Raw genomic sequence first — 112,203 nt, 5'->3', positions numbered from 1 at the left:
GCATTGGGCTCATCTGCGCACCTCGAATCCGATCGAGAGCGTGTTCTCCACGGTGCGGCACCGGACGGTGCGAACGAAAGGATCGCTCTCGCCGAAAACCGCGAAGCTGATGGTGTTCAAGTTGATCGACGCCGCATCGAAGACATGGCGCCGACTGAAAGGAACAAATCAGTTGCCGAAGGTCATCGCCGGTGTAAAGTTTACTGACGGCATCGAGGTCATTCCGACCACTGAAAGCCACGCCGCCTGATCAGGCCGCGTCACCCAGAATCAGCCATAGCTCCTTGATGACCATCGGTGCGCGGTAGCCACCTTCCCAGGCCTCGCCTTTCTGGCCCTTGAACGGGGTGACGCCGCCGTCCGGGAAGGAGATCGCCTCGGCGCCGTTGTCGGTGGTGAACACGACGATGGTATTGTCGGCCTGGCCCATATCGTCGATCTTCTTAAGAACAAGGCCGATATTATCGTCCAGCTGCTTCATGCCGGCTTCGTTGACTCCCCAGTCCTTGCCGCCGCGCTCGCCTACCATAGCCTCGTACTTCGGCGGCAACACGGTCACGATATGCATGCGCGCCGGGTTGTACCAGACGAAGAAGGGTTTATTGGTCTTCTTTGGGTCGTTGCGGTCGAGGAAGCTGATGACCTTTTCCGAGATTTCCTCGTCCACCGTCTTCGAACGTTCCAGGGTCAGCGCGCCTTCGTCACTGCACATCTGGTTCTTGCTCGTGCCGTCCGGCGACTTGCACGAAAGGATGTCGCGCGGTGGCGTGAGACACATCGTGGTCTTTGGATCAACTGCACCAGGTACTTCCGGGATTCCGGGGATCGGGGTATTCTTGCAGGGCGGTGCAACCGTCTGTTGCAGTGGCGTCTTGTTGATGTCGGGGAAGCTCACCTGCTGCATGGCATCAAGGTGGTAGAGATAGCCCCAGTATTCCTGGAAGCCATGCGCGGTCGGCAGCGCCTCGGTATGATCGCCGAGATGATTCTTGCCGAACTCACCAGTGGTGTAGCCTAGATCGAGCAGGAACTGGGCGAGTGCCGGGGTGCCGGGCCGCAGGTAGGACGGGCTGCCGGGCAGCTGCGGCGGGATCATGCCGGTGCGCAGCGGATACATGCCTGTGAAGAAGGCATTGCGGCCGGAGGTGCAGCTCTGCATTGCGACGTAGTCCATGAAGATCGCACCTTCATTGCCGATGCGATCGATGTTCGGTGTCTCGCCGACCATCAGGCCACGATGATAGATGCTTGGCTGCATCCATCCAATATCGTCGCCCATGATGAAGAGGATGTTGGGCTTTTGTCCCTGCTCGGCGGCAGCAGGAACACTTGCCATCGTTGTAGCGGTACACAACGCGGCAAGAGTGCCCCAGATTGCTCTGTGCAGTCTCATGGTTGCTTTCCTCGATGTCAGCTGCCGAAGCTGGGGGCCGCAGCCTTCGCCCACCTCCACCCACCGACCGCCTTTGCCTTAGCGACCCATGCAGGATCATTCGGGCGAGCGGTCGGGCGCTTTGCGGACGGCACGTTGGTCGAAGCGGTCTGGATGCGCTATGCAGCTTCGGCAACATGCGCCGAAGTTTACTGGCGCTGGGGCGGACCGAGCAGCAAGGTTGGTGCGAGCCACGGGCGCCGAGATTGCACTGCGGCTGGCTGCTCTCCCGTCGCGAGCGCATGTGACCAATGCGTGACAGAGCGCGGGTAAATTGAGAGTTCCAAGAAAAACCTCCGGATAAACCAGTCAGTTCTGTTGCCCCGTCGCCCAGTTCGCGTTCCGTTGCAGCTGGGCAAGGGGGTTGCGATGGGTGGACGCACCGGATTTTGGCTGGTTGTGCTTTCCGTTGTTCTTGCAAGCACTCGGGTTGGCGCAACATGCGTCGATCCGGCTCAGCTTGCGCATTCGACCGTCAGTATTATGCGGCATTTCGATGAGGAAGAGCGCGGCGCGCATCACGGCCTGAGCGGCATCCGAGGCACCGGCTGGTTTTTGTCGTCGACGACGATCGTAACCGCCGAACACGTTACCGCAGCGATGGATCTGTCGACGGAAGACTGGAAGCCCCTCGAAATCACGGACGGAGACGGTAGCCAGTTCATCGGCGCACGCATCCAGCGTCTGACTGGCGGCCCAACGGAAAAACTGGCCGTACTCGAACTCCAACAACCTGTTTCCACCGCGCAGAGCTTCGCGATCCGCAAGGAACCGCTCGTACCCGAACAGCAGGTCATGACGCTCGCCTATCCGGCTGGCCGCCCGCACCCCGTCGAAGGGCGGTTCGTCCGATTTGGAGATGGCGGGAAGCTCACCGGCATGGCGCTATTGGAAATCTATGAGGGCGACAATCGCCTCGTCATCGATCACGGCGCTTCCGGCGCTCCGGTGGTCGATTGTGACGGCCGCGTCGCTGCGGTCGTCAGCAACGTGTTCACCCAGAGTTTGATGGGGGTGTCCCACGAAATAAGAATCTCTACCGCGTGGGGAACGCCCAACGTCGTTTCCGTACCGGTCCAGGCGCTGGAGGAGCTTTCCCGATCTCAGTGAGGCGTATTCCGGTTTTTGCTCGCTCCTCTCAGAGTTAGCTGTGGACGAGGGTTTGCGTCGTCCGACATCTGTATGCAGGTGAGAAGATCGACATAGCTTTGAGTACCGCCAACCACGGCCTCGCCCGTGCACTCATTGCGGACAGAAGCAGAAGTTGTCTGCCAAAGTGTAACCAGTTGCGTGCGAGCGGATGTTTCATCGCTCATACATCCCTCATAGCTTTGAGCCAGGACAAGCCCCATTGCTTTGTCGGTGGCCGTGGTCGCCTTGCATGTCGCCTCGACGTTCAACTCGGGAACGCGATCGGAGGCTAGCGCTGCCTGGCTTCCCAGGAGCGCCAGCGATAATAGCGCTGCTTTCATCTCAATCTCCTTCGGTCGTCCTTTTCAGTTACATGCCGTCAAGTAAGGCTGCGCATCCGTCATCCGCGCCTGGTTGTCAGAACTGGCCAGGTTGGGCAGATGGACCCGGGTAATCCGATCGCAGGTTGTTCGGGTTATTGCGATCGAACAAATCCTGCCTCAAAATAAAAACCTTCCTGCCGGTATCGACCGGCGGCGGCAGTCTCCCGGCATCACGGATTGGCACAACGTTCGTGTGAGGCGTCTTCGCCAAAGCAACGGTAGCGAGCGCGGATACAAGCAAGAAGATAGCTAAGTGTAGAATCTTCATCAGGAGCTCTCCACACATGGACGTTGCGGCCTCGGCAGCCTTGGTGACGGTGGCAGCCGAAAGCCGCGAGACGCCTCGAACGTCGTTGCCGTTGCCACCAAGCAGGATGTTGAATGGGCAATCCGTTCGGACTGTTACTGCCCTTCATGGGCTTTGATGGCTTGCTCAACTTCCCTTTTTATGGCGTCAAGATTGAAGCTCGCCGGCGCTTGCATTGGGGGATACTCGATGGCCGTCTGCGCCAATCTGGCGACCTCCTGTTGAACAACCACGAACCGCCAAAATTCGCGGCCCATGAAATCATTCATGTAACCTCCACCGGCATCGTTCAGGCTTTGACCGCGGATTGACGGGGTCCGCTCAAACGGGTCCTGGCGGATGTTGACGATGGTTGGCATGTCTGTCGTGTCTTTTTCGCCGGGCCACCCGTAGGGCTGCTGGAAGAACTGGAACTTGAAATCATCATAGCGAAGGGCGCCGAGATGCGGGCCGGCGAAATAGAAAATCTCGTGGCGAGCGGAGGGGCCCTTGCCCGTCAGAAGATCCATTTGATTGTAGCCGTCGAGGTGATTCTTATAGGTGCGGCCATCCAGCATCACGCCCTTGAGAAGCTGGTCGGTGATATTCGCGTTTCCTGCCGCAGCGGCGAGTGTCGGGAACCAATCGAGTCCCGAGAAGATCCCATTCTCTACTGAACCCGGCTTGATGCGACCCGGCCAGCGGATGATGGCCGGCACACGGAAGCCGCCTTCGTAGCTGGTCCCTTTGGTGGCCTTGAACGGGGTCATGCCGCCATCCGGCCAGGTGAACACCTCGGCGCCATTGTCCGTTGTGAAGATGACGATGGTGTTGTTGGTTTCGCCCATGTCGTCGATATGCTTGAGCAGGGCGCCGACGCTGTCGTCCAACTGGGCCATGCCGGCTTCCTCGAGACCGTAGTTCGTGTCGTGGTTCTGCATCGCGCTGTACTTCTTCTGCAGGAAGGTCCAGACGTGCATGCGCGTCGTGTTGTGCCAGACGAAGAAGGGCTTGCCGTCTCGCTTCGCCTTATCCATGAAATTGCTGGACTCCTTGACCAACACCTCGTCGAAGGTGGTCATGTCGTACTTCGCCTTCAGGAACGGCAGATCGTGCATGTTCGGCACGTTCGTCATATCGGGAAACGGCGGCAGCGGCCCCTCGTCGACAATCCGCTGCTTTCCGATCTTACCCCAGCGCGGCATCTCGGTCGTGTCGTCCTTGTCCGTCGCGTAGCTGTGGATCAGGCTGCGCGGGCCGTACTTGTTGTAGTAGTCCTGGTTGGCGGGGAACGAGTACCAGTACGGATCAGACATCGCGTCGAGGTGATATAGGTACCCAAAGAATTCATCGAAGCCGTGCACCGTCGGCAGATATTTGTTGAGATCGCCGAGGTGGTTCTTGCCGAACTGTCCGGTTGCGTAGCCGAGTGATTTGAGCACGGTTGCGAGCGTGACCGCCTGGTCGGGTATGCCGACATCGGCCCCCGCCTGACCGACAGTTGTCAATCCCGTGCGGATCGGCAACTCGCCGGTGATGAAGTTGGCGCGCCCTGCCGTGCAGCTCGCCTCGGCGTAGTAGTCTGTGAACATCATACCTTCAGACGCCAGCTTGTCGAGGTTTGGCGTCTTGCCCGACATCATTCCGCGGTGGTAGGCGCCGACGTTGAACCATCCGACATCGTCACCCATGATGACAAGGATGTTAGGTCTCTGGCCCGACGGCGCCGCTTGGGCCTGCGCGGTCTGAATTGACGTCGCAGCACTGAGAGCCGAAGCGGCGGCAAGTGCCGTTCCGCCTAGCAGGATCTTGCGGCGGTCGAAGTCGGATCTTCTGGTTGTCTGATCCTGCATATCCTTATTACTCATGACCTTCTCCCTTACGAATAATGCAGCGAAACCCGACATGGCTCATTGACGTGTCGATCGGTTGGGCATGGCGAGCTGCCGGGCGATAGCGGCGGCAATAGTTAGGCGCGCAAAGATGGGAGCCGCCTTTCACAACTTTGCGTGGGATTTTGAATTTCGGCTGGCAAGGATCGTAGCTCGCGCTCTCCTGGCCGCCGCGGGGGTTTTCGGGGATACAGCAGGCCTTTGGCGCATCGGCCTCATGCTTGGACGAATACCAATCGCCGGTCCATTCCCAGACATTGCCAACCATGTCATAGACGCCGTAGGCGTTCGGCGGGAACGCCCTCACCGGCGAAGTGCGTTCGAAGCCATCCTCGGCCCGGTTCTGCCGCGGAAATTGTCCTTGCCAGGTATTGGCCATATGTCGCCCACCGGGGGTAAATTCATCACCCCAGGCGAACTCCGCGCCATCGAGGCCGCCGCGGGCAGCAAACTCCCATTCCGCTTCGGTCGGCAGTTCTTTACCAGCCCAGGCGGCGTACGCTTCGGCATCACGATAAGCGATGTGGACGACGGGATGATCGTCGAGACCGCTGATCGAGCCGCGCGGACCATACGGTCGCCGCCAGTTCGCGCCGAATTTGAACGTCCACCACTGCGTCCAGTCCCGCAGGTCGACGTGGTCCTTTGGTGGTGTGAACACCAGTGAGCCGGCCTTGAGCATGTGCGGCAATGCGCCGGGATAATCATTCGCATCAGGCGGGATCTCGGCGCAAGTGACGTAACCGGTCGCTTGGACAAACTTGCGGAAGGCGGCGTTGGTAACCGGGGTGGCGTCGATCCAGAAGCCATCGACGGTGACACGATGAACCGGCCCCTCTTCCGGATAGTGCTTGTCGGACCCCATGCGAAAGGTCCCGCCAGCGATGTGAACCATGCCGTGAAACGCTTCCGACGCCAAGGTTTGCTCTGGCCGCCGACCAGTGTGGTCCAGCATCGCCTGTACTCCTTACGGCGATAAAGGCTCACCTGTCTGCCGTTGCACACCATCGCAAGAGCGCGGCCAGCCTCTATCGCGCCTATGAACTGACCCAAAGATCGCCTGCCGCGCTATGCACTTTCGGCAGACTGCGGCGGTTTCCTTGAGGCAGCCAAAACCAGGCCTCGTTGATCTCTGGGGCGTGGCCGAGGTTGCCGTATCCACGAGAGCATCGCCACAATCGCCTTGCACAGATGACGGTCGGGCGTCAGGCGGAGGGTTTCGGGCCGGACCTGGTCGAAAGAGCCATGGCTTTCCCAGCCAATTGTGGTCGCGGCTCGCGCTGCAGCGTGGCGGAAGGCGACTCGCCAAACGTGTTGCGATACGTCACGGAAAAACGCCCAAGTTCGAGAAACTGGTGATTTCGAGCAACCTCGGCGACGCTGACGATGGAAGGATCGGCGCGCCGCAGCGCAGAACGGGCCTTGTTCAATCGCCGTAGCAGCAGATATCGCATCGGGCTTACCCCGAGAAATTCAGCGCAACACATCCGCAGCGTTCGCTCTGCCACACCTATCTCGGCGCAAAGTGCGGGCAAATTGAGTTTTCGGTCGAAATGTCTGTCCAGCGCTTCCTCAAAACGAGACATTATCGCGGCGTGCTGACGTCTGGTCTTGGAGGCGTCGTCAATCTGGTCGGCGGCCAGGCAATGAATCACGGCGTGAAGCATTTCCTGTCCCAGGGCCCTCGCGACCTCCGGGCGCTCGATCAAATTTTGTCCGACCTCGGAGAGGTGACAGGCTTGCTCGAAAAGTCGTCGGAATCGCGCCGTGTCCGGGCGCGCCGGACGGAGGATTTTATCGGTGTCGGGTGGCGTGAACGGTTCACCGGTCAATGCCGCGCTGTGACTGGCGAGTTGCTCAGGCGATACTGATATCAGACCCCAGTGGCTTCTACCGCCAATTCGATGATGCATGCGCCCACCGCGCGCGTGCAAAATGATATCGCCGGCCCGCAAAGCGAAGCCATTGAACGTGAGGGCCGCATTGCTGGCTGGAAATGAGAGGAATAGCTGCCCAGGGGGCAGCCTCATATAGGCAATGCGCGGGAGATCTTCACGACATTGATAAAATCCCAGAAGATTCAATTTCAGCGATGTCAGCCGAGCCCGGAAGTCTCCCGCGCCCGTTATCGTGAGATTGAGGCGCACGTCGGCAAAGGCGGCCGCGTAGGCGTCGGGATTGCTAAACGTCAGTGTGCCGCCTTCTGCCATGCCTCGTCCTCGGACCGGCGGACAGTTCTTGCGTCCCATTGAGCCGTTGGGTCTCACCGCGAGGGAGGAATTATCGAGGCAGTGACAGCTTTAGACTATGCGATTTCGGAACTTCTGGCGTCGGTCACGGCTCCGCTCGGTTGAAATCGTGAGCTCCTGAAGGCGCCTTTGACGGCGCGTGCATTGCCCGCCGGCGCCGCAACAGGCGACAGTGAACTTTTCGGGCCGTTTTTTTTCGACCCGAACGGTGGCTCCGAACGCTGGCGTGGCGCTTCGACGAAGCTCACGTTTAGCTCAAACCTCCGGCAATCGCGTCGGCCGGAAGCGAAGAGGGGCGATTGCGATAAGCCGCCTGCCGATCCGCGGGCCGCCGCAATGTCTCCGACGGCGACTCTCCGAAGATCGTGCGGTAAGCGACGGAAAAGCGTCCAAGCTCCCAGAAGCCGTGGTCGGTGACGATACGCGTGACGCTTGCCTCCTTGGCCTCCGCCCCGAGAAGCGCTCGCCGCACGAGGTGCATTCGACGCAAGGTGAGATAACGTATCGGCCCCATCCCAAGATGTTCGTCGCACGCAGCGCGAAGGGTCCGCTCAGCGACACCGATACCTGCGCATATTTCTGTGAGATAGAGCGGTCGATCAGGGTGAGCCGCCAGATACTCCTCGAACTTCGCGATGATCGCATCGTGGCGGCGCCCGCCGGTCGTGGCCTCGACACCAGCGCCTTCCGCGAGGCACCGCACCATAAGGTGAAGCAGTCGGTCATCGAGCGCCCGGCAAACTTCTGGTAACTCGATAATTTCGGGATTGTCATGGGCCAACTGTCCGACCGCCTTGTGAAGCTTCAACAGGCGAGACATCAAAGCCGGGCTGGGCCGGATGATAGGTTTTGCGAGCTTTTGCACGAAATCGCACCCGACGACCGCCTCGACCGCCGCGTTAAGCTCGTTGGACGGGAGAGACATTGTGCCGCCGTGAAAGCCTCTGTCGGTCTGTTGATGCGCCTCGCTGGCTCTGTTGATGATGATGTCACCCGGGAGAATCTGCGCACCGCAGTAACGAACTGATGAACTGGAATCAGTCAGAAAGCCAATCACTGTGCGTTCAGGTCTTATGCTGAAGACGTCGACCTGGGGTAAGGACAGGCTGTAGCGCGCCATCCAAACGCGATCCATCCCAATCTGGATAAGCTTGCAGAGAAAATCACCCGTTTCCTTGGGAAATGCCTCGAAATCGGAATTTACAAACGCGTCGTGGCAGGCGGCCGGATCTTTAATTTCCCGGGTTCTTATCCAAGACATCTCTGTCTCCCCCGACTCATAAACTATGCTTCGACTCTCGAATTGAACTTCGCTTGACCTGCCCGGTCGCGGCATATGAAAGACGGCAATCTCCCGGTAGCAACCTGTGGTCAATAAACGGAGCATCGCACAATCGTGACACTGCGCCGCACCATAGCGCGGATTGCTGGGCTCGAAGCATTGTCCCTAGTGCCAATCTCCACTATGCAAATTCGGCAACCAATCGGCGGCGAGCCGAAATGTGGCGTCAAATCGGCTGCGCAATCAAGGTCTTGGCCTTTGAGGCGGCATTTCGGGACAATGGCGTCGGCGAAACGATTCTGCCGCACCTGACCCGGGACCATATCCCGCTTCAGGCCCGCGTCGGCATTTGCGACGGGCCTCGTGTTGATCGGCGATCTCGTTGGATCACGGCAGGCGCGGGAGCGAGGGATTTTCGGCGAGACGGATTGAGCTTCTCGTGCCCATCTACGACTGGTTCACGGGAGGGTTCAACACCCGCGATTTGCAAGAAGCGAGAGCTCTAATGGCTGAATGGAGGTAAGCAGGTCGCTGCGGTTATCGTTCTGGCGGCCGGTCGCCTTCAATCAAGTATTTCGTTGCGCGCGCACGCCGAAGCTCCCCCGGCATCAGCGTTAGTCGTCATGGGCCAGCACCAGACTCAACCGTTTTCCTCGAAGCTGAATATGCGCTTCCAATCGTTCTTCATGCTGATTACCGTCCAGTTTTTCTTCTTAGCTTCCTCATAGAGCGATTGGCTGAACGTGCCTACCTTGGTTTCGGGCAGCCCCCGCGCCGGTCCGTACTCGTATTCGCGCTGAGCGTCGTCGTGCAGGACCAACATCATCAGCCGTGCACCGCCGCCAGCCTCGGTGTATTCAAGCATCTCCCGATCGCCGTCCGAGTTTCCAAACGCGGCGCACGGCCGCCGGCCGATCATCATATGGATGCCTTCCGGTTTCCCGGCATTATCGTCGTTCAGAAGTAGCTTGGGCTCTTTGGTCAGGAACGGAGTGCCATCCTTCCGATAGCCGAACCTTGTGCCACCTACCGTGCCCACCACCTGTTCAGGCGGGACGCCATACACAGATTCGCTGTAAACTCGCACGAAGTCCTGGCCGCCGCCGGTTACAATATAGGTCTTGAAACCGTTGCTGCGCAGATACTGCATGACTTCAAGCATTGGTTGGTAGATCAAGTCGGTATAGCGCCGCTTCCAGCGCCCGTCCTTCGCGCTTGCCAGCCATCTCTTCACTTCCGCGTCAAAATCGTCCACCGACATGCCGGTCAGCGTGGCGAAAAGGATTTTTTCAAGGTCATGCAGCGATAGCTTGGTGATTGCCTCGCGATTACCCGAGAGGACTGTCTTGAACGGCTCAATATCTCGGAGTTTGGGGTCTTCCTCAGCCAGAGCTGGCACGCGATCCAAGCAATAAACGACTTGCGAATAGATCGGGTGTTCGACCCATAGCGTGCCGTCTTGGTCGAAGGTCGCAATGCGCTGTTCTGGCGGAACGAATTTTGGGCTCGTTTGGTCAGTTGTGGACCGGACGAAATCGAGTATCGCTTGTTTGGCCGGCCCTTCGTTCCACGAGCCCAGCGAGCCGTCCTGCGTCGTCCGCGTTTGTGCCATCGCGGAAAAAGGGAGGCCGGACAAGGCCGGCAGCAGCGCAAGATCGAAAAGCAGCGTACGGCGGTTGACGTTAAACAACGAACTGTCGGATTTCATCTCCGCTTTCCTCGCGCCGTACCACGCCATCCTCGGCCAAAGATATTGCCAAGGCTCCGGCGAGGTCGTCTATGCAAGTCCGGCAAACGGCGTGCCTGTGTTTCACCCGCGGCGAGGGCACCGGCACCGCAACGAATACGGGTTGCGCGGAAGTCCGCAGACATCGGGGTGTAGGTGTCCCCGGCCAGTGCATGCGCGGCTACCCCGGGCGACGGCTTCGGATCCACAGGCGGACAGTTCGCGGCAAAGCACTCGCCGTAGCGAGCGAACTGAACCAGGATACAGAGGCAGCGCCGCAGCAATCTCGCGGTTAGCCCGTTACCCCGTATTCCTGAGCGCTTCAGCGAGCATCGCATAAAGCTGGCGCTTGGTGAATTCCTTCTGCTTCTTCCCTGTCTTCCGCGACACCTTCTTTGTCACCGGGCGGGCGCAGGCTACCAACGCCGGCCTTTGCTTCGGGACCGACCTTATCATGGGCTTTGCTGTCGGCGGCTTGCGACCACGCTTCAGGCCCAAACGAGTGAGCCTGCCGCAGACCGCGTTACGGCTGCATCCCAGACGGCGCGCGATTTGTGCGGCGCTCTGTCCCGCGGCCCAGAGTTTCCTGAGCAGTGCTACGTCTTTCGCATCCAAGCTCATGAAAGACACTATAACGCCGACTACCATCTGCAGGCTAGTCCCATCCTCGTCCTCCAAGTGCGGGGAGCGGCGGCTCGTCAACCCCGCGTGGTCCGCCGGTTCAATACGTCGGCTTCGACAGCCAACCTAACAAGCGGAGTCATCGACGGCTTGGCGCGTTATGAGTGATTCCATCACCAGCGGGATGCCGGCGATCGAAAGCGGCGCCGCCGCGAGGTACGAGCACGCGCGCAACGCGTTCCGAAATTCAGAAGATGACCGTCAATGGCTGACAGTGAACCGAGAGCCTGGTTCCGGCCGAGTGCTATCAAACAGCCCAAACCATGTCCTATTCCTGCCTTAAGCTGCCAACAAGGTGGATCGAAAGTAGAGGTAACAGAACATGCCGTACACTATTGTCTTCGCCACGAGCCACACCGAACGCGTTTCGGGAACCGATGCCAAGACGGCTCTTGAGGCGCTTACGACGATCGACACTCTTCAAAGGGGCGGCGAGGAAATCAAATACATAACCTCGCCTCAGGAAGGCCAGATCGGTCTCGAAATGCTTCGCGTTTTGGCGAGAGAGGAACAAGAAGAGCTACAGACTATCGCCTGAGCCGGAGTTCTGGAGACGCATAGGGCATGGCGGAGGTACCCAGCCCTAGGCGCCCCCAAGGCCCTCGGAGGTGATGCCCTCCGGGGGCTTCTACCGAATAACCACTACTCAGCGTGGCCGACGATCCCATCGATCATCTCCTCCAGCTTCTCGATCGAAATCGGCTTCTCTAGCACCGCGTGTCCTCGAAAGAGCGACGGGAGCCAGCGCGTACCATTCCCGGTGACGAAGAGCATGGGTCGAAAGCGCCTTTGAACCAGGTGGACAACTGGATCGATACGATAGCCACCGATGTTGATGTCGAGGACAGCGAGGTCGAACTCGGCTGTTACCGCGAAGGCGCTCGCGTCGGGAATAGTGGCGGCCTCCGCGACGACACGATGACCGAGTTCCCGAAGCATAGCCGCCATGGTCGCACGAACATCGGGATCATCTTCTACAAGAAAAATTGAGGATGGCCGAAACACGTCGATCCTGGACTGCGCGCCCCCCAAGATCGCGAAGCATTTCTAGGCAACTCTCGCATCTAAATTTTTGTTAGGCTAATGCGACGCCGGTCGCCGGGTGGACCCGCAAGCTTTCAGTCCCCATAACAAGGCCTTGTCAAGAGCAGCCCGGCAGACGAAACGGCTGGCGCAAAGCCGCACTCAAAAGGTGGATTTTTCTGTTTTTAAGGATGGAGATTTTCGCATATGAGACGGCGAGCCCGGGCGGCGGGAACCAGCCTCCAGACTCTGGACCACCCGTAAGGACATCAGCCAATGAGGCGGTCTTCAGCGGCAACCTCTGCGCGATATTCGACTTGTTACCACATTGCGCAGATTGTGGAGTGATCTAAGATTTTGGAATGCGCGTGCTAGCAATCATCATCCTTGTCTTTTTAGCGTTGGCAATAGCACTGCCGGGGCCGCATCAGTTTGCACCATTGCCAACAAAGCCGATGCCTGCGGTGAGCCCGCCTGACAAATAATGAGATCAACGTAAGAGTCATTGCGATTCTCATCCTCATGAGGTTGTATATTTACATCAATACATCCAATACGCGCACGATGAGACTGCGATGGGTCAAAGGCGCCGTTCGGAAGATCGTCCTGGTATGCGAAAAGTTAGGAATCAGAGCCGCACGGACCATCGGACCTTGGAGACGCCGGGCAGCCACGCATCGAGGATCGTAGTTCGGCTAGCCAGAGGCCCGGAGAGTGCATTTTGGCTAGTTGTTCGAAGGATCGAGGTTCACCCCCTAGCGGCAGGACAGCTACGCTGTCGCAGTTCGTGCATCTCCCCGCTCCGTTCCTCCCAGAACCCTTGCGTTTAGCCTTTGAAGCGACCGCCAATGCGCAGCGTCGTCTGGAAGTGTGTTTCGCAATAAGCTGTTCGGCAGTGGGGTTGGCGAATGAAAAGGAAAGAGCGGATCAAGGATCGGATCAGCGAACATGAGTACCAAGACCGTCTTGCAAGACTAATGAAGAGCGACTTCAACACCGAACTGGAGCCGCTGAGATCACTCAAGACCGCAACCAAAAAGCGGAGAGAGTTGAAAAGGAAGGCAAGCGCGAAATGACGGAGGCTACCAAACTGAGGACACGGGTCCTGGCGGCGGCATTTCATCCACTTCATCTTTGAGATCGGCATGGCTTCGACGAGCCCAGCCGCAACCCCGGGAGTCGGAGGTTGCCTTGGCCATCCTGAGCAGCGCCAGCGCTGCGTGGCGAATGGTTTCCTTCAGCGGGCACGGCGACCTGTCACGAGTACCTTGTGGCACGGGCCGCGCTGTGTAAAGCGCGGCCCGTGTTCGTTAGGCACTTAGACATGGGTCACGCGTTCCGGGTCGGCGCGAGCGCAGCGGCGCGCTCGGGCCGCGGCGGATAGATCCACACGGTATTGATCTCCCGCTTGGTCTTCTTTGCCATGTCACCGACCATCTCCACCTTGCGCTCCCAGCCTCGCGTGAAGAGCGCGCCGGCCTCTCCGAGGTCCGGGCAGATGACATAAGCCTTCTGGTGATATGGCTTGGGCTTCGTGACGCTCGACGGTGAGCGCCCGGTGCAGTAGCTCCCGTTCTGGCGAAATACCGCAGTGACTAGCTTGGTCCATCCTCTCCGCGGATGCGAGCACAGGGTCAGATTGGGAAGCCGCCTGAGTCGGCGGCAAGCAAAACGGCTTACGGCGGCAGAGCTGACCACCACCCAGCATCAAGCGCGGCGGCATCACCGACAACCACCATTCCCCTAAGGCAATACTCTCAATAGCCGTGCCCCAGATGGCGCGGCTTCTCCGATTGCGACACCCTCAAACGAAGAACAGGAAAACGCCTTCGCCCAATAACGTTCGGATCCAAGTCAAGAAGCGATGGAGAGGAAGATGCAAGCGTCCAATGAACTCCGGTCTCCGGCTGGCGACGTCCGAGTCCAGGACTCTATTCAAGCAACCATAAAAGTGACGACAGCGGCGACCTTCCGCGAAGCAATGTCGCGCGTCGCCTGTTCGGTTTCGATCGTCTGTACCGACGGTCCGCATGGCGTTGCCGGCTTCACGTGCTCCGCCGTGTGTTCGGTGACTGACGAACCTCCCACCATCATGGTCTGCGTCAATCGCAGGAGTGCTGCGAATGCAATCATCAAGGCCAACGGTGTGCTGTGCGTCTCCAGCCTCGGCACCGATCAAGTGGACTTGTCGGAGCTGTTTGCTGGTGTCGGCCGGGTGCCGATGATCGAACGATTTTCCGGTCCGAACTGGGGGGTACTTGCCACCGGCGCACCCTACTGCACGGCCTCGCGCGTCGCGCTCGATTGCCGGATCGCCGACGTCAGGGAAGTCGGCACGCACAGCGTGATCTTTGCCGAGGTGCTTTCAACCGAGCATGCCAGCGACGGTGAACCGTTGATCTATCACAGCCGCGACTACGCAACCCTGCGTCACATGGCCTGAATCTGCCGGCCTCTAACCTCAACCCATGGAGCTGATTATGCTACGCACAGGCGCGCAATACCTGGAAGCCCTCAATGACGGCCGCACCGTGTGGGTCGGCAACGAAAAGATCGATAACGTCGCTACCCATCCGAAGACCCGCGACTATGCTCGCCGGATCGCCGACTTCTACGACCTGCATCATCGCGAGGATCTGCGGGAAATCATGACCTTCGTGGACGAAGACGGCGTCCGCCGCTCCATGCAATGGTTCGGTCACCGCAACAAGGATGACGTTAAGCGCAAACACAAATATCACGAGACCGTCATGCGCGAGCTCGGCGGCACCTCGTTTCCGCGGATGCCTGATACGAACAATTACCCGCTGCTCACCTATGTTGACGATCCGCAGCCTTGGGAGGATGCCGCCATTGGCGCGGAAGGTCGCGGATTGGCCAAGAACATCGTCGATTTCTATGAATTCGCTCGAGACAACGATCTTAACTGCACGCCGCAATTCGTCGACCCGCAGGCGGATCGTTCGACGACCGACGCGCAGGCGCGCTCGCCCGCCCTACGGATCGTCGAGATCGGCGAGAAGGGCATCGTCGTCGAGGGTGTCAAGGCGATTGGCACCGGAACAGCCTTTGGCGACTGGATCCACATTGGCGTCTTCTTTCGTCCGGGTATCCCGGCCGAACAGATCATCTTCGCGATGACCCCGGTCAACACCAAAGGCGTCACGGTCGTTTGCCGCGAGAGTACCGTAAAGGACGAGCCGGTCGAGCACCCCCTGGCCTCAGCCGGCGACGAACTCGACAACCTCACGATATTCGAAAACGTCCTGATTCCCTGGAAGTACGTCTTCCATATCGGCAACCCCGATCACGCCAAGCTCTATCCGCAGCGGGTGTTTGATTGGTTGCATTACCACGCCATCATCCGTCAGATGGTCCGTGCCGAGCTGATGGCGGGGCTTGCGATCCTCATCACCGAACATATCGGCACCGCCAAGATCCCTGCTGTCCAAACCCGCGTCGCAAAATTTGTCGGATTCCACCAGGCCATGATGGCCCACGTCGTCGCCTCGGAGGAAATGGGTTTCCTGACGCCGGGCGGGCACTACAAGCCGAATATCTTAATATACGATTTCGGACGGGCCTATTATCTCGAGCACTTCTCCTCGATGATGTACGAGCTGCTCGATCTCTGCGGCCGCAGCGCGTTGCTCTTCCCGACGGAATCACAGTGGAAGGACGCCAAACTCGGTCCCTGGCTCACCAAGCTCAATACCGGCCCGAACGGTAAACCGTATGATCGGCTCAGGATCGGCCGCGTCATCCGCGATCTGTACCTGTCCGATTGGGGTGGGCGCCTCTTCATGTTCGAGAACTTCAACGGCACGCCGCTGATGGCGATTCGGTCGCTGACAATGCAGCGCGCGGAATTTTCCGGCGCCGGCGAGTACGCCAAGTTCGCACGCGAGGCCTGCGGCATCGAACTAGAGCAGCAAGCAACGACCGAATACAGCGCTTCCGCGGCCTACGCCCGCGCCCAAGATACCGGCGCGGCAGCTATGGCGTCACGCAAGGCCAGCTTGGGCGCGCTGGTCGATCCCAGGATCTGAAGTCGAGCATCCGTCCGCGCCAGGCTCCGGTCTGGTCCGGACGGGCAAATTCACGGAGCGCGCGATGACCTACGTTACCGAGAGCAATATCACCGATATCGTGCTGGATCGATGGGAGGCAGTTCCTGACCAGCGGTTCCGAAGAATCATGCAGTCGATGATCAAGCATCTCCATGCCCTCGTGCGCGATATTGAACCTACCGAGCAGGAGTGGATGGCCGCCATCGAATGGCTGACGCGTACGGGAAAGCTGTCGAATGAGAAGCGGCAGGAGTTCGTGCTTGCCTCCGATGTTGTCGGTGTCAGCATGTTGATCGACTGCATCAATCACCGCCTGTCGAGCGAGGCGACCCCGACGACAGTGACCGGGCCTTTCCATGTGCACGGCTCGCCGAACCTGCCCAATGGAGCCGACATTGCGAGGGGGGCGCCCGGCGAGCCCTGCTACATTGCCGGGTCGGTTCGCAACCTGGATGGTAAGCCGATCGTCGGCGCGACGCTTGATATTTGGCAAGCGGATGGTGACGGCCACTACGACGCGCAGCATGGTGGGGATGAAGCGTGGATGCGCGGCGTATTCAGATCCGATTCGACCGGCGCTTTCGTCGTTCAAACCGTGTTGCCAGTGCCTTACTCGATCCCGATGGACGGTCCCGTCGGGGAAATCATGGCCCGCACCAAGATCAGCCCGATGCGGCCGTCTCACATCCACTTCCTGATCAATGCACCCGGCCATCACCAGTTGATCACGCATCTATTCAAGAAGTCGTGCCCGTATATTGCGAGCGACGTGGTTTACGGTGTGAAGGCTCCGTTGATCTCGGAATTCGATCTGATGCCGGCTGGCAGCGTGACGCCCAACGGAACCATCGCCCATCATGCGTTCTGGATGCTGCAATATGACTTCGTCCTGGAGCCGATCACGGAGCACGCATCGACCAAAACGAGTGCCGCAGCACAGGGGTGCTTAGCCCCTGGCGGGTGACTTGCCGCCGCCAAACTGGGAGTGGACGATCGATCTCAACCATTGATTGCCGGGATCGCGGTCGAACCGCTCGTGCCAGTACTGGGCGATTTCGAATTCCGGAAGCTTGATCGGCGGCTTTGCGAGTTGCATGTCGAGCTCGCGCGCTAGCACGGATGCGACGGGTCCCGGCATCGTCGCGACCGCGTTGGTGTTTTTAGCGAGGATCGCGGCCGCAGTGAACGTCGGCACGTGGGCGATGATGTTCTTCGCCGGAAGCTGGTCCTCCAGCGTACGCTCCGCGATCTGGTGAGGATGTCCGGTGCCGGCGGCCGTGATGAAGATGTGCTGCTCGTCAAGGAAGGCAGCAAGCGAGGGATTGCGGGAAAGTCGAGGATGGTCCTTTTGAAAAATGCACATGTGCCGGCCCGAGAACAACTTTTGTCGGCGAATACCGGGAATGAGCAGCGGAAACTCGCCTATCCCGAGATCGATGTTGCCGGATTCGAGCGAGGCATTGAGGCTTTGCAAGTCGACCTGGGCCGCGCGCAAGCGCACGCCTGGTGCCGTCTCGAGCAGCTTCTTCATGATGGCTGGCAGCATCACAATGACACCCGCGTCAAGCGTAAAAACGCGAAACACCCGCGTCGAGCGCGCGGGGTCGAAGCGGGTCTGTTCGTTGCGAAGCCGTTGAAGCCCGTCGAGGACGGCACGAACCGGCTCAATAAGCTCGAGCGCCTTCGCCGTCGGCTCCATATGCAAGGCGACGCGCACAAACAGCGGATCGCCAAAGTAGCGTCGAAGCCGGGCCAGCGTCTTGCTCAGCGCAGGCTGCTGCGTATGCAGCGCTTCCGCGGCGCGTGTGAGGCTTCGTTCCCGAAACAGCACATCGAGGACCCGAAGTGCGTGCAGGTCGAGATCTTCAACGTGCTTGCGTGGAATGGTTTTCATTGTCGCCCGTGCGACAGCTTAGCTGCGCCGCGCTCGGTGCACCAGCGGCTCTTGCGGGAGAGAGGTACCCCATGAAGTCGTTTATTTTCGAAGGTTCTCCCGGGCGCGTGGTGTTCGGACCGAACGCGGTCGATGATTTGCCGCGCGAGGTTGAGCAGCTCGGCGCGACACGTGCGCTGGTCCTATCGACACCCCAGCAAGTAGCACTGGGGACCGACATTTCGGGATCGCTCGGAGATCGGAGCGTCGGAGTCTATCCACACGCTGCGATGCATGTCCCGTTTGAAACCGCAGAGAGGGCAATTGACGAGGCTACCCGACTCGGAGCGGATTGCGTCGTGGCGGCAGGCGGCGGATCGACGATAGGACTCGCCAAGGCGATCGCGTTGCATTCTGCAATGCCGATCTTGGCGATTCCCACGACCTATGCCGGCTCCGAGATGACGCCAATCTATGGTTTCACCAGGGATGGGCGAAAAACGACTGGGCGCGACCACCGCGTGCTGCCGAAAACGGTGATCTATGACCCCTGTCTCACCCTCGATCTCCCAAAGACGATGTCGATCACGAGCGGGTTCAATGCGATCGCGCACGCGACCGAGGCACTCTATGCAGAAAATGCGAATCCGATCACGAACCTCATGGCGGAAGAAGGCATCGCCGCATTGGCCCGTGGCTTACCGGGGATGAAGGCAGCTCCACGAAATCTCGATTCCCGCAGCGACTGTCTCTATGGCGCCTGGTTGTGCGGCGCGGTGTTGGGACGAACCAACATGGCGCTCCATCACAAGCTCTGCCACGTGCTTGGTGGCAGCTTCAATCTGCCACATGCGGAAACGCACACTGTCCTCCTGCCGCACGTGCTTGCCTACAACTATGTCGCGGCGCCCGAGGCAATGAGCCGGATAGAACGCGCCATGAGCGCATCTAACGCGGCGAGCGCCATCTTCCAGCTTTTGCGGGAATTAGGTGCGCCGACTACGTTGGAAGAACTTGGCATGAAGCGAATAGACCTCGGCCGTGCCGCATCGCTTGTAGTGGAATCGCCGTACTATAATCCACGGCCAGTGACGTATGACGAGGTTCTGGCGTTGCTGGACGACGCGTTTATCGGACGCTCTTACCCACCGGAACGGTCGAAACTCTAGTGAGGCAAACAGTCAGCGGGCGGGCGAAAGGCGGCTGAGGATCGACCCCGCTCCCATCGGCAGGGTGGAAGAAGACGGTACTCGTCACGGATGGGCTTTTTGTATTTAATGCCCCGATTTTGCGCATGAGCCAGGAGCCCGGTCGATCTGCATTAGCATCCAGACTTTCGACCACCCCTAGACAACGCGAGCTGTCAACCCGCCGCGCTCGTATCCTCGATGATCGGGCCGAACAGTTCCCAGTGCTCGCCATTGAACTTCATCATCTGCATCTGCTTGTTGATGCGATAGTCGGTCGGTGAGGGCCGCGGCACTTGGAGCCATCGAATTGGCGGAGCCGAGCTTGCGGGGCCATCGGTAAATTACTCTGCCGCCAGCGCCCGGCATCGCAGTGGCAACCCGAGCCGCCCCCAGACATCGACCAGCGCCTCGGCAAGCGCATCAATCAGCGAATCGTCATGGTAGGGCGTCGGCGTGATGCGCAGTCGCTCGGTGCCGCGCGGGACGGTCGGATAGTTGATTGGCTGGACATAGATGCCGTGCTCGGCGAGCAGGAGATCGCTCGCCTCCTTGCACTTCTCCGGATCGGCCACCATCACCGGCACAATGTGCGTGTCGGTCGGCATCACCGGCAGGCCGGCGGCATTGAGCACAGCCTTGACCCGCGCCGCTTGGTCCTGATGACGGCCGCGTTCCCAACGTGAAGTCTTGAGGTGCCGGATGGCTGCGGTAGCGGCAGCGCAGACTGCGGGCGGCAGCGCGGTGGTGAAAATGAAGCCCGTCGCATAGGAGCGCACCGCATCGATGATGTCGGCGCTCGCCGCGATGTAGCCGCCAAGACAGCCGAAGGCCTTCGCCAGCGTGCCCTCGACCACATCGATCCGGTGCAAGGCACCCTCGCGCGCGGCAATGCCGGCCCCGCGCGGTCCGTACATGCCGGCTGAATGGACTTCGTCAATGAAGGTCATGGCGCCATAGCGCTCCGCGACATCGCAGATTTGGTTCACCGGCGCGACGTCGCCGTCCATCGAGTAGAGAGCCTCGAACACGATCAGCTTTGGCCGCTCGGGTGCCTCCGCCGCCAGAAACTCTTCCAGGTGGTCAATGTCGTTGTGGCGCCAGATCTTCTTTTCCACGCCAGCACACCGCACGCCCTCGATCATCGAATTGTGGTTCCAGGCGTCTGACAGGATCACGCAGTTCGGCAGCAGTCTGGCGATGGTCGCGATGCCGGTCTCGTTGGACACGTAGCCCGAGGTGAAGACCAGCGCAGCTTCCTTGTCATGCAGGTCGGCGAGCTCCCGCTCCAATTCGACCAGCGGATGATTGGTGCCGGAAATGTTGCGAGTGCCGCCGGCGCCTGCACCCATGCGAGTGGCGGTTTCCACCATGGCGCCGATCACCTTCGGGTGCTGGCCCATGCCAAGGTAATCGTTCGAGCACCAGATCACGACCGGGCGCGGACCATTCGGGGAATGCCATGTTGCATGCGGGAAACGCCCGGCGATGCGCTCGAGATCGGCAAACACGCGATAGCGCCGTTCGGCGTGCAGGCGAGCAAGCGCGGCGGAGAAGAAATGATCATAAGGCATGGAGCGACGCCTCCGTCCGGTTGGTGCTCAACGATCCGAACCTCCCCGTCCGAAAGAGCCGCCGTGCCCATACGATCGGGCGCAGACGACTGCCAGGCCCCTGAAGGGGGCGGCCGGTCCTCGGGAAGGAAAGGACCGGCCGCGGGAAGCCACGGCGAAGGGTCAGGCGCCGGGGCCAAGCACTTGCGAAGCTGTCTGCTCCCCAAGGCGATTTGCTATCCGACAAGAAACGTCGGTGCGAGTAAAGCAATCCAAATCCAAGTAAATCGTGCCTAACGCCTGTTCCAGTGCATCGACCGCTTTCGAAGCGATCTGCCTCTCACGCTAAGCTCCTCTGCTGCTCTGCTTGCCGACTACACAGCGCCATGCCGCGAGGCGCTCCGCCGGATGCTGCTTCATCCAGTCCGCGAGCTGCGGCGCGCCCATCAGGCATGACTGCACCGAGACATCCGCGAAATCCGAGTTGGTGACCATCTGTTCGTAACAATTGTCCGGAGAGGACAGACTGCAGAGCACGGCAATGATCTTGATCACGAGAACGCCTCCTCAATGTCTTTGGCATTGGTGCCAATGCCTGGCGGCCTTCAATGGGGTCTGCCGAGCACGAAAGTGAAGGGCACAACGAAAAGCTCATCGCCCTGATCGTCGCTGACATGGAGGAGCCAGTCACGCCAATCATCGAGACTGCGCTCATTGGTGAAGGATTGCACGACGCGGGTCACGTGATCTCGCGCCTCAGCGAGGTCGTTCACGGAGGCGCCGTGGCGGTCGACGAAAACCTTCCTCGTGTTGGAGCAGTGGAAATAGACCTGGGTCACGTTCAGCCTCATTTCAAATGCGACGGGATGGCACGAGATCTCGGCGTTGCCGGTGTTCACGACGGGACGGCACGAAAGCCGGCAGGGGCGTCGCTCCGACAATTTCGAACAACATCCAGGTGGCCATGAGAGGAAACAGAATCATCTGAGCACCTCGCGGATTGTCATTTGCCTACCAGTAAGGATCTCAACCGCCGCACTTCGTCGCCAGCAGGTCGTTGAAGGCGTTGATCACGGAATCGAGCGCTGCCAATACCTGCGCGCCGTCGACCCGTTGGGCAGCGACGTGCCGCAACATCACGGACTCATAGAATGAGGCGGCGTAGCCGCGACAACTCTTCTCTTTGTCGGCTACACTGGCGGGTTGGCTTCGTACCGCAGCCGAGCGAGCGCAGGAGTCGTCGATGCACTCCGCAGCGACCATGGGAATCGTGGAAGCGTTGATCGCAGCAGAAGCAATGAGAACAGTGATTCTCCTCATCAGTGATCTCCATCAAGCGGATTGCTGAGGGGAGAGTTACAGTTTTGCGGGTCTATCCTCTATTGCACGTGAGTCGTTCTGAATACGGCTGTGGTTGCGGCACATAAACCTTGGCTTAGAGGAGACGAGAAACGGCTCGGATAAGACAGAGGACCGACCGCCCTTAAGCGAATGACAGCAGCAAACCTCGCCGACCGGGGCTCGGTCGCCTGCAGGTCTCGTAAACAATCGCCTTCTGCAGCTACGGGGACGAGGGGCCGGAAATGCAGCCTGGCCGCGCCGAAGCTTCACCGACCAATCCGAAAAAGCTCGACTCGAGTTCGGCGCGAACCCTTTGCAAGAGCGTTTCGTTATCGCCGTCTTTGCCGTCCCGGATCGTGACAGTTGCCGTCAAGCCGGATACCAGTGGGACGCCCGGCGGCACCTTGTCGATCATGATGCGGACCGGCACTCGCTGGGCCAGCCGTACCCAAGTGTAAACCGGATCAACGTTGGGCAAGCCCTGGGTCGCGGCCGCGGCGTTCGATACGCTGACGCCACGCGTCACAGTTGCAACGTGGCCAACAATCGGCGCCGAGTAACCCATCAGTTTTGCCTCCGCGCGGTCTCCCACACACAGCCGAGCCAGCTTTGTTTCCTCGAAATAGCCGTCGACCCAATAACTGTCCGTGTCGATGATCGAAACATTGGTGGCGCCTTGATGCGCGTAATCGCCCTCACGCAGCAGGAGGTTGGTGACAATTCCATTCACCGGACTGCGCACTTCAGTTCGCCGCAGGTTGATCTCCGCCTGCCGTACCTGCTCCTGAGCGGAATCGACGGCGGCCTTTGCTTGCAGGGCACTTCCCTCGTAGACCTGCTTCTCTTCGGTGCTACTTGCCAGATCCGACAAGCGTCGCCGACGCTCGGACTGCAGTTCTTTCACATTGAGGTCCGCCACCTTTTGCTGCAAGATCGCCTTGTTCGTGTGCAGCGCGACATCAAAATCGAAGGGGTCGATGACGTACAGGACGTCGCCCTTGCGGACAAATTGATTGTCGACTATCCGCAGCTCCGTGATTTTGCCGGAGATTTCCGGCGCCACGCTCGCCACTTGAACCCGGATTCGCCCGTCTCGCGTCCATGGCCCGGCGTTGTATTGATCCCAGGTCACGAGAGCGACCAGCACCGCAACGACTGCGATACCTGCAGTAGCCACCTTCCGCAACACATGCTGCGCGATTCGGAAGGCGCCGTTTCGCCGTTGTGCCATGGACCTTTCGGAGGGCGAGACGATCGATTTGTCGCCTGGACCGGCTTCCGATACCTTTCGCGCGATATCGTCGAGCTTACCTGCCTGGCGAGGCGACGCATCACCGACACGCGGCGACGAGTGCGCTGCGAGTGCTTCCACCTCCTCCTGCTGCAAGACCTCATCATCGATCGTCGCATCCATGGCCATCTCCTCTAGAATACCAACATCAACAAGCCGAGAAATGATATGTACAGACAGAGCTCCGCGACCGAAGCCCGACTGAACATCTTCGTAAAGCCGATGGCATGCAGAAGCGGCCGAATGACAATGATGACGACGAGAGCCGCCACCAAATACGCTACAAACGGCGCCAACAGGACGCCCCCGATGATCAACTCTGGAAAGGCGTGTGCCATCAGTTTGCCTCCTGAGGGGAAGCGACGCCGTGGCCCTGTCGAAGCATCGCCGATCGATCGAAGCAGGAGAGCATTTCTGCGAGGGCCCCGCTGTCCTGCGCTCCCCCGGCGGCGAGAAATTGCCCGATCCGCGAGGCATCCCGGAACGTTGCATCCTCCCGGGCTTCGCCTCTCCGGATCGGCTTCTGCAGTTCGCTGCGAGCCTCGGCGAGCAGCCACATCCTGCGTTTGTCGTCGGACAGAGGCGGAATCAAGGTCTGCGCCGCAAGCAGGAGCGCCGCGGCCGCGATGATGTATAGAGATGTGAAGAGGAAGGCTTGCGGATTGTAAGCCTGCGGATTGCTCGGCCCCAGGATGAGCATGATGTAAGGTAGGTTGACGCGACCAAGTGATGACCACAGGAGATTTTTGGAGGTCATGAGGAGCGCTGCACCGATCGTAAAAGGAGCAAGAGCGATGGCCAGTAGGGGAAACGCGTCGGCGCCATTGAGGACAACGAACTCGAGAACGCCCGTCAGGACAACTGCAATCGGCGTACCAACAAGCGCAATGGCGGTGAAGGCGCGCGGGTTCGGAGTTGTCGCCCCCAATCCGGTAATCAGCGTCACGAAAGACAGCGATACACTCGTCGCCGGCCACCCGGCCCAGACGTAGCAGATCGAGGCGATCGCAAGCCATAGTGAGGCGCGGACACCGCTTTCGGCCGCGATCCGATAGGAACGATACAAGGGTGCGCGCCATAGCCGCGACGGCCACCTGGCTGATCTCAGGGCCAACAGATCTTGTCGAAGTTCTTCATCCCGGCGAAGTAACTCGCTCCCTGCTCGGGCTTCACTTTCATCGCTTACGCCGTGTGCGCGACCATCGTTGAGCGCTCGAGCCACCTGCAGTTCGGCAACGAGATCAACGGCCACGCTCCGGGCAGCCGCGCTTCCAGCGCAGCCGCCGCTCGATTCCAGAGCCACGCTCGCTATCTCGGGACGAAGCGTCACAACATCCCGAAGTAGCGCCACGAAGGTGGTCGAGTCGCCGGCCTTGCCGCGAAATGCCGCATCCGCATACTTGCGAACACGACGACGAATCGCGGTCAGCTGCGCTACGAGCTGCGATCGACGGTCGGGGGCAAACATCAACGTATTTACCAATGCGATTGACAGAATGCCGACCGCGATCGCGGCGCCACGCGCCATGCCGGATTCAAACACATGCTGCGGGTTGTCGATCTGCTGTGTCGCTATAAAACCGACGGTGTAACCCGACAGCACTGCCGCATAAGCGCGATAACCGTCCAGAAGCTTCGATGCAAAAACACAAATTCCAAGCCAAACCGCAAACGCGATGAGGATCAAATCCCTGGTCTGCGAGAACAAGCCCGTGATTACGATCGATGCCGTTACGCCTACGACAGTGGCGAGCAATCGAAAGCCCGCCTTGTCCAGCGCTTGACCGCGGGTTGGTTCAGCAAGAACTGCAACAGTAAGCGCGGCCGTCGTCGGCGATTCAAGCTGCAGCCAAAAGCTCACGAACAAGGCCAGGATTGTAGCCAGCCAGACGCGGATGGCGAAGCTCCAGGAACTGACCGGAACCTTCGCTACGGTGAACGGCTGCTCTGCCATTGTCGCGACCACGATAGTGCCTCTGCGGATGCTTCGGTCAGTTCTCGTGTCCCGACATGCCGACTGAGGCGACGAAGCAGTAGCCGCGCCCAGGGATATTGACGATAAACCGATGCCCAGCCTGTCCATCACGTAGTGCTCGACGCAGCGCGGACATATGGACGGTGAGGTTTGCAGGCTCGACGAAGACATTCGGCCAAACGCGAGCCATCAACTCCTGCTTGCTGACCAGCTCACCGCGGCGTTCGAGCAAGGCGATCAGGATCTCCAGTGCGCGGCTTCCGAGCGCCACGGGCTTATCGCCTTCCAGCAGAAGAAGCTGCGTCGGGAGCAAGCGAAACGGTCCGAATGAAAGGTCGGTGGGAGCGGCGACGGCCGACGCGGTTTGCTTATCAAAGGATGTCCTGATCGCAGCGGAACCGTGTACGGCGCGTCCGGCGTCAAGCCCCGGTTCGGGATAAAATTGCTCCAAGCGTCCAAAAGCTAAAGTCGATCGCATTTTGACCTCGCGTGCCTTGGCAGGGCTGTTCCCGGCAAAGATGCTAACGACACGTAATCTGACGATCTGGAGCGCCGCGAGCTATTCCACGCTGGTGGCGGGCAATGACAGATTTGGTTGCATTGCCTAAACCTAGATTTACAAGCCGGGGCGACCGCCTCAATCGGGCAGAGGATTGCGGGTGGGCGGGTGGCAGCATCAAGGACGCCGCGGGTCTGATCAATATCCGCGATGGCAACACGGGGCACATCGAAATAATCACCGACGAGGAACCTGCGGGTTGGCGCGCGTCTGCGCAGCGCTTAGCGATCAATAGACCGACGTATTATTTGCAGTATCCGGACTCACTAACGCGAACCTCCCTCAGTGCATTCACGCTAGACAGGCGCACAATGGAGCCGGCGGTCCCTCTGCGGTAACAATTCAAGCGATGCGGGCCGCCAAGTGCACAGCAGCCGATCTTCGTTTCCTCCGGCACACAATGCCGGGATCGCAACAGAACCGGACCCCGCGAGCCGGCAGTTGCAAGAAAAGGCCGGCGGCGTAGCTCCCGCCGGCCTTTTCTCTTGGTTTGTTTTGAGAGTGCGCGACTGCTTGACTGATCTCCCCGCGCGCGTAGCGCACCATGTCAGGGCACAGCTCAGGAGCGGTGCGGCGGATCTGGCACCAGTTTGAGCTTGTCAGCCATCCGACCGAGTTCGGGAAGCGAACCGGCCTGCATCTTCTGCATTGCCCTGCTGCGATGCACCTTCACCGTGGCTTCGGCGATGCCGATATCGTGGGCGATCTGTTTGCTCAGGCGGCCGCGAGCGACTTGAATTACGATCTCGCGCTCCCTGGGGCTCAGCGAACTAAAGCGCTCCCGCAGCGCCGCGAGATCCTTGTCGCTTTCCCGCCGCGCGCGGTCGCGAGACAGGCCGAGCTGAATGGCGTCGAGGAGATCCTGATCGCGGAACGGCTTGGTGAGGAACTCGATGGCTCCCCTTTTCATAGCCTGCACGGACATCGGTATGTCACCGTGTCCCGTGACGAAGATGATCGGGATCTCCCTGTTTGCGGCAGCCAGCTCGCGCTGGAGATCGAGGCCGCTTTGGCCGGGCAGTCTAATATCGAGCACCAGACAGGTGGGGCAATCCGGCGGATCGGACTTCAGGAAGTCGGAAATAGAGGCAAATAGCTGAACGTTAATGCCGAGCGATCGCAGCAGACGTCCAACCGAGGCGCGGAGGTCTGGATCGTCGTCGATGACCAACACGGTGGAATCTGCGTCAGACATCGCTAGTGCTCGGGAAGAGATCGCGAAAGTCAGCCTGCGTCCTGGTTTGCCAATTTGGCAGGATCGCGCATTTCTAGTCCTAATCCTGGAACCTGAACAGTCCCATTTTTACCCGGAGAATGCGCACCGGGTACACCAAACTTTACGCAATACTGACACGGATCACCCGCGCGTCGAGTTTTGTCTGACGATAGCTGCCGAGCGACGCTCCCAACAGCTCATGCGAGCCATTCGCTTTCAGTGACGGCGGTCAATCGAGCTAATGCCTTGGTCTCATCGTCGCGCGAAGCCTTTTCGGCTCGCCGCTCGTAGTCGTCGGCAAGGGCCTTGAGCTGACCCGCGATCGCTCGATCGGTCATGGTTTGGGCCGCGCGGAGCAGAGTCTGCGCCGTCTTCAAATATTCCTTGCCTCGTTGTGAGATTTGAATGGTCATGAGGCCCTCGCGGGGTTCTCGGACGACTGGTCGAACGCGATTTGGAGCCAGCCCATCCAACTGCCATCGCTTTGGCGGCGAGCTTTGAAGTGATCGACACACTTCCTGGAGCAAAGCGGGGTTCGCCACGAATAATGCCGGACGAGACCAAATTTGCGATCACACATCGCGCATCGGGTGGCCTTGTCGGACCCCTGACCTTCGAAGTGGTAAGACATCGTTCTCTCCTTTCGGCCTGTGCGCATTTCGGACGCATGCAGACTAGGAGGATTGTCACTAGCGGCTCAATTGAGCGCAGGTCGGGGGCTGGCATCAAAAGGGAGCAGGAGACCGATACCAAGGCTTACGATGCCGGACGTGGTCTTGAGGTCGCCGGCCGTGATCGCGGGCGCCCGCTCCGTTCAGTCGCGTCCTGATCGGAAATCATGGCGACCGGCTTCGCGATCATCGTCGAGCTAAGCCAAAGTTTACGGGGCAGCGGCTTTGCGCTGTGGCATTCTAGCGCAATTCGGGCCTTCCATGCGGGGCGTCGGCACACCTGGCTCCCCGCACGACCGGTCCAGCGTACGGCGATAGGCGCTTGATGAAAAAGGTACTGGTCTCCGTCGTTGAAGATGATCGCTTCTTTCGTGAGTCCATGTGCAGGCTCATGAGATCGCTGGGCTATCCAGTCGACATTTTCTCGTCGGCAGCCGAGTTTCTCGCGTCCCCTCGTCTCAGCGAAACGGCCTGCCTGATTGCCGACGTTCACATGCCGGCGATGACCGGGCTCGAACTCTATCGTCACCTCATCGAGGCCGGGCATCGTATTCCCACGATCCTCGTGTCTGCATTTCCTAATGACGTTGACCGAGCCCGCGCGCTGAAAGACGGGGTCGTCTGCTACCTGAGCAAACCGATGGATGAACAACATCTCATAGGCTGTCTGAGCGTAGCCCTGACCTCCGGTAAGCCTCCTGAACAACCGAGTTCGTGAGCTTTCGGCTTAAGCGACATCGCACAATCGCCTGTCGCGATGCCGGCACGGCAATTCCGCTGCGCGAACATGTTTCGACTCGTCGTTCTGCGGCAAGGCCCCCTATGCCGGAGCACAACCTGGCCATCGATCCTTACTCAATTTCTTCGATTGGAACCACATCGGCAGCCGCCCAACGGAGGAACTCCCCGCGAATGAGGCCTGCTAAATTGTTATCTAACCGCATCTAACAACAGCTAACGAGCAATCGCGCGGCTTTTGCGCGAAGATTGATCCGACCAACGACCCCGCCGGTGCACCGTCGGCGTGGAGTTTTTACGGAGACGATAATGACCGACGAGACAGAAGCTTCAATCGCTAGCTCTCAGCCGGCTAACTCACGATCGTTGCGGCACGTCGCTGCTAGGCGATTGTCGAGCGTGGTCGGGACTACCGCAGATCCGGCCGCAACCGGATCTCTCACGCGTCTCCCGTCTGACGCGACGAAGCCGCACCTTAGTGCAAAGGGCAAGAGGTCGAAATTTGCGGAGTTGGTGCGCTCCTATGATGTTGAAGTCCACCGGACGGTCCACGCGATCGCCGCGGCGGTCACCAATGCTCAGGCCGGGCTCAACTGGCTGCGCGCCCAACCGCTGGATGTGGAAGAAGTGCGGCAGGCGCTCGATAGTATTGCCAGCGACGGCAAGCGCCATGCGAAATGGCGGTTCGGCTGCGACACGCTATGATGATGGTCACAGCTGATGGCGCTCCTGGCGAGGTCTTCCGGTCCTGATGCGCGCTCATCGGAAATTCATACGGCAGGCAGGGTGAACTGAAATACAGCGCCGCAAGGATTGTTGGCCGCTGCCCACAGCTTGCCCCCGTGAGCATGGATGATAGACCGGCATATCGACAGCCCCATGCCCGTGCCCCCGGATTTCGTAGTATAGAAGGCATCGAATACGCTCTCGAGATGTGCCGGATCGATGCCCGGCCCGGAATCGCGCACGGCCACGACGGTGCCTGCCTGATCCTGCTCGGTGTTGATCACGAGCTCTCTTGCGCCCTCTTCAACCGAGCTCATTGCTTCAACCGCGTTTAGAATCAGATTCAGCAGCACTTGTTGCAGCTGAATGCGATCCCCCAGAACCGGACGCAATCCCTCCTCAAGCCGCGTCTGGACCGAAACGCCATTCTTCAGGATCACGCTTTGCGCCAATACGATCACTTCGTTGATTGCCGCGTTGAGATCAAAACGCTCTTTTCGCGGAGGCGCTTTCTTGATTTGCTCTCGGATACGATCGATGATTTCTCCGGATCGATCCGCGTCCGCCACGACACAGGCGAGTGCTTCCCTGACCTCACCCATATCCGGGGGCTGCATGCCCAGAAAATTCTGGGCTGCCCGGGCGTTGTTGCGCGCGCTGGCGATCGGTTGCGCGATCTCGTGAGACAGCGATGCTGCCAATTCACCCATCATGCTTACGCGGTTTACGTGGGCGAAATCCGATTGCATCTGCTGCAGCCGCGCCAGCGCCTGCGTGCGATCTTCAATGTCAGTCAGGAGCACATACCAACGAGTAATGCGCCCGGAGCCATCCCGAACTGGAACGCCGCGGTGGTCAAACCATCGATATTCGCCGTCGAGGCGCTTCAAACGGGCCTCGGTCTCGTACGGAACACCTGTGGCGATTGATTTTGTGAAAACGTCTACGAGACGGGGACGGTCGTCTGGGTGAATCGTTCCGCTTGTGCTCCAGTTCTTCAGCCCTTCTAGCGATCGGCCACAATACTCGAGGATTTGGCGATTCACGGCTTCGATGTCACCGTTCGGGGCCAAGACCGCAACGAACCCCGGTATCCCGTCAATTGCCGAGCGCAAACTTCGCTCGCTTTCACGCAGCGCCTCCTCCGTACGCTTCTGCTCGGTCAAATCAAGCACGAAAGCCACGCCCTCGTCGCCGCCTTGTTTGAAAAGCGTGGCACCAACAAGCACAGGAACGCGGCTGCCGTCCTTCCGAAAATACTCCTTCTCGAAGGGCGGAACGATCCCTGTTGAGTCCAGCAGTTCCCGCGTGAGCAGGTCGCGCTCTCGCCATTCCGGAGGACTCAGGTCGGCCCAGCCCACGCGACCCAAAGCCAGGTCCTCACGGTCATATCCCAGGATACGGAGAAACGCATCATTGGCTTCAACAATCCGACCTTGGCGGGCAAAGAAAATGCCGATGATGTTGGCGTTGACCAAACGCCTAATCTTCCCTTCGCGATCTGCGAGGTCATCATAAAGTCGTGAATTTTCGAGCGAGATTGCCGCTTGCGACGCAAGTACCTTCAACAAAGCGACGCGGTCAGGCGTGAAAACGTTCGGTGCCAGATTGTTCTCAAGGTAGAGAATCGCGGTCAGCTTCCCCTGATTGATCAATGGCAAGCAGAGAAGGGAGCGCGCACGACCTTGAAGAATATAGGGATCGGCAGAAAATGAATTCTGAGATGATGCGTCGTCGATAATCAACGTCTCATGGGTGCGAGCCACATAGCGGACTAGCGACTCCGGCACCAGGGCTGCAGGCTGACGCGTGTTCCGCAGATGCACGGCTACATCCTCTCCACTCGCGATCGCTTCCGCCTGTATCTGCAGCTCCTCGCCTTGGGGTAAAATCAACAGACCACGTTCGGCACCGGCCTGCTCGATAGCCGCACGCATGAGCCTATCGATGAGTTTTTCCAGAACCATTTCGCCGGAAACGGCTTGCGAGACCTTGACCACCGTCGCGAGGTCGAGTTGCTCGACCGGTGCTTCGATCGTGCCCGTTGTCCCCCGCGCGAGCTCTTCCTGCCTCAACTGCGGATACTGCTGATCGAGTTGCCGCACCTTTCCGTCGGCGCCCCATCGAAGGTAACCCTGCCGCGCATTTCTCAGGTAAAGATGCGCGATCTCCTCGAAACCGCGGGCCGCATAAAAGCGCGCAGCCAGCTCGTAGGCTAGCGCCACGTTGTGAATAAAGCCGTTGTCACGCGCCGAATGTATTGCCTGTTCATACAGCAACTCGGCGTCGAGCACGCGGCCTTCGATCCGGGCGATCTCGGCGCCGACCAGGGCGGTGCGGTTCTCGAAATTTTCCGGACAATTGGCCTCCCATACGCGGAGCTGCTGGTGATGAGCAGTCAGTGCATCGACATGCTGCTTCCGTTGCTCGGTAGGGGCGATGTCGCAGAATGCCGCGTGAGAGAGCGCAGCGTAGAAGTGATATTGCGCGCTTTCGAAGTACGAGGTCGCTGTCCACACCAGCGGTCGTGCATTGAATGAAGCCTCAATGGCCGTGGCGTAGTCTCCGGCGAAAAAGCACGCCAGCAACTTCTGGATCCAGTACCAGCACGTAGCGAGCGCCAGATTCGGATTGCTGGATAGGCGGTGCGCCACCTGAATCTCGTCGAATCCGTCGCCGTCCAATGAGCCAAATCTTCGCGTCAATCCGCGCAGCATTTTGACCAACGCAAGCTGGGCGGCAACTACATCAATCCCCCATCCCATCTTGGCCTTCTGCATAAAGGCAAGACAATTCTCTACCTCTAGTTGCACATCTATGAGCGGATCTCCCGCCGCCAGCATGTGGGTTACGAGTTGGCTCCAGCTGAATGCCGCGATGGTCAGATCGCCAATTTGATTGGCCGAGGTGACCGCGCGGCGCAGCAGATCGCAGCCGGTCCTTACATGCTTCGTCCACGGTGTGACCAGGCCGAAGATCTGATAGGTTGTGGCCTTGAAGCGCTTCAAATCGCCTCCTTCGCTCAGTTCATAACCAAGCCGGGCAAAGCGGTACCCAGCCTGGTAATCGCCAAACGACGGACCCGCAAGCATCCCAACCCGAATGTAGGCGACGCAAGAGGCGTCGCAGTTGCCATGCTCGAGACTGAGATTGACGCCTCGGCAGGCCGCCAATGAGTAGAGGTTTATGTCCGTAAATCGTGCAGGTGCGCCTAGCCTGACCAACACATCGAAGACGGCGAGGATTTCCGCGTCGCGCACCAACGGCAGTTTGATCAGCTCCTCGATCGGGCGCTCTCCAAGCTGCGACCACATCTGCTGATACTCGCATCGGGCGTCCTCTTCTGGCGGATGTGCTGACCATTCGATGCCCACTTGGCGGAAAAAGTCGAGGGCCACCGCGACCGCGTCGCTGTTCCTGCCGAACATGGTGTGGACGTCCATACGCAAGCAGGCGACGGTGGCGCGTTCGACGGGATTACCGGCACGCGTTGCAAGGCTAGCCAGACGTTCATTCGCGGCGCCCAACTCACTGGTCAGAAATTCGCATTCCGCCCGGAGCAGCTCCAACGCGAAGATGAGCTCGCGCCGGTGCTCCCAGCAATCGTCCGTCAATAACGCCACACCCGCGATACAATATTTCAGCGCGGAAGCATAGGCGGAGGACGACCTGGCGCGCTGGCCTGCGAGAAGGTTGAGCTCAGCCAGCTGCTCACGGTCGTCTTGGGAGGAGATCAGTGTTGCCCCGCGATCGAGCTGATTGACGATTTCGAAGATTGCTTCCTCGCGCTTCTCCGGTGGCGTATGGGCCGCAAGCAGTCGGCCGATGGTATAGTGAGCCTCGGCACGCAGGTTTTCCGGGATCAACGCGTAGGCCGCCTCCTGCATACGATCATGAACGAACGTGTAGGAGTGCCCGGAACGGTGGATCAGTTGTTGGCGCCACGCCTCCCAGAGAGCCGTATGCACCTGTTCGCCGGACATTCCCAGAATAATAGAGAGCATGGCGACATCGGCAACGTTGCCAAGGCAAGCGAAGCGCCGTAACGCGTCCTGCGTATTAAGCGGCAACCGTGTCAGCTTCCCCTCCAGGAGCTCCACGACATTGTCCGCATACCGTTTGGCGTAGATGCCGCCGAGGTCCCACGACCACTGCGCCCACTCGTGATCGAAGGCCAGGAGGCCCTCGTCGGCGAGCAGATGAAGAAATTGGATCACGAAGAACGGATTGCCACCGGTCTTCACGTCCACCAGCTCCGCGAGGGGGGTGGCCTCCTCCGCGTCGCAGCAAAGCGAGTCAGCGACAAGGTTTCCCAGGTCCTTGGTCGTCAGCGGAGCCAGCTTGATATCATGTACTGTTGCGTTTGCCCGGATCGCCTCCAGCTTGCGCATGAGCGGATGCACTGGGGTGACCTCGTTGTCGCGGAAGGCACCGATGAGCAGAAGATTGCGGAGATCAGATCGGCTCAACAAGTCTTCCAAAAGGTCGAGCGTCGCCGCGTCGAGCCATTGCAAATCATCCAGGAAAAGCGCCAGTGGATGTTCCGGCCGAGCGAAGACGCCGATGAACTGCCGAAACACCATTTGGAAACGCCGTCGAGCGTCCTGAGGCGGAAGCTCGGGTATCGGCGGGGGCTCTCCAATGATGAGCTTCAGTTCAGGAACCAGACCCACGATTAGCCCAGCGTTCAGTCCCAGCGCCTCCCGTAACGCGTCGCGCCAAAGAGCAAGGTCTTTTTCGCTTTTGCCAAGCAGCGGCAGCATCAGGCTCTGGAACGCCTGTGCCAACGTCGAGTAGGGTATGTCACGCTTATACTGATCGAACTTGCCCGAAGCGAAGAGTCCGCGCGGAGGCACCAGCACCGGCTGCAGCTCGTTGACGACTGCGGACTTGCCGATACCGGAATAGCCCGAGACCAGGACCAGTTCGGGGACGCCACCGCTGACGACGCGATCGAAGGCAGCAAGCAAGATTTCGACCTCGCGTCGCCGACCGTACAGTTTCTCTGGGATCACGAGTCGATCGGGTATGTCGTGTTCGCCGAGTGGAAAGTCGTCAATTCGGCGCAGCGCGTCCCATTCCGCCTCGCAGTTGCGAAGATCGCTTTCGAGGCCGGCAGCGGTCTGGTAGCGATCCTCGGCTCTCTTTGCGAGCAGCTTCATAACGATCGCCGAAATAGCGCTGGGGATTTCTTCCCGCCGCTCAGCGGGCGCTACCGGCAGCCTGGCGAGGTGGCAGTGCACCCATTCCATTGGGTCCGTGGCGGTAAACGGCAAAGCACCCGTGAGCATTTGATAGAAGGTGACGCCGAGCGCGTAGAGATCGCTGCGCGAATCGATTGACCGATTCATGCGTCCGGTTTGCTCGGGCGCCATATAGGCGAGCGTACCTGCGATTGTTTCGGGAGGATGAGGCGATTGGCGCTCGCGCGCGAAGCGTGAAGCGATGCCGAAGCCGGTCAGCCGCACCTCGCCGGTCGCCTCGTTAAGCAGGATGTTGCCCGGCTTGATATCCTTGTGAACGAGCCCCCGCTGATGAAGCTTGCCCACGGCCGCTGAGACGGGAATCGCGAGAGACAAGAAGCGGCCAGTCTCGATGGGCGGGCCGAGCAATCGGTCAAGCGGCTCGCCGCCGGCATCCTCAAGCACCAGAATGGTTCGAGCGGCGTCGCGTACGAGCTCAAGAGGGCGCACCGCCCATGTCCCGTCGAGCGCGTCCTTCAGCTCATATTCATGCGCCAGGCGATCGAGGCTTGAACGAGACGGGTGGTCGGCGGCCGGAGCTACGAGAAGCACAGAGCGCCGTTTGCCGCTGTCGTCCAGTCGCCAGTCACGGTGAAAGACGCGCTCGGCGTCCTTCCACAAGATCTGAAAGTCACCGTTCGAGTGTGCGACGTTCTGCGAATGCGGCACCATTGTGAGCCTCCGGCATTCAGACTCTCAATTGAGTTCGGCTAGCCAGGCTTTACGTGCGCCATGCGCGCGGCATCTCTCCGTCCTGCAGAAACCGTACCCGATCGGCTGGGAAATGTCAGCCGTCCGTCGATCCAGCAAGATCCGAAATGCGAGATGCGCGGCCTTCTCGTTAGCAGCAATTTGGCGCGATTTGCCGCCCTTTACTCGCTACGGCCGGGCTTGTGGGTCAAATAGCGGCGAGCGACGGCAAGGTGAGACAAGGCAACTTTGACACCGAAGGAAAGACCATGACAGCACTCGAAGCAATCGAATCGAAGAACTCATCTGGCATCACCCGATCCGGCCGGCTGTTCGTTCTCGAACTGAGCGGCGACCGCATTCACTCGATGAATCCAGACGGCTCCGACCGCAAGACCATCATCACCGATGGCCGCCTCCCCGACGGCATCGTCGTGGATGTCTCGGCAGGTCATATCTATTGGACCAACATGGGCATTCCCCCCCTCAACGACGGCTCGATCGAGCGCGCCGACCTCGACGGCGGGAATCGCAAGGTCATCGTCCCGCAGGGCGTCACCCACACGCCGAAACAGCTGCACCTCGATAAGGTGAACGGCAAGCTCTATTGGTGCGACCGCGAGGGCATGCGCGTGATGCGCGCTAATCTCGACGGCTCGCAGGTCGAAACGCTGGTCGAACGCGGCCGCGGCGACAAGGACCAACGCGACGAGACGCGGTGGTGTGTCGGCATCACCATCGATCCGAAGCTTGGTAAAATCTACTGGACGCAAAAGGGTGCGACGAAGGGCGGAAAGGGACGTATCTTCCGCGCCAATGTCGAGATCCCCAAGGGCGAGAGTCCGACGAACCGCTCCGATATCGAGCTGCTGTTCGATCATCTGCCGGAACCCGTCGACCTCGAGCTCGATCTGGCGAACCGCGTTCTCTACTGGACCGATCGTGGCGATCCTCCGCGCGGCAACACCGTCAATCGCGTGCCGATCGATGCAAAGGCTGACCCGGAGATCGTGGTCACGCATTTGATGGAGGGCATCGGCATCGCGCTCGACGTGCCCGGCAACCGCATGTTCGTCACCGACTTCGCGGGCTCGATCTACTCCGCCGATCTCGATGGCAAGAACGAGCGCAACTTCCTCTACGCCCAAGGCAATCTCACCGGCATCGCTTACGTCGAAATCTAACGAACGTATCGGAGACATGACATGACCAACACCAAACCCATTCGCCGTATCGCCATCATCGGCACCGGCGTGATCGGCGCGAGCTGGGCCTCGCTGTTTCTCGCCAAGGGATTGCAGGTTGTCGCGACCGACCCCGCGCCGAACGGAGAAGCCTCACTCCGGAAGTTCGTAGAGACGGCCTGGCCGGCGCTCAAGCGATTGGGCTTGTCGGCGGCAGCGTCGCAGTCGAACCTCACGTTCACGAAAGATCTCGCGGAGGCGGTCGCCGGTGTCGACCTCGTCCAGGAGAACGGGCCCGAGCGGATCGATTTCAAGCAGAAGCTCTACGGGCAGCTCGACGAACTGCTGCCGCCCGAGGTGATCATCGCATCGAGCTCGTCGGGGCTCACCATGAGCGAAATCCAGAAGGGCGCCAAGACGCATCCCGAGCGCTGCGTTATCGGCCATCCGTTCAACCCGCCCCACCTGATCCCGCTGACCGAGATCGTCGGCGGAGCCAAGACCTCGGAAGCGACAATCCAGCGCGCGTCGGAGTTCTACACGTCGATCGGGCAGAAGACGGTACGCGTCAACAAGGAGCTGCCCGGCCACGTCGCCAACCGCTTGCAGTCCGCATTGGCGCGCGAGGTCTACTATCTTGTCGCCGAGGGCGTGGTGAGCGCCGCCGACGTCGACACTGCCCTCTCCTGGGGTCCGGGCCTGCGCTGGGGAATCATGGGCAACATGCTGCTCAATCACCTCGGCGGCGGTCCGGGCGGCATCGAGCACTTCTTCCAGCAGTTCTCCGGTCCGATGACGGCGTGGTGGAAGACGCTCGGCTCACCTGTGCTGACACCGGAAGTGCAGAAGAAGCTCGTCGACAGCGTCCATGCGGAGGTTGGATCGCGCACCATCGCAGAGTTGGAGGCGGACCGCGACGAGGTCCTGCTCGGCCTGCTCGAGCTGCGCCGCGGGGTTACCAGGTCGAATCAAACGAAATCGATCGAGCCGGTCGCATAAGCGCGACCGGTCATCCAACTGACGCGTCCACTTTCCCGGGCTCTAACGCCGCGACAACAGGAGTCTCAAAATGCTTACAAAGGCCCAGAAGCAGCTTCCGACGCCGAACAGCGATTTCTATCACCTTGCGGATACCTTGAACGCAGACGAACGAGCGATTCTGCAGAAGGTGCGCACGTTCGTGGACTCCAAGGTCGCGCCCATCATCAACAAGTATTGGGTTGAGGACGCTTTTCCGTTCGAACTGCTGCCCGCGTTCAAGGAGCTGAACCTCGCCGGCGTCGGCATCCAGGGATACGGCTGCGCCGGCGGGAATCAATTGCTGGTCGGCCTTGTTGCGATGGAAATGGCGCGGGTCGACGCCTCGATCGCGACCTTCTTCGGCGTCCACAGCGGACTGGCGATGGGTTCGATCGCGATCGCTGGAACGGAGGAGCAGAAACAGAAGTGGCTGCCGCCAATGGCGCGCATGGAGAAGATCGGCTGCTTCGGCCTGACCGAGCCGCTGGTCGGCTCGGGAGCGGGTGGCGGCCTGACCACGACGGCAAAACGCGAGGGCGACACCTGGGTCCTCAACGGCCAGAAGCGATGGATCGGCAATGCGCCCTGGTGCGATATCTCGATCATCTGGGCGCGCGACGTCGACGACAACCAGGTCAAGGGCTTCATCGTCGAGAACAAGTCGACGCCGGGCTTCAGCGTCGAAAAGATGCAGAACAAGATCGCACTCAAGGTGGTCCAGAACGGTCAGATCACCATGAAGGACTGCCGGGTGCCGGAAGCAAATCATCTCGGATCGGGCACCCAGTCCTTCCGCGACACCGCGCGCGTGCTGCGTGGGACACGGTACCTGGTGGGATGGGAAACGACGGGAGTCCAGATGGGTGCATACGAGAACGCGCTCAAGTACGCACAGGAGCGATTGCAGTTCGGACAGCCGATCGGCTCGTTCCAGATCATTCAGGACCTCCTTGCCAAGATGCTCGCCAACATCACTGCGTGCCAATGCATGGTCGCTCGCACGGCGCAGCTCGCGGACGAAGGCAAGCTCACCGACCAGCAATCTGCGCTTGCGAAGGCATTCACGACGTCGAAGACGCGCGAAACGGTGACGTGGGCACGCGAGCTGCTTGGCGGCAACGGCATCCTCGTCGACTACAACGTCGCGCGCTTCTTTGCCGATGCCGAGGCGCTCTACTCCTACGAGGGCACCTACCAGATGCAGAACCTGATTGTCGGCAAGGCAATCACCGGGTTCAGCGCCTTCGTCTGAGACCACAAAGCGCGCCAGGCTCGCCAACTGGAAAGAGAGATCAACATGTCATCGACAACAACGACACTCGTATCTTCGCCTACGATAGTGCCTGCCGACCCATCGGCGGCAGTACTGACGCTCGCAAACGTCCTGTACGAAAAGCGCGGCGCGATCGCCTATGTGACCGTCAACCGGCCTAAAGTGCTCAACGCCCTGAACACGCCAACCTGGAAGGATCTGCGCACGGCCTTCGAGCATGCACGGGACGACGCGGCGGTGCGCGGCGTCATTCTCACCGGCGCGGGCGACAAGGCATTCGTGGCTGGCGCCGACATCAGCGAGCTCGCGCATGCGAGTGCGATCGACGCGGAGCGGTCCAGCAGCTCCGGGCAGGAAGTCCTCGATCTGGTCGAGAATCTTGGCAAGCCGGTGATCGCGGCAATCAACGGCTTTGCACTGGGCGGCGGCTGCGAGACCGCGATGGCGTGCACTATCCGCATCGCCGTCGAGCACGCGAAGTTCGGCCAGCCCGAGGTCAAGCTGGGATTGCTTCCCGGCGGTGGCGGCACACAGCGACTGCCGCGACTGGTCGGAAAGGGCCGCGCGCTCCAGCTCATTCTGTCCGGAGAGATCATCAGCGCGCAGGAGGCCTATCGCATCGGGCTCGTCAACGAGGTCGTTCCAGCAGCCGATCTCATCCCGCGTGCGGAAGCTATCCTGCAGACGATCGCTTTGAACGCTCCTATCGCTGTCAAGCTATCGCTCGAAGCGGTGAACAAGGGACTGGACACGAGCCAGAGCGAGGGCTTTGCGCTGGAAGCCTCCTACTTCGGCCTGTGCGCCGGGACGGAAGACAAGAAGGAAGGCACGTCCGCCTTCCTCGAGAAACGCGCCCCCCAGTTCCTGGGGCGGTAAAGCAAGCAAAACGATTTAGGAGAGACCCAATGGCAAGCGACAACATTTTCTCTGGACTAAGGGTGGTTGACTTCGCAAGCTTCGTCGCGGCGCCTGGCGCCGCCGTCATCCTGTCGGATTTCGGAGCCGACGTCATCAAAGTCGAACCGCCGAGCGGTGACCCCTGGAGACATGCGCACAAGATCCCGCCGCAGCCGGACGCAGATGAACCCTATCAGTGGCATCTCGCCAACCGCAACAAGCGCAGCATCTCGCTCGACCTGAAGTCGCCCAGCGCCCCTAAGGTACTCCAGCAGCTTGTCACGTGGGCCGACGTATTCATCGTCAATACGCCACATCCCGCGCGCAAAAAATTGAAGCTCGAATACGACGATGTGGTGCGCTGGAACCCGCGCCTGATCTATGCGGACCTCACCGGCTTTGGCGAAAAGGGGCCGGATGCCAGTCTGCCGGGCTTCGACATCACGTCATACTGGGCGCGCAGCGGCCTGCTGTCGATGACGCGCGATGCCGGCGCGCCGCCGACCTGGCCAGTGGCCGGCAGCGGCGATAACGCGACGGCTGTCGGAATCTATTCGGCGATCGTCACGGCGCTCTACCGCCGCGAACGCACCGGCAAGGGGGCGTATGTCACGACCTCGCTGCTCGCCGAGGGTGTCTGGTCGGCGAGCGTTTCGATCCAGGCCGCGTTAGCCGGCGCGAAGTTCTACGGGCTGCACGATCGCAAGCATCCGGCCAGTGCGGCGCTCAACGTGTATCGGGCCTCCGACGGCACGTGGTTCGTTCTCATCGTTATGCCCGACAAGTTGGCGGCCGTGGCGAAGGCGATCGGCCGGTCGGATCTCCTGACCGATCCGCGGTTTTCCGAACCGGCGAAGCTGATGGCGAACATGCCGCAGCTCACGGCGATCCTCGATGAAATTTTCTCCGCGCAGCCGATGGAGCATTGGAATGAGGTTTTCAACGGCGTGCACGTCACGTTCGGCGCGGTGCGCGGGCCGCAAGAGGTGATCAACGATCCGCAGCTGGCGGCAAACGACATTGTCGTTCCGCTCGAGGGCGCCGGCGGCAATCTCAGCAGGACGATCAGCAGTCCGATCCAGGTGCATGGTGTCGTCAAGGTGCCGGCGCGGCGCGCACCCGACCTCGGCGAGCACACCGAAGAGATCCTACGTGACTTGGGATTTGACGCGAAAGGCATCGATGAGCTGCGCACGAGCGGCGCGGTGCCGAAAGTCAGGGAACACGCCTGATACAGGGCGACGTAGAAAACGGAGCAAACCTATGACCGACATTGTCACCGAACGTACCGGCGCGATCCTGCGGGTCGAGCTTAATCGCCCAGGCCAGAAGAACGCGATGACGTCCAGCATGTACACGAGCCTGGCTGGCATCCTCAACGAAGCTGACAAGGACGACGCGATCCGCGTCGTACTCTGGCACAGCACCGGAAACGTGTTCTGCGCCGGCAACGACGTCGTGGATTTCCTCAAGAATCCGCCAAGGCCGGGTGCCTTTCCGCAGGGTGACCTGATGGACGCATTCGTCAGCTTCGAAAAGCCGATCGTCGCAGCTGTGCAAGGCGCGGCTATCGGGGGTGGGACCACGATGCTCACGCACTGCGATTTCGTCTACGCGGTCGAGAGCGCGAAATTCCAGCTGCCGTTCATCAACCTGGCGCTGGTGCCCGAGTTCGGATCGAGCTTTTCGATACCGGCCCGCGTGGGTCATCTCCGGGCGGCGGAATTGTACCTGCTCGGAGAGCCTTTCACCGCTCCGCGGGCGGCGGAGCTGGGCCTCGTAACCCGCGTTGTGCCCGACAGCGAACTGCTCGCGACCGCCACTGCAACGGCGCAGAAGCTGACGGCAAAGCCGAACGGCGCGCTGCTAGCGAGCAAGCGGCTTCTCAAGCAGGCTTCGATTGGCCAGCTCAAAGAGGCGATAAAGAGTGAAAGCCAGGAGTTCATGGAGCGGGTGAGCTCGCCAGATGCCAAGGAAGCGCTCTCAGCCTTCCTCGAGAAGCGTCCACCGAATTTTGCGAAGAGCCCGACGCAAGTGGCGGCCGAATAGTCCGTGCTTGCAGCAGTGAGTGAGCGTCGCGGTGCAAGCTGGAAATCAAGAGGCCTCACCCGCGGCGCCAGCTGGAAATGCGTGGAGCTGACATGAAAGAGGTCTTGTACCTCGCCACGGTTGCTATGGCAGCGCTGTGCTTCGTGGCGTTTGTGCTCATCATATAACAATGCGAACGAGGTGTAACCCATGACCGCGATGTTGGCCGACATCGGACCTGACAACGCCGCTCCTGTTGTCGAGGCTTCCCACCGAGAGCGGAAGCGCATCATTATCATCGGCGGCGGCTTTGCAGGGATCGCAGCGGCGCGTGCGCTTCGGCGCGCCGACGTCGACCTCATCCTGATCGACCGCCGCAATCATCACATATTTCAGCCTCTGCTCTACCAGGTGGCGACGGCGGTCCTCTCGCCCGCGGAGATCGCCGCGCCGATCCGTCAGCTTGAGGTGAAGCAGCAAAACCTCAGCGTGCTGCTGGCGGAAGTCACCGGCGTTGACCTTGCATCCCGCACGATCGAAGCGTCTTCGCCTGGCTTGGGCGTCCGCAAGATCGCATTCGATTATCTGGTGGTCGCGACCGGGATGCGCCCGAGCTACTTCGGGCATGATGAGTTCGCGCGATATGCGCCAGGGCTCAAGAGCCTCAGCGATGCCGAGACGATCCGAGCCAAAATCCTGGGCGCGTTCGAAGTTGCTGCGGCGACGGAGGACGAAAGCGAACGCTCGCGGCAGATGACGTTCGTGCTGGTTGGCGCCGGCCCCACAGGGGTAGAACTCGCGGCTTCCCTCGCGCAAATGGTGAAGGTCACGCTGCGTGGAAACTTCCGTCATATCGATCCGGCAAGGGCCAGCATCATTCTGCTCGACGCAGGCAAGCGGGTTCTGCCGACCTTTGCTGAGTCGCTATCCCAGAGGGTGACCCGACGTCTGACTAAGCTCGGTGTGAAAGTCTTAACCGATTTGAAGGTCGAGACCGTCGACGTGGAGGGCGTAATTGCCGGCGGAAACCGGATCCTAAGCGCCACCGTGCTGTGGACAGCCGGGGTCGCGGCATCACCTATTCCAAAGATGCTCGGCACCAAGATCGACCGCGCAGGGCGCGCGCTTGTTGATCCCTTCCTGAGGGTCGTGGACGCCCCGGGCGTGTTCGTGGTGGGCGATGCAGCGTCTGTCATGCAAGACGAACACCCGGTGCCCGGCGTGGCGCAGGCGGCAATCCAGCAAGGACGGTATGTCGGGCGACTGATCGCGAAGGAGCTGAAGGGACGAAACGTCAAACGCTCCTTCCGCTATTTCGACAAGGGCAACATGGCGGTGGTCGGCAAGAATTACGCCGTGCTGGAGCGGGGCTGGCTGCGCACAAGCGGCACTCTGACCTGGCTGGTGTGGGCGTTCATTCACATCCTCGCTCTGCCGCAGCTACAGAACCGGCTGCGTGTGCAGCGCCAGTGGCTCTGGTCTTACTTCACAGGCCAACGCAGCTCGCGCCTGATCGCCGAACCGCCCAGGGACACGGCTCCTGGATCCGACCGTTGAGCAGTCGCACCGGGAGTATTGCCTACCTAACAAACAACCGAACGTCGCATGCAGCCGATGTTGGCTGCTGCTTGCTGCCTTTATCTCTTACGGAGTTGATCAAATGACTAACGTGCTTGTTGTTGGCGCCGGGCCCGCTGGCGTTGCTGCGGCGCTTCGTGCTGCAGATTTGGGGGCGCGGACCGCGCTGGTGACTGGCGCGGCCACCGGCGTGCGGATGATCTTCACAAAGGATGGGCGCCGGTTTGCTGCCGAAGCCACGCTCGTGGTCGTGGCGACAGGATGGGCGGCCGACACAAGCAGCCTGAATCTCGCCGCGGCGGGCGTTGAAATCAATCAGCGCAAATTCGTGAAGGTCGATGAATATCTGCGTACCTCAGCACCCCATATCTTCGCGGCTGGCGACGTTACGGGCCATATGATGCTTGTGCCTCAGGGTCTTCAGGCTGGCTGGGTTGCGGCCACCAATGCTGTCAACGGGCCGACGATGCCGCTTGTCGATCAGGTGAGCCCCATGGGGAGCTTCACGGAGCCGGAATATGCACAGGCGGGCCTCACGGAAGCAAGGGCGCGTGAGACGCACGATATTGTTACGTCGATTGTTCATTTCAATGTGACCACGCGGACAATCATCGATGGTCGCACATTTGGCTTTTGCAAGTTGATCGCCGACCGCAAGACCTGCAAGGTCATAGGGTGTCACGTGATCGGCGAGCGGGCGGTAGATATCGCCGAGGTGGCAGCGATCGCCATTGCCGCCGAGATGCGCGTCGACGATCTGGCCCAGATTCCGCTAGCCTATCCAACCTACGGAGGGATCTTGGTTCGTGCTGCGGTGATGGCAGCAGGACAACTCGGCCTGAGCGTGGGCTGGCAGGCCCATCAGGTCGGGAATGCGCCGCTGGTAACGGCTTAAGACCGACACGCCAACACAAGAGGCATAAAGCACTGCACGGGATGCTCGCGCCATGAATATTGCGTACCTCCCTGCATTCGCTGCATTGGCTGGGTCAGCGATCGGCGGCCTTACGTCGTTCGCATCAGCCTGGCTCACACGGCACCACCAGGATTGGATCGTGCCAAGCGGCTGTCGGGGGAAAAGACCCGACGGCAAAAGCTGTACAAGCAATTCATCCAAGAGGCGTCGAAGCCCTACGCCGACGCGCTCGTCCACGATCGCGCAGAAGTTTCGGCGCTGGTCAGCGTCTATGCGCTGATTAGCCGGATGCGTGTCGTATCGAATTCAGCCGTGATAGAAAAGACAGACGCCGTTATTCATTTGATCATCGACACGTATTTCTCGCCCAATAAGAGCTTTTCGGAAGTTCGCGACTTAATGGTGACGCAGTCAATCCGCTGCGGGCTTTCAGCGAGCAATCTGGCCGAACTGCAGGCGCTCAATGACCGTTGAGCATGTGCTCAACGCTTACGCCGTAATATTCCACGAGCCCGGCAACGACGGCACGCACGCAGCGGCGCCACGACGGAAATTCTCGTGCACCTAGCTTCGGAGTTGCTTTCCGCTGCTTTGAAGAATTTGCTGGAATTTGGCAACGTTTACTGATGCAGCTGAACTGCACGGTCTATTTTCGATGAGCCTGCATGCTTTGTAGGCGGCCTTGAGAACACCTTCGGTCGCTCTCTCCACACTACCGAAACAAGAGGTTCAGCGATGCAATTCGATCCAGTCCTGCTATCACGCATCCAGTTCGCCTGGGTGATCGCCTGGCACATCCTGCTGCCTGCGTTCACCGTGGGATGTGCGTCCTTCATCGCGGTCGTCGAGGGCTTGAGTCTCGCGACCGGGCGCGAAGTCTATACCCGCATCTCGACGTTCTGGATCAAGATCTTCGCCATCGCATTCGGCATGGGTGTCGTGACCGGGCTCGTTATGCCGTTCCAGTTCGGCACCAACTGGAGCCGCTATGCATCCGCCGCGGGTGATGTCCTCTCGCCGCTGTTTGCATATGAGGGCCTGACCGCTTTCTTCCTGGAAGCCGGCTTCCTCGGTGTCCTGCTGTTCGGCCGCAAGCTGGTCCCGCCGTGGGCGCACTTCTTCGCGGCCCTCATGGTAGCGATCGGAACGTTGTTTTCCACGTTCTGGATCCTGTCCGCCAACAGCTGGATGCAGACGCCGGCCGGCTACGAGATTGTCAACGGCCACTTCATTCCGAAGGACTGGATCGAAGTGATCTTCAATCCGTCCTTTCCGTATCGGCTCGCGCACACCGCGGTCGCATTCTTCACGACAACGGGCTTCGTCGTCCTCGGTGTGGGCGCGTATCTCTTGAGGCGCAATCAATCCGTCCCGGAAGCGCGCACCATGCTGTCGATGGCGCTGTGGTTGCTCACCGTGCTGGTGCCGCTCCAGATGGTGATCGGCGATATGCATGGGCTCAACACCCGCAAATACCAGCCTGCAAAGCTGGCGGCCATTGAAGCCAAGTGGGATACCGGCGAGGGTGTACCGCTCACGCTCTTTGCAATCCCGGATGACAGGGCCGAGCACAACAAGTTCGCGATCGAAATTCCCTATCTTGGAAGCCTGATCCTGACCCACGATCTTCGTGGCGAAGTGAAGGGTCTGAAAGACTTCCCTGCCGATCAACGTCCGCCAGTCGCGATCCCCTTCTTTGCCTTCCGCGCGATGGTTGGATGCGCGGGCCTGATGCTGGCGCTCGTCCTTCTGGGCGGCTGGTTGCGCTGGAATGGACGGCTCTATGATACTCGACTGTACCTCTTGGCTTGTCAGTGTGCGATTCCACTCGGCTTCATCGCGGTTGTCGCCGGATGGTTCGTGACCGAGGTCGGCCGCCAACCGTGGACGGTCTACGGGCTCTTGCGCACGACAGCCTCGGTCTCGCCGTCCCTGACAGGCCGTGACGTTACGCTGTCGCTGTTGGCCTACATGGCAGCCTATTTGCTGATCTACCCCACGGGTCTCATCCTGCTGCTTCGGGTCGTTCGCAAGGGCCCGACCGAGATCAGTGCGGCGGCTCCGGCAATCGAGGCTGGCAGATCTCCAGCGCCGGTTCTCGCTTCCGCAATCAACGTCGTGAAAGGAGAAGTGTGATGACCCAGGTGCTCGATTTGGTTCCGATCTGGACGGTGATCCTTGCGCTGGCGGTGTTTTTCTATGTGCTGCTGGATGGCTTCGATCTCGGAGTGGGGATGCTCTATGGTTTTGCATCCGATGCGCGTTCGCGTAATACCATCATGAACTCTATCGCGCCGATCTGGGACGGCAACGAGACTTGGCTGGTGCTTGGTGGCCTTGGTCTTCTCGCGGCCTTCCCGACTGCGTTCGCCGTAATCATTCCGGCGGTGTATTTCCCCATCCTGGTGATGCTGCTTGCGCTGGTGTTCCGGGGTGTTGCATTCGAATTCCGGTTTCGCGACGCTGAAAACAAGACGTTCTGGGACCGCGCATTCTGCTACGGATCGGCCATCGCCACGTTCGCGCAGGGCGTCGTGCTTGGCACATTCGTTCAGGGCTTTCCGGTTCACGACGGACAATTCGCGGGAACGTCCTTCTCGTTTCTCACGCCCTTCTCCGTTCTGACCGGGGTTGCCTTGATGTTCGGCTACGGGCTTCTCGGCGCCGGGTGGCTTATCCTGAAAACCGAGGGTGACATCCAGGCCGAGGCGCGTCGTCTGGGCCGCATCTGCCTCATCGGTGTCGTGACCGCGATCGCCATCGTGAGCATCTGGACTCCGATCATGGTCCCCACAGTGGCGGCACGCTGGTTCAGCTGGCCTAACTTCGCGCTGTTCGTGCCGGTGCCTGTGCTGTCCGGCCTGGTGGCGCTCAAGATCTGGCGATCACTCGACGGCAAGGCCGAGGCGACCCCATTCTTTGGTACGGTCGGCCTCTTCGTGCTGACCTACATCGGCATGGCGATCAGCCTGTTCCCGATGATCGTGCCCTACCAGTTGACGCTGTGGGAGGCTGCCTCGTCGCCGCGCACCCAGGCGTTCCTTCTGGTCGGGACGCTGTTCCTGCTTCCCGTGATCCTGGCCTATTCGAGCTGGTCGTACTGGGTGTTCCGCGGAAAGGTTCGAGCGGCCGTGGGCTATGAATGATCGCTGCGGTCAGGACCGTTGCTCCGAGCCCGACCGCCGAGGATCGCGTGCGCCGACGCAGCCCAGTAGCGAGACCAAGAATGAGCCCAATTCCGGATTTCACCGGCTCTGCTGACTTCAATGAAATACAACAACGGTTTATCAGATCGGCAGAATCGATCTTACTCCGGCACCAGCTCGCACTTGGCAGCCATTCTTGGCTGATAACAGCGATAGAGTTGAACTTGTTTACCGATTCCGACATCTGGCGCGACCCGTACACTCATCGCCATGCAGAATGCAGTCACGGCGTTCCATAGTGGGACGAACCGAAGATAGGTTTTGCCAACTGGGATGCCGCTGCTCATGGTGCATCTTTGCTAGCCTCATATGGGTGCGTCCATGCGGCATCCCAGCGCAGCGGATGGTTAATGGTGAGAGGAAGGTCCCAAAGCGTACCCGACATCAGGCTAAGCTCGGGTTGACGCCTTCTGCGACTTGTTCGGTAGGCGTTCAATGCTTGCTCGGGTCCGCGTCCGATCATGAACAGCAGTCCAAGGCGGGGCAATCTTCCGTCGGCCTTATACTCAGAAGCAGACCTCGAAGGTCATATGTCGCTTAGCGCCCTTGAGGACTGAATTGGTTTTTCGTTTTTATTTTCGAACTTTTTGCGCGTGAACCAATTCGCTCGGTAGCGGGACCTAGCAAGTGGGCGTCATTTCAAGAGCCCGTCTGCTTTACGCCAAACAGCGGACTTCTGCACCACACCGTCGATAGTCGCCTATGGGCCAAGAAGAGACATCTTTCATCCGTGGGTCAGTATGTTGACGAGCCTGCCCATCGGGTCCCTGACATAGAAGCGACGCACGCCCCAAGGCTCGGTTGTCGGACCATACTGGATCACTAGCCCTTCCTCTCGCACGCGACGCTCTACCTCATCGAGGTCGTCCACCTCGATCGAGATGTCGGGGACTGGCGTCCCAGAACCGCCTTCTGTTGCCACGCTTAGCTGAGGTGCCATCCGTGCGGGCGAGGCAAACGTGACGATCCACCCGAGATCCATTGCGACTTCAAGGCCGAGTATATCAGCGTAAAAGCGTCGGGCTTTCGACACGTCGCTCGTCGCGACATTGGTAATGATGCGCTTGACGATCATGTTCGAATGATACTAGCAGGCGTGACGATCCACCATGTCTCTTTTGGGTCAAAAGCGTCGTTTTCTGGCAGTTCGCCGAATGTCTGCTTGTCCCCTAACATCAGCAGAAGAGCAGACATTGTCCGATCGCAGCTTCGGTGCCAGCAGTAGTCATTCCAGTTTCCGGCTGGTAACGGTGCCGTTGTCGCGCGGCAGGGTGATGATGAACTCGGCAAATGCGCCGGGCTCGGTCTCGACATCGATCCTGCCGCCATGTTGTTTGACGACAATGTCGTGGGTCATCGAGAGGCCGAGCCCTGTCCCTTCCCCAGTTGGTTTGGTAGTAAAGAAGGGATTGAACATCTTTGCTCTCACATCAGGCGATATGCCGTTGCCGTTGTCGCGAATCCGGATTTCGACCGTTACGCCCAGGTCCCTGGTGGCTGCAGTGAGTACAGGCTCAAAGCTCTCGTCGCCCGATTCGACCTTGCGTCTTAGCGCAGCATAAAATCCGTTGGAAATAAGGTTTAACAGCGCCCTGGTAATCTCCTGCGGATACAGGTCGAGCGCGCCCGCGTTAGGATCGAGGTCGTGCTTGAGTGTTATGTTGAAATTAGGCCTTTCCGCTCGCGCACCGTGATAAGCGAGATTTAGGCTCTCCTCGACCAACGCATTGATATCAGCAGATCGCCGTTCACCTGAACCCTCACGCGAGTGAAGCAGCATATTTTTGACGATGGAATCGGCCCGCTTGCCGTGCAAGACCACCTTATTGAGGTTCTCTTTCAACAAGCCAGTCAATTCGTCCACCTCCCGTCGGCCATTGTCGGTGAGCCCCTCCTGTATCAGCACGTCCTTGAGTTCATCGGTCAGCTCAGCTGAAATGGCGGAGAAGTTATTGACGAAGTTCAGGGGGTTCTTGATCTCATGCGCAATGCCGGCGGTGAGTTGGCCCAAGGACGCAAGCTTCTCCGTTTGGATAAGGCGATCCTGCGCGGTTCTGAGATCGTCCAATGATTTCGCTAACTCGCGCGTGCGCGCCTGCACCTCATCGAAGAGACGGACGTTCTCGATCGCGATCACGGCTTGGTCGGCAAAACCTTGGACAAGATCGACCTGTCGTTGACTGAAAGCACCAAGCTCATCCCGAGTAAGCGCAAATACGCCAATCCCTTGTCCTTCGCGCATCAGGGGAACCGCAAGTAAAGACCTAAATCCCATGGCTTGTTGAAATTTGCGCAACTTCGTATTTGAGTTGACGATGTCGCCGACATTGGCAATCGTTCCAGTGAGGACCGCTCGCCCTATGTGCGAGTTGTTGTTGAGTTCGACGGGGTTCGCTCTCATGAACTCTTCGTCGGCGCGCTTGACCGCCGAGGCTCCCCGGCAAAAGAGCGTTTCGCCGTCGCGAAGGAACAACACGGCGGTCTTCGATCCACAAAGGTCGCGTGCCGAGCCAGCTAGAGTACACATAACAGTGTCGAGGTCGAACGCTGAGCGGCTGATGACCTTCAGCACGTCTGTGGTCGCGGTCTGCTGTAGCAGGGTTTGCCGCAACTCGTTGAGGAGGCGCGCATTCTCCATCGCGATAACCGCCTGCGCGGCGAAGTTCTGTAATAGCACGATCTGCTTATCCGAGAAGGGCTGCACCTCCCGCCGATAAATTGTGATTGCGCCGAGCAAAGACGCGTCCTTGCGCATCGGCACGGCGAGAACGGTTCGGAAGCCGCCCAATGACAGCCCTTGTCGAACTAACAAGCCGGCGCGCTCGCGGTATTCCTCTGCTGCAAGATCCGGGACATGCGCGAAAGCCTCCCCCCGTGCCACACGGCCAAGCGGGGCCACCGGGCTCGCTAGCTGCGGTTCCCGCAGGAATTCCACGTATCCGGCTGGAACGTTATGAAAGGCGACCGCTTGGAAACGCTCGCCATCGTACGTCCAGAGGATGCCGAACGCCGCTTCGCTCAAGCGCGTTGCTTTGTCGAGCATCGCATCGAAAACCGGCACGAGGTCGCCGGGCGAAGAATTGATGACCTGCAACACGTTGGCGGTCGCGGTCTGCCGTTCGTTCGCCTCTTTCAGCTCGCGAGTAAGAGTGCCCACCTGCTTTTGCAGGTCGGCAATGGATGAGGCGGCGGTCGATAGTTTGCGAGCCTTGGGCCTGTTCGCGCGCCGACCCTTGATCGGCTGTTCGATTCCACCACGTTGTCGCATTTCGCTCCCCTCAGGCGGGTCACGACAAGGCTCAATCTTATGCAAATCCTAGGTTTCGTGCCATGGCAAGAAGTCCGCCGTGGGTCAAAAACGACGGTTTGCGGCGCAGCACCTTGTGTCCGGTCCGCATTTAGAAGCCGACATGGAAAGAGCGCAGCTACAGTAGCCGCGCATCCGCATGGATCTGAGCAGCGCCGCCTTTCATGCTGAAGTGGTCTTTGGGTTTTTCAAGATGGAGAGTTTCGCGTGTGAAGCAGGGCACCTAGTCGGCGAGGAAATCCATTTAATCATTTGAGTGCGCCACCCCCAACCGGATTTCGCGACATTTTCCCCGCGTGTCAGAGGCGCTTGTGAGCATCTCGAGCGACTCTTCCATCGGCTTTCGGTGCAGCAGAAGATAATTCGTCTGATTGCTCACCATTCTCGACGCAGTCGGCTCGTCGTCGCCCTCAGCAACCGATAAGCCTCGGACATATAAATCGTTTTGCCCGGCCTCGATTCATGCGTCAGGATACGATCGACCAACTCAGGCCGGAAATCTTGCCGCAGCCGGAAAAAACCTGAATGAAACTGGGTCTGCGGCCCCACTATCGCTAGAGATTTGCCCCCCACCCCAACGCAGGTCGGTGGGTTTTTTGTTTTTTTTACTTGAACTTTTTGCGTGCGAAGCAGGGCGGTCGACGGGATCCAACCTCCAGACTTTTAATCACCCGCCATCTCTTCGTCCGGCTTAATCAAGTGGCTCGATAGCGGATCCTAGCAAGTTGGCGTCATTCAACACCCGTCTGCTTTACGCCAAATAGCGGACTTCTGCGCCACACCGTCGATAGTCGCCTGCCGGAATGTCTGTTGTGGGCCATGAGCGTAGGCGGGTGACTTCCGGTGTCACCTAGACTTCGGACGTTTCCCCATGCCAAGGCGGTGCGTCGATCCCAACCCCCGCGTGCAATGCTGCGTAAGCGAGGCTAGGGAACTGTGCCACGGACAACACAGATACCCCGCGACGAAGCGAGGTGGCACCGCCGGACGTTGATAGTTCAGGGCAGCGCGGTGTACCTTTATTTTCTAAACTGAATCATCGGCAGACTTGAGGGTGAGGAAAGGCGATGCGCGTCTTGATCCTAGCATTGTCCATCCTGGCGATCGTCAACAGCCCGCAGGTTGCTAAGGCTGGACTGAGCAGCATGCCCCGCGAAACGTTGGCGCCCGCCGATACGGCGATCGCTACCGACGAAGCGACTCAGGAGACTGAGGATCAGATCGGCCTCACCAAGGCAAAGCGTCGTGAAGTGCAACGTGGGCTAACCAGGCTCGGGTTCGACACGAAGGCCAATGGGAAGTTCGACGAATCGACTCGCGCCGTCATCGCGCGCTGGCAAGAGGAGCACGGCTACCCTACGACCGGATTCCTCAACACCGCCCAGCATAAGGTACTAATGGACGCCGCGACGGAGGCTGGCAAATCTGACCATCAAGACCGTCGTCGCGCTGGGCGCCGTGCTCGCTATTCGCGCGGTGTCGGCGGTCCGATCGGCGCAATCGGCGGCGCGGTGCACAGCGTAGTGGGGGGCGTGGCCGGACTGTTCCGCAGGTGACTCGTCCAGCCTCAAGATAGTTGGAAACACGCCTTAGAATGGGCTGCCACCCTCGCTTGAGACCAGCGCTGCGCCGGAATTTTCGCTAGGGGACCTCGCCGCACCGGCGCGCGCGCAAGGATCTTACGCCAGAATCTCAGACGGTCGGCCGCTAGGAGGCATGCAATACCGAACGCAAGGGGTGACATGGCCGAGTTGAACGAGTTGCCCAAATCTCTATTTTCCAACCATGGGCTGGTGAATACGATGAGCGCGGCAAGGCCGCATAGCCCACCAAATCCGTACAACAAGTTGCCGACCGCTCTCATAAGTTTCTCTCGTCTCGGACGTTGCCGCCGTACCTCATAATCGTATGAAACGCCTGGATGAACCGTGACCGCGATCACGCGACGAGGCGCCGCTGCCCGCTCCCCTTCGACCTCAAGGACGCGCTCAAGCGGCGCGGCTACCGCTGGAGCGACGGGAGCGACGGCAGACCGAGGTCGTGGTACATCGGCCTCGATGAAAGCAAGCTGGAGGCTGAAATCGCATTTCTCAAGAACGAGATCGGCGGCGCTCTGCTACCTCTCGTGCTCAAGATCCGGTGTGGCGAACGCCACTGATGTAGCGGCATCCGCCCGGAGCAGACGTCTATTCGACAGCGCCCCTGTAGGGATCGAGGGCGGAGCGGCAACGGTCGCGGTCAGCGTGAGCCACCGCTGGCGAAAAGGACCTCGCCTGTGACCCAGTGCGCGTCCTTGGAAGCCAAGAACAGGACTGGCCCGACCATGTCCTCGGGTTGGCCCAGACGACCGAGTGGCGTGTTGTCGACCAGCTTCTTTACCATCGGTCCGTCGATCACGCCCAAGGCATGCGCCCCTTCCGTTTCGGTGGCTCCAGGACAGACTACGTTCACGCGTATGCCACGCGTGCCCAGTTCCTTGGCGATCACCCGCGACATGGTGACAAGTGCAGCCTTTGAAGACGTGTAGATGGCGCTGCCCGGCGAAAGCGTCGAAATGCCGCCGGTGGCGATGTTGATGATGGTGCCGCCGCGGTGCATATGCCTTGAAGCCTCCTGCATTGTCAGGAGCGCGCCCAGGACGTTGGTGTTGTAGATACGATGAAACTCCGATTCCGTCGCGTCCTCGAAGGGCTCGAAGCGGAAGACTCCGGCGTTGTTGACGAGGATGTCGAGCTGGCCATAGCGCTCGACGGCGGCTGCAACCAACGCCCTGGCCTGCTCAGCCTGCGAGACGTCGGCGCCGAAGAGCAAAGCCTCTCGCCCTAGCGCCACGATTTCCGAAACCACCCGTGCCGCGCCCGCTTTGTCTGAGGCGTAATTTACGATGATCCGGGCACCAGCCTGCGCAAGTCCTTTGGCGAGCGCTGCGCCAATCCCTTTCGATGCTCCCGTCACCACGGCCACCTTGCCATCCAACCGAATCATGTAGCGCCTCGCCTTGAAGATTCGGGAAACGGCTTCGTATTGAACAAGGTCATCGCCGAGCCAGAATGATATTTTTCTGCTGAAGGTCGCGAATTGTTTCATCCGAAATCTGCAATTCCTTCAAGATCTCCTCGTTGTGCTCGCCTTGATATGCCGGCACGCCAGGCGGCGGCAATTCGGAGTGACTAAATATCCAGGGGTTTCCCGGCATGCGCAATGTGCCACCGGCACGATCGTCGACGTCCACCACCGCATTCCACTCTCTTACCCAATCCGATTTCGCAAACTCACTGACAGTCCTCACTCGGCCAACGGCGAGGCCGGCTTCGCTGACTTGCGCCTGCAACTGCTCGAGATTGTCAAACGTCACCAGCCACGCCCGCACTTCGGCAAGCAGTGACGGGAGGTTTTCGCGGCGCAGCCTGGCAGTAGCATAGCGTGGATCGCTCAGGAGGTCGCTTCGCCTCATCATCGCGCAGAAGCGCGTGAACATCGGCGAGTAGATCGGGCTCGCAGCGATCGTCAACTGACTGCCGTCGGCCATCTCGTAAATGTGGGATTCGTTGGCCGACAACGCGATGGGTTCTCCGTCGGTGTCGATGTCTGACAGCAGCGCCCCTGCACGTTCGTTGACTGATAGCATAGTCGCAGCCATGGAAACGTCGACGTACTGGCCTTCACCCGTCCGGTTGCGGTGCTGCAAGGCAGCGAGCACCGCAATCACTCCCTGCAAGCCGGTGTAGACATCCGCATGGCTACAGGAATCGCCCCGCGGCTCGGACAAGGCCTCGCCGAAATGCTCCTGGACGATCGCGGTCAGACCGGTCTCGGCCTGCACGGTAGGCGCAAAGGCCGGACGATTTTTCCACGACGTAGATTGTCCATATCCGCTCAACGAAACGTAAATTACGCCCGGGTTGAGCGCTCGGACTTCCTCGTAGCCGAAGCCAAAGCGAGCAAGGGTGCCGGGCCGGAAATTCTCAACGATAACGTCGGCCTCTCTGCAAAGCCGCGCGATAATTTCCCGCGCCTCTGGATAGTTCAGATCGAGGCTCAGATTTCGCTTTCCTGCATTCTGCTGGACATAGTAGAGACCGATGCCGCTGACATAGGGCAGACCGACGCGTCCGAGGTCGCCGGCCGGAGGTTCGATCTTGGTGACGTCGGCGCCGAGATCACGAAGCGCCTTGGTGCAATGCGGTCCTGCCAGGACCCGCGTGAAGTCGACCACCCGCACGCCTTCCAAAGGAGCAGCAGACATGGTCAGTCTCCCTCGAATACGGCGGTTGCCGGGCCGGTGGCGAAAAACGCGTTTGCGCCGCGCTCGCGATCCTTGGCCTTCCAGATCATCTCGTTGATCTCGATCTGCCGCGAGTCCGCCGCCCCGATTCCACCGCGCGCCTCAAGATTCGCCTGCATCTTGATGCCCTTGATGACTTGCGTGGGGCCAGCAGCAAGCTGCCGTGCCCAGGTCAGCGATGCCGATCCCAATTCGGATTCCGGCACGACGAGATTGATGATGCCCCAGCGCTCGAACGCCTCCGGCGTGTGGCGGCGGCCGAGCATTGCGATCTCCTTTGCGCGCGCGACACCGGCCCGTTGCGCAAGCCGCTGCGTGCCGCCGAGCAAGGGCAAAAGGCCAACCGCGACCTCGACCTGACCGAAGAACGCGGTGCCAGCCGCGATGATCATGTCGCACGTCAGAGCGATCTCGAGGCCACCACCAAGGGCCCCTCCGTTCACGGCCGCGACCGTGGGCACCGGAACGTCTTCGAGGGCCTCAAGCATGGCTTCGAACCGGGGCTTGTCGGCATGGAGGGTCGTTCCAGTGCCCCAGGAGCCCATCTCGGCACCGGCGCAGAAATGCCGCATCGAACTCCGCAACAGGATCGCTCGACAACCGCGTTCGACGACCGCACGGTAAGCGGCCATGAGATCTTCGATCAGTCTATCGTCGATCAAATTGTGCGGCGGCTTCGCGAGCGCCACCACGCCGACCTTGCCGTCGATTTCGTGAGCAACTGTGGTCATCTGTCTCCCTCGCTTCGTCGAGCGGTCGAGACCCGGACTGGGCCCGACCGATGAACGCTTCCTCGTTTCACGGCAGCCTTCGGCCGTTTGTGGTCCCTAAAATCTGGCCGCACACGAGGGAGGTGACAACGTCAGGGTCTGCCAATTATGATGTCAAACACTGCCAATACGCTGATGGATTGATATTTCCGGCAGGTCAATCCGTGCCAGACGAGCCGAGCTATGAAGCCGATCAAACTCGTGACGCCGATCTCGGGCGACCTCGACGCCCCGACCCAGAACCTGCTGGGCCTGGCAGCGTTAGCCGCGGAGCTCGGGGCGGAAGGCATCTCGGTTCGCGATCTCTTCGCGAGGACAGGCGTGGATGCGGCGCAGCTTGAGGATGCCCACGCCCGCATCTCGCACCGCCAGCGGCTCGCGATTTACCGCAACGCCATGAGGCTCGCAAAGCGATCCGACGTGGGACTTTTGGCCGGCGCCAGACAGAGAATCAGCGACTACGGCATCTACGGATACGCGATGGTCTCGAGCCCCACGTTCGGAGATGCGCTGAACTTCTCGCTTGATCACGTGACGATGGCGGGCCCGGCGGTTCGGCAGATTAGCTTCCGTATCGAGAGCGGAACAACCGCGATCCTCAGGAGCCACGGCCTCGACACACTTGGCGAGCTATTGCCATTCGCCGCGGAGTTCTGGCGAAGCTCGATGATCGTCCTGTTCAGCCGCGTCCTCGAACTGCCGTTCCCGAGCAAGTGCATGATCTTTCCCTATCCGCCGCCGATCCACTGGCGCAACTACGAACGCCTTTTCAACTGCCCGATCGACTTCAACGCTGACCGGATGGAGTGGCACTTCGACGCCAAGGTTCTGGATCTGCCCTGTCCGAACGCCAACCCGATCACGGCCGAGATATGCCAGCAGGTCTGCGATACGGTACTGACCAAACATCCCGGTGAATCCGACCTCGTACGCCGCATTCGCGCGGCCTGCCTGAATAGCCCGAACCGTTTCCCGCCGGCCTCAGATATCGCGTCCCAGCTCGGCGTTTCCTTGCGTACCTTCCACCGCAGGTTGGCGGACGGCGGATTGTCCTACCAGTCCATTGTCGACGAGATACGCCGATCGCTTGCGACCGAGCTGCTGGAGAATACGCATATGAGCATCGACCAGGTCGCCGAGCGCATCGGCTTTGCCGACGCGACCAGCTTTCGCAAAGCGTTCAAGAAATGGACGAACCGCTCGCCGACAGATTTCCGTAGCCCCGAGCGGAGCCGACAGAACTAGGTGCCAATGCCCAACAAGGCGTAAATCATCAGCAACAAGGTCAGAGCCGAGAGAGTCGCCAACAACTGTCCAAGGCGCACCTCGTCCAAGTCGAGGCCCGGAGAGGTAAGCTCCGCATACACGAGAGCAGCTCGGCACTCCATCTCACGCCTCTTTTCACGCTTCGGTCAGCGTTCCGCCGCCGACGAGGAATTCGAAGGCAGGATCCTGCCGACGCATGACCCGAAACCAATCGACACGAACCCCGAGCGGTGACACCGGCCGCGGAACGTAATCTCGTCGCCGTCCTGCAGGAATCCCCTTTGCTCGCCGTTCGGTAGCACAACTGGCTTCGATCCGCCGTTCGTGAACTCGAGCATGCTGCTGAGCTCGGCCGGGCTGGGCCCAGAAATGGTTCCCGTACCAATCAGGTCGCCCGATTGTAAGTTGCAGCCGTTGATCGTGTGATGAGCGATCATCTGCGCCGGCGTCCAGTACAGATATCTGGCGTTCGAGGTCAGTATCTCGACAGCCGGCTCGTTCGAACGGCGCATCGTCTCGGTGGACAGCAGCACCTGAAGATGGACGTCGAGGCCTCCGCAGGTCTGGTCCATCTCATCCGACAGGTAATCCAGCGGGCGCGGATCGCCTTCCGGACGAGGGAGCGCGGGAACGCGGAATGGCGCGAGCGCGTCTGTCGTGACGATCCATGGCGCGACCGAGGTCGCAAAGCTTTTGCTCAGGAACGGACCGAGCGGATACATCTCCCAGCGCTGGATGTCTCGCGCCGACCAGTCGTTCAACAGTGAGAAGCCAGCGATCTGTTCCGCCGCCTCGCCGATTCGGATCGGGCTGCCGAGCCGATTGCCACGCGCGAGATAGAAGCCCATCTCGAGCTCGAAATCCAATCGTTCGCACGGACCGAAACCGGGCGGCTCGCCGGCCGCCGCGGGTGGCCGCTGTCCGAGTGGACGCCGGACCATGCCTTGTCCGACCTGCACCGACGAGGCCCGGCCGTGATACGCGATCGGCACCCATTTGTAGTTCGCGGGAAGCGGATTTTCGGGGGTCAGCAGCGCGCCAGCCGCCCGCGCGTGATAGATGCCGGCATAAAAGTCCGTGTAGTTGCTTACTTTCGTCGGAAGATGGAGTGCACAATGCTCTAGCGGAACAAGCAGCTCCGATGCGTGCTGCTGCACTAGGCTGCCGCTGGTCCGCTCGTCCAGCATCTCGGTCGCGATATGGCGCAGCTCGCGCAGCGCCTTCCGGCCGAGCGAAAACAGCGGATTGAGCACGGGGGCCTGCAAAGCCGCCCGCGTTGCTTCGCCAAACCGGTCGCTGCCCGCGCTTGCCTTCCCCAGATCGAAGACTTGATCGCCGATCGCGATCCCAATTCGCGGCGCTGGATCGTCCGCCGTACTGAACACACCAAGCGGCAGATTTTGAATGGGAAACTCCGCATCCGGGCGGTTCGCCGCATCGACAATGCTGCGCCGCTTCGGATCATGCGTCTCATCGATCTCAACCGTCATCGCGCCGCTCCGATTGTTGCGCGTCACCGCGGCTTAGCCGCGCGTGCTCTGCGGACTCCTACGAACTCACTTTCTTGAGGAAGGTCAGAAGCCGCTCGTCGAGCGATTGCGCAACAGCGTCGATCTCCGCGCTTCGGAACTGACCGAACATGGAGGTCGGACGATCGTATTCCATTGTCGTACCGCCATCCGGATTGGCATACACGACGACCCGCAACGGAGCATAAAGGCCGGCGGCGGGATTGACCTTCGTCATTGCCGAAGCCGATAGGATGTTCCCGATATAATAGGCGACGAGTGGGCGACGTTCTCCCTGAAGGGCAAGAAGATCGCCGTGGCGCGCCACGTAATGGATTGCCAAACCGTCGTCGCCAGCGGCCCGCTCGGCGGCGGCGCGTAGGCCCTCGATGTCGTCCTTCGCGAGCATCTCGCGCATGGCGTCGTCGAATCGGCCAAGCCGTTCGATTCCAGCCTTGACCTCCGGATAAGGCTTCTTCGTCCTAATCACGATATGCTCGACGGGAAGCGGAGCAGATGTCACCTCGACACCCTCCTGTGTCGACGCCGTCAACGAGTTGCTTGTCGATGTGAAAGCCATCACTAAGAACCCTCCGAGAATTAAGTGCCGAAGCCCTCGATTAACTACGGTCATAAGCCATCCTCCATGTCGATGGGTGCGAGCCCGATTGCCGAGTGAGACATCATGCCGCCGCGGAAGCTTAACCCGCCGCCTGAGGTAGTCCGATTTCGGACTGTATCAATTGCGCATCGAAAGCCGCGCGCTCGCGAACCCCTCGCGCGCTTCTGTCCGTGACCGAGAACATCCATGTGAACAGAAACGCGAGCGGCATCGAGAACAGCGCCGGATTTTCGTACGGGAACGGCGCGGCGGTGAACTTGAAGACGGCAACCCAGACTACCTTGCTGAGCACCACCAGAACCACCGCGCTGATGAGCCCGATAAGCCCACCTGCCACGGCGCCACGGGTTGTCGTCCCGCGCCAAAAGATCGCCATGGCGAGAACAGGAAAATTGCAGCTCGCGGCAACCGACAGCGCAAGACCGGCCATAAACGCCACATTCTGGTTCTCGAAGGCGTAAGCAAGCAGGACCGCCACCGTGCCGATTGCGACAGCCGCAATCTTCGAGACCAGCACCTCCCGGGCGTCCGAGGCCTGTCCCTTAGCGATCACCTGGCCATAGATGTCATGACTGACGGCCGAAGCACCGGCGAGCGTCAGGCCAGCGACGACAGCGAGAATTGTCGCAAAGGCAACGGCCGAAATGAAGCCAAGCAAGATCGGGCCGCCCATGGCGTGGGCGAGATGGATCGAGGCCATGTTCGGACCGCCAATCAGGTCGGTGATTCTATTGAACTGTCCAGACGCACCGACGTGGAAGTAGCTGGGATCCGACATCAGGATCGACACGGCGCCAAACCCGAGCATCGGGATGACCAGGCAGAAATACGCGACGCAGGATGTCGCATAAAACACCGATTTGCGCGCGCACGCTGCGTCCTTTACCGTGAAAAAGCGCATCAGGATATGTGGCAGTCCTGCGGTCCCGAATACCAGCGCGAGACCAAGCGAGATTGCGGAGACCGGCTCGGCGAACAATCCACCGGGCGCGAGGATCGCTTGGCCCTTCGGGTGGATCTTGCTTGCAGCGATAAGCAGCTCGCCAAAGCTGAAATTGAAATGCCAGAGAACGCCGATACCCATCAGCGTTCCGCCGCACAACAGCAGCGCTGCCTTCGTGATCTGCACCCATGTCGTCGCCTGCATGCCGCCGACGGTGACGTAGAGGATCATCAAGAGGCCCACGCCGATCACGGCAACGACATAATTGACGCCGAACAGGAGCTCTATAACCTTGCCTGCCCCGATCATTTGGGCGACGAGGTAGAACAGCACGACGACGAGGCTGCCGGTTGCGGCAACCAGGCGGATCGGCGTCCGGTCGAGGCGGAAAGCGGCTGCATCGGAGAAGGTGAAGCTGCCCAGATTGCGCATGCGTTCCGACATCAGGAAGAGAACGATCGGCCACCCGGTGAGAAAGCCGATGGCATACAGGAGCCCGTCAAATCCGCTGGTGTAGACAAGTGCGGATATCCCAAGAAACGCCGCCGCAGAGAGAAAATCGCCAGCGAGCGCAAGGCCATTCTGCAACGGCGTGACTGCGTGGCCCGCCGTGTAGAATCCTACCTTCGATCTGGCGCTGCGCGCCGATCGATAAGTTATGACAACGGTCGCGGCCACAATGCTCAGGAACATAGCGATGGAGACGAGGTCCTTGCGATCGGAGCCGCTCGCCGCACTCGTTTGTGCGGCAGCGGCCACCGGGAAAAGCGCGATCGACGCGGTTGTCAGGCAACGACGGATCATCGCGCGAACTCCCTGTTCAGGCGGCGGGCAAGCTCATCGAACTGGCTGTTGGAGCGCTGTACGTAAACGCCAGTCAGCACCACAACGAGCACGATGATCGAGAACGCCAGCAGCAGCCCGACCGGAATGACGCTTCCTGGAACGCTCGCGCCCAGCAGGCTCCTCGCGGACGCGACCAGGGCGATGAAGCCAAAAAACATCACCAGCGTCACTGCGGAAAGCACCCAGCGCAATCTTGCGCGCCCGCCGGCTAACTTCGTAAAGTTCGGATCGGCGAGAATTGCCCGCGTCTGTTCCGGCGTTAAGCGCGGCATTCGACTTCTCCATGCTTTTCGGCGTACTCGATTTCCGGCGGCCGTTTGCGGCTCACCCAGGATCGCTGGTTCGGGTCGAAGACCCGACGTATTGGCCGATGCGTTTCCTCTGCCCTCCAGGAATAAGTGCTGGCCCACGCTACACAACGTCTTATCCTGCCAAACTACCGGTCAAATGATGCCATTATACGCATCATTCTTTGCATATCCGCGCGGCAGAGCCGTCGACCAATTGTTCTACCGCCAGATCCGAGACCGATCGTAGCCAATCGCCGCGACCGTCTGCGGCCGGACGATTACCGGTGCCGCTCACTCGAAAGTCACTACGATCGACTCGATATCGATCAGTACGCTCGATGGGCCGCCCGTGGCGGCAATCTCTCCTTCCCCGCGAGAGACGACCCTTCTCCTGGTCGGAAACACGAAGCCATCAAAGGTTCGGTAGTCCATGCAGTAGTGGGCGGCATTGCCCTTTGCGACGTCGGTGAAATAGTCGTGGCGCTGCAACATTCCATTTCGGTCAAAGTAAAATTTCTGGACGGCGCAATGCGTGTCGATGGCTTTGTCAAACGTGGCTTGAAGCACGCGCCAGTGCTGTCCGTTTTCTTCCCAAGGCGACACCTCCTCCACGGAGACCCCTGGCGAAGCTAGAAGAAACGGCGTCGTGAAGTAATTCCAAAACGCATAGCCGATAAAATAGAGATACTGCAGGTCGTTCCATGGCGTTCGACGTTCATGCCCTTCGTACGTGGACCGTGGCGCAGCAAGTTCCTCGATGACTGCACCGGCATCCGTTTGTATCCTGATCTTTCCACCCTCATAGATGCCGCGATCGCCCTTCTCGGGAAACGGGACAATCAGCGTGCGGGGTGCACGCGGATCGATCTTGACGAGCGCGGTACGAAGCCCGTCGGGATGCCGCTTAATCTCGAAGAGGTAGCCGCCGAGCGTCAGCCGCAAATCGACCCCCGTGACACGCCTCCAATTGGCGAGACCTCCATGGGAGTCGAGCACGAATTCAGGCCACTATGCACGGGTATAAAAGAACATACGTTTGCGGCGGACCTTCGCCGCATGCCACGCGACGTTGCAGCAGACCTCTGCGGCGGCAAAGTGCGCCCTATGCCCGCTCGCCATGAGCCGCGCTATCGGATGACACGATACTCCAGTGAATTTTGTAGTTGCCGATAGACCGAGGAGAGAAAACCTCCGCATAGGGCGGCTATCCGCTCGAACGACTTGAATTACGCAGATTGAAAAGCACCGTCGCGTCAGCCCGATCCGAAAGCCTGAAGTCTAAGCAAAGGTTTGCCACCCCTTCCGGTGCCGTCTGCATCTAGCAAAGCATCGGCAATTTTCTCTGGAAGGTGTTGCTTTGCTGGCGGAAGTCGCAGTTCCCGACAAGCAAGCCGGTCCAATATCGTCGAGAGGACTCTCCTGCATTCCTCAACAGGTGTGTTGTCGAGCCAATGGAACAGGAACCATCCCTGTACCGTCGTTGCACCATAGATGAGTCTGGGACCAAATATCGGCATTTCGAATGCTGCGGAATCGGTTTGCCGATGAGACGATAAAGCGCCGAATAGGAGCAATTTGCCGCCCGGAGCCAAATGACGAACAACGGTCGCGCCAGTTCTCCCGGAGACGCAATCGATAGCCTTCGCCGGGGCCTTGCCGTCAGCAGCTCGCATGAGTTCACTGCCCCAGTTGTCGTCTTCAGATGTCAGCACAACGTCGGCGCCAAGCGCTCTGATCTCCGGAACCTGCGCACGCCGCCGAACTATGTTAATCGTCTTGAAGCCTTCAGACCTTGCAAGCTGCAGAACCAAGCGACCAACCGTAGAGCCAGCGGCCGTTTGCACGATCCAGTCACCAGGTTCCATTTGGTGTTCGGCCATTGTCATTGCCCAGGCTGTGACCGGATTGATAAGGGCTTGTGCCGCATCCTCATCCGAAACTTCATCAGGAACGGGAATGACCATCTCCGCACGTGCCACGACAAACTCGCGCCAGCAACCGAAGGCCTGCCGCAAGACAACACGGGTGCCTGGAGCTGGCCCACCAACACCGGGCCCCAACGCCTCTACGACACCGACGCACTCCACACCGGGACTGGCCGGCAACCTCGGCTGACGGCCGAACCGACCTCGCATGATATGCAGATCACTCGGGTGAACGGGAGAAAATAGCACGCGCACCAAGATTTCACCTGGTGCTGCGGACGGTGTAGGGAGTTCGACGACTCGGAGAACATCTTGCGGTTCTCCATTTCTCTCAAACAAGAAAGCTTTCACTAGTTCAATCCCTTACACTTGGATTAATCGAGTTTGACAACTTTTGACAAATCCCTGGAGAACCCAACCTCCATTTTTGAACCAGTCTGTTGGAACGATGGCTCGGGCAATGTCAGCGATGACGTACGCCCCCAAAACTGGCAACGTCGTATCGCGCCAATTACCGTGTTCTAAGCTGCCAATTCGCCAATGGCTCTTGCCAATGGTACTCACGCACATGTTCGGCGGAGCGTCGACCTGCTGTCATCCGCTCGAGCTTACAGACACGAGTGTGTATCTGGCTAAGCGGGTAGTCCCGTCAAGCGAAGACCGGCCTCGAAAGCAGCTCGATCTTCCGCCCGCCGGACAAGCCAGATATCGCGGAAGCTTTCAAACCGGTACGAGGGGTCCAATTGCAAAAGTCGTTGGACCGCAGCAGCAGTTTCTCGCTCACGCCCGGCCATGGCAGCGCTGACGGCCACCATGATCTGCGCCGCCGGATAGTCGGGGTTTTGCCGTGTGGCCCTTTGTGCGAATCTCAGCGCCGTCTCGTATTGTTCGGCAAAGTAATGAACAATCGCCAATCCGTTGAGAGGTATGAATATGAGTGGATCCCGTGGATTTAGCTGAATAGCCCGGTTCAAGTGCTCCACGGCCAGATCAGTTTGGCCAAGAAAAGCGTTCACATATCCGCTGAAACGCCAAGCGACGGCCATGTTGGGGTTGAGCGACAAAGCTTGGTCGATCAAAAACAGGCCTTCGTCGAGATCGCCCACGAATGCGGCCAAAGCGAAGCCGGCTTCACTGAGCGCAAAAGCATCGTCGGCACCTGTCTTGGTCGCCTTGCGGGCAAGGCGTCGAACGATTTCGACATCAGCGGGATCACTTGGCCAACCGCTGGCTTTGCGCCAAACGTAACAGTAACAACTCATCGCATAGGCGACGCTTAAGCCGGGGTCCATGCGCGTCGCGTTCGTAAACCGCTCCAGCGCTCGCGCGCTCGACTCTCTCGTGCCCTCATAGATGTCCGCCATCCCTAGCAGAAAATGGTCGTAGGCAGCTTGCGTTGCGGAAGGCTTCTGCCTTGCGCGCTCCGTAGCTGCTCTTTCAAGCGCGGAAGCAAGCGCTCCGACGACGCTTCGGGTGATTTCGTCCTGGCGGTCGAAGGTCGCCCCTTCGTCCACATCGAAATGTTCCGCCCAAACGTGACTTCCCGTGAGCGCGTCGATCAACTGGCCGGTCACGCGCACGCGCTTTCCAGATTTACGAACGCTACCTTCCAGAACGTAGCGAACGCCAAGCTCTTGCCCGACCCGTTTGATGTCGACTGCTCGACCTTTGTAAACAAAACTTGAATTTCGAGCGGCAACACTCAACGACGGCCGGAATCGCGCGAGCTCCGTGAGAATGTCTTCGACGATCCCGTCGGCCAGACAATCCTGCCGCGCGTCGTCACTGATGTTCTGAAACGGTAGCACCGCGATCGATGGTCGATCTGAATGGCTCGCGGCGTCACCGGCATCGCTCTTGCGCGCCGACGCTTCTCCGCTGTCGGCTCGCGCACGCCAAACACGAACCGGCTCCGCGATATTTTTCAGCGCTTGCGGCCCCATGTCATCGTAAGTGATCTCGACTTTGCCGCGTATCTGGCGATAAGCGTCATCCGAAATGCAAACCCCACCCGGCTCCGCGATGCCTTCGAGCCGGGCCGCAATGTTGACCCCATCCCCGAACATGTCGTGATCGTCGATGAGGATATCGCCGACGTGAATGCCGATGCGAAATCGCAGACGCCTGTCTTCCGGAACCCCTAAGTTGCTTTCAGCAACGAGTTGCTGGATCTCTATTGCGCATCGTACCGCTTCCACGGCGCTGCTGAAGTCTACGAGAAGACCGTCTCCGGTGGTCTTAACGATGCGTCCTCGGTACTCGGATATTTTCGGATCGAAGCAAGCCTGTCGGCAAGCCATGAGGCGCGCCAGCGTTCCCTCCTCGTCCTCACCCATCAATCGACCATAGCCGGCGAGATCCGCCGCCAGAACCGCCGCCAGACGTCGTTCGACCCGTGCGGTCGGATTCTGAGCCTCCAGCTTGGGATAACGCCGCGTATCTATCGGCATGATCATCTTCCCTAGAAGTCCGCGCAAACTTGCGGTCGGGCGGCCCGCCGCAGCATTTTGCTACCTTCGGATCCGAACCACGTGCCGGCCGCGACCGACGAAGCGATGATTAGCCCATATAGGAGCATGCCGCTTGCGTAGACGACGAGCAAAAGCAACGTCGAACGCGTCGCGTGCAGTACGATCCATCCCCCACCCACCGCCACGATCATTCGGACCAGGCCACCCATCAGCGGCCAACCCAACCTACCCGCACCTTGGGAAGCAAAATACATCGAAATCCCAAGCCCAAAGAAGCCATAGAAGGGGCCGACCGTACGCAAGTATCGCGAGCCGATGGCAATGATGTGCGGGTCGTGAGTAAAGAGGGTCAACCACGCATTCGGCCAGATCGCCGCCGTTGCGCCGATCGTTTCCGTGACGACGAAGCCGACGGCTCCTCCAACGAGCGCAATTCTCAATGCGCGCGCGCTCTGGTTCGCACCGATATTCGTACCTACTAGTGCCACAAGGGGGGCACCAAGTCCGAACGAAATCGGCGGCATCAGATATTCGAGCCGCGTACCGATACCGAAGCCGGCGACCGCGTCCGGTCCAGCATAGGCGGCCATGAATCCCATGGTGACAGCGATGGTGAAATTGATCTGGATCGTATTGACGGCGGCCACAGCCCCCACCGAGAGAATCTCCTTCACGAGCTCCCATCGAATGCGGGTCATCCGGAATGACGCAAGATTGCGGCCGCTCGCCACATACCAGCCGAGAATGACCGTCCCGATACCGTAGTAGATGAAGAGAGCAATCCCACCCCCGGCAATTCCGAGCCGCGGAAACGGCCCCCAACCGAAGATCAACGCAGGCGAGAGCGGGATGAGAAGTACGGCGCCACCGCAAAAGACGACGCCCGGCACGAACATGTTGCCTGTTCCCCGGATGATGCTTCCGAGTGCGTTAAACAACCACAGCAAAATCACGACGCCCCCGAAAATGATGTTCGAATAGGTCATCGCGGCCACAAGAGCGCCATCGCTGCCACCGAGCGCGCGGTACAGTAAGCGACCGGCGGGCAGCATCACGACCGAAAAAATGAGCCCAATCGCGACATTGACGACAAGCGCATGAATGACGAAATCATCCGCCTTGTCGCGCCGTCCGGATCCGAGTGCTCGCGCAATTGCTGAGGAAATGCCTCCTCCGACAGCGCCTTGCGACATACTCTGCATCAACACGAGCACCGGCAAAACCAGTGCCATTCCGGCGAGCGCGTCAGATCCAAGCCTGGCGACAAACCACATCTCAATGAGCCCGGTGCTCGATTGCGCCGCCATAACTAGGATATTTGGCCAGGCAAGCCGCAACAAGGCCGGCAGCACGGGTCCCACCAACAATGCGCGCGTTCGCGTATCCAGCCGATCAGGTCTCAACGGTTCCACTGCCACTGCCGTCAGAGGCCTAACTTCACAAGCGACTGGCATTGGGGCACACTCCTCTTACGGCAGATGCAGAGGTTCGTTCGTCTTCTTCCACACTCAGCCACTAGGGATGATGCCCACGGCCGCCCCACCGATGCCCTGCGACCGCCGCGCATAACCCTCCAGCTAACGCGAAAGTCTCCATCTCTTCCGGTCGATGGCCTATGCATGCGTATGCTGGAACGGCCGCAGACTCTCGCGCTTGGTACGACGCGCGACCTGCCGGAAAATGCGGTTATCAGCCAGCGACTGCCGGCGTCGTCTCGACGTCGGTGCTCATGGTAGTGATCGCGATCAGAACCTAATTCCTGTCGGGTGCCGGGATCCCCATGTCGAAGCCATTAAGGATCATCGATACGTTGCTATACATGCCGACTAGGAAGATCAGCTCAGCGACACCATTTGCACCGAACGCTTCCTTGGCAAGACGAAACGGAAGCTCGGGCATTGTCCCGCCGCTCACGAGCGCAGCCGCAGCGTCGTACGCGAGCCCCTGCTCGCGTGACAGGCGGCTCGGCTTCTGGCCAGAAATGATTGTCGATATGACGTCATCGGCGAGATGCGCTGCTTTTTGGGCAAGCGCTACGTGGGCGTAGACTTCGTATCCTGCTTTGAAATGAGCGCCCGTCACCAGAATGACGATTTGGCGGCAATGCTCCGGCAATGTTGACGTCGCGGTCAGTTGCTTCGATAGATCCCATGTGGCTTTGCCGACTTTCGGCCAATGAAGCCAGGGATTCCAAGGGCCTGTGAGGGATCCATCGGTACACACCGAAATGAATCCCTGATAGTCGGACGAAATACTGGCCTTCATATCGTCGTACAACGCACGCTGCTCGGGCGTCAGCTTGCTCGGCGGTATTAGTGGCAGTCGCATGTTCAAATCCTCTTGGATGACAGCCATCACGTTACCGCTGACGTGATCCGACCTCAGCTATACGAGCGTATCGCTGCTTGTACTTCAGCATGATGTTCTGGAGATTTCTCTCATGGGCTTCTAACGGGGTCGATCGGGCGTCCGCGCGCCCGTCGAGCCGCGGCAAAGCCGCCGACCAACGGTTCGGAGAGAGAACAGATGAAACTGGAAGATCATGTTATCGAAGTGGAGCACGAGGGAGCGGCAACGTTCATCTCGATGTGCTTCGCACCTCACAACCTGATGGGAAAGGCCCTTATGGACGGGCTGATCAGCGCCCTCAAACAGGCAGAGCTTGATGGTGCTCGCGCAATCGTTCTGCGCAGCAAATTGCGCAATTTTTGCGCAGGCGCAGATCTGACGCTCTTCGAAAACAAAGGAGCGGCGATCTACGATCGGCAGTTCGAAATCCTGAACTATCTGGAGGCGATCGAAGCCATCTCGGTTCCGATGATCGCCAGTGTTCACGGCCTTGCAATAGGCGGCGGGCTGGAGCTCGCGCTCGCCTGCGACATCATCATCGCAGCCGATAGCGCAAGACTGGGCAGCGTCGAAGTGACGCTCGGCGTCCATCCCCTGATGGGTGGCATCCAGCGCGTGGCCGCGCGAGCCGGCGTGGCCAGAGCCAAGGAGATGGCCCTGCTTGGACGGCGCTACGACGCCGCGACCCTCGAGACCTGGGGCATCGTGAATACGGTCGTGCCCGAGGCACGCCTCGACGAAGTGACTCGCACGATCGCACAGGAACTCGCGCACGGTCCGACCAAAGCGAACTCGGCCACCAAGGCTTTGGTGACGAAGTACCTCAGTGAGGGAATGGCAAGCGCCGATCACGCGATGTTCGAGCTGCAACGGCCCATATTTGAAAGCAACGACCTAGCAATAGGCCTTAAGGCTTTCCACGACTTCAACTCGCCTGGACGCGCGATTTTCACCGGACACTAAGGGACCTTCATCATGTCACGTACCGGACCTCTCAGCGGCCTGCGAGTCGTGGATTTCACCCGCGTGCTGGCCGGGCCGCATTGCACGAAGATACTGCACGACCTAGGCGCCGACGTCATCAAGATCGAACCACCGAGCGGCGACATCACGCGTTCGGCTTTTCCGCGCGACAAGACCGGAGCGCTTTCCGGATATTACATCCAGCAGAACGCCGGAAAGCACAATATCAGCGTCGATCTCAACTATCCAGAAGGGCGCGAGATCGTCTGGAAGATGTGCGACTCGGCTGACGTCATTGTCGAAAATTTCCGCGCCGGCACACTCGAGTTTTTCCAAATGGATTACGAGACGATCGCCAAGCGTAACCCTCGCGTGATCTACGCTTCGATCAGCGGATACGGTCAAAAAGGCGCGCTGTCGGGACGAAGCGCCTATGCCGTGACAGTACATGCCGAAACTGGCTTCCTGGACGGTTTTGAGGAGCATCTCAAACCGGATCTCGCGAAGCCCCGCCATGATATATATTCGCATGCCGACGTCTACACCGGCCTTGAGGCAACCATTGCTATCCTGGCCGCGCTACACGGACGCCAGAAGACGGGGCAAGGCCAATATATCGACGTATCGATGGCTGCGACGATGCTCTCCGTCAACGAGCTGATTCACGCGCTATTGTCGGATGTCGACATGGGCGCCGAGCCGCTCGCACTCGGTCCGGGCGACTCGCCGTTTTTCACTACCGCCTATGGCGACACGGTGACCATCGCGACCAGCCTCTATAGCGAGCTAACGTTTCCAAACTTCCTTGCCGCCATGCGACGGCCGGATCTAGCCAGCGATCCGCGCTTTCTGACCACCGAGCTGCGCAAGCAGAACATCGATGCGCTGCACGAAATTGTCCAGGAGTGGATCAACACGTTCCCGACAGCAGGATTACTCGATGCCCAGCTCGACGAGGTAAAATTGGCTTTCGGCAACATCCACACGACGAAGAATTTCGCCGCGTCCGAATGGGCCAAGTGGTGGGGTGCGATCGAGGAGGTGAGTGACCGGCAAGGTCACCGCGTGAAGATCCCGGGCAAGCCGTGGCGATTCTCGAAGGACCGGTTGATGCCCGCCAGCGCCCCCTCCTATCGCGGCGAGGACAATGCCGAGGTTCTCCGAGGCCTTGGCTACGACGACGCCCATATACAGGCGTTCGCCGAGGCCGGCGTGATCTTGTCCAACGTGCCGCCGCACCTTGAGCAGCACGACCAAAACGGTTGACGACAGCGAGCTCAATGCGACGCTGGAGAGTCCGTCTGGGCTCTCCAGTTTCGTAAGCTGTTGGAAGGAATTGCGTACTTATAGGTGGGCGGCGACGCCTGCTTAAGGCCTAGACGAACGCCTGTCGGCCACGAGGCTGGTCGTCATCCAATCGAACGGACAAGGCGCAACGTGCCCAGTGCCTAAAACGGTTGTTCGAGGCGCCGGCGTCAGGAGGCCGCTTTTGGCGTAGTTCGCAGGAGTAAAGGGTTCACCGCGTGAACTTCCCATGGCGAAATGCTGTAGTGCTCTATCGCGCCGCCCAGGATATAGGGATCGTTAGCCATCAGCGCTTCCGCTGACTGCATCGTGTCGGTTTCGTAGAGAAATAAGCCTCCAACGTCGCCAGCGAAAGACCCCGCAGCCACGAGAAGTCCCCGGTCACGCAGGTCGAAAAGGTATTTCTGGTGAACCGGACGTAACTCCAGGATCTTGTGTCGATCACCGTACTTCAGATAGTTCACGAAGATCATCGCCGCTCCATTTCTTTGGTGTAGTGGTCCGCAGGAGAGGGAGAAATGCGCCGAGCCACCGCAGTCGCTCCGGCGCGTTCGTCGGAGGCGAAGACTTTAATTTCCGCTAAAGGTGGCCTTGGGAAATGGCTTTCCGCCATTCACCGCCTCCGCCGCATTCCGGAGCGCCGCTTGCACGTCTTCGGTCTCAAATAGCGGCATCGATACTCCGTAGAGCGCGGCCTTCGCTTCCTTTTCGCCGTCGCGCGCCCATTTGCGCAGCATTGTCTTAGTGCCGGCATAGGCGCCAGGCGGACCGTCGGCCAAGCGCTGCGCAAACACCGTAACCTCGCTATCAAGCCGGCCATCATCGACGACACGGTTGATGACGTTCCACTGCGCCATCTGCTCGGCACCGACGAAATCGGATAGGAATACAAGCTCCGCCGCTTTGGCGCGACCGACACGCGCTGCGATCTGCATCATGCCGCCCTGTAGCGTCATGATTCCGAGCCGAGCCTCCGTAAACGCAAAGCGCGCCGAGCGCGCGGCGACGATCATATCGCAGCTTAGCGCAAGCTCGAATCCGCCCCCCATGCAGGTGCCCTGCACCGCAGCGACGGTCGGAATGGGAAGCTGCTCCAGCATATCCAACGCTTTCGCGAAAACCTCGATCCGCGGCCGCAGACTTGCGACCGGCACTCCAGGCCAATCCCTGACGTCACCGCCAAGACAGAAGTCGGCGCCTTCGCCGCGAACGATCAGCACGCGAGCCTCGCTGCGAGCTACCATGTTGAAGGCATCCCGCAGCTCTTCCCTCATATCGAAATTGATGCGGTTTCCGACCGGGTGATCGAGTGTGACGGACGCGATTGGCCCTCTTGTTTCGACTCTAACGAATGACACGACAACCTCATCGCTGAATGTGTGGTGGAGGCGGAACTGGCATCGGGATGTCCGTAGCGACGCGCCACCCATCGGGCGTCAGAACCCACTCAACAACCATCAGGAAATGGCGACCGATTGGAGCCTGACCACCATAGTTGGAGGTGATTAGCACCGGCGTGTAAGTCTGGGCCACATCGGGACTCAGTCCGACGATCTTCTCTTCGGTGAAGTTCGGATCAATTGGAAAAGTGCCGCTATATAGCGCAGCAAAGTGTTCCATGATGGATGGTGTGCCCCAATATCCTCCCCATTCACCTTTTTCGACTGGCTCCAATCTGGAGATGAACAATGAATCGGGTGACGCGAGAAGCATTGATTTTACGGTCTCGAGATCATGGACGTTCTCAGCATCAATCAACTTCTTGTAGAGCCCCCGCAATTCGCCCAATGTCGTCTCGTCCAGCGGTCGCTTATGCGGTAGTTCGCGGTCGTCGGCTCTCACTCCGTTAGAGGGAACGAGAACGAGAGTCGAAATTGCGACCACCGCGAGCCACGCAGCGACGCCAATCAACCGATCCCTCACGCGCGCATTTGATATCGTAACCATCGTTGAAACGCTCCCCTCACATTCATTCGCGACTTGTCACTTCGCGCCGGACGGTGGAGGGGGCACCGGCAAAGCGACGTCCGTCGCCATCTTCCAGCCCGCGGGGGTACGAACCCAGTTCACGATCATCAGAAAGGGCTTCGGGATCGGCGTTTGGTCGGCATAGGCCACCGATATTTTCAGTGGAACATATGTTTCCGCGACATCCGGAGTAAGGCCGACGGTTTTCAGTTTGGAATAGTCGGGGTCCATGACGAAAGTGCCCGAATAAAGATCGCTGAAATGCTGCAGGACGACTTCCTTGCCCCAGAATCCAGCCCAATTGCCCTCCGCCGCGGTCGCGGTCTTCGCCACGAACAGTGTCGACGGCGAATCCCACACCATCGTTCGCACCTCGGCAACGTCATGGCGATTCTCTGCGTCTATCAGCTTGTGATAGATTCCATTGATCTCGCTGATTGTTTCGGACGAGAGTGGGTCGACATAATCTGCTGCCGCAACGCTGGATGTGGCTGCGAACACAGCCAGCAACGCGAGCGGAGCTACTGACCTCCGCGAAGTTCTCTCGATGAGAGAGAGCATCGTTTCGTTCCTTTCGCAAGAGTTCATCGTTCGCAAAACGATACAACGCTGCGTGACCCAGCCAACTATACGGATGGGTTGCGCCTCATACGAAGGTATGCCGACGAGCCTCGAACTTCTTCGCGGCTTCTCGCGATGTTGGATTCGCGCGCCTAGGGAGCTTGATTAAGTTACTTGGAGCCGCCAAGCCGAAGGGCCTCGGCCATCTTCACGAGGTCAGCGAGTGTACGCGCGCCCATCTTTCGCATGGCAGAACCGCGATGTATTTTGACAGTGATCTCACTGAGATTGAGAATCCCTGCGACTTGCTTGTTCATTTTGCCGGCAGTAACAAGGCGCACGATCTCCTGCTCGCGCAACGAAAGCAGGTCAAACTTGTCCTGAAGGTCTTTCTTACCAGCCTCGACTTTCCGTCTGAGGCGATCGCGCTCGAGTGCGGCGGAAACGGCGTCTAACAAGTCCTGATCTCGGAATGGCTTCGTGAGAAAGTCGACCGCACCGGCCTTCATGCCCCGCACCGACATTGGGATATCGCCGTGCCCCGTCATCAAAACGACCGGCAGGTGAATATCCAGGCCCGCAAGCTGGGCCTGAAAGTCAAGGCCGCTTGTCCCCGGCAAACGAACATCGAGTAGCAAGCAACTCAGCTTGTCCGAACGTTTGGCCGCCAGAAAGCCGGCCACTGAGGGATATGTGAGCGCCTGATAACCGACCGAACGAAGAAGACTTGAAAGCACACCCCGCATCGACTCGTCATCGTCAATGACATATATCGTCGCCGCGTCAGTCATGTCCGAGCCTACGCCCCATCGGCCTATCTCTGCAAGCAGGATATCCATTAGCATCACCCGTGATTGCCAGGTTCGCCCGTCGTTGACGGACGAACTTTCTGTCGTCGTCCGACAAATGCAATCATCCTCAGGTATAGGCTAAGTTCCAATTGTCTAATGTTAGAACAGCGCGCTTTGGCACAAGACTCAACCATCGAACCCCCACGAGCCGCAGCTCGGCCACGCGGCGCTCCGGTCGGGTGTCGTGAAGAAGCACTGTCGTTTCTCTGGAATGCGAAGGGGGATGTCCTGGGATGAACCGTCCCGCCTCGCCAGGCATCAACGCGGATGGAGTCGCACCGCAGGCAAAAGGATTCCACTCGTGGGCGGTCAACTTATATCCGTGATAGATGATGACGAGTCGGCGCTACTGACATTAGCGGCACTGTTACGCTCTATTGGATTTGACACGAAGATCTTTCGTTCAGCCGAGGAATATATCGATGCCGGCTCTGCTGAGAGTCCCTGTTGCATTATCGTGGATATCCAGATGCCGGGCATGTCGGGCATCGCCCTGAAACGCTGGCTGGATTCCAACGGAAATTCTGCACCCGTCATCATGACGACGGCACTTACCGAGCAACGCGTGTGGGACCAGGCGCTGGCAACCGGCCCTGTCTGCCTTCTGAAGAAACCCTTCGACGCCGACGAATTGCTGTGCTGCTTGAGCAAGGCAATTGGCTTCGAATGACGATCCTAAGCATCGATAGCTCGCGCGGCATACTATCGTATGAGGCTAGATGCCGGCCGTATAGTTGGAGTTCGGGACCGTCTCAATAAGGTCGACCCGGTCCTTTCCAAACGAGGAGTTGTACATGCCGGGCATCTGGAACGTCGCCGCAGGCTCTCGACTAGCCATTCATTCTTTCACAGCCCCAGAAGACGGCTGGTTGGTAAACTCCCATATCATGGAGTTTCCAGGGCAGCTCTTTGTTGTCGATACACAATATAGGCTCTCTTACGCGAGGGAAGTGGCCCGCTACGCCGCGGAGCTGAAGAAGCCGTTGACGCGGGTGTATGTGACACACTATCACCCCGACCATTTGCTTGGGGCCGGAGAGTTCAATGCTCCTCTTTTCACCCTTCCCAATGTCGCTCGAAAAATTGCTGCAGCGGGTGGCCGGGTCGCTTCCGAAGAGCACGAGAAGATAGGTGCCGACGTCGCCGTTATCGCCCGGCAGCCCGATCATCAGATCGAAGCTTCCGATGAAACAATCGACGGAGTGCACGTCGAGCATCGTCTTCTCCGCGGGGCAGAAACCGAGGATGCCCTGACAATCGCAATTCCAGACGAAGGCAAGATCATCGTCCAGGATCTCGTCTACAATAGAGCTCATGTCTTCCTTGGCGAGCGCCGTTTCGACACCTGGCGTGCGAGCCTCCAGGCCCACCGTGATCTGCCCTATCGCGAAGTGTTCCCTGGTCATGGCAAACCGGGTGACAAGACACTTTACGAAGAGATGGAAGATTATCTCGACTACTCTGAAGAGGCGTTACACAAGTCGACGACTGCTAACGATTTCAAACAGCGTATCCTGGACCGCTTCCCCAACTACGGCTGCGGTCTGGTACTCGACCATCAGCTTCGGTTCCTGTTTCCGCACGAAGGAAGTCGCTGATGCACCCGCTCCGCAAACTTCGTGAGGCCGGTCCAATGACGCCGGCACAGGCTTCCGTCATCCTGAACGAACGAGTCATCATGCATAGCCCGGTGCTGATCAAGCCCATCGTCGGACGCGAGCTCGTCGCGGTCACGATCTCGAATTCGACACAAAGCCGCGACGATCCTGGTAAATACGTTTTCGAGGCCAAGATGGACGAACGCACGACGTTCTTGCGCTGGCAAGGCGCCGTCGAAGGACACGAGATCGAAAGCCTGGAGGTTCTTACAGACGATGAGAACGGCCTTCTCCTCGAACGTACGGTCGCTTACCGGCCATTTCCCGCGCTTAGGCTGTTCAGAGATCGTTTGATTTCCCTGAATGCCGGAAGGCTGCCGGACGACATGTGGGACTATCCGGGGACGTAGCGACCAACAGAAGAGAACGACCCCCTATGCTCGGCTTTTAAGCGCAACTGGCAACGTGAAGCGAAACCGTGCTCCCGCACCGCTTCGCCGATTGCTGGCCTCGATATGCCCCCCGTGCGCCTCGACGATCGAACGGCAAATCGGCAGGCCAATACCCATGCCACCCCGCTTGGTCGTGAAAAAGCTTTGAAAGAGCGCCTCCATGTTCGCTTCATCTATTCCCGTGCCCGTGTCCTCCACGGCCACGAAGAGGAATTCGCCATCAGCCTTCCCTGACGTCACGGTGAGTCGCTTAGTACTTCTGCCATCCATCGCCTGGACCGCATTGATAGCGAGATTCGCGATGACTTGCTGGATCAATATGCGGTCACCGCTGATGTCCGGCAAGGCATCGGCCAACTCCAAGGCTGTCGTGACGCCGGCGTTACGAAGCTCCGCCGCCAGGAACAGAAAGGCTTCTCGTACGATCGTGTTCAGAACGAGCGAACTCTTCTCAGGCTCTTTCCGTATAGCCAATGCTCGAAGGCGCTGAATGATTTCGGACGCTCGCCGCGCGTCGGAAACCGTTTGGTTCGAAAGCCAGCGTAGTTCATTGAGATCCGGATCGGCCCGGCTGAGCCAGCGCAACGACGCTTCCCCGCTATTCCTTATGGCGCCCAATGGCTGGTTGATCTCATGAGCAATCGAGGCCACGAGTTCCCCGAGAGCTGACACGCGTGCACCGTGCGCAAACTCCGCTCGAAGCCGCTCTAGCATTGTTTGCGCCTTGACCCGCTCCGTGATGTCGACGATGGCACTTATCCCGACCCCTAATGGACCGAGAGGCGTTGCGTATTCGGAAACGAGGTACGCATGCCGGATATTGTTCTTGAACGTTCGAAACTTGAGTTCAGAGGCGAAACGGTTCTCTCCCCTGTATCTCGCCTCGAGCGCCCGGCGCATGACCTCGGGTGACTCAGTCCAAAAATAGGATATGGGCCCGAGTACTTGCTCCACGCTGTCGGCTTCCGTCAACTCCAACGCGCGATGATTTGTTTCGATAACCTCGATCGCATCGGTCGCTTGAGTGATGAATTCGGGATGATCGTCGATATAATTCGACAAATCCCGAACGCCGTCCGCCTTCAGCTTCTGGAAGATCGCAAAGAGTTTTGTTGCGTCTAGCTGGGTTAGCGAGATCGGCATGAAATGGAAAAGATTGTGATACCTCTCATTGCTTCGCTCCAGATCGCTTCTGGCCTTCTTAGTCGCTGAAATATCTATTATCCCGATGAGGAGTTTCCCCCGGGTCATCATTTCAGGCGGAAAGCAGGCCGTGAACCATACGTCCAACTCCCGCCCATCAAGCGTCGTCAGGCGCGTTTCGGTCGCGAAATAGGGCTTTCCCTGCACGGCTGCCACGACCGCCTCTGCGTACACAGTTCGACTCTCGCGCGGCCAATACGGATCGATGCTGTTGAGCATCTCATTCTTCTCGCCCCGCCCAAACAACTTCACACTGCTTTCGTTCACGTCGATGACATGTGTCGCATGGATCATCGCGTCGACGAACTCGGTATGATCATCGAAGTAAGTCGACAGGTCTGACACTCCGTCGCGCAGCAATCGTCCAACCATTGATCCGACGGGCGTAAAGTCCAACTCCCAAAACGAGACAGCCATCGCCTGAAATAAATTTGAGTACCGGTGCTCGGTACGGCGAAGAGCCGCCTCAGTATCCCGCTGCAAGGTCACGTCGACCGCCGTTTCGAGGATCCCGCCGGGTGTACCATCAGCATTGAACTGGGCGTGCCAACTCGACGTGACAATGATCTTGCGGCCGCCGGCGGTCCTGCGTTCTATGTCACCGGACCAGCTATTAGTTTGATATACTGACGCTTCGGCTGCCTTCGGGTCGATGCCGGAGGTTCGCAAGAGTTCATGCACCGATCGACCAATGGCTTGCCGGGAGGTCCAGCCATAGATCGTAGTCGCGGCTCCATTCCAGCCCGTTATCCGGCCATCCAAGTCTCGGATAATGATGCCTTCCTGAACCAGATCAAAAACATCACTCCGGTTTCCATCCATCGTCGTTCCGGGTTCAGTTGAGCAGGACATAAGCTCCTTTGCGAGCTTGCATATTGCAAGCTCGCATTCCTAGTGAAGGTGCAAATTCGCGTCAACCCTGCTCCGGCCCGATCGGTAACCAGGCGGACCGTTCCGAAAGCCCTGTGAAATTCCATTGATTCCCAGAGGTCCCGACTATTTCCGTGCACGTTTCTGCGCACACACGTTCTCTCAAAACTGCGTGACAACAACGCACCACTTTGGGCTTTTGCGAATGTTCAAAGGAGGTTTCGATGAGCTTCTGCTGTTGCCCTGATCGTGGCTCTGCTCGTCGGCCCTTCCCCGCTCAGATCACCATCAAAGGCACGTTTGGGGTGGGCACCCTCCACCACACGATGCCTTAACTCCGTGGCACCTCGCTGCAGGCGCGACAAGGCCACCTTTCATTGGTGATCGGCGGCACCCATGCTGGGCAGCGCGCGTCTATCGAGTTGAGGCCCTGGTCGGCCGGACTCGCTTTGGTGACAAACCTGTACATAATACGGCGGTTCCGGTGCGAACGAAATGGACCATTACTACCCAACGGCCAAAGGGGCCCGACCTTCATAGACATCAATCCGCAATACATCCCGAATGCGGTCCGCTTTCGAAACCCGACGGTCACATGCCTGGAGGGCACGGTTGTAAAATGGCTGAATCGACGACGAAGCGCAATCAGAGGGTACGAACGGCCAACAAGGCCTGTTCGATCGCACGTGTTATGGCAGTAATTGGCGATCGTTGGTCTTTGCTAGTCTTGCGTGAAGCATATTACGGCACGAGACGATTTGATGAGTTCGAGTATCAAATCGGTGTCGCATCTAATATCTTGAGTAAACGCCTGAAGAAATTCGTTGATGCCGGCCTGATGCGTCGCGTCCGATCGGAAGATCACGCCCGCTACTATGAGTATCATCTCACCAAAAAGGGTGAAGCATTCTTCCCCGCCTATCTTGCGTTGAAGAAATGGGGTGATGATTGGCTCGCTGATGCGAAAGGAGCGCAAGTCTTATTCAGGGAAAAGGGCGGCGGCCCGCGAGTTGAGATGCCACCTCTGTTGACCTCAGCAGGGAAACCGCTTGAGGTTGACGATACGGAAGTCGTGGCAGAATCCGGTGCGACACCATTCAACAAAAGCAGGTTTGGCGGATCTTGAACCGACCCATCCTTGCATCCGACGCGGAGCAGACGCTCAGTGCCTGGCGGAAGAGGATTCGAACAGGCTCGTATTCGCTGAGACTATAATCCATTGCTTGAGTTCATGGCTCAAAATTGCGCCCCCCATAGTGTATGGATCCGCCGCAACGAGCCTTTCCGCCTCTATGAGGTCTTGTACCTCATAGACGAAGATAGCCCCACTGCCATCGACGAAAGGTCCGCCAGCCACAAGCTTGTTTTGCCGCAACAATTCAGACATGAACGCGCGATGCGCGGGCCGTAGTTAAGACACCTTGTCAGCGTCCCCGATATATCGAACATAGTTAGCTATTTTCATCATCAATTCCTCAGCGCCAAGCGAGGTTTCCTAGTCAGTAGAACATCGTGTGGCCGTTGGCGGTGTACTCGGGGATGGGTTGTATTACATCCCAGTGTTCGACGATTTTACCGTTCTCCACCCGAAAGAGATCGACGATCGCATCGCCTCGCGTTCCGGGAGTCCGCACTCGGTGCACGTGCAGAACGACGGTGTCGCTCTCGCCTATTACACGCAGGATCGTGCTCCGCGATTCCGGAAAATTTGACTGGATCCAGTGAAGATACTTCTTGAGACCTTCAACGCCGTCTTCGATGGTCGGGTTGTGCTGTCGGTAGGCTCCGAGGTATTTGTCGACGGCTTCGACGTTTCGTCGATCCGACGCGATCTCGTAGAACTCGGTTACAAGTGCTTTGTTTCTTTCTGGTAAGATCTTGGTTCGTCATTGTCGGTTCTGGAGTAAATTGCTCGGGTGCAAGACGCTCTATCCGGTCGTTCACGGGTATGCGACGCGCCAACCCAGAAGATCAGGAGAAGAACGTCTCAGCCATCGCGACATCAGATAGATAGGTGTCGAGACGCACGATCTTGTCACCTCTGAGGGTGAAGACTGCCGAAACACGCTCGTCTAGGTTCCGGCCGTTTCGAAATGCGGTGTTGTGCAGGATCATAGAGACCCTGCCCGCAAGGTCGAAAGTGGCGTGCTGGATCTCGACCTTCACGCCAAACTCCGCGATCGTTCGAGCACGCTTCATAATTTGTTCCAAACCGTGCGCTTCTCCGGAGATCCGGCTCGATCCGGGAAAGCTCCACACCATATCGGGACTCGTAACCGCACCGGCTGTCGCTTCGTCCGGGTTTGCGAGCACGGACAAGAAGGCGCGCGCGAGCTTATGTTTCTCCTCATAGTCCATCTCAGTTTCCTGACCTGCCGAATTTTCGTAGTAACGAGTCCGACCTGATCAGACCGGCTCTTGGTACGAACCCACTTCGTCGAGTGCGCTCGTGTAGTCCCTGAGCCAGTCCAGATGGCCGCCGATACCCCAGTCGTCGGCCTTTATTTCGTTGATTACGACCCACACTCGTCGTGCGTTCTCTGGCGATCGGTCAGAGTTTTCCGCATCGAGGATTACTTTCGTGAAGTCACGGATCAGCCCCTGTTTTGCCAAAAGGTCGAGGCGATTTATCGGAATTCGGATATCGACGAAATAGAAGGGCTTCTCGTGCGTTGGGCTTCCGGCGCTATAGTCAGCGTCTTCCGCCACTTCGTAAATCCAACCCTTCATGATGCTGCGGGCGCGCGGGGTGTCGGGAACTTTTTCCCACCACATGAGGACTTCGGTCAGCTTCGCCATAACTGCGTGCTGCGTGCTCTTGGGCATCGCCCCCTTGCGTATAGTTAAATTGATCCAAGGCATCGCGAGATGTCTCCCTGCGTTATTGAGTTCGCCGTATCACCGGCAAACGTCGACTCGCTGGCGATAGCCTTACGCCTGTCGCACTCGCCTAAGCCCTCAGACGAAGGGGTACCGCACTCATACCTAAGTATGTTCGCTGAGCTTGAAAGAAGGACAAAATGGAAGCCGTTACGGCCACGATTGGCCCGAGGAGCTCTTGGTTCCAGAATGCTGCCGTCGTTAGCTATCTGCAAGACGCCTTTTAAGGCCGTGTACTCATTATGCTGCTGACCGCCTGACGTCCGCTCACTCTTCAACAGCGGCGGAATAGCCGACATGGCCCGATGTCGCAGAAAGGCCACAACCAGACTCATGCACCGCAACAAGTCGAGCTACTCGATCACCCCGTCACCGAAAGCCCGGATGGCGGCCCATTTGGCTCATTCTGTCAGCATACGTCCGCGCCGGGGCAGCCGCACCGTGAACTCGGTGAAGTCGCCGACTTCGCTGTCGACAGTGATAGTGCCGCCGTGCTGTTGCGTTACGACCTCGTAGCTGATCGACAGTCCAAGTCCGGTGCCCTCGCCGGTCGGCTTGGTCGTGAAGAAAGGCTGGAACAGCTTTTCCCTGTTTTCGGGGGGAACACCGACGCCATTGTCACGCACCCGGACCTCGACGCTTTCGCCGAACTCGCGGGTCGTGACCTTCAGTGCCGGGCGGTAAGTTCCGTCGCTCTCCCGGCTCCGCTTGTTAGCGGCGTAGAAGCCATTGCCTATGAGGTTGAGGAGCACGCGCGTCAACTCCTGCGGCACGACGTCAACCGGTGCGAGATTGCGATCGAGGTCGTGCTCCAGCGAGATGTCGAAGTTCGGATCCTGTGCACGAGCTCCGTGATAAGCAAGATTCAACGCCTCTTCGGCGAGAGCGTTCAGATCAGTAGGTTGCCGATCGTCGCTGCTGCCACGCGAGTGCTGCAGCATGCTTCGTACGATGCCATCGGCGCGACGGCCGTGCTCAACGATCTTCTGCAGATTTTCGGTCAGCATGCCAATTGTTTCGACAATCTCATCCCGGTTGCCGGGATCGAGGGCGCCTACCGCCTTCGCCGCTGTGTCCTTCAGCTCGTCCAGCAGCTCGACCGAGAGACTGGCAAAGTTGTTGACGAAATTGAGAGGGTTTTTTATCTCGTGCGCGATGCCGGCAGTCACTTGTCCGAGCGCTGCCATCTTCTGCGCATGAACTAGGCTCGCTTGCGCCGTCTGCAACTCGCGCAAGGCCGACTCAGCGGCGTCTCGCGCCGCGCGAATGGCTTGCTCCGCACGCTTGCGCTCGGTGATGTCGGCATAAATCAACACGAAGCCGCCGTCCGGTACCGGGTTCCGCCGCACCTCGACGACCCGGCCGTCGGGACGCGTGCGTTCGTAGCGCATTTCTCGGGTCGTATCTTCGACGCTTCGACTAAGCTCCGCCTCGAGATCGGCCGAAACGAACTCGCCCCGCGCGGCGAGGTAGCGGAAGAGCTCGGCATAGCTCGGACGCTCGGCGAGGATAGCGTCCGGCAAATCAAGCACCTCCTGGAAATTGCGATTCCACGCCGCAAGCCGCTTATCGGCACCAAACATCGCAACGCCGTCGCCCATATTGTCGAATGTGACGCGCAGCTCAGCTTGACGCTCGCGCAACTCCTCAAACAGGCGCGCATTCTCAATCGCGATTACCGCCTGATCAGCGAAGGTAGTGGCCAGTTCGATCTCTTTGTCTGTGAAGGCTTCAAGCCGGGTGCGGCTAATGGCGAATACGCCGAGCAGTGCGTCCTCGCGCAAAAGCGGAACGCCCAGCAAGGAGCGGTAACCCATGGTCTTTTGCCCTTCGCTATAGGTGTATTCCGGATCCCGTAAAACATCAGGCACGTGAACTGCTCGGTGCTCCAACAGGACGCGGCCAGTTAGCGAACCCCGGCCCGGAGACCGGGGATGAGCGAGCGCAAATTGCCTTGCCGCCTCCGACATCCCCCAAGCCGCGACTAGGTAATGTTTGTCTTCTTCCTGTCGACGATACATTGTCGCTTGTTCGGCGCGGCACAGGCGCGCGGCCGTCTCAACGAGCGTATCGAGCACCGTCCCGAGGTCGACTGATGAACGGCTGATGACCTTGAGCACGTCGGCGGTTGCGGTCTGCTGTTGGAGCGACTCCTGGAGGTCGCGGGTGCGAGCTTGGACCTCGTCGAACAGGCGGACATTACCGATTGCAATCGCAGCCTGGTCGGCATAGGTCGTGGCCAATTCGATCTGTTTTTCCGTAAACGGGCGCGGCTCCTTACGCGTCATGATAATGATGCCAATCGGGGCGCCGTCACGCAACATGGGAACGGCCAGCACGGCACGATAGTCGGCCAACCGGCGTGCCTCCATAAACGTGTAGTCCGGATCGGCAAGCACGTCGGGTACATGACAGGCCGTGCCATAAAGCAAGGCGCGTCCCATGGCCGAGCCTATTTCAGGCTGGACGGGAATGGTTCTGGTGTACTCGATAAACGCCTCTGGGAAGCCGTAGGCCTCGGCCCGAAACAACGCGCCATCCCGTTGGCGTGTGATCTGCGCCGTATCGGCATCGCACAGCCGTGCCGCCGATTCGACAAGAGTTTGCAGCACGGTCGGCAGATCGAACGCCGAGCGGCTAATGACCTTGAGCACGTCGGCAGTGGCGGTCTGTTGCTGCAAGGACTCACGCAGCTCGTTTAGCAAGCGGGTATTCTCTATGGCGATTACGGACTGTGCAGCAAAATTCTCCACAAGCTCGATTTGCTTATCGGTAAAGGGGCGCACTTCTTGACGGTAGATCAGGATAGCTCCTAACAGCTCGTTTCCTTTGACCATCGGGACTGCAAGAACAGTCCGGGCGCCAGCGAGGTTTGGGAGTTCCGCTGCGCGATCGTCCAAATCCTTGATTTCTGCCAATATGTCCGCAATTTGAACCGGCTGTTTGGTCGACAGCGCGCGTCCAAGCGTGGTGTCTGAATTCGGTCTGACTATTGGATTGCGCTGTCGCTCTTCAACAAAAGCCCTTGGCGTACCATGCATCGCGACGGTCCGAAGGGCATCTCCCGAGCATCGATACAGGATTCCGCATTTTGCCGCGCAGATTTGCGTGGCGTTTTCTAACATAGCGTCGAACACCGGTTGCAAATCGCCAGGCAAATTGCCGATGACGCGCAACACGTTCGATGTCGCGGTCTGCCGCTCCAGCGCCTCCTTCGTCTCTTTGAACAGCCGCGCGTTCTCGATTGCGATCAGAGCCTGATCGCGGAAGGATTCGGCCAAGGCGATTTCGCGGTCACCGAAGATGTTGGTGCGCTTGCCCGCCAGCACCAGGAGACCGATGCACTCCCCGGCGCGCAATAATGGCAGGTATAGCGACGATACGATGCCGAAGGTCTCACCGACCCAACGCTCGTATGCGGGAGGATCGACCAATGACCAGTCCGGCAAATGGAGCGTCTTTTTCCCGATGATTGCCCGCGATGGAAAGTTGGCGACGGGATCGATGGGCTGCGAAGGTCTGGCGTCGGTCTGCAGCCCTTCCGGCGTAGCCCTCGCCATCGGCGAGTAGGTCGCTCCATCGCAACGAAGGAAGAACGCCAGGTCGCATCCCGTCAGCCGCACCGCGGTTAGCACGATGACGTTGAAGGCCGGCTGCACGTCGGACGGCGATTGACTGATCACACGCAGGATATCGGAAGTCGCGGCCTGCCGCTCGACCGCCTCGTCCCGCTCGCGCCTGAGCCGCGCGACCTCCGTTTCTTCGCATGCCGCGGCTGATGTGTTGGAACGCGCGGCCTTTGGCGCACTCGGGCGCTTTGGCGCTGTCGCCTTTCGCCCACCTGCCTTAGGCGGTCTGCCGTCTGCCCTTTTGCCCTGCTTCATTACCCCCCCGAGGCTCAAGAAACGGCATCGTATCGACTCAACCGGGCGCTATGGAAGAGGCTCAAATTGTGCAATTGCTCAGTAATATGGCTCATCGCTGATGGGTCAGACTCGGAAGTGGTGGCTTGTTTAAGCTAGGTCCGCTTTTACCCCGACAGCCGACATGTAGACGAACGCTGGTTTTCGTCGTTATGGGCCATCAAGAGACCCACGCGCCGCAGCAATTGGCCCGGCAAGCAGCGGCCATCGCAGCACCGCGTGATTATGCCTAGTTGCTACCGGACCCCAAGGGGAGGATGCTGTCGGCTTCGAGCACCGTGGAGAGCAGCATGAGCAAGGCAGGTCTCGACAATCGCTCCCGCAACAAGGATGGCGAAATCAGCCGCAAGCACGGAAACACCCTCATCCGCACGTTGCGCAAGGTTTACGGGCAAGGCTTCGCAGCCGGTTATCCTGAAACCGAGAAGTTGAGTGAGGTTCTGCTTCAGCTGAACGAAACGTCGATGAGCCAGCTCCGCCGCGATCATGAGACCGGCCACTTGGAGCACAAAATCGCCAACGCGTCGAAGTAGTGCCGCAAATGGCGAAGACCCTGCTTTCGATGCAAGATTTGCGGTGGCGGGCATTGGAAGAAATTCGACAACGCCCCGGTTGTTCGAGCGTAGCGAGCATCGCAATAAATCGCGTCACTAATGACCGTGCAGAAAGTAACTGGTCGATGTGCGTGTTATCTGCCGGCGCTGCCGATCCAAATACAGCGGCTCGGGCAGCGATATATGTCCAGCAGGCCCTCCGCTGCGACTACAATTTGACGCCGGATTGACCGAGCGGCCGGGACTGCGGGATCAACTTCGAGGAGACGGGCCACCGCCTCGCGGGCGTCCGCGTCACGTCCGAGATGGCGAAAGCGGACCAAGGTTGAAGCTCTACTCCCGAGCGAACGGTCCAAACTTTGATCATTTCCGCGGTGGGTCGTCGCCGGTCCAGAAGAGGAGTAAGGCGCGCAACTGCCGGGCGCTCCAACATTTGATATTTTTACCTTGTTGGCCACTGTACGCAGCCACGCTCATTCAGAGAGATTGCACCTCGTGCCCTGAATTTTCACTATCATTCCAGCAGCCTCTTTCCGCAAGAGTGTGATGGATGCTCCGTTGAAATGCACGTCGAACGCTGTGTCGTCTTGATAAACTTCATAGAGCAGCACCTTCGTCTCATCATCGCGCGGAACCAAAGCTTCGAACTGCAGGGTTCCTGGTTCGTCCTTTAGGCAGCGAGTCCGATGCGTTGCGAGTAGGGGCAAGAACTCATCCCTCCGCCCCGGCGCGACTTCAATTGTGGCGACGATTGCGAGCTTGGGCATCTGATCTCTCCTGCGTGCCGAAAGGATGCTTCCGACGTAGCCGACGGCAAGCCCTCTAGGCCGACTGTCCAACGAGCAAACATCTAGATTGCCCTTGGCAACGCAATCTAACAAGGTCGACGCTCTACTTCCAAGCGAGCGCTCTAGTGTTTGGAGGTTTCACCTTTGCTGTTGCGCGCAGCCTGCTCGACCGCCAGAGGGCGTCGCCAACACCTTGCATAAGTGCTACCCTACAACCTGCTCGCAGCACTGGGACAGGCGATGTCAGACCTTTTCAAGATTGCTGGCCCTGATGGAGACCCGAGTAGCAGCGTCCTATTGGTGCATGGGCTCGGTGGTCACCACTATGACACATGGCGGTCTAGCACTGCCCAAAAACTCTGGAACGCCGACGAGACATTTTGGCCTCTCTGGCTGGCGAACGAAAATCCCGGACTGGACATTTACGTAGTTAGCTACAGCGCTCCGGTCTCGCGCTTCAGCGGAATGGCGATGCACTTGACGGACCAGGCGTCGAACATTGTTGAGAGGCTCCTCGCCGAGCCGGCACTCGCGCACGGACCATTGATTTTCATTGGGCACAGTCTGGGGGGACTTATGGTCAAACAGCTGTTGCGGAGCGCGGATAGCAAAGCACAAAACGACATTCGCGCGGACGCTTTGATCAAGCGCGTCGAGAAGGTCGCGTTTCTTGGTACCCCACACGCGGGATCGGACTTGGCGAGTTGGGGAGATCGGTTGCGCATCATGGTGCGGCCTTCGGCGGCAACCGCATCACTAGTGCGCAATGATCCGAACTTGCGCGACCTGAACAGTTGGTATCGCGAATGGGCAAATGCGCGCGGCGTAGCCCATCTGATCCTTGCGGAAGCTAAGCCCACTGTAATTTTTGGTATGATTGTGCCGCCAGACAGCGCCGACCCTGGGCTCGCGAATGCTCGCGTGGTGCCTATCGACACGGATCATCGCGGCATTTGCAAGCCAATCGATCGGACGAAGGACATATACGTCCTTTTGCGAGACTTCATCCTACGACCGATTCAGCGGCCGAAGCCGGTGGCCGATGCGGTTGTAGAGAAGATGCTCGCTATTCTGGATGCTCGTGGCGAGAGCGCGCGCGCGGCTGAGGCCGGGGTCGAGAGGCGAGCGATCTTTGAGTTGGCGCGACGATTGAAGCCGGACGAGGCGCTCGATCTTGATCAGGCCGTCTTGGAACTGACTGCAGCCGTCGGCATCGCCGTCCACGCCAGGAAGAAGGGCGAGCACGGCAGTAACCTCGGCGACCTAGTCGATACCGTTCTCGCCCGCATAGCCGCAAAGACTGGAGCGGGAGACATTGATGGTGCGGCGGAGGAAGCCGACGAGGGCTTTACCGAATGGGAGCACGCAGAGGCCGAGCGCCGCGCAACCTCTATCCGCAGCGGCATCGCCCTTCTTGAAGCGGGACTGGGACAGGACATATTGCGCCGCGACGCGGTGGCAGCTGCCGCGAGGGTGGCAAGGATCGCGGCACTAGAAAAGCCGGACGACGCGTCCGCTCGCTTCGCCGCAATACGTGAGCGGATGCTCACATTCTATGAGCGCGGCCACCAAAAGGGGATCAATTTCGATCTCCTGATCGCGATTGAGATCGCTCGCCTTGGGCTTGTTGCCGCGCAAGACGCTCGGCAACGCGGGATGACGCAGAATGATCTGGGCGTTGCGCTCCAGGCGCTGGGCGAGCGAGAGAGTGGTAACATCCGGCTCGAGGAGGCGGTTGCCGCCTGTCGCGCGGCACTTACGGAAAGAACCCGCGAGCGCGGGCCGCTCGATTGGGCCATGACCCAGAACAACCTCGGCAACGCGCTCTCGAGGCTAGGCGAGCGGGAGAGCGGCACCACCCGGCTCAAGGAGGCGGTTGCTGCCTATCGCGCGGCGCTTACGGAAAGAACCCGCGAGCGCGGGCCGCTCGATTGGGCCGAGACCCAGAACAACCTCGGCGGTGCGCTCTTGGCGCTGGGCCAGCGAGAGAGCGGTACCACCCGGCTCGAGGAGGCGGTCGCCGCCTTTCGCACGGCTCTTTTGGAATACACCCGCGAGCGCGTGCCGCTTCAATACCCGGCTTGAGGAGGCGGTCGTGGCCTACCGCGCGGCACTTATGGAAAGAACGCGCGAGCGCGTGCCGCTTCAATGGGCCAAGAGCACGGCCGGTCTAGGTGTCGTGTGTTCGCTGCTTGCTGAACGAACCAACGATGCGCAGAAGGCCCAGACGGCGCTCTCACAGATCGAGCGTGCTCTCGCCACAGCGCGGAACAATGGTGACGCAGAACTGGTTGCGTACTGCCGCCAAGAGCTGAGGTATGCCCGTGAACGATTGAGCAACCGCTGAGTGCGCTGATCAACACGCGTCGATCCAAGTCTGTGGTGACTCCGCCTCGCCTCCTGTCGGAGTGCGATTTACGAACTCTAAACCTTTTCAAAAACCGGGGCTGCATCTTTTCGGCCCATGTCTCCGCGCGCGCGAGACCGGGGGGCCTGTCCATGTACCCCCGGGGGGTTCTGACGCGGTGGGGCTGGTTCTGGCACGCGCGGAGGAGCGGGTTCACGCCCGAGGAGGCCGGCGGCCAGAGCGTTTCCGACGAGTTGCTCAGCTTGTCGCCACGCCTTGCAGAGACGCGCCGACCGCTGCAATTCGGGAGAACGATCGCGAGGGTTTCGACTGTGTGCTGATCGTTAAGGCGCATGCATGCGACAGGGGGCCGCAGAACGGATCGCGAGCGAGCCCGTTAGGGCAGGTGCTAGGGCAGAGGCCAAGCCGCGTCAAAAATCAACAGCACATCAAATGCTTGCGGCGACTCATGGCGGAGGGAGAGGAACTGGGATCGAACCTTCTCTATCTCAGGAGGTCGCTAATTACCGGAGCCTTTTCGGATGTTGGGAAAACTCGTCACTAGCAGGAAACAGGGCGGGGATGGTCACCGGCGCATTGCGGCAACCACCAACTCTCAATTGGAAGCCACCCCCTGCCCGCCCGCGGACCTGCCGAAGCTTGTCGTCGGAGAGGGCTGCGGTGCTGCAGCCGGCGGCAGCAGGGGCTGCGTCTGATAGAGCTGCGGCTGCGCATATGGCGATTGCGGCGGCGCATATTGCGGCAGCTCACGACGCTCCGCCGCGGCCGACTGCACCGAGCCGGTCGGCTGCGGGTCGAAGGCAAAGGGATTATCGGAATAGGAGTTTTGCGAGAAGCGCGTCGACATGTCGGCGCTGCAACCAGCAAGGCCGAACGAGATCAGCGCGAGCACTACGACCTGGGTCATGCCACGCGAGCGAAGCAACTCGAGAGCATCGGACATGGTTATTTACTCGACGCAACAAATTAGTTTAAGTGAGCACGCTCCAAGTAAACAAGCGATTAACTCTTGATAAGGCGACCGCACTGAGAAAGGCCCCGTGGTGTGGTTCGCCCTCAATGGGGATCGCGGCACCAAGTCGAAGCCGATACCCGGCCCACATCAGGTCTACTGCTTCCTCGCGACAGAGGCTAATGCCGTGGGATGAGGCGAAATTGCTGCAAAGGTCGCTGCCGGAAACCTCGCTAAAAGTCTGCGCGGAGAGACAAGGATAACAAAGCAGCGGCATAAGAACAGTCGCCGCGGGTTCTGCTCTTGGGTGCTGGACGCACGTCGATAAAGGGTCTCTCGTTCCCCACGACAAGGCGAAGCAGCGCAACTCGCGTGAACACGATTGACGCCTTTCGCTGAACCAAACCAGAGAAGCATGCCGATGACCAACGTTGATCCAACCCAATCGCTTGCCATCTTTCTCGTGGAGGCCGAGGATTTTATTCGGATGATGGTTCCAGATATTCTGGAAGAGCTTGGGCATCGTGTGGTCGCCGAGGCTGGGAGCATCGAGGATGCCAAAACCTTGGCGCTATCCGCCGCTTTTGATTTCGCTATTCTCGATGTTACCGTCGGCGGCTACGATGTCTGGCCCGTCGCCGAAATTGTCGAACGCCGCGGCCTTCCGTTTTTTCGCCAGCGGTTGCGCCGTGACCGAGCTTCCGATGCCGTTTCGTGGAAGAAACCGTTTCTGCGCGATAATCTCGATGAGACCATCAACGCGGCAGTCAATCCCGGATAACGCGTTTGGCGTATGTCCCCACCTCAATCGAATGAGCAGCGGGAGACGCGACCAATTTTCTCTCCGGGAGGCGCACCAAAGCTCGCTGGCCAGCTAGGACGCTGTGGATCAGGCGTGTCGGATGTCTGCTATGCCCGAACAGCGGCGTGAAAGCGGCCGTCGCCGGAGGTCTGGGTAGGGCCATTAGCAGAATTGAACAAGCGTGCATGACTTATGCTTAATAGCAAACGTTAGGCTCAAGGCTCCAACTGATCCGGCGGTTCGAAGCCCGCGATCCTCGCGAAGTCGCGACAGATACTCCGCACAACACCCCCAAGCTTCTTGCACGACTGGTTGAAGGGTTTTTGCGCCTTCCTCGGCAGATCCCCTAGAGGCCATAAGCACCGCTCACGCAAGATGGCCTGATCAGTACAGGGCCTAGCTGCTGGCCGCGCCTTCGAGCGGTCGGCGAACTTGGAACAGCTTCAGGATTGCGAAGCAGGCGGCTGCTGCCGCAAGGTGCTTCAGCGTATGCCCGCTTAGAATTCCACCAAACGAATAGACCTCGTGGTCATAATATTCCAGCAGCTTGGCGAGCGCGTAGAGCGTGGCCGCGGCCACCCAATACGAAGTGCCGGTAAATTTCGGCGGAAAGAATTGGAGTATCAGAACAAGGACAACAAAAGGAAAAAACTGCGCCCAGGCATAGAGCCGCAAATCGTCGGTCCAGCGCCAAAGCAAAAGACTGAAAATGCCGATCGCCAACAGGGGCCGCAACAACATTGCTCCTGCCCTTGCGTCTACCCGCTCCTCGACGACTGCGGACAAAATTGCCGCAAAGCAAAGCGTCATCGGCAGCCGGTCCCAGAACAAGGTGCTGTCGTTCGGATTCAGATGATAATAGGAAGAACCGAAGCCGGTCAGGAATATCCCCGTAAAGAGCACGAGGGTAATCGCGTTGTGATGAAACCGCAGCAACCCGGCTGCACCGATCGCGATGAAGGGCAGATTTGAGACCACATTCCAGAAGTTCGGGATGCCGAACAATTCACGCTGATCAGCGAACTGATGGTAGTCCTGATTCTGCAACAGCGGCGGAAGCGGCATCAATGCGATCAGCGAGATAAACATCAACCCATATAGAACCGGGATAGGTCGGCTTCGGACCAGATCGCCAATCGTCATCCAATCATACCCTTGTTTTAGTTGTACGCCTCGCGCCCGAGACATCCGGCCTTGGGCGAACGGCGGATACGAGCCAAAAGAGTTCGGGCGCGATCATGCACCAGAACCTGCTTAACGAAATAAATGTGCTCAGGACACCTTACCTGCTACCCTGACAAACTTGCAACGATGCATAATGCGTTGATGACGCCGACGCGAGCAAGCATATGACTTCGAAACAGCCGAATAACCTGATGAGTTCGGCCCGAAGCTTTCTGTCCAGGACCTTCTTCTGGTTGATCGCTGCTATCGGCTTCCTGTGCCGGCTCTTGCTGATCGTGTGGGCAACGCTCGCCATTTATTATTCCAACCTGCCCTGGCCGGCAGCGCGCCTGGCCCTGGCTGTGGCATTTGCCCTGTTCGCGATCTTCGCGTTCTGGTTCTCGCGCAACCGTCGCATGCCAGCGATAGCGATCGCGCTGTTTTTTGGCGTGGTGGCATGGTGGATAGCTATTCCTGCATCGCACGACCGCAACTGGCGACCCGAAGTCGCGGTGATGCCGCGCGCCATCATAAATGGCGACAATGTGCACCTGACGGGCGTACGCAACTTCGACTACCGCAGTAGAAACGATTTTACCGAGCGCTGGGAGGATCGGACGTGCAGCTATCGCACGTAACCGGTCTCGATTTCTACGTGTCCTACTTTACCGAAGGTCCAGTCGGACACACTTTTGTAAGCTTCCTCTTTGACAATGCACAACCGCTCAGCATCTCGATCGAGACCCGGCCAGAGGTCGGCGAGGGCTTTGCGCCGGTAGCCTCACTCTTCAAGCAATTTGAATTGATCTACCTGGTAGGGGAGGAGCGCGACATCGTCGGCGTCCGCACCAACCACCGGCGTGAGCCGGTGTACCTCTATCATCTCAACACGTCCCCCGACGACACGCGCAGACTGTTCCTGGTCTATCTGAAGCGGATCAACGAACTCGCCGACCATCCCGAATTCTACAACCTGCTAACCAACAGCTGCACGGTCAACATTGTACGCTATGCGAACGCCGCCGGTCGTGGCGGCGGGGTCGACGTCCGCCATTATCTCAACGGCCTGATCGATGCCTACCTCTACGAATCGGGCCGGATCGACACATCGCTGCCATTCGATGAACTCCGGCGGCGCTCCCTGATCAACGAGGCCGCGAACGCGGCCAAGGGAGCGCCGGATTTTCCGCGGCGCATTCGAGCCTCCCTGCCGACGATACCTAAATGATACCAACTCTAAATAGCCCCGAGCCCTTCGGGCTCGATGCAGCGCGGCGTCGGCTCGACATTATCGCGATGCACGCGGTCGTCGACACGGGCCTTGCGAAGCTGAAACCTGCAGCCGCTGCCTGTGTGTTCAGAAGGCCTGACGCTTTGGGTCTCAGAGGCAGGAGCTTCGGGTTGCAATCCACTACGCTTAGGTCCGCTTACCCCCCATTAGCTGTGCGAAAGCGGACATCGCAGGAGGTCTGAGTTGGGCCAAAGGCGGCTTCCCCATAAGGGCCGCCATCGGTGCAAGAGCGGACATTTCGAAATCTGCTCGACCGTTGATGGGCCGTTCGCGTACTCTCATGGCTACGTCGGTCATGGGCGGTGCAGCGGGGTTAGCCATGCGACGTCACTCAGATGCTCAACGGCGTCCCTGATGATTGGCCGGCTGGAGCGTTGCCGTGTGCGCCGGCCGGGCTTCCGCCAGCTACCGCGCGTCTGGTATCCGCGAGCAGGGCCGTTGGTGTACCCGCATACGCTGGCGCCGGGAGTAAAGCCGGGCAAATCGCGCCAGATTGCTGCTACAATGAAGGACGATCCGCGTCCGCCGCATCCGGCAAGACCAAGGGACGGCTGGCATTTCTCGGGCGATGGAGTACGATTTTCGACGGAGACTACGGCAGCGACCTTGCGGCCATCGACAGCGGATTTTCCGGCGGCGGCTTCGGCGGCGGCGCATCTGGGAGCTGGTGAAGATGGGCATCAAGCGCATCGGCAAGCATCTGATCGAGCGGTCAGGCAGCAACGTGCTCTCGACCTGGCCCGGCGCAACAAATGGTCATGGCCGCTCACCGTTGGCGTCTTGAAACCAAATCCCGGGTTTCTCGTTCATCTGTTCATGCAGCCGCATTTCGTGGCCCCGATTTTGGCAATCGAACCGGCCTTGCGCCCACGACGAAGCCGTCCAGCGTGGCGGTGAGCCAATCCAGACCATTTTGGCGGCCGCAGGCCGGTTGTCCAATTTCTCCAGGCCGGACAGAGGCCGCGCGTGTGGCGCACGAAGAGCTTGATCAGCCGACTTCAAGCCGACGCCCGACGCCGGAGTGTGACAGATGGTGCAGCAGTCGCTGAACGTCGCCTACTCGGACGGTAGCCCTCAGGTATTGTGGGAGGACGGCGAGCGCGTGTTCAGCCGTGGCTGGCGGCTGGACGACAATGGCAACCGGCTCGCCGTGCTGCTTGTTGCCCCTGCCGCCGACCACCCGTCGCGTTCAAACCTCGATCGGCTGACGCACGAATACGGACTGAAGGACGAACTCGGCGGGACGTGGGCAGTGCGCCCGCTGGAGCTCGTAAGCGACGCCGGTCGAACCATGCTGGTGTTCGAAGATGCGGGCGGCGAGCCGCTCGAGCGGTTGCTCGGCGTGCCCGTGGAGATTGGACGCTTTTTGAGCCTTGCCATCCCGATTGCCTCCGCGCTGGGCAAGCTTCACCAGCGCGGGCTCGTCCACAAGGACATCAAGCCGGCCAACATCCTGCTCAACGAGGCGACCGGCGAGGTGCGGTTGACCGGGTTCGGCATCGCCTCGCGCTTCGCACGCGAACGTCAGTCGCCTCACCCTCCTGAGACCATCGCCGGCACGCTCGCCTACATGGCGCCGGAACAGACCGGACGGATGAATCGGTCAATCGATTCCCGCAGCGACCTCTACGCCCTCGGCGTCACTTTCTACCAAATGCTCACCGGTGCTTTGCCGTTTACCGCCGCGGACCCGATGGAATGGGTGCACTGCCATCTCGCCAGGCGGCCGGTGGCGCCCGCCGAGCGGCTGAAGGAAATTCCCGGCGCCGTCTCGGCTATCGTCATGAAGCTGCTCGCGAAGAGAGCCGAAGACCGCTACCAGACCGCCGCCGGTCTCGAAAGCGACCTTCGCAGCTGCCTGATTGAATGGGAGGCGCAGGGCCGGATCGACGACTTTCCACTCGGCGAACACGACACGCCCGACCGGTTCCTGATCCCCGAGAAGCTCTACGGGCGGCGGCGCGAAGTCGAGACCCTGCTCGCCGCCTTCGATCGCGTCGTCAACGGTGGCGCTCCGGAACTGGTCCTGGTTTACGGCTATTCCGGCATCGGCAAATCGTCGGTCGTCAACGAGCTGCAGCCGGTGCTGGTACCGCCGCGTGGCCTGTTCGCTTCCGGCAAATTCGATCAGCTCAAACGCGATATTCCCTACGCGACGCTGGCGCAGGCGCTTCAGAGCCTGATCCGGCCGCTGCTCGGCAAGAGCGACACCGACCTTGCGCCATGGCGCGACGCCTTGCAGGAGACGCTGGGATCTAACGCAGGACTGATGGTGGCTCTCGTTCCTGAACTGAAGCTCCTCATCGGAGAGCCGCCGCCGGTCGTTGAGCTTCCGCCGCAGGACGCGCAACGGCGCTTCCAGATGGTGCTTCGGCAGTTGATCGGCGTCTTTGCTCGGCCGGAACATCCCCTGGCGCTGTTCCTCGATGACTTGCAATGGCTCGATGCGGCGACGCTCGACCTTTTGGAAGACCTGTTGAGCCGGTCCGATCTCCGCAATCTCCTCCTCATCGGCGCGTTCCGCGACAATGAGGTCGCCGCAGCGCATCCGCTCATGCGCAAGCTGGAGGCGATCCGCGCAACCGGAAGGGTGCAGGATATCAAGCTGGCACCGCTGGCAACCAATGACCTCGGAAACCTTGTCGCAGACTCGCTTCGCTGCGACGTGGAGGAGGCTTACCCCCTCGCAGAGTTGGTGGACGTGAAGACGGGCGGCAATCCGTTCTTCGTGATCCAATTTCTTCACGTGCTCGCCGACGAGAGCCTCCTGGCCTTCGATCACGAGCGAGCGAGATGGTGCTGGGACCTCGCCGCAATCCACGCCAAGCGGTACACGGACAACGTGCTGGAGCTCCTGGCTGGAAAGCTGACGCGGCTGCCGCTCGACACATTGGACGCATTACGGCAGCTCGCCTGCCTCGGCAACGTCGCCGACGTCGCCAAGCTCTCTATCGTTCTTGAAATGCCCGAGGATCAGGTGCACGCCGCTCTGGCGGACGCCCTGCACCAGCAACTGATCGATCGTGTCGCGCGCTCCTATAAGTTCGTCCACGACCGGGTGCAGGAGGCAGGCTACGCGCTGATCCCGGAAGAGGCGCGGGCGGAGGCGCATTTGAAAATTGGCCGGCTGCTCTTGGCAGAGACACCGCCGGAAAAGCGCGACGAGGCAGTCTTCGAGATTGTCAACCAGCTCAACCGCGGCGCAACTCTGATTACGTCACAGGATGAGCGCGAGCAGCTCGTAGAGCTGAACCTGGCGGCCGGCAAACGCGCCAAGGCGTCCTCGGCCTACGCCTCGGCATTGACCTATTTCACCGCCGGCGCGGCGCTGCTGCCGGAAGACGCGTGGGAGCGCCGGCAGGAGCTGGCCTTCGAGTTGGCACTTCAACCCGCCGACTGTGAGGTGTGTACGGGCGCGTTGCAGGCGGCTGAGGAGCGTCTGGCAACGCTCGCGACGCGCGCTGTCGGAACGGTCCAACAATGCTTCGTGGCGCGTCGGCGAGTCGATCTGTACACGATGCTCGGGGACGGCGAGCGCGCTGTGACGGTGGCGCTGGAATGCTTGCGGCATGTGGGCATCGAATGGTCGGCGCATCCCACTGAGGCGGAGGCGCACGCCGAGTACGAGCGCATCTGGTCGCTGCTCGGAGATCGCGCTATTGAGGATCTCGTTGACCTGCCGCTGATGCACGATCCAGAGGCGCAGGCGACCATGAACGTGCTCACCAGCCTGACTGTACCAGCCTTGTACACTGACAATAATCTGGTCGCGCTCGGCATCTGCAGGGCGGCCATTCTCAGCCTGGAGCGTGGCAACAGCGACGCCGCTCCGGCGAACTATCAAGCACTGGGCATGATCGCCAGCGCCCGCTTCGGTCACTACGAGAGGGGTTATCGATTCGGAAAGATGGCGTGTGATCTCCTCGAACGTCGGAGATGGTATCACTTCGGGGGAAAGACCTATTATCTGTTCGGGGTTCATATCCCGTGGACACGACCACTCGTGGAGGGGATCGTTCCGTTGCGTCGTAGCTTTCAGATGGCGAAAGAGCACGGCGACCCCACATTTGCCGTATTCGCTCTCCGCGATCTGTGTGCCATTTTTCTGACCTTGGGCCATCCACTCGATCAACTTGAGCGTGAGATCGAGGACGGATTGGAGTTCGTGCAGCGGTTCGGATCGTTCCTTGACAGAGTTTCCGCTCCTATCGCGCTCGTGCGGACGCTGCGCGGAACAACCATGAAGTTCGGCGCGCTCGACAATGATCCCTTCACCGAGCGCTCCTTCGAGGAACGCGCGACGGGGCGACCCGCGCGCGCCTTCTTGGAATGTTACTATTGGATCCGAAAGCTCCAGGCGCGCTTCTTCGCCGGCGATTACGGATCGGCGATCGACGCAGCGGAGAAAGTAGAGAGGTGGCACGCGATCTCCGCGTCGCTGTCGCTGTTTATTGTGCAGAAGACGGAATATCACTTCTATGCGGCGCTGTCTCGTGCTGCCTGGTGCGAGCCCATCGGACCCGACCTGTACGCCAAGCATCGAGAAGCACTTGACGCGCACGAGCAGCACCTACGGGTCTGCGCGGCGAATTGTCCGCAGAACTTCGAGGATCGTGCAGCGCTGGTCGCGGCTGAGATTGCCCGTATCGAGGGCCGCCCGCTCGATGCGATGGACTTGTACGAACGTGCGATCCAGTTGGCTCGCGCAAGCGGCTTCGTCCAGAACGAAGGGATCGCCAACGAACTCGCCGCGCGGTTCTATGCGACGCGCGGTTTCGAGAAGATTGGTCGGGTGTATTTGCGAGACGCCCGGCATTGCTATCTGCGTTGGGGAGCCCATGGCAAGGTGCGGCAGCTCGATGAGCTCCATCCGCGGCTAAGGCAGGACGAGCGTGCGCCGGCTCCAGCGGGTACGATCGAAGCGCCGGTCGAACATCTCGATCTCGCAACGATGATCGAAGTCTCGCAAGCACTCTCTGGCGAGATGGTGCTGGAAAAGCTCATCGACAAACTCATGCGCGCAGCCCTCGAGCATGCAGGCGCCGAACGAGGTCTCTTGATTGTCCCGCGAGGCGATGAGCTGGAGATAGAGGCGGAAGCGACCGCTAGTGGAGAAGAAAATGTAATCGTGCACCTACGGGACGGATCCTATAGCACAGCGGCGTTGCCGGAGTCGTTGGTTCGTTTTGGAACGCGCACCCATGAGACTGTGATTCTCAATGACGCTTCATCTCAGCATGCATTTTCTGCCGATCCCTATATTCTTCAAGGTTGTGTTCGTTCTATTCTCTGCTTGCCGTTGATAAATCAGGGAAAGCTCATCGGTATTCTCTACCTGGAGAACAATCTGACGCCGAACGTTTTCACACCTGATCGCGTCGCCTTATTGAAGTTGCTTGCATCGCAAGCGGCAATCTCGCTCGAAAATTCGCGGCTCTATCGTGACCTCGCAGATCGCGAAGGGAAGATTCGGCGTTTGGTTGACGCTAACATCATCGGGATAATCATTGCCGACCGCGAACGTCGGATTCTTGAAGCCAATGACGCGTTTCTACGTATCCTGGGATATCACCGTGAGGACCTGGCCTGGGGGCGCGTACGCTTGACTGAACTGACACCGCCGGAATGGCGCGAAGTCGACAAACGTATCTGGGCAGAACTGAACTCGACCGGAACCGTTCAGCCCTTCGAGAAAGAATATTTCCGGAAAGACGGCAGCCGCGTTCCTGTGCTTGTTGGCGCCGTTCTGTTCAAAGAAGGAGGCGACGAGGGCCTTGCATTCGTGCTCGATTTGACAGAGCGCAAGCGCGTCGAGGAAGCGCTGATGCGAAGTAAGGACTATTTGGCCGAAGCGCAGAAGCTGACGCATACAGGCAGTTGGGCTTGGGATCCCCACACGGAGCAGGTGCTGTACTGTTCCGAGGAAATGTTCCACATTTACGGGTTGGATCCACGGTCGAGCCTACCTTCTCGAGAAAATTTTCGACAGCAAATCCACCCCGAGGATCGCGATTGGGTAAAGGAGAGATTTGAGGAGTCGCTTCGCAAAAAAATTGACACCTATGCCGAGTACAGGGTTCTTCTGCTAGACGGAACAGTTAGGCACATCAGTGCCTCGGGTCATCCGGTTCTCAACGAAGACGGCGAGCTCATCCAGTTTATCGGTACCGCTGTAGATATGACAAAGCGCAAACAAGCTGAGGAATCATTGCGGGAAAGCGAGGCGAATCTCGCCCACATGAACCGCGTGAGCACGATGGGAGAATTGGCTGCCTCGCTATCTCACGAAATTCTGCATCCTATCGCGACCGCCCGCAACAACGCGCGTGCAGGGATGCGCTTTTTGGAAATGAAGCCGCCGAATCTGGATGAGGTCAGGGAAGCGCTCGGATGTGTTGTCAGGGACGTAGACCGAGCTAAGGACATCGTCGGACGGATGCGTGATCACATGAAGAAAGCGCCACCGCGAAAGGAACGCTTTGATCTCAATGCGGCGCTGAGCGAAGTGCTCGTATTGGCGCAAAGCGTGATCCACAAGAACGGCGTTTCGGTTCAGACTCGGCTTGCGGATGGATTGCTTCCGGTTCTGGGGGATCGGATACAGCTGCAACAGGTCTTGCTGAACCTGATTCTGAATGCGGCTGAAGCAATGGGTTCGGCCGAGCAGAGGGCACGAGAGTTGTCGATCAGCACCCAACAAGACCGGCCAGGCGTTCTCGTGGCGGTGCGCGATTCCGGGCCAGGCATTGATCCGGAGCATCTCGATCGAGTCTTCGACGCGTTCTACACCACCAAATCCAATGGAACAGGGATGGGGCTGGCGATATGCCGCTCCATTATCGATGCTCATGGCGGCAAGCTGTGGGCGGAAGCAAATGAGCCTCGCGGCGCTGTATTGCGGTTCACCTTGCCCAGCGCCGAAGCAGAGCACACGAATCCTCTTCGCGCGATTCAGCGGACCTAAGGGCCTCGCGAACGCATCGCGATTTCCTCTTCTGGCACTAAAGCAGACGATCCCTGGTCCATCGAGGTCGGCTTTGGGTCATTTGCGTCGCTGTTCCTCAGGCGCGCGCAACCGCCGATGTCTGCTTCACCCCGGAAGCGACTGAATTATTGCGTTGCCGCGATATGACGCGAAGAGCCAGAAGCCGACTTGCTGCAGTGGGCGCTCCGATGTTCAACTGGCGTGACTTGAGACGCAGGAGGAACTGTCATGTCGGTACACCGGGCGTTTTTTTTCGCGTTGGCTTTGTTGTCGTTCGTTTCGACTGTCCACACGAAGGCCGAACCGATGCCTACGCTCGCCTATGTGGCTGCCAAGAATGCCAATCCGAAGCGGCTCGACATCTTCAAGAAGGGCTTGGCGGAACTCGGCTATGCTGAGGGAAAGAACATTAGAGTCGAGTATCGCGAGGCCGAGCTCGATGCGGACTATAATGGCGTGGTCGCGGACCTTGTCCAGCGCAAGGTCGAGATCATCCTCGCCGCGAACGTTGCGGCAACCCGTGCCGCCGCTAGGGCGACCAAAACGATACCTATCGTCATGATGGCAGTGTTCGATCCGGTCGGGATCGGGGTGGTTGCGAGTCTGGAGCGGCCGGGCACGAATGTCACCGGCACAACGATGTACGCTCCGCAGTTGATCGGCGAGCGGCTGCGCATTCTCAAGCGCCTCGTACCGCAGCTCGAGAGGGTCGCGATGGTGCTCAATGGGCAAAACCCCAACAATGCCACCCAACTCGAACTCCTTCGCTCAGAAGGGCAGAAGCTGGGCATCGCGGTCGAGCAACTCGACATTCGCAAGCCAGAGGATGTGGACGCGGCATTTGATAAGGCTCTTGGACTCGGAGTCCAGGGGCTTACGAACGCGGTCGATACCTTTATCAATTCCCGAAGGTTCGCGTTGGCGGCGGGGGCGGCGAAACACAAGGTGCCATTTGTCTTCAGCGACGACGAATACGTCATGGCGGGCGGTCTAATCGCGCTCGGTCCGGGTCATTACGAGGGCTACTACGGCGCGGCCAAGTACGTGGACAAGATTTTGCGCGGCGCAAATCCGGCTGATCTACCCATCGTGGGCCCCACCGAGTTCACCATCAGCGCAAACCGAACGGCGCTCGAAAATCTCGGGCTGCCGTTGTCGCCCGACCTGGCTGGCCGGGTGAGTGAATGGTTTGACTGATTGCGCCGACCCATTTTCGTGGGCTGCTTTCTTGCTGCCGTTATGTCCGCAACGGGTCACGATGCGGTTATTCTGACGCGCAGCTCAACCCACAGCACTCTGCGCACGTGGGTCTGCAGCTCCGGCAAAGGATCGGCTTCAAAAGAGCTGCCGTGGCTGTGGCACGCAAACTGGCGGTGATAATGCATAGGATGCTCAAAACCGGCGAATTGTTTAATCCGAAGGCCGGAGCCGCCGCATAAGTGAAGATAGCGTTCAGACCCTGAACGCCTAAGGTGTCCCTGCCCGGACGTGAGCCGAGCCATTCCGCTGATGCTGTTGCACTGCCGACCCAGCAAAGTGCGTCGTCCACATTGAAGGCTCGTCCTGCGAAGCTCCGTCATGCGGCGGCAGATGTCGACCGCGAAGACAACCATGCACCCGGCAGCGTCCCCTGAACGAAACTATCTACTTGACGCCTCAGCAGCGATTAGACAACAGCATCACAAGCGGACATTGGCGCGGCATCAACCAACGCCATTAGTGGACGTTCGAGCCAATTAGCGGCAGGTCGGTCACATCTTCCGCTCGTCAGGCGTCCCCGAGGCCGCGCTCGTCTTACGATGCGTCTGCTGGACGGGCAGGCACAATAAAGCGGAAGATCGCACCACGTGGCAGGTTGGGACTCGCCCACAATCGCCCGTAATGCGCTTCGATGATCGATCGGCAGACCGACAGTCCTAATCCCAAGCCGCCCGATTTCGTCGTGTAGAAAGGCTCGAACAGGCGTTCAAGCGTGGCCGGCGCGAAGCCTGGCCCCGAATCGCGCACTTCGACGCAAACGCCATCCGGTTCGCTCCGGGTGCCGACAAGCAGTTGGCGATCCGTTTCGCCGACATCGCGCATGGCTTCGATCGCATTGATAATGAGGTTGAGCAGTACCTGCTGCAGCTGGACCCGATCTCCGTAAACATGCGGCGAACCGACCAGTTGCGTCCGCACCGAGACGCCGTTCTTCGAAGTTTCGGCGCGGGTCAAGGCTATGACCTCAAGCACCGCCTCGTTGATCTCGATGTCCTCCTTCCGCGGCGGCGCCTTCTTGATAAGGGCTCGCATACGGTCGATGACGTTGTCGGCCTGCTTGCCGGCGCTGACGATACCGCCGAGCGTCTGCCGGACCTGCTCCAGATTCGGCGGCTTAGCATTGAGCCACTTCAACCCGGCCTGAGCGTTCATGATGGCCGCGGCGATCGGCTGTCTGATTTCATGGGCAATCGAGGCCATGAGCTGCCCCATCGTCGTAACGCGAGTCGCGTGGGCCAGGTCCGCCTGCACTTCGCGATAGCGGCGCTCGCTGTCGCGTGCTTCGGCTTCCGCCCGTTTGCGCTCGGTGATGTCGTTGAAAAGGATTCCGACGCGTCTGCGCTTGGGGTCTCCGACGCGGAAGGCGTAAACGTCATACCAGCGTCCGAGTTGCTTGGCTTCGTTCTCAAATCGCATCGACTCGCCGGTCAGGGCGATCCTGCCGTAAATCTCGAACCAGCGTTCTTCGTGCCGCGGCGCGATTTCGCGCATCCGCCTGCCGGCGGCATTTTCGATTCCCGTCTGCCGTTCGAACGACGGGCTGATTTGCAGAAAACGATAGTCAACCGGCTTTTCGTTCTGGTCAAACAAGACTTCGATCGTGCAAAAGCCCTCGTCAATCGATTCGAACAACGTGCGATAGTTCTGTTCGGACTCGCGCAGTTCCGCCTCGGCGCGCTTGCGTTCGATGAACTGACCGATCTGGCTGCCGATGGTGGCTACCATGTCGAGCAGCTCCTGATCGGGTTGCCCGATCTCGCGGCTGAAAAACTCGATCACACCCAAGACTTCGCTCCCGAGCAGGATAGGAAAGCCGATGGCCGCGTGTAGTCCTTCGCGTTCGGCGATGGGTCCGCGCGGCAAGTTTGTGTCAGGAACGACGTCGGGAATGTAGGCGGGCTTAAGACTGGACCAAACCCGGCCCGGTAGTCCCACGCCCGGGGCGAAGGTGAACTCCGAACCGACTTTTTCAAATTCCGGGACTTCTATCGACGCTGTATGCCAAAGCTCGACACAGCGCAGCGCCTCGGCCTCCCGGTCCACGCGCCAGAGCGCGCCCACGTCCCATCCCAGACACTCGCCCATAACCCGCAGTATTCTCGGAGTGACTTCCTCGATCGTGGCCGCTTCCGCCAGGAGCTGCCCGACTGTGTGCTGCACGCGGAGGCGTTCCTCTGCGCGCTTGCGCTCGGTGATATCAGTCAGGATGCCGTACCATTTGAGAATCCCGCCCTGTTCATCACGAAGCGGTACCGCCCGCGCCAGGAACCACCGGTATTCGCCCCTGGCGCTGCGATACCGCGCCTCGTTTTCGAACGGCTGACCACTTGCCATCGCACGATGCCACTTGGCGGTGTGTTCAGTCAGGTCATCGGGATGAACCGCGGATTGCCAACCCGATCCCAAGGTCTCTTCCACGGAGAGCCCCGTAAACTCCACCCACTGCCGGTTTATCCAAACGTTGCTGCCGTCGGGCTGGGCGGTAAGCGCTATCGCAGGGATCGCCTCTATGACATCGCGAAGCTCCGTTTCAGTCCGGCGCAGCGCGCCCTCAGCTCTTTTGCGGGCAGCCCGATCGCTTGCCTGGCCCAATGCGCGCTGTACGGCGGGCACGAGACGCGACAGCCGGGTCTTCAGCACATAATCGGTGGCCCCGATCTTGAGGGCTTCGATCGCTGCCTCTTCGCCGAGGGTGCCGGAAACAAAGATGAATGGAAGATCCGGACGGAAACTCAGTGCAAGGTTCAATGCGGAAAAGCCATCGAACGTAGGGAGCTTGTGATCCGAGAGGATCAGGTCGAATTCGCCGTCTTCAAGAACGGCGAGAAACTCCGCGCGATCCTGGACGCGGGTGATGCGGGTAATGAAATGCCCGGCTTGCAAACATTCCTCTACGAGCCCGGCATCATTTGGGTCATCCTCCAGCAACAGGATCGCGATGGGCGAACTCATAACACCTTCTTCGCGCTTCCCGGCGGCGGCTGGTTGATGACGGCCCAGAACATGCCGAGCTCCTTGACGGCGTTGACGAACTCGTGGAAGTCGACCGGCTTCACGACGTAAGCGTTCACCCCGAGCTTGTAGCTTGCCATCATGTCCCTTTCTTCGTGGGACGACGTCAGAACAACTACGGGAATCATCTTGAGCCGTTCATCCGACCGGATGGCCTGCAGGACCTCCAGGCCATTCACCTTCGGCAGCTTCAGATCCAGCAGGATAACGGCCGGATTTTCCTTGGGGCGCGAGGCGAATTTTTCCCGACAATACAGATAGTCGAGGGCCTCCGTGCCGTCGCGGGCAACCACGACCTCGTTGGCGAGCTTGTATTCATCCAGAGCCGTAAGTGTAAGGTCGACATCTCTCGGATCATCCTCCACGACCAGAATGCGTCCCAGGTCACTCATGGCTGCCTCGCTTTCATCTCTGCGGGATTTACGGCTTTCGGCAGTGTGAAATAGAAGGTGGCGCCTCGATCGAGGGCCGCTTCGGCGCGCACCGTGCCGCCGTGTCGATGAATGATGCGGTGTACGGTGGCCAATCCGATGCCGGTGCCTTCGAACTCGTCGGCCCGATGCAGGCGCTGAAACACACCGAAAAGCTTGTCGACATACTGCATCTCAAACCCGACGCCATTATCACGGACGAAGATTTCTATCTTGTCTGCATTTCCATTTACAGCGCCAATCTCGATTGCGGCGAGGCTCCGGGTTCCCGTAAATTTAACCGCATTTGAAACCAGGTTCACGACAACCAGCCTCAGCAGGGAGGGATCGCCATGGCAGGCCGGCAGTGCGCCGATTTTCCAGGAGATTTTCCGTTCCTTCGCCTGCTGTCCGACCTCCGAAGCCACTTCCTTGACCAATTGCTGGAGGTCCACGTCGCTCGTCCTGCTCTCGACCCGCCCGATCCTGGAGAACGCCAGCAGATCATCAATCAGGTTGCCCATTCGCTTTGCGGCTTCCAGAATCGTCTGCAGGTATTTCTGACCCTTGTCGTCCAACGAACCCGATGCGTGCTTTTGCAGCAGTTCCGAATAGCCGACGAGATGGCGCAGCGGCGCCCGCAAGTCATGCGACACGGAGTAGGCAAACGACTCGAGTTCCTTGTTGGCCGCCACCAGCTCGGCGGCGCGCAGCGTGAGCTCATGGTTGAGCTTGCGAATTTCGGCATCGCGCTGCTGGCGCCATTCGAGCTCGTCTTGCAGCCGATCGCGTGCGTGGCGAAGATTCTCCTCGATGCGGCGTCGAACGGCGCTGAAGGAGGCAACGACGACCGCCGAGAGCACAAAAATCAGAAAGTAAGGGATGTCTCGCGTGGAAACGTAAAAGGTGTAGAGGGGTTCTGCGAAAAAATAATTGAACGTCAGCGAGGACAACAGAACGGCCACCACGGCAGGCCCGGTCCCCGCGTACCAGGTGACAAGGCCGATGACGAGGACAATAACCGGTAGCTCTACATCGCGGAATTGGTATTCCTGAATCAAGAGCGCGGCGGCCGTCGAGATCGCCACGGAAACGACTGCAAGTCCGTAGCGCAGGAGCGGCGACCGGACCCGCTGGAACTCGCTATCCCAATATGCCATGTGCGGCTGCTCCGACAAACGCCCACATGCGGTGTTCGGCAATTTGTCGATTATAGCAGGTTTTGAACGGCTTCGCGGGCCGGACGCGGCTGGTCGGGAACCTCTGAGCTGTGCGCGGGCTCGGTCGGCCATGCAGGTGCCCCGGTCAGCAGCTGGGCAGCACATCAAGTTGCCGCCCCCTATGTCGGCTGAAGGTCATGCGCGTCGATTTGGCTGTGCCGGGGCCATGTCCGGTCTACCCCCTGACAGCAGACATGAAGACGAGCGCTAGATTCGGTCGAAAAGGGCCAGTTGCCGACTCATGCACCGCAACAACAGAGCGCTTATTCGATAATCTCGTCGGCGCGGCCAACGAGCGGTAGGGGTATGCTGAGACCGAGTGCTTTGGCGGTCTTGAGATTAATCATGAGTTCGAGTTTCGTCGGCTGTTGGACCGGCAGGTCGGTCGGCTTGTCACCCTTTAAAATTTTTCCGGCGTAGGTCCCGATGAGACGGTAGTACTCCGTTTCACTGCTGCCGTAGCTCATCAAGCCTCCGGCAACGACGAACCGACGAAATTGATATACGGAGGGCAACGCATGGCGGACCGTCAGCTCAGCAAGTCGCTCGCTACGGGCGGTGAAGAGATTATCGGGGGCGATGACCAGCGCGTTGACATGCAGGCTGGTCAAGGTTTCAAAGACCAAATCGAAATCGCGCTCACTGTTCGCATGGAGAACATGTAGCTGCAGCCCGGCCCCGCGGGCGAATTCCTGCGAGAGACGCGTCGCAGGCTCGGCAAGGTCAGGCACGGCGGGGTCGATCAAAAGAGCCATGTTGGTAGCCGAGGGCAGTAGCTCGGCCATCAGCTGCAGCCGCTTCGGTACTACCTCTAGATTTAGACTTGTCACACCGGTCACGTTGCCGCGTGGCCGGCTAAGGCTGGCGACAAGTCCGAGAGCTACTGGGTCGCCAGCGATCGCGAAGACGATTGGAATCTTTGCTGTTGCCGTCTTCGCTGCGAGCGCTGAAGCGGTTCCTCCGGCAGCAACAAGCACTGTTACCTTCTGTTGAACCAGCTCCGATGCAAGCTCCGGCAGTCGACCGCTGTCTGCCTCGGCCCAGCGATATTCAAGTTTGACGTTATCTCCTTCGACGTAACCTTCGACGTGCAGCCCCTGGTAAAAAGCGCGGAGCCGTGCGGCGTTGGCTTCGGCCGAAGCGGTCGCGAGCATCCCAATCACCGGCTGCTGCGCACGCGCGGCGAGTGGCCATGCCGCCGCCGCTCCGCTAATGAGAGTGACGAAGTCGCGCCGTCTCATGCGCTTTCCTCAGGTCGATGTCTACAGCCTACCACATCGTTAGACGGGGCTGTTGAGCGTCACGGCAAAATTGGCTGCCTTTGTCTGTTGCGGGTCACACCCGGAAGAACTCAGCTTGAGCATATCGAGTCCGCTTCACCCCAAAGAGCTGACATGGAGCAGACATGCCGAGGCAGCCGCTTCGCGCCAATACCGGACTCATGCACCGCCGCAAGTTGCATTTGTATTCAAGCCCCGCGCGGGTGACCGCCGAGCACGAGATCGAGCATCCTTGCTATATTCGCGTGCGCCAAAGCGCCGCGTCCGCTGTCGCCCCCGGAGTGATAGCTTCACAGGAAAGCGAGCGTGGCGGACGGCAAGCGCGAACTTAGCGGCTATCAAGGATAGGGCGATGACTGACCAAGGACAATGGCAGGTAACTGGAAATGCCGCCGAGGCATACGAGCACGCCCTTGTTCCGGCTGTCTTCGCACTTTGGGCACCGCTCGTAGTTGCACTCGCTGACCCGCGACCAGGTGAGCGCGTATTGGACATCGCGTGCGGTACCGGCGTGGTGGCGCGGCTCGCTGCGCAGCGGGTAGGCCCCACCGGGAACGTGACCGGTCTCGATCTGAACCCCGGCATGCTGGCGGTCGCTGCCTCGATCACAACTTCCGACCCGCGCACAAGTGCACCGATCACGTGGCAAGAGGCCAGCGCGACGAATATGCCTCTGCCTGACGGGGCATTCGATGTTGTGTACTGCCAGTTGGGACTCCAATTCTTTCCAGATCGGCCCGCCGCGCTGCGCGAGATGTATCGCGTGCTGGTGCCCGGCGGCCGCCTGGGATTCATGGTGTGGCAGGACATCCAATACAGTCCCGGATTCAGCGCCTTAGCCGCCGCGCTTGCGCGGCACGTGAGCACCGAGGCGGCGGGCGTTATGCGCGCTCCCTTTGCGCTCGCCGATGCCGAACAGCTGCGTGCACTGGTGGCTGCGGAAGGTTTCCGCGACATAACGATTGAGTCGGTTGCAGGCACCGTTCGTTTTCCGTCAGTCTTGCGGTTCGTGCAGGACTATGTGCGCGGTTCGCCGATCTCAGGCCATGTGGCCAAAGTCTCGGATGAAACTCGCAGGGCCCTGGTCAGCGAGGTCGGCGACGCGCTGATGTCTCATGTCGCCGACGAGGGGTTGAAGTTTCCGATTAAAGCGCACCTCGCCAGCGCGAGGAAGCGAGCATAGTCGCAGGGGATAGCCGCTTTCCAAATGGAACTTTCACTGCCGCTTGCGGGCTAGGGCGAATGTCCGAGATGGGTCATCAGCGTCGGTGCGCCTCTTTACCGACATTTCCGCTCTACGCCCTCAAAGCCGACATTCAGATGATCGCCGGAGTTCGTCGATGTGGGCCATGTGTGGACGGCTCCGGGTTGGCAAGAAGAATCTTCACTTTGCAGCAATAGTCGGAGCAGCCATATGTTCGGCCTGTTTGCGCGGTACTCATGACCACTGGCTATAATGCCCTCCGCGGATCAGGTCCCGATCACTACCTCGCATTCGAAGATGCCTTGGCCCGATGTGGGTTGTCCTGATCGCCGGATCGACCGGCACCGCATTACGTGCTGTTCGTCCTCCCAACCGTTACGTCACACCAGCGTGTGCGGGGTGATCTCGTTCACGCCGCGCCCCCGCTCGAGTTCTGCTTAGGCACGAGCCCAACCCAGGCCAAAAAATACCGTCCTGATCGGAAGGCTCCTGGATCAGCAATGCTCGCGCCCAGCGCTGTGGCCAGCGCCGGACCGACGCCAGGGATGGCATCTAGTCGCTTGCTGGTCGCGTTTGATCGATGCCAGGCTATGATGCGCCTGTCGAACTCCAAGATCTGAGCCTTCAGTGCTCGCAACTGACTGCCGAGAGCGGCAAGGCAGGCGCGAGCCACCTCAGGGATCCGGCGGTCGGCTGTATCAGCGACGACTTCCAGCAGTTTGCTCGACGCCCCTGCGCCCGACCGGGGCGACGATCCCGAACTCGGCAATATACGCGTGGATCGAGTTGATGACAGCTGTCTGCTGGCGAATGAAGAGATGGCGCGCACGATGGAGCATCAGACAGCTCTGTTGCTTGATCGTCTTGGTCGGCACGAACCGCATGTTTGGCCTCGTGACTGCTTCGCAAATCGCCTCAGCATCCGTGGTGTCGTTCTTCTGCCGCTTGACGTAGGGCTTCACATAGGCTGGTGGCATCAACCGCACCGTATGTCCCAGCGCCTGCAACTCGCGGGACCAATGGTGCGATGAAGCGCATGCCTCGATACCCACCAGGCATGGTGGCAGCTAATCGAAAAATGCCAGGACGTGCCGGCGCTTCAATTGTCGGCGCAGGACCACTTGGCCGGCTGCATCAACGCCATGCACTTGAAAGACCGACTTCGCATATCCAGGCCGATTATCGAAATTGATTGCATCGCTGGCTCCTCCGAATCGTGGAAGCCTCAAGCGGCACCCACCTCGATGGCACTTTCGTGCCGGGGGAGGAGCGGTCCACAGCATCAATTCCGGACTCATGCATCGCAGCAAAGGAGCGTTATGGCGCTCGTTGGAGCAGCGCCGACGCACGACCATCCGCTGTTCAGTCGCAATTCCATCCGACCGGTTAAGTCCGGCACGGGCCGACGGGGAACGTTCCGAACCGCCCCAATTGGGCCCCACGCTCACGGGCCGGTGAACCGACTGCGCGGCACGGGCTCCGACGAAATAAGCACGAACCATTTTCCTAATTCGGCGAAGACGGGCCGAAACGCTTCGGGATCAGTGTTCAGTGCGCCGGGGGGTTCCAGTGGGTTGTCATTGCTCTTTTTCTCGGTGCGGGGATGCTGGTCTCAGTATTTGCAGGAGAGTTCGGCCCCGATCTGCTTCTCGCCATCACCGCGTGCCGCTCATAGAAACGACGCTCATTGTCACCAGTAGGGAGAGTCGAAATGTTTCGATGCGCTTTTCTCGCCTTTGCAATTCTCACGATCAGCAGCATTGCACTTACCCCAGCCTCAGCGGCTGTCGCCAAACCTACAATTCGGGCGGACGCGCGGAATCATGGAATTCGTTGGACGCCTGAACTGCGCACGCCGACGCAATCCAATCGGCCGGCCAATGATCCCTTCGCATGCATGCTGTTGGGATGACGAAGAGGACCGGTTGGGTGACGAGCCTCGATATCGGCCCGTTCGCCGGATGTCCGCTTACTCCTGGCAGCCCCAGCATGAAATCAGCCTCGACGGTGGTGTTGGATGACGGCACGATAATGCCGATTTCATGGACTGCATGGCTCGTCGCTCCCAACCTCTCATCGACATACTCAAGAACGGTCCGAATATCCGAAGGTACCAGACATAGCGCGGCCGGCGCTCGCTGAATTGCGTTGCGGCTATATTCAATAGACGAGACCTGTGCCGGGCGGTTTTTCCAGCGCCTCCGCCAAAGATCGATACTCCGCGCAGTCGGTTCCGCAGATCGCAGCGATCCGGCTCAAATGATATTCCGCCTGCTCGCGGTTGCCCTGCTCGATCTGCCACAGACCGTAATAGTTCCAGGTCAGCACATGGTTCGGATCGGATTTGAGCGCGCGCTCGTACCAGACCTGCGACAGCTTGTAGTCGCCTAGCTTGCGATAAGAATAGCCGATCAGATTGGCCACATTCGGGTGATCGTCGTGGCCGAGCGCCTTCAACTGCTCAATCGCAGAGGCATAGTCAGTGCGGTCGTACACCGCCGAATAAGCTGCGCGGTACCCATGAGCGAAGGCGGGGTCGTCGAAAAGGGACTGCTTGGCTTTCTTGGCCTTCGGGGCGTGAGTGGCCTTGGTGCCCGACCGCTTCGGGTATGACGAAGGCGGATAAGCGGAGCGTTGGTCCATCCCGCTATAGTTTGCCTCACCGCCACCTAGATCGCTGCCCCCGGCCGCAACAACCGGAGTGACCGAGAACGCAGCGATCAGCGCAATCGAACACGTTGCCAGCGTCACAATCCTGATCACCAAGTTGGTCATAGGAACCTCCTGCATGCTACGTGTTCGAGCTCCCAATCCAGCCGAATTGTTAACTCCGGCTTGCCATTCCTGGAAAGGTATTCAGAAAAACGAGATTTGGTGTGACAGCAATGTTGTCTTATGAGCAGGTCAATGTCCGCAACGTGCCAATAAGCGGTGAGAAGTACGGCTTCGCCTATTCGACCACGCAATCGGCTTCGATCTCGACGAGCCACGTGGGATCGATGAACCCCGAAACTGGACAAACGTGCAAGCACGGCGAATGTCACGAAAGACCTCACCCTGCGCGCGAGCTGCATCGCGCCACCTCCGCTAAAGCGAAACCACAGAATAGAGGTTGATGCCAATGTCGCAAATGGGTCAATCTCGACAAAACTCCAAATGAGCATATCGAGTCCGTTTCACCCCCAAAGAGTGCGGACATTTAGCCCATATGCCGGCTCCGCCGCTTGGGGCCATGAACGGACTCATGCATGCGCGCGCGCAGCGAGCGGCTCGTTTGCCGCCACGCCGCCGACAATAGCTAGAACGTCGCGTCGCCTCATGTCCGCATCCGCACGGGCAAAAGCCATGCAGTTTAGACCATAACAGATCACGGGGCTCACTATACGGGTCTTGGACAGTTTTTCGCGCGATGTCCGGAAAGGGTCTCACCCGGAAGAACGCAGGTTGAGCATAACGAGCCCGCTTTACCCCCAAAGAGCCGACATAGAGCGGACTGCCGGCTCAGCTGCTTGGCAATGTGTGGACATGGCCCCCGCGCAGAAACGCGGCGCTTACCCTTCGGGCTCGTGCGTGTGACGCGCGTCTAAAAACGCTCATCAGCCGCCTTCGCCCAAGTGTCGAGATCAACCGCCATTGGGGTTGCCGCCAACCAAGCCTCCAAGGTTGTTCGGGCCGGAATCGTTGTAGGCTGGCGGCGCGTCATCGTAGTGAACCGACGGCGCTGTCCGTTCGTAGCCCCAACCTGGAGCGAAGTTGAAACTCGAGGCTACGTTGGGGGCGAGGTGATGCCACGTCCTGGAGTGATGCATAGTTGCGGCATCAGCCGAGGTACTCAAGGCGATCAATAGTCCTAGAACCAGAAGAGAACGCATTGGATTTCTCCGATGGGTTAATGTCTATGAGGTCAACAGGCTCAGCCGGGGCGAACTAGGAAGCCGCACGTCGAGGCGAAGCGTTACAGATCAATTCGCTGCTCAGACCGCTTGCGTTACCTGTAGCGGCTCACGGTCACTCACATTGCCGGCACCATGCGCCATGCCGCGAAAGATCCGGGCGCGGACGAATTAACGTTCGCTGTGGGTCACGAGCGTCGATTTGGCCGCGCACCGATGACTTCGGGTCTTCCCTCATAAGCAGACCTTTTTGGTGTCCGTCTGCATGTCTCAAACGGGCCATGTGTGGACGGCTCCGGGTTGGCAAGAAGAATCTTCACTTGCAGCGTTGGTCGGAGCAGCCATGTGTTCGGCCTGTTTGCGCGGTACTCATGACCGCTGGCCATAATGCCCTCCGCGGATCAGGTCCCGGTCAAAAGCACGCATTCGATGATGCTGTGGCCCGAGTGGGTTGTCCTGATCGCCGGATCGACCGGCACTGCATTAAGTGCTGTTCGTCTTCCCAACCGTTACGTCACACCGGTTGCCCGGTGTAATCTCGTCT

General features: G+C 59.5%; 89 protein-coding genes and 7 pseudogenes. 39 read left to right on the top strand and 57 right to left on the bottom strand.

Annotation, left to right across the window (positions count from 1 at the left end):
* Nucleotides 1-250 (top strand): annotated as a pseudogene (locus A3AI_RS43925) (IS256 family transposase); the annotation flags it as partial.
* A gap of 33 nt (nucleotides 251-283) precedes the next feature.
* On the opposite strand, the pseudogene A3AI_RS43920 reads toward A3AI_RS43925, so the two are convergent.
* Nucleotides 284-1,336 (bottom strand): annotated as a pseudogene (locus A3AI_RS43920) (sulfatase-like hydrolase/transferase); the annotation flags it as partial.
* 465 nt (nucleotides 1,337-1,801) lie between these two features.
* On the opposite strand from A3AI_RS43920, the gene A3AI_RS0133200 reads away from it, so the two are divergent.
* On the top strand, nucleotides 1,802-2,542 hold the full coding sequence (locus A3AI_RS0133200; RefSeq protein ID WP_036050408.1) for a S1 family peptidase: 741 nt from the start codon (nucleotides 1,802-1,804) through the stop codon (nucleotides 2,540-2,542).
* Here the strand turns inward: A3AI_RS0133200 and A3AI_RS0133195 are convergent.
* From A3AI_RS0133195 to A3AI_RS0133165, 8 genes are all read right to left on the bottom strand, one after another.
* On the bottom strand, nucleotides 2,536-2,904 hold the full coding sequence (locus A3AI_RS0133195; RefSeq protein ID WP_024519685.1) for a hypothetical protein: 369 nt from the start codon (nucleotides 2,902-2,904) through the stop codon (nucleotides 2,536-2,538). The genes A3AI_RS0133200 and A3AI_RS0133195 overlap by 7 nt on opposite strands.
* A gap of 76 nt (nucleotides 2,905-2,980) precedes the next feature.
* A complete protein-coding gene (locus tag A3AI_RS43915) occupies nucleotides 2,981-3,214 on the bottom strand; it encodes a hypothetical protein (RefSeq protein ID WP_036050405.1) in 234 nt (77 codons plus the stop codon).
* A 134-nt stretch (nucleotides 3,215-3,348) separates the two neighbouring features.
* Nucleotides 3,349-5,085: an arylsulfatase gene (locus A3AI_RS0133190; protein WP_024519684.1), complete on the bottom strand. Its 1,737-nt coding sequence runs from the start codon at nucleotides 5,083-5,085 to the stop codon at nucleotides 3,349-3,351.
* Between the two features lie 7 nt (nucleotides 5,086-5,092).
* The gene (locus tag A3AI_RS0133185; RefSeq protein ID WP_024519683.1) at nucleotides 5,093-6,079 is read right to left on the bottom strand and encodes a formylglycine-generating enzyme family protein; all 987 of its coding nucleotides are present in this window, start codon (nucleotides 6,077-6,079) and stop codon (nucleotides 5,093-5,095) included.
* Nucleotides 6,080-6,329: 250 nt separating this feature from the next.
* Nucleotides 6,330-7,334 carry a helix-turn-helix transcriptional regulator gene (locus tag A3AI_RS45550; protein ID WP_024519682.1) on the bottom strand — a complete coding sequence of 335 codons (1,005 nt, stop codon included), beginning with the start codon at nucleotides 7,332-7,334 and terminating at the stop codon, nucleotides 6,330-6,332.
* Nucleotides 7,335-7,623: 289 nt separating this feature from the next.
* Nucleotides 7,624-8,634 carry a helix-turn-helix domain-containing protein gene (locus A3AI_RS45545; RefSeq protein WP_051382585.1) on the bottom strand — a complete coding sequence of 337 codons (1,011 nt, stop codon included), beginning with the start codon at nucleotides 8,632-8,634 and terminating at the stop codon, nucleotides 7,624-7,626.
* 661 nt (nucleotides 8,635-9,295) lie between these two features.
* A complete protein-coding gene (locus A3AI_RS0133170; protein WP_036050402.1) occupies nucleotides 9,296-10,363 on the bottom strand; it encodes an HAD family hydrolase in 1,068 nt (355 codons plus the stop codon).
* A 318-nt stretch (nucleotides 10,364-10,681) separates the two neighbouring features.
* A complete protein-coding gene (locus tag A3AI_RS0133165) occupies nucleotides 10,682-11,002 on the bottom strand; it encodes a GcrA family cell cycle regulator (RefSeq protein WP_024519679.1) in 321 nt (106 codons plus the stop codon).
* Between the two features lie 382 nt (nucleotides 11,003-11,384).
* On the opposite strand from A3AI_RS0133165, the gene A3AI_RS0133160 reads away from it, so the two are divergent.
* Entirely contained in the window at nucleotides 11,385-11,600 is a 216-nt protein-coding gene (locus tag A3AI_RS0133160; RefSeq protein WP_024519678.1) for a hypothetical protein, read from the top strand.
* 104 nt (nucleotides 11,601-11,704) lie between these two features.
* On the opposite strand, the gene A3AI_RS43900 is transcribed toward A3AI_RS0133160, so the two are convergent.
* A complete protein-coding gene (locus tag A3AI_RS43900) occupies nucleotides 11,705-12,067 on the bottom strand; it encodes a response regulator (RefSeq protein ID WP_036050466.1) in 363 nt (120 codons plus the stop codon).
* Nucleotides 12,068-13,403: 1,336 nt separating this feature from the next.
* Nucleotides 13,404-13,612, bottom strand: a pseudogene (locus A3AI_RS46600) (NAD(P)/FAD-dependent oxidoreductase); the annotation flags it as partial.
* A 454-nt stretch (nucleotides 13,613-14,066) separates the two neighbouring features.
* On the opposite strand from A3AI_RS46600, the gene A3AI_RS0133135 reads away from it, so the two are divergent.
* The 3 genes from A3AI_RS0133135 to A3AI_RS0133125 all read left to right on the top strand — a co-directional run bounded on the left by A3AI_RS0133135 (nucleotide 14,067) and on the right by A3AI_RS0133125 (nucleotide 17,119).
* Entirely contained in the window at nucleotides 14,067-14,528 is a 462-nt protein-coding gene (locus A3AI_RS0133135) for a flavin reductase (RefSeq protein ID WP_198030276.1), read from the top strand.
* A 37-nt stretch (nucleotides 14,529-14,565) separates the two neighbouring features.
* Nucleotides 14,566-16,134, top strand: coding sequence for a 4-hydroxyphenylacetate 3-hydroxylase N-terminal domain-containing protein (locus A3AI_RS0133130; RefSeq protein ID WP_024519674.1), 1,569 nt, complete (start codon nucleotides 14,566-14,568; stop codon nucleotides 16,132-16,134).
* Between the two features lie 64 nt (nucleotides 16,135-16,198).
* Nucleotides 16,199-17,119, top strand: coding sequence for a dioxygenase family protein (locus A3AI_RS0133125; RefSeq protein ID WP_024519673.1), 921 nt, complete (start codon nucleotides 16,199-16,201; stop codon nucleotides 17,117-17,119).
* Here the strand turns inward: A3AI_RS0133125 and A3AI_RS0133120 are convergent.
* A complete protein-coding gene (locus A3AI_RS0133120; RefSeq protein WP_024519672.1) occupies nucleotides 17,102-18,049 on the bottom strand; it encodes a LysR family transcriptional regulator in 948 nt (315 codons plus the stop codon). The two genes, A3AI_RS0133125 and A3AI_RS0133120, sit on opposite strands and share 18 nt — an antisense overlap.
* Before the next feature lie 71 nt (nucleotides 18,050-18,120).
* Between A3AI_RS0133120 and A3AI_RS0133115 the strand changes: the two genes are divergently transcribed.
* Entirely contained in the window at nucleotides 18,121-19,197 is a 1,077-nt protein-coding gene (locus A3AI_RS0133115) for a maleylacetate reductase (RefSeq protein ID WP_024519671.1), read from the top strand.
* Between the two features lie 362 nt (nucleotides 19,198-19,559).
* Here the strand turns inward: A3AI_RS0133115 and hemA are convergent, their stop codons facing one another.
* The 10 genes from hemA to A3AI_RS0133055 all read right to left on the bottom strand — a co-directional run bounded on the left by hemA (nucleotide 19,560) and on the right by A3AI_RS0133055 (nucleotide 27,563).
* Complete coding sequence (gene hemA, locus A3AI_RS0133105; protein ID WP_024519670.1) at nucleotides 19,560-20,789, bottom strand: 5-aminolevulinate synthase; 1,230 nt, start codon at nucleotides 20,787-20,789, stop codon at nucleotides 19,560-19,562.
* Between the two features lie 324 nt (nucleotides 20,790-21,113).
* Complete coding sequence (locus tag A3AI_RS0133100) at nucleotides 21,114-21,323, bottom strand: hypothetical protein (protein ID WP_024519669.1); 210 nt, start codon at nucleotides 21,321-21,323, stop codon at nucleotides 21,114-21,116.
* Between the two features lie 50 nt (nucleotides 21,324-21,373).
* The gene (locus A3AI_RS0133095; protein ID WP_024519668.1) at nucleotides 21,374-21,607 is read right to left on the bottom strand and encodes a DUF6894 family protein; all 234 of its coding nucleotides are present in this window, start codon (nucleotides 21,605-21,607) and stop codon (nucleotides 21,374-21,376) included.
* A gap of 187 nt (nucleotides 21,608-21,794) precedes the next feature.
* A complete protein-coding gene (locus tag A3AI_RS0133090; protein WP_024519667.1) occupies nucleotides 21,795-22,088 on the bottom strand; it encodes a hypothetical protein in 294 nt (97 codons plus the stop codon).
* Nucleotides 22,089-22,329: 241 nt separating this feature from the next.
* A complete protein-coding gene (locus A3AI_RS43895; protein ID WP_051382583.1) occupies nucleotides 22,330-23,523 on the bottom strand; it encodes an HlyD family secretion protein in 1,194 nt (397 codons plus the stop codon).
* 11 nt (nucleotides 23,524-23,534) lie between these two features.
* On the bottom strand, nucleotides 23,535-23,738 hold the full coding sequence (locus A3AI_RS0133080; protein ID WP_024519665.1) for a DUF1656 domain-containing protein: 204 nt from the start codon (nucleotides 23,736-23,738) through the stop codon (nucleotides 23,535-23,537).
* On the bottom strand, nucleotides 23,738-25,354 hold the full coding sequence (locus tag A3AI_RS0133075) for an FUSC family protein (protein ID WP_024519664.1): 1,617 nt from the start codon (nucleotides 25,352-25,354) through the stop codon (nucleotides 23,738-23,740). The genes A3AI_RS0133080 and A3AI_RS0133075 overlap by 1 nt, the downstream gene beginning before the upstream one ends.
* A gap of 37 nt (nucleotides 25,355-25,391) precedes the next feature.
* Complete coding sequence (locus A3AI_RS0133070) at nucleotides 25,392-25,853, bottom strand: winged helix-turn-helix domain-containing protein (RefSeq protein ID WP_084801108.1); 462 nt, start codon at nucleotides 25,851-25,853, stop codon at nucleotides 25,392-25,394.
* Between the two features lie 640 nt (nucleotides 25,854-26,493).
* Nucleotides 26,494-27,129: a response regulator transcription factor gene (locus A3AI_RS0133060; RefSeq protein ID WP_024519661.1), complete on the bottom strand. Its 636-nt coding sequence runs from the start codon at nucleotides 27,127-27,129 to the stop codon at nucleotides 26,494-26,496.
* 218 nt (nucleotides 27,130-27,347) lie between these two features.
* Nucleotides 27,348-27,563 (bottom strand): hypothetical protein, encoded by a 216-nt coding sequence (locus tag A3AI_RS0133055; protein ID WP_024519660.1) that lies wholly within the window; start codon nucleotides 27,561-27,563, stop codon nucleotides 27,348-27,350.
* A 583-nt stretch (nucleotides 27,564-28,146) separates the two neighbouring features.
* Here A3AI_RS0133055 and A3AI_RS0133050 point away from each other — a divergent pair.
* The gene (locus tag A3AI_RS0133050) at nucleotides 28,147-28,539 is read left to right on the top strand and encodes a response regulator transcription factor (protein ID WP_036050395.1); all 393 of its coding nucleotides are present in this window, start codon (nucleotides 28,147-28,149) and stop codon (nucleotides 28,537-28,539) included.
* 533 nt (nucleotides 28,540-29,072) lie between these two features.
* Nucleotides 29,073-29,264: a hypothetical protein gene (locus tag A3AI_RS48955; RefSeq protein WP_198030274.1), complete on the top strand. Its 192-nt coding sequence runs from the start codon at nucleotides 29,073-29,075 to the stop codon at nucleotides 29,262-29,264.
* A 65-nt stretch (nucleotides 29,265-29,329) separates the two neighbouring features.
* On the opposite strand, the gene A3AI_RS0133040 is transcribed toward A3AI_RS48955, so the two are convergent.
* Nucleotides 29,330-35,200, bottom strand: coding sequence for an ATP-binding sensor histidine kinase (locus A3AI_RS0133040; RefSeq protein ID WP_024519657.1), 5,871 nt, complete (start codon nucleotides 35,198-35,200; stop codon nucleotides 29,330-29,332).
* A 287-nt stretch (nucleotides 35,201-35,487) separates the two neighbouring features.
* Here A3AI_RS0133040 and A3AI_RS0133035 point away from each other — a divergent pair, with 287 nt between their 5' ends.
* From A3AI_RS0133035 to cydB, 11 genes are all read left to right on the top strand, one after another.
* Nucleotides 35,488-36,402 (top strand): hypothetical protein, encoded by a 915-nt coding sequence (locus A3AI_RS0133035; RefSeq protein WP_024519656.1) that lies wholly within the window; start codon nucleotides 35,488-35,490, stop codon nucleotides 36,400-36,402.
* A 21-nt stretch (nucleotides 36,403-36,423) separates the two neighbouring features.
* Nucleotides 36,424-37,401: a 3-hydroxyacyl-CoA dehydrogenase NAD-binding domain-containing protein gene (locus tag A3AI_RS0133030; protein ID WP_024519655.1), complete on the top strand. Its 978-nt coding sequence runs from the start codon at nucleotides 36,424-36,426 to the stop codon at nucleotides 37,399-37,401.
* 70 nt (nucleotides 37,402-37,471) lie between these two features.
* On the top strand, nucleotides 37,472-38,674 hold the full coding sequence (locus A3AI_RS0133025; protein ID WP_024519654.1) for an acyl-CoA dehydrogenase family protein: 1,203 nt from the start codon (nucleotides 37,472-37,474) through the stop codon (nucleotides 38,672-38,674).
* 45 nt (nucleotides 38,675-38,719) lie between these two features.
* Nucleotides 38,720-39,571, top strand: coding sequence for an enoyl-CoA hydratase-related protein (locus tag A3AI_RS0133020; protein WP_084801107.1), 852 nt, complete (start codon nucleotides 38,720-38,722; stop codon nucleotides 39,569-39,571).
* A 29-nt stretch (nucleotides 39,572-39,600) separates the two neighbouring features.
* Complete coding sequence (locus A3AI_RS0133015) at nucleotides 39,601-40,824, top strand: CaiB/BaiF CoA transferase family protein (protein ID WP_024519652.1); 1,224 nt, start codon at nucleotides 39,601-39,603, stop codon at nucleotides 40,822-40,824.
* A 31-nt stretch (nucleotides 40,825-40,855) separates the two neighbouring features.
* Nucleotides 40,856-41,641: an enoyl-CoA hydratase gene (locus tag A3AI_RS0133010; protein WP_024519651.1), complete on the top strand. Its 786-nt coding sequence runs from the start codon at nucleotides 40,856-40,858 to the stop codon at nucleotides 41,639-41,641.
* Nucleotides 41,642-41,830: 189 nt separating this feature from the next.
* Entirely contained in the window at nucleotides 41,831-43,177 is a 1,347-nt protein-coding gene (locus tag A3AI_RS0133000) for an NAD(P)/FAD-dependent oxidoreductase (RefSeq protein ID WP_024519650.1), read from the top strand.
* Between the two features lie 103 nt (nucleotides 43,178-43,280).
* Nucleotides 43,281-44,093 (top strand): oxidoreductase dimerization domain-containing protein, encoded by an 813-nt coding sequence (locus A3AI_RS43885; protein WP_024519649.1) that lies wholly within the window; start codon nucleotides 43,281-43,283, stop codon nucleotides 44,091-44,093.
* A gap of 153 nt (nucleotides 44,094-44,246) precedes the next feature.
* Complete coding sequence (locus A3AI_RS43880; RefSeq protein ID WP_051382582.1) at nucleotides 44,247-44,588, top strand: hypothetical protein; 342 nt, start codon at nucleotides 44,247-44,249, stop codon at nucleotides 44,586-44,588.
* Between the two features lie 261 nt (nucleotides 44,589-44,849).
* Nucleotides 44,850-46,250, top strand: a complete 1,401-nt coding sequence (locus A3AI_RS0132985) for a cytochrome ubiquinol oxidase subunit I (protein ID WP_024519648.1) — start codon at nucleotides 44,850-44,852, stop codon at nucleotides 46,248-46,250.
* Nucleotides 46,250-47,260 carry a cytochrome d ubiquinol oxidase subunit II gene (cydB, locus tag A3AI_RS0132980; protein ID WP_084801106.1) on the top strand — a complete coding sequence of 337 codons (1,011 nt, stop codon included), beginning with the start codon at nucleotides 46,250-46,252 and terminating at the stop codon, nucleotides 47,258-47,260. The genes A3AI_RS0132985 and cydB overlap by 1 nt, the downstream gene beginning before the upstream one ends.
* Nucleotides 47,261-48,044: 784 nt before the next feature.
* On the opposite strand, the gene A3AI_RS0132975 is transcribed toward cydB, so the two are convergent.
* Both A3AI_RS0132975 and A3AI_RS0132970 read right to left on the bottom strand, forming a co-directional pair.
* Nucleotides 48,045-48,395: a VOC family protein gene (locus A3AI_RS0132975; RefSeq protein ID WP_024519646.1), complete on the bottom strand. Its 351-nt coding sequence runs from the start codon at nucleotides 48,393-48,395 to the stop codon at nucleotides 48,045-48,047.
* Nucleotides 48,396-48,545: 150 nt separating this feature from the next.
* The gene (locus A3AI_RS0132970) at nucleotides 48,546-50,588 is read right to left on the bottom strand and encodes a GAF domain-containing sensor histidine kinase (protein WP_024519645.1); all 2,043 of its coding nucleotides are present in this window, start codon (nucleotides 50,586-50,588) and stop codon (nucleotides 48,546-48,548) included.
* 1,106 nt (nucleotides 50,589-51,694) lie between these two features.
* Here A3AI_RS0132970 and A3AI_RS0132960 point away from each other — a divergent pair.
* Nucleotides 51,695-52,183 (top strand): peptidoglycan-binding domain-containing protein, encoded by a 489-nt coding sequence (locus tag A3AI_RS0132960; protein WP_024519644.1) that lies wholly within the window; start codon nucleotides 51,695-51,697, stop codon nucleotides 52,181-52,183.
* Nucleotides 52,184-52,593: 410 nt separating this feature from the next.
* Nucleotides 52,594-52,731, top strand: a pseudogene (locus tag A3AI_RS0132955) (3'-5' exonuclease); the annotation flags it as partial.
* 134 nt (nucleotides 52,732-52,865) lie between these two features.
* Here A3AI_RS0132955 and A3AI_RS0132950 read toward each other — a convergent pair.
* Genes A3AI_RS0132950 through A3AI_RS0132940 form a run of 3 tightly spaced genes read right to left on the bottom strand, consistent with a single transcriptional unit; the run spans nucleotide 52,866 to nucleotide 55,643 of the window.
* A complete protein-coding gene (locus tag A3AI_RS0132950) occupies nucleotides 52,866-53,612 on the bottom strand; it encodes an SDR family NAD(P)-dependent oxidoreductase (protein ID WP_024519642.1) in 747 nt (248 codons plus the stop codon).
* A 49-nt stretch (nucleotides 53,613-53,661) separates the two neighbouring features.
* Nucleotides 53,662-54,873 carry a CaiB/BaiF CoA transferase family protein gene (locus A3AI_RS43875; protein ID WP_036050390.1) on the bottom strand — a complete coding sequence of 404 codons (1,212 nt, stop codon included), beginning with the start codon at nucleotides 54,871-54,873 and terminating at the stop codon, nucleotides 53,662-53,664.
* Between the two features lie 2 nt (nucleotides 54,874-54,875).
* Complete coding sequence (locus tag A3AI_RS0132940; protein WP_024519641.1) at nucleotides 54,876-55,643, bottom strand: enoyl-CoA hydratase/isomerase family protein; 768 nt, start codon at nucleotides 55,641-55,643, stop codon at nucleotides 54,876-54,878.
* Between the two features lie 222 nt (nucleotides 55,644-55,865).
* On the opposite strand from A3AI_RS0132940, the gene A3AI_RS0132935 reads away from it, so the two are divergent.
* A complete protein-coding gene (locus A3AI_RS0132935) occupies nucleotides 55,866-56,927 on the top strand; it encodes an AraC family transcriptional regulator (RefSeq protein WP_024519640.1) in 1,062 nt (353 codons plus the stop codon).
* A gap of 167 nt (nucleotides 56,928-57,094) precedes the next feature.
* Here the strand turns inward: A3AI_RS0132935 and fahA are convergent, their stop codons facing one another.
* The 9 genes from fahA to A3AI_RS0132885 form a co-directional block, all read right to left on the bottom strand.
* A complete protein-coding gene (fahA, locus tag A3AI_RS0132925; RefSeq protein WP_036050387.1) occupies nucleotides 57,095-58,438 on the bottom strand; it encodes a fumarylacetoacetase in 1,344 nt (447 codons plus the stop codon).
* A 58-nt stretch (nucleotides 58,439-58,496) separates the two neighbouring features.
* Nucleotides 58,497-58,874, bottom strand: a complete 378-nt coding sequence (locus A3AI_RS0132920; RefSeq protein WP_198030272.1) for a DUF302 domain-containing protein — start codon at nucleotides 58,872-58,874, stop codon at nucleotides 58,497-58,499.
* 283 nt (nucleotides 58,875-59,157) lie between these two features.
* Nucleotides 59,158-60,825, bottom strand: a complete 1,668-nt coding sequence (actP, locus tag A3AI_RS0132915) for a cation/acetate symporter ActP (protein ID WP_024519637.1) — start codon at nucleotides 60,823-60,825, stop codon at nucleotides 59,158-59,160.
* Nucleotides 60,822-61,139 carry a DUF485 domain-containing protein gene (locus A3AI_RS0132910; RefSeq protein ID WP_024519636.1) on the bottom strand — a complete coding sequence of 106 codons (318 nt, stop codon included), beginning with the start codon at nucleotides 61,137-61,139 and terminating at the stop codon, nucleotides 60,822-60,824. Before A3AI_RS0132910 ends, actP begins: the two co-directional genes overlap by 4 nt.
* A gap of 309 nt (nucleotides 61,140-61,448) precedes the next feature.
* Nucleotides 61,449-62,099 carry a hypothetical protein gene (locus A3AI_RS0132905; protein WP_024519635.1) on the bottom strand — a complete coding sequence of 217 codons (651 nt, stop codon included), beginning with the start codon at nucleotides 62,097-62,099 and terminating at the stop codon, nucleotides 61,449-61,451.
* A 311-nt stretch (nucleotides 62,100-62,410) separates the two neighbouring features.
* A complete protein-coding gene (locus A3AI_RS0132900; protein ID WP_024519634.1) occupies nucleotides 62,411-63,433 on the bottom strand; it encodes a zinc-dependent alcohol dehydrogenase family protein in 1,023 nt (340 codons plus the stop codon).
* A 281-nt stretch (nucleotides 63,434-63,714) separates the two neighbouring features.
* The gene (locus A3AI_RS0132895; protein WP_051382577.1) at nucleotides 63,715-65,532 is read right to left on the bottom strand and encodes an adenylate/guanylate cyclase domain-containing protein; all 1,818 of its coding nucleotides are present in this window, start codon (nucleotides 65,530-65,532) and stop codon (nucleotides 63,715-63,717) included.
* Between the two features lie 11 nt (nucleotides 65,533-65,543).
* Nucleotides 65,544-66,905, bottom strand: coding sequence for an MATE family efflux transporter (locus tag A3AI_RS0132890; protein WP_245287008.1), 1,362 nt, complete (start codon nucleotides 66,903-66,905; stop codon nucleotides 65,544-65,546).
* Between the two features lie 400 nt (nucleotides 66,906-67,305).
* Nucleotides 67,306-67,881, bottom strand: coding sequence for a carboxymuconolactone decarboxylase family protein (locus A3AI_RS0132885; RefSeq protein ID WP_024519631.1), 576 nt, complete (start codon nucleotides 67,879-67,881; stop codon nucleotides 67,306-67,308).
* A 198-nt stretch (nucleotides 67,882-68,079) separates the two neighbouring features.
* On the opposite strand from A3AI_RS0132885, the gene A3AI_RS0132880 reads away from it, so the two are divergent.
* Together A3AI_RS0132880 and A3AI_RS0132875 are read left to right on the top strand one after the other, a co-directional pair.
* A complete protein-coding gene (locus A3AI_RS0132880) occupies nucleotides 68,080-68,865 on the top strand; it encodes an enoyl-CoA hydratase/isomerase family protein (RefSeq protein ID WP_036050381.1) in 786 nt (261 codons plus the stop codon).
* 12 nt (nucleotides 68,866-68,877) lie between these two features.
* Nucleotides 68,878-70,131, top strand: a complete 1,254-nt coding sequence (locus tag A3AI_RS0132875; RefSeq protein ID WP_024519629.1) for a CaiB/BaiF CoA transferase family protein — start codon at nucleotides 68,878-68,880, stop codon at nucleotides 70,129-70,131.
* Nucleotides 70,132-70,340: 209 nt separating this feature from the next.
* On the opposite strand, the gene A3AI_RS0132870 is transcribed toward A3AI_RS0132875, so the two are convergent.
* From A3AI_RS0132870 to A3AI_RS0132850, 5 genes are all read right to left on the bottom strand, one after another.
* The gene (locus A3AI_RS0132870) at nucleotides 70,341-70,643 is read right to left on the bottom strand and encodes a YciI family protein (RefSeq protein WP_024519628.1); all 303 of its coding nucleotides are present in this window, start codon (nucleotides 70,641-70,643) and stop codon (nucleotides 70,341-70,343) included.
* 96 nt (nucleotides 70,644-70,739) lie between these two features.
* Entirely contained in the window at nucleotides 70,740-71,528 is a 789-nt protein-coding gene (locus tag A3AI_RS0132865; RefSeq protein ID WP_024519627.1) for an enoyl-CoA hydratase/isomerase family protein, read from the bottom strand.
* 7 nt (nucleotides 71,529-71,535) lie between these two features.
* On the bottom strand, nucleotides 71,536-72,117 hold the full coding sequence (locus A3AI_RS0132860) for a nuclear transport factor 2 family protein (RefSeq protein ID WP_024519626.1): 582 nt from the start codon (nucleotides 72,115-72,117) through the stop codon (nucleotides 71,536-71,538).
* A gap of 36 nt (nucleotides 72,118-72,153) precedes the next feature.
* Complete coding sequence (locus tag A3AI_RS0132855; RefSeq protein ID WP_063615513.1) at nucleotides 72,154-72,699, bottom strand: hypothetical protein; 546 nt, start codon at nucleotides 72,697-72,699, stop codon at nucleotides 72,154-72,156.
* Between the two features lie 170 nt (nucleotides 72,700-72,869).
* On the bottom strand, nucleotides 72,870-73,490 hold the full coding sequence (locus A3AI_RS0132850; protein ID WP_024519624.1) for a response regulator transcription factor: 621 nt from the start codon (nucleotides 73,488-73,490) through the stop codon (nucleotides 72,870-72,872).
* A 361-nt stretch (nucleotides 73,491-73,851) separates the two neighbouring features.
* Between A3AI_RS0132850 and A3AI_RS0132845 the strand changes: the two genes are divergently transcribed.
* From A3AI_RS0132845 to A3AI_RS0132825, 3 genes are all read left to right on the top strand, one after another.
* Complete coding sequence (locus A3AI_RS0132845) at nucleotides 73,852-74,220, top strand: response regulator (RefSeq protein ID WP_036050423.1); 369 nt, start codon at nucleotides 73,852-73,854, stop codon at nucleotides 74,218-74,220.
* A gap of 124 nt (nucleotides 74,221-74,344) precedes the next feature.
* Nucleotides 74,345-75,148, top strand: a complete 804-nt coding sequence (locus tag A3AI_RS43870) for an MBL fold metallo-hydrolase (protein WP_084801102.1) — start codon at nucleotides 74,345-74,347, stop codon at nucleotides 75,146-75,148.
* Nucleotides 75,148-75,558 carry a hypothetical protein gene (locus A3AI_RS0132825; RefSeq protein WP_024519621.1) on the top strand — a complete coding sequence of 137 codons (411 nt, stop codon included), beginning with the start codon at nucleotides 75,148-75,150 and terminating at the stop codon, nucleotides 75,556-75,558. The genes A3AI_RS43870 and A3AI_RS0132825 overlap by 1 nt, the downstream gene beginning before the upstream one ends.
* A 24-nt stretch (nucleotides 75,559-75,582) precedes the next feature.
* On the opposite strand, the gene A3AI_RS45540 is transcribed toward A3AI_RS0132825, so the two are convergent.
* Nucleotides 75,583-77,625: an ATP-binding protein gene (locus A3AI_RS45540; protein WP_051382573.1), complete on the bottom strand. Its 2,043-nt coding sequence runs from the start codon at nucleotides 77,623-77,625 to the stop codon at nucleotides 75,583-75,585.
* Between the two features lie 667 nt (nucleotides 77,626-78,292).
* Between A3AI_RS45540 and A3AI_RS46595 the strand changes: the two genes are divergently transcribed.
* The gene (locus A3AI_RS46595; RefSeq protein WP_245287007.1) at nucleotides 78,293-78,799 is read left to right on the top strand and encodes a winged helix-turn-helix transcriptional regulator; all 507 of its coding nucleotides are present in this window, start codon (nucleotides 78,293-78,295) and stop codon (nucleotides 78,797-78,799) included.
* A 36-nt stretch (nucleotides 78,800-78,835) separates the two neighbouring features.
* Here the strand turns inward: A3AI_RS46595 and A3AI_RS50365 are convergent.
* From A3AI_RS50365 to A3AI_RS49550, 5 genes and pseudogenes are all read right to left on the bottom strand, one after another.
* Nucleotides 78,836-79,072, bottom strand: a pseudogene (locus tag A3AI_RS50365) (YciI family protein); the annotation flags it as partial.
* A gap of 100 nt (nucleotides 79,073-79,172) precedes the next feature.
* Entirely contained in the window at nucleotides 79,173-79,550 is a 378-nt protein-coding gene (locus A3AI_RS46590) for a nuclear transport factor 2 family protein (protein WP_084801101.1), read from the bottom strand.
* Nucleotides 79,551-79,644: 94 nt separating this feature from the next.
* Nucleotides 79,645-80,031, bottom strand: a complete 387-nt coding sequence (locus A3AI_RS0132795) for a nuclear transport factor 2 family protein (protein WP_024519618.1) — start codon at nucleotides 80,029-80,031, stop codon at nucleotides 79,645-79,647.
* Between the two features lie 48 nt (nucleotides 80,032-80,079).
* A complete protein-coding gene (locus tag A3AI_RS0132790) occupies nucleotides 80,080-80,472 on the bottom strand; it encodes a tautomerase family protein (RefSeq protein ID WP_198030270.1) in 393 nt (130 codons plus the stop codon).
* Nucleotides 80,473-80,954: 482 nt separating this feature from the next.
* Complete coding sequence (locus tag A3AI_RS49550; protein ID WP_024519616.1) at nucleotides 80,955-84,437, bottom strand: GAF domain-containing protein; 3,483 nt, start codon at nucleotides 84,435-84,437, stop codon at nucleotides 80,955-80,957.
* A gap of 329 nt (nucleotides 84,438-84,766) precedes the next feature.
* Here A3AI_RS49550 and A3AI_RS0132780 point away from each other — a divergent pair, with 329 nt between their 5' ends.
* On the top strand, nucleotides 84,767-85,009 hold the full coding sequence (locus A3AI_RS0132780; RefSeq protein ID WP_024519615.1) for a hypothetical protein: 243 nt from the start codon (nucleotides 84,767-84,769) through the stop codon (nucleotides 85,007-85,009).
* Between the two features lie 494 nt (nucleotides 85,010-85,503).
* On the opposite strand, the gene A3AI_RS0132775 is transcribed toward A3AI_RS0132780, so the two are convergent.
* Nucleotides 85,504-85,797 (bottom strand): putative quinol monooxygenase, encoded by a 294-nt coding sequence (locus tag A3AI_RS0132775; protein WP_024519614.1) that lies wholly within the window; start codon nucleotides 85,795-85,797, stop codon nucleotides 85,504-85,506.
* 321 nt (nucleotides 85,798-86,118) lie between these two features.
* On the opposite strand from A3AI_RS0132775, the gene A3AI_RS0132770 reads away from it, so the two are divergent.
* Together A3AI_RS0132770 and A3AI_RS49545 are read left to right on the top strand one after the other, a co-directional pair.
* On the top strand, nucleotides 86,119-87,903 hold the full coding sequence (locus A3AI_RS0132770) for a tetratricopeptide repeat protein (RefSeq protein WP_245287009.1): 1,785 nt from the start codon (nucleotides 86,119-86,121) through the stop codon (nucleotides 87,901-87,903).
* Between the two features lie 10 nt (nucleotides 87,904-87,913).
* Complete coding sequence (locus A3AI_RS49545) at nucleotides 87,914-88,165, top strand: hypothetical protein (RefSeq protein WP_245287006.1); 252 nt, start codon at nucleotides 87,914-87,916, stop codon at nucleotides 88,163-88,165.
* Between the two features lie 616 nt (nucleotides 88,166-88,781).
* Here A3AI_RS49545 and A3AI_RS0132760 read toward each other — a convergent pair.
* The gene (locus A3AI_RS0132760; RefSeq protein ID WP_024519611.1) at nucleotides 88,782-89,129 is read right to left on the bottom strand and encodes a hypothetical protein; all 348 of its coding nucleotides are present in this window, start codon (nucleotides 89,127-89,129) and stop codon (nucleotides 88,782-88,784) included.
* A 430-nt stretch (nucleotides 89,130-89,559) separates the two neighbouring features.
* Here A3AI_RS0132760 and A3AI_RS0132755 point away from each other — a divergent pair, with 430 nt between their 5' ends.
* Entirely contained in the window at nucleotides 89,560-89,919 is a 360-nt protein-coding gene (locus A3AI_RS0132755; RefSeq protein ID WP_024519610.1) for a response regulator, read from the top strand.
* A 417-nt stretch (nucleotides 89,920-90,336) separates the two neighbouring features.
* Here A3AI_RS0132755 and A3AI_RS0132750 read toward each other — a convergent pair whose 3' ends face one another.
* Nucleotides 90,337-91,083, bottom strand: a complete 747-nt coding sequence (locus A3AI_RS0132750) for a ceramidase domain-containing protein (protein ID WP_063615512.1) — start codon at nucleotides 91,081-91,083, stop codon at nucleotides 90,337-90,339.
* Nucleotides 91,084-91,289: 206 nt separating this feature from the next.
* On the opposite strand from A3AI_RS0132750, the gene A3AI_RS49535 reads away from it, so the two are divergent.
* The 5 genes and pseudogenes from A3AI_RS49535 to A3AI_RS46580 form a co-directional block, all read left to right on the top strand.
* Complete coding sequence (locus A3AI_RS49535; RefSeq protein WP_245287005.1) at nucleotides 91,290-91,742, top strand: hypothetical protein; 453 nt, start codon at nucleotides 91,290-91,292, stop codon at nucleotides 91,740-91,742.
* Complete coding sequence (locus tag A3AI_RS49530; protein ID WP_245287004.1) at nucleotides 91,724-92,332, top strand: Lnb N-terminal periplasmic domain-containing protein; 609 nt, start codon at nucleotides 91,724-91,726, stop codon at nucleotides 92,330-92,332. The genes A3AI_RS49535 and A3AI_RS49530 overlap by 19 nt, the downstream gene beginning before the upstream one ends.
* Before the next feature lie 1,093 nt (nucleotides 92,333-93,425).
* Nucleotides 93,426-99,359, top strand: a complete 5,934-nt coding sequence (locus A3AI_RS0132735; protein ID WP_024519608.1) for an ATP-binding sensor histidine kinase — start codon at nucleotides 93,426-93,428, stop codon at nucleotides 99,357-99,359.
* A 249-nt stretch (nucleotides 99,360-99,608) separates the two neighbouring features.
* A complete protein-coding gene (locus A3AI_RS0132730) occupies nucleotides 99,609-100,577 on the top strand; it encodes an ABC transporter substrate-binding protein (protein WP_024519607.1) in 969 nt (322 codons plus the stop codon).
* Between the two features lie 66 nt (nucleotides 100,578-100,643).
* Nucleotides 100,644-100,819: pseudogene (locus A3AI_RS46580) on the top strand (IS110 family transposase); the annotation flags it as partial.
* Nucleotides 100,820-101,174: 355 nt separating this feature from the next.
* On the opposite strand, the gene A3AI_RS45535 reads toward A3AI_RS46580, so the two are convergent.
* From A3AI_RS45535 to A3AI_RS0132710, 4 genes are all read right to left on the bottom strand, one after another.
* Nucleotides 101,175-103,592 (bottom strand): PAS domain S-box protein, encoded by a 2,418-nt coding sequence (locus A3AI_RS45535; protein WP_024519606.1) that lies wholly within the window; start codon nucleotides 103,590-103,592, stop codon nucleotides 101,175-101,177.
* Entirely contained in the window at nucleotides 103,589-104,044 is a 456-nt protein-coding gene (locus A3AI_RS0132720; RefSeq protein WP_024519605.1) for a response regulator, read from the bottom strand. Before A3AI_RS0132720 ends, A3AI_RS45535 begins: the two co-directional genes overlap by 4 nt.
* Nucleotides 104,041-105,222 (bottom strand): PAS domain-containing sensor histidine kinase, encoded by a 1,182-nt coding sequence (locus tag A3AI_RS43845; protein WP_051382568.1) that lies wholly within the window; start codon nucleotides 105,220-105,222, stop codon nucleotides 104,041-104,043. Before A3AI_RS43845 ends, A3AI_RS0132720 begins: the two co-directional genes overlap by 4 nt.
* Before the next feature lie 323 nt (nucleotides 105,223-105,545).
* On the bottom strand, nucleotides 105,546-106,523 hold the full coding sequence (locus tag A3AI_RS0132710; RefSeq protein ID WP_024519603.1) for an ABC transporter substrate-binding protein: 978 nt from the start codon (nucleotides 106,521-106,523) through the stop codon (nucleotides 105,546-105,548).
* Nucleotides 106,524-106,914: 391 nt separating this feature from the next.
* Between A3AI_RS0132710 and A3AI_RS0132705 the strand changes: the two genes are divergently transcribed.
* Nucleotides 106,915-107,745, top strand: a complete 831-nt coding sequence (locus A3AI_RS0132705; RefSeq protein WP_024519602.1) for a methyltransferase domain-containing protein — start codon at nucleotides 106,915-106,917, stop codon at nucleotides 107,743-107,745.
* Between the two features lie 439 nt (nucleotides 107,746-108,184).
* Here A3AI_RS0132705 and A3AI_RS50360 read toward each other — a convergent pair.
* Nucleotides 108,185-108,959, bottom strand: a pseudogene (locus A3AI_RS50360) (IS110 family RNA-guided transposase); the annotation flags it as partial.
* 967 nt (nucleotides 108,960-109,926) lie between these two features.
* On the bottom strand, nucleotides 109,927-110,541 hold the full coding sequence (locus A3AI_RS0132695; RefSeq protein WP_024519600.1) for a tetratricopeptide repeat protein: 615 nt from the start codon (nucleotides 110,539-110,541) through the stop codon (nucleotides 109,927-109,929).
* Nucleotides 110,542-112,203 lie beyond the last annotated feature (1,662 nt).

The organism is Bradyrhizobium sp. Tv2a-2, assembly GCF_000472425.1.
Classification (GTDB): Bacteria; Pseudomonadota; Alphaproteobacteria; order Rhizobiales; family Xanthobacteraceae; genus Bradyrhizobium.
Note: the sequence above shows the minus strand (reverse complement) of the source record. Positions and strands in the feature narration are given on the sequence as shown.

Excerpts from the sequence above, each read along its gene's own strand:
- A3AI_RS0133170 (WP_036050402.1), bottom strand. The coding sequence starts at position 10,363 with ATGAAATCCGACAGTTCGTTGTTTAACGTCAACCGCCGTACGCTGCTT.
- A3AI_RS43845 (WP_051382568.1), bottom strand. The coding sequence starts at position 105,222 with ATGGCATATTGGGATAGCGAGTTCCAGCGGGTCCGGTCGCCGCTCCTG.
- A3AI_RS0132695 (WP_024519600.1), bottom strand. The coding sequence starts at position 110,541 with ATGACCAACTTGGTGATCAGGATTGTGACGCTGGCAACGTGTTCGATT.
- A3AI_RS0132970 (WP_024519645.1), bottom strand. The coding sequence starts at position 50,588 with ATGCGACAACGTGGTGGAATCGAACAGCCGATCAAGGGTCGGCGCGCG.
- A3AI_RS0133000 (WP_024519650.1), top strand. The coding sequence starts at position 41,831 with ATGACCGCGATGTTGGCCGACATCGGACCTGACAACGCCGCTCCTGTT.
- A3AI_RS0133200 (WP_036050408.1), top strand. The coding sequence starts at position 1,802 with ATGGGTGGACGCACCGGATTTTGGCTGGTTGTGCTTTCCGTTGTTCTT.
- hemA (WP_024519670.1), bottom strand. The coding sequence starts at position 20,789 with ATGCCTTATGATCATTTCTTCTCCGCCGCGCTTGCTCGCCTGCACGCC.
- A3AI_RS0133125 (WP_024519673.1), top strand. The coding sequence starts at position 16,199 with ATGACCTACGTTACCGAGAGCAATATCACCGATATCGTGCTGGATCGA.
- A3AI_RS0133070 (WP_084801108.1), bottom strand. The coding sequence starts at position 25,853 with ATGCGATCGACTTTAGCTTTTGGACGCTTGGAGCAATTTTATCCCGAA.
- A3AI_RS0133075 (WP_024519664.1), bottom strand. The coding sequence starts at position 25,354 with ATGGCAGAGCAGCCGTTCACCGTAGCGAAGGTTCCGGTCAGTTCCTGG.
- A3AI_RS0132850 (WP_024519624.1), bottom strand. The coding sequence starts at position 73,490 with ATGACTGACGCGGCGACGATATATGTCATTGACGATGACGAGTCGATG.
- A3AI_RS45535 (WP_024519606.1), bottom strand. The coding sequence starts at position 103,592 with ATGAGTTCGCCCATCGCGATCCTGTTGCTGGAGGATGACCCAAATGAT.
- A3AI_RS0133080 (WP_024519665.1), bottom strand. The coding sequence starts at position 23,738 with ATGGCACACGCCTTTCCAGAGTTGATCATCGGGGGCGTCCTGTTGGCG.
- A3AI_RS0132860 (WP_024519626.1), bottom strand. The coding sequence starts at position 72,117 with ATGGTTACGATATCAAATGCGCGCGTGAGGGATCGGTTGATTGGCGTC.
- A3AI_RS0132780 (WP_024519615.1), top strand. The coding sequence starts at position 84,767 with ATGAGCAAGGCAGGTCTCGACAATCGCTCCCGCAACAAGGATGGCGAA.
- A3AI_RS0132935 (WP_024519640.1), top strand. The coding sequence starts at position 55,866 with ATGAAGCCGATCAAACTCGTGACGCCGATCTCGGGCGACCTCGACGCC.
- A3AI_RS0132755 (WP_024519610.1), top strand. The coding sequence starts at position 89,560 with ATGACCAACGTTGATCCAACCCAATCGCTTGCCATCTTTCTCGTGGAG.
- A3AI_RS0132705 (WP_024519602.1), top strand. The coding sequence starts at position 106,915 with ATGACTGACCAAGGACAATGGCAGGTAACTGGAAATGCCGCCGAGGCA.
- A3AI_RS0133040 (WP_024519657.1), bottom strand. The coding sequence starts at position 35,200 with ATGGTGCCGCATTCGCAGAACGTCGCACACTCGAACGGTGACTTTCAG.
- A3AI_RS0132710 (WP_024519603.1), bottom strand. The coding sequence starts at position 106,523 with ATGAGACGGCGCGACTTCGTCACTCTCATTAGCGGAGCGGCGGCGGCA.
- A3AI_RS0132880 (WP_036050381.1), top strand. The coding sequence starts at position 68,080 with ATGAAACTGGAAGATCATGTTATCGAAGTGGAGCACGAGGGAGCGGCA.
- A3AI_RS0133010 (WP_024519651.1), top strand. The coding sequence starts at position 40,856 with ATGACCGACATTGTCACCGAACGTACCGGCGCGATCCTGCGGGTCGAG.
- A3AI_RS49535 (WP_245287005.1), top strand. The coding sequence starts at position 91,290 with ATGACTTCGAAACAGCCGAATAACCTGATGAGTTCGGCCCGAAGCTTT.
- A3AI_RS0133015 (WP_024519652.1), top strand. The coding sequence starts at position 39,601 with ATGGCAAGCGACAACATTTTCTCTGGACTAAGGGTGGTTGACTTCGCA.
- A3AI_RS0133030 (WP_024519655.1), top strand. The coding sequence starts at position 36,424 with ATGACCAACACCAAACCCATTCGCCGTATCGCCATCATCGGCACCGGC.
- A3AI_RS0133185 (WP_024519683.1), bottom strand. The coding sequence starts at position 6,079 with ATGCTGGACCACACTGGTCGGCGGCCAGAGCAAACCTTGGCGTCGGAA.
- A3AI_RS0132910 (WP_024519636.1), bottom strand. The coding sequence starts at position 61,139 with ATGCCGCGCTTAACGCCGGAACAGACGCGGGCAATTCTCGCCGATCCG.
- A3AI_RS0133135 (WP_198030276.1), top strand. The coding sequence starts at position 14,067 with ATGTCGCGCGTCGCCTGTTCGGTTTCGATCGTCTGTACCGACGGTCCG.
- A3AI_RS0133115 (WP_024519671.1), top strand. The coding sequence starts at position 18,121 with ATGAAGTCGTTTATTTTCGAAGGTTCTCCCGGGCGCGTGGTGTTCGGA.
- A3AI_RS0132735 (WP_024519608.1), top strand. The coding sequence starts at position 93,426 with ATGGTGCAGCAGTCGCTGAACGTCGCCTACTCGGACGGTAGCCCTCAG.
- A3AI_RS0133060 (WP_024519661.1), bottom strand. The coding sequence starts at position 27,129 with ATGTCTGACGCAGATTCCACCGTGTTGGTCATCGACGACGATCCAGAC.
- A3AI_RS0132730 (WP_024519607.1), top strand. The coding sequence starts at position 99,609 with ATGTCGGTACACCGGGCGTTTTTTTTCGCGTTGGCTTTGTTGTCGTTC.
- A3AI_RS0132975 (WP_024519646.1), bottom strand. The coding sequence starts at position 48,395 with ATGATCGTCAAGCGCATCATTACCAATGTCGCGACGAGCGACGTGTCG.
- A3AI_RS0132855 (WP_063615513.1), bottom strand. The coding sequence starts at position 72,699 with ATGCTCTCTCTCATCGAGAGAACTTCGCGGAGGTCAGTAGCTCCGCTC.
- A3AI_RS45545 (WP_051382585.1), bottom strand. The coding sequence starts at position 8,634 with ATGTCTTGGATAAGAACCCGGGAAATTAAAGATCCGGCCGCCTGCCAC.
- A3AI_RS0133120 (WP_024519672.1), bottom strand. The coding sequence starts at position 18,049 with ATGAAAACCATTCCACGCAAGCACGTTGAAGATCTCGACCTGCACGCA.
- A3AI_RS0133055 (WP_024519660.1), bottom strand. The coding sequence starts at position 27,563 with ATGACCATTCAAATCTCACAACGAGGCAAGGAATATTTGAAGACGGCG.
- A3AI_RS0132950 (WP_024519642.1), bottom strand. The coding sequence starts at position 53,612 with ATGATTCGGTTGGATGGCAAGGTGGCCGTGGTGACGGGAGCATCGAAA.
- A3AI_RS46595 (WP_245287007.1), top strand. The coding sequence starts at position 78,293 with ATGGCTGAATCGACGACGAAGCGCAATCAGAGGGTACGAACGGCCAAC.
- A3AI_RS0133165 (WP_024519679.1), bottom strand. The coding sequence starts at position 11,002 with ATGAGCTTGGATGCGAAAGACGTAGCACTGCTCAGGAAACTCTGGGCC.
- A3AI_RS43915 (WP_036050405.1), bottom strand. The coding sequence starts at position 3,214 with ATGAAGATTCTACACTTAGCTATCTTCTTGCTTGTATCCGCGCTCGCT.
- fahA (WP_036050387.1), bottom strand. The coding sequence starts at position 58,438 with ATGACGGTTGAGATCGATGAGACGCATGATCCGAAGCGGCGCAGCATT.
- A3AI_RS43875 (WP_036050390.1), bottom strand. The coding sequence starts at position 54,873 with ATGTCTGCTGCTCCTTTGGAAGGCGTGCGGGTGGTCGACTTCACGCGG.
- A3AI_RS0133020 (WP_084801107.1), top strand. The coding sequence starts at position 38,720 with ATGTCATCGACAACAACGACACTCGTATCTTCGCCTACGATAGTGCCT.
- A3AI_RS0132795 (WP_024519618.1), bottom strand. The coding sequence starts at position 80,031 with ATGGACTATGAGGAGAAACATAAGCTCGCGCGCGCCTTCTTGTCCGTG.
- A3AI_RS0133130 (WP_024519674.1), top strand. The coding sequence starts at position 14,566 with ATGCTACGCACAGGCGCGCAATACCTGGAAGCCCTCAATGACGGCCGC.
- cydB (WP_084801106.1), top strand. The coding sequence starts at position 46,250 with ATGACCCAGGTGCTCGATTTGGTTCCGATCTGGACGGTGATCCTTGCG.
- A3AI_RS0132920 (WP_198030272.1), bottom strand. The coding sequence starts at position 58,874 with ATGCGCGAGATGCTCGCGAAGGACGACATCGAGGGCCTACGCGCCGCC.
- A3AI_RS0133090 (WP_024519667.1), bottom strand. The coding sequence starts at position 22,088 with ATGAGGAGAATCACTGTTCTCATTGCTTCTGCTGCGATCAACGCTTCC.
- A3AI_RS43885 (WP_024519649.1), top strand. The coding sequence starts at position 43,281 with ATGACTAACGTGCTTGTTGTTGGCGCCGGGCCCGCTGGCGTTGCTGCG.
- A3AI_RS0133160 (WP_024519678.1), top strand. The coding sequence starts at position 11,385 with ATGCCGTACACTATTGTCTTCGCCACGAGCCACACCGAACGCGTTTCG.
- A3AI_RS0132895 (WP_051382577.1), bottom strand. The coding sequence starts at position 65,532 with ATGCCGATAGATACGCGGCGTTATCCCAAGCTGGAGGCTCAGAATCCG.
- A3AI_RS0133190 (WP_024519684.1), bottom strand. The coding sequence starts at position 5,085 with ATGCAGGATCAGACAACCAGAAGATCCGACTTCGACCGCCGCAAGATC.
- A3AI_RS45540 (WP_051382573.1), bottom strand. The coding sequence starts at position 77,625 with ATGGATGGAAACCGGAGTGATGTTTTTGATCTGGTTCAGGAAGGCATC.
- A3AI_RS43895 (WP_051382583.1), bottom strand. The coding sequence starts at position 23,523 with ATGGATGCGACGATCGATGATGAGGTCTTGCAGCAGGAGGAGGTGGAA.
- actP (WP_024519637.1), bottom strand. The coding sequence starts at position 60,825 with ATGATCCGTCGTTGCCTGACAACCGCGTCGATCGCGCTTTTCCCGGTG.
- A3AI_RS0132985 (WP_024519648.1), top strand. The coding sequence starts at position 44,850 with ATGCAATTCGATCCAGTCCTGCTATCACGCATCCAGTTCGCCTGGGTG.
- A3AI_RS0133195 (WP_024519685.1), bottom strand. The coding sequence starts at position 2,904 with ATGAAAGCAGCGCTATTATCGCTGGCGCTCCTGGGAAGCCAGGCAGCG.
- A3AI_RS0132720 (WP_024519605.1), bottom strand. The coding sequence starts at position 104,044 with ATGAGTGACCTGGGACGCATTCTGGTCGTGGAGGATGATCCGAGAGAT.
- A3AI_RS0133050 (WP_036050395.1), top strand. The coding sequence starts at position 28,147 with ATGAAAAAGGTACTGGTCTCCGTCGTTGAAGATGATCGCTTCTTTCGT.
- A3AI_RS0133035 (WP_024519656.1), top strand. The coding sequence starts at position 35,488 with ATGACAGCACTCGAAGCAATCGAATCGAAGAACTCATCTGGCATCACC.
- A3AI_RS0132790 (WP_198030270.1), bottom strand. The coding sequence starts at position 80,472 with ATGGCGAAGCTGACCGAAGTCCTCATGTGGTGGGAAAAAGTTCCCGAC.
- A3AI_RS0132870 (WP_024519628.1), bottom strand. The coding sequence starts at position 70,643 with ATGATCTTCGTGAACTATCTGAAGTACGGTGATCGACACAAGATCCTG.
- A3AI_RS0132825 (WP_024519621.1), top strand. The coding sequence starts at position 75,148 with ATGCACCCGCTCCGCAAACTTCGTGAGGCCGGTCCAATGACGCCGGCA.
- A3AI_RS0132885 (WP_024519631.1), bottom strand. The coding sequence starts at position 67,881 with ATGCGACTGCCACTAATACCGCCGAGCAAGCTGACGCCCGAGCAGCGT.
- A3AI_RS45550 (WP_024519682.1), bottom strand. The coding sequence starts at position 7,334 with ATGGCAGAAGGCGGCACACTGACGTTTAGCAATCCCGACGCCTACGCG.
- A3AI_RS43870 (WP_084801102.1), top strand. The coding sequence starts at position 74,345 with ATGCCGGGCATCTGGAACGTCGCCGCAGGCTCTCGACTAGCCATTCAT.
- A3AI_RS49550 (WP_024519616.1), bottom strand. The coding sequence starts at position 84,437 with ATGAAGCAGGGCAAAAGGGCAGACGGCAGACCGCCTAAGGCAGGTGGG.
- A3AI_RS0132750 (WP_063615512.1), bottom strand. The coding sequence starts at position 91,083 with ATGACGATTGGCGATCTGGTCCGAAGCCGACCTATCCCGGTTCTATAT.
- A3AI_RS0133025 (WP_024519654.1), top strand. The coding sequence starts at position 37,472 with ATGCTTACAAAGGCCCAGAAGCAGCTTCCGACGCCGAACAGCGATTTC.
- A3AI_RS0132940 (WP_024519641.1), bottom strand. The coding sequence starts at position 55,643 with ATGACCACAGTTGCTCACGAAATCGACGGCAAGGTCGGCGTGGTGGCG.
- A3AI_RS0132760 (WP_024519611.1), bottom strand. The coding sequence starts at position 89,129 with ATGTCCGATGCTCTCGAGTTGCTTCGCTCGCGTGGCATGACCCAGGTC.
- A3AI_RS0132775 (WP_024519614.1), bottom strand. The coding sequence starts at position 85,797 with ATGCCCAAGCTCGCAATCGTCGCCACAATTGAAGTCGCGCCGGGGCGG.
- A3AI_RS0132960 (WP_024519644.1), top strand. The coding sequence starts at position 51,695 with ATGCGCGTCTTGATCCTAGCATTGTCCATCCTGGCGATCGTCAACAGC.
- A3AI_RS0132875 (WP_024519629.1), top strand. The coding sequence starts at position 68,878 with ATGTCACGTACCGGACCTCTCAGCGGCCTGCGAGTCGTGGATTTCACC.